The following is a 113436-nucleotide window of genomic DNA, read 5'->3' as shown; positions in this document are numbered from 1 at the left end:
CGCCTGCAGCAGCTTGCGGTAGAACGCAATGCCGGCCTGATTCGGCTGGCCATCGGCCGTCATCACGCGCGGCCATGCAATCGACAGACGGTAGGCATCGACCTTGAGCATGTCCAGCAGCGCCACATCCTCTTCCCAGCGGTGATAGTGGTCGCAGGCGACGGCACCCGTATCACCGGCCAGCACTTTGCCGGGCGTGGCGGAGAAAGTATCCCAGATCGACGGCAGGCGGCCATCTTCGTGGATGGCACCTTCGATCTGATAGGCTGCCGTAGCAGCACCCAGCAGGAAATTCTTCTGCCACAGCACCGAATCGGCGGGTGGCAACATACTCTGATCCAGCGCTACGGACACCACAGACACTCCCTATCAAATACCAAGAAAAGCTGATTGGAATCGTTTCCACATCAGGTAAGCGATAGTAATGCCTAAGAATTTCTTGTGTCAACGGAAATGTCGATTTTTTGCAATACAGATACGAAAACGGCATGACCACCACAGTGGACATGCCGTTTTGTCGCAGCCAGTGGCCCCCATCGGGCCGTTTTGCTGTCTTATTTCTTCTCGGTAGGCGCTGCGCCGGGCGTGAACGGGAAGGTACCGAACAGGTTCTTGCTCTGGCTCTGCATCTGCTCCTGCATCTGCACGAACAGGCTCTTGCTCTGGTCGATGTAGTTGTTCATCATGCCCTGCATCATCGGGCCCTGCACGTTCATGAACTGGGTCCACATTTCCGGGCTGAAGGCTTTGCCATCGAGGCCGCCCACGGTGCTGCCGGTGAACTTGCGCTGGATATCGGTGAACGCCTGTACGTTCTTTTCCAGATACGAACCCATCATGCCCTGCATGGCGTGGCCGTAGAAGCGGATGATCTGTGCCAGCACATCGGTCGAGAACATCGGCACGCCGCTGGCCTCTTCTTCCAGAATGATCTGCAGCAGGATGCTGCGGCTCAGGTCTTCGTTGGTCTTGGCATCAACAACGGTAAATTGTTCATTATCCAGCACCAGCTGTTTCACGTCCGTCAGCGTGATATAGGAACTGGTCTGCGTGTCATACAGACGGCGGTTCGGGTATTTTTTAATCAGACGGTCAGCATTTTTTTTCGTACTACTCATCACAAGTCCGTTTATTGCGCCGCAGCGCATACTCCATCAATTCGAAAAAAAAGCGAACGCTGGTCCGCTTTCCCAGTTACCTAGCTACCTATTATAGAGGGGAAAAAGCCTAAGTTGCACTAACCATCTTAACTATGGGTTTTATTGCAACGCAACGAAGTTGAGTTTCGTTCATACTTTCGCCCCTCCGGCCCGCCTTAATCTGCCTTGGCTTTGACGTAGCGCCCCGGTGCCGGCTCGATAGGCTGATAGCGCGTATTGCCCGCTTTCGCCTTGGGTTTGACGGCTTTGCCACCGTGACTGGCAAGGAATTCGGCCCACTGCGGCCACCAGCTACCCGGCACCTCGGTGGCGCCGGCCAGCCATTTTTCCGCATCCTGCCGCTTGCTGCCGCGTGGCAGGGCTGCATCATTGACCCAGTAGCTGCGCTTGTTCTTGGCGGCCGAATTGATCACACCCGCGATGTGGCCGGACGCGCCCAGCACAAAGCGGTTGGCCTTGGCCTTGCCCGGATTGAGGATATTGATGGACTCGAATGCCGACGTCCACGGCACGATGTGGTCTTCACGCGAACCGTAGATGAACACGGGCGCCTGGATCGCCGTCAGATCGACCACCTCGCCGGCCACCTTGAGCTTGCCCGTCTTCAGCTTGTTTTCCAGATAGGTGTTGCGCAGATACCAGCAGAACATCGGACCCGGCAGATTGGTGCTGTCCGAATTCCAGTACAGCAGATCGAACGGTGGCGGCTCGTTACCTTTGAGGTAGTTGGACTGCACATAGTTCCATACCAGATCGTTCGGACGCAGGCTGGAGAAAGTGCTGGCCAGATCGCGCCCCGGCATCAGGCCGCCATCGCGGAACTGCTGCTCGCGCAGCGCCACCTGGGTTTCGTCGACGAACACGCTGAGTACGCCCGTGTCAGCGAAATCGAGGAAAGTGGTCAGCAGAGTCAGACTGGAGGCCGGATGCTGATCGCGTGCGGCCAGCACGGCCAGCGCCGTCGAGACCAGCGTGCCGCCTACGCAGAAACCCAGCATATTCAGTTGCTGCTGGCCGCTGATTTCCTGCGTGACCTTGATAGCTTCGATCACGCCATCCTGCACGTAGTCATCCCACGTGGTGCCCGTCATGCTCTTGTCGGGATTGCGCCAAGAGATCAGGAACACGGTGTTGCCCTGCTCCACAGCATAGCGCACCAGCGAATTTTCCGGTTGCAGGTCAAGAATATAGAACTTGTTGATGCACGGCGGCACCATCAGCAACGGGCGCTGGTGCACGGTCGGCGTCAGCGGTGCGTACTGGATCAGCTGGAACAGTTCGTTCTCGAATACCACGGAACCCGGTGTGGTCGCCAGATTGCGCCCCACTTCGAAAGCACTCTCGTCGGACAGCGATATATGGCCTTTGTTCATGTCGGCCAGCATGTTCGCCAGCCCTTTGGTCAGGCTTTCACCCTTGGTCTCGATCAGCTTCTGCTGCGCTTCTGGATTGGTGGCGAGGAAGTTGGCAGGCGACATCGCGTCGATAATCTGCTGCACGGCGAAGCGAATCTTCTGCTTCTGCTGCGGCGTGGTTTCCACCGTGTCCACCATGGCATTCAGGAATTTGGCATTCAGCAGGTATGATGCCGCATTGAAGGTCGACATCGGATTGCCCTGCCATGCGGGCGAAGTAAAGCGACGGTCGGAGACGGCGGGCGCTTTACCGGCCATCACGTCCTGCCACAGCTGGCCGAAATCCTGCAGGTATTGATTTTTCAGCGCTTCCATGGCTTCCGGCTTTACCGAAGCGCCCACCTCCTGCATCATGGCGGCCAGTGGGTTGGCTTCCGTGCTAGGCGCCAGATTAAACCAGGATTGCCATTGTGCGGGGTCGCTCATCTGCGACATCCATGCGTTGGCAATAGCTTGCGGGTCGGGCAAATTCATGGTTGATTCCCTAAAAAATAGTTAAAAATCTTTACCTGGATTGCGTATGTTGATTGTTGCTGTAGCCTGGATTTACGTGGTTGGCCTGATGGCACTGACCGAACCCACCGTGGTTGCGGGAATTGTAACGTTTTTGTTCTATTGCGTGTTGCCACTGAGCACCCTGATCTACATTTCGGGCACAGGCAAGCGTAAAGCCCGCCGGCGGGCCGAGGAACAGGCCGCGCGCGAGGCGCGTGAAGCGCAACAGGCGCTGGCGGCTTCGGTGGAAACTGAGCAAGCCGCAGCGCAGGATGCTGCCCGAGACTAGGTCCGAGCAGCGGTTTTTCATTTGATCCAGATCAGCGAGCCTTGCCGGCCCGTGACGCCATCGCGCCGGTAGGAATAGAAGCGCGCACCATCGCTGGCAGTGCATTCGCTACCGCCATACACAGCCTGCACCCCGGCCGCACGCAAACGCAGGCGCGCCAGCGCGTAGATATCGGCCAGATATTTGTCGGCTTTGCCTGCCACGGGCTGGAAAGCGGCCAGCGTGGCCTCCACATCGCCGCCCGCATGGGCGGCATGGCGCTGGAAGATTTCGCGCACTTCGGCTCCCACTTCGAAACGGCTAGGACCGATGGCCGGTCCCATCCATGCTGTAATGCCTAAGGCGCCCTGATCGCGCATAGCCGCCACAGTCTGCTCCAGCACACCGTCGGCCAGCCCGCGCCAGCCCGCATGGGCTGCGCCCACCGTCTTGCCCAGCGCATCGCAGAACAGCACGGGCAGGCAATCAGCCGTCATGATCACGCAGACCTTGCCGCGCGTGGAGGAAATGCAGGCATCCGCCTGCGGCACCTGCCCTGCGGCCACGGTGGCGATATCGACCACCAGCGTGCCATGCACCTGTTCCAGCCAGACGGGCTCGGAAGGCAAGGCGGCGCCCAGCAGCGCACGGTTGCGCGCCACCTGAGCAGCGTCATCACCCACATGGGTGCCCAGATTCAGTCCGCCCTGCCCGCTACCATCATCGTACGGCGCAGCACTGACGCCCCCCAGACGGGTAGTGGACAGCACGCCGACGCGGTTAGGCAGACCTGGCCAGTCCGGCACCAGCCATTGCGGGCTGCCCGTCATCAGACTTGTTCCGGCTCGGCGATACCGGCCTTGGCGATCAGTTCGGCAAAGTCGTCCGCCAGCGGCACCAGCCATTCGCACTGTTCGCCCGTGGCCGGATGCACCAGACCCAGACGGCGCGCCTGCAGCGCCTGACGGGGGAACACGCTGGCCAGATGCTGCTTGCCGTACATCACATCGCCCACCAGCGAGAAGCCGATCGACATCATGTGCACGCGGATCTGGTGGGTACGGCCCGTTTCCAGACGGCACTGCACCAGACTGACGGGACGGCGATCCAGCTCGCCCGAAGCCAGCACCTGATAGTGGGTGATGGCGGGCTTGGCCGAGAAATTGGTGGAAATCGCCATCTTGATGCGGTCTTTCGGGTGACGTCCCATCGAAGCGTCGATGGTGCCGTTCAGACGCGGCGTGCCCCACACCAGCGCAAAGTATTCGCGCTTGACGGTACGGGCGGCCAACTGGCGCACCAGATCGGTCTGGGCTGGCAGGGTCTTGCCCACCACCATCAGGCCGGAAGTATCCTTGTCGAGCCGGTGTACGATGCCCGCACGCGGTACACCAACCAGTTGCGGGCAGTGGTGCAGCAGGCCGTTGAGCAGCGTACCGGACCAGTTGCCATTGCCTGGATGAACCACCAGACCCGCCGGTTTATTAATGACGATCAGGTGTTCATCTTCATAAACGATGTTCAGCGGAATCGGCTCCGGCTTAAAAGCCTCGTCTTCTGGCGCCGGTTGGGGCAGAATGACGATCTTCTCGTCGCCGTAGACGGTATCCTTGGTGCTCTTGGCCACTTTACCGTCGACCGTTACGAAGCCGTCGGTAATCCACATTTGCAGGCGGCCACGGGAGAATTGCGGCACCAGATGCGAAATGACCTTGTCCAGACGCTGACCACACACTTCCGAGGTGAGGTTCAGTTCGATGGGCGCCAGACCATCCTCGTCATCGCCGAATTCACTGTCGTGGTCGAGCAGCAGATCGGTGGCGGTTTCGGGCATGGCGGAAGATTCGGCCAAATTCGGCTTTGGAGTTAATATCACGGTAATCCTATCGGCTATAATTAGCCTCGTAAAACTTTGGTTAAACAGCTTCTTGCAAAACTTATGCAAAAAAAATTATCAGTAGTTGCAGCAACGTTTGTTCTGCTTAGTTTGTCCGGTTGCGGTCTGTTCTCGGAGAAGGCTGACGAGACGAAAGGTTGGAGCGCTACGAAATTATACTCGGAGGCGAACGAAGAGCTGGAAGGTCAGCACTACGAACGTGCAATTCAGTTGTATGAGAAGCTGGAATCGAGCTATCCGTTCGGCACTTACGCCCAGCAGGCGCAAATGCAGATCGCTTATGCCTATTACAAATCGCAGGATCAGGCCCAGGCACTGGCAGCGGTCGAGCGCTTCATCAAGCTGCACCCGAATCACGCCAATGTCGATTATATGTACTATCTGCGCGGCCTGATCAACTTTAACGACCAGATCGGCTTCCTTAACTTCATTTACGAGCAGGATGCCACCGAGCGCGACCCGAAAGCGACGCGCGAAGCATTTGCCGCATTCAAGCAACTGGTCGAGAAATTCCCGAACAGCAAGTATACGCCAGATGCGATCGACCGTATGCGTTATCTGGTCAATGCCATGGCATCGTACGAAGTGCACGTGGCGCGCTACTACTACCGTCGTGGCGCCTATCTGGCTGCGGCCAACCGCGCCATGGGCATCATGAACGATTACCGCGATTCGCCGGCCATCGAAGAAGCCCTGTTCATCATGATCCGCAGCTACGACAAGCTGGGCATGACGGAGTTGCGCGACGATACCACCCGCGTTTTCAAGCTGAACTACCCCACCAGCAAGTTCCTGGATGAGGGTAAAAAAGCTGAACGCAAGTGGTGGCACTTGTGGAACTAAGCTGCCAGCGCATAGGCTGAATGAGAAAACCGGGATCACCATCCCGGTTTTTTTATGCAGTTTCGGGCTGTAGTAAGCCCGTTTTACATCTGGTAGCGGACTTTACAAAGATTTACTCGGCCACTTTGCGGCGGAATATCCACGTTTTTTCCGTCGAATCCTTGGCGTCATAGGCATAGCCGTCGAGGTCGAATTTCTTCAGTTTCTGCGGATCGCGAATATTCTTGATGGCCGCGTAGCGCGCCATCAGACCACGGGCCCGCTTGGCGTAGAAGGAAATGATCTTGTATTTTCCGCCTTTCCAGTCTTCGAACTGGGGCGTAATCACCGGCAGGGCCAGTTTTTTCGGCCGTACCGATTTGAAGTATTCGGTGGAAGCCAGATTCACCAGCGTGGTGGCGCCCTGCTCGGCCGCCGTGCGGTTGATCGCGTCGGTGATGGTGTCGCCCCAGAAAGCGTACAGGTCCTTGCCGCGCGGGTTGCTCAGGCTGGTGCCCATTTCCAGCCGGTGGGCATGGATCAGGTCTAGCGGGCGCAGCAGGCCATACAGGCCGGACAGTATGCGCACATGGTTCTGGGTGTAGGCTAGCTGGGCCGGCTTCAGGCTGCGTGCGTCCAGTCCTGCGTACACGTCGCCATTGAAGGCCATCACTGCCTGACGGCCTTCGCTGGTATCGCGGCTCCAGCTAGCATAGCGCGCGACGTTCAGGGCAGACAGGTTGTCGGACAGTTCCATCAGTTCGCCCAACTCCTGCGGCGACAGTTCGCGCAGACGCTCGATTAACTGGGCAGAATGGTCGAGAAAATCAGGTTCGGTATGCAGTCTGGTGGTCGGAGGCGTCTCCAGATCGAGACTTTTGGCAGGCGAAAGCACTATCAGCATAAAATTTCACATCAACATAAATACAAAACAGCAACATGATACCCGTTCCACAGAAAGCCATCCCGCGCATTGTCATCGATACCAATGTCTGCCTCGACCTGTTCGTGTTCCGCGACCCGCGCTGGGGCGCACTAGTCGCGGCGCTGGAGAGCGGCGCGGTGGAAGCCGTGACCCGTTCCGACTGCCGCGACGAATACCATATCGTGCTGCGCTACCCTCATCTGCCGCTGGATGACAGCAACCGGCCGATAGCTGCGGCGCGCTTCGATCAGCTGATTAAAGTGGTGGCGCCGGAGACCTCGCCACTGCTCCTGCCCGTCTGCAAAGACCGCGCCGACCAGAAATTTCTGGAAATAGCCCGTGACGCTGGCGCCAGCGTTCTCATCACCAAGGACAAGGCCCTGCTCAAACTGGCTAAGCGCCTCAGTCGCGCCGGCATGTTCAAAGTCCTCGTGCCGGAGGCATGGACACTGGAAGCCTGCGAAGCGCTGAGCTAGAATCGACCACCATCCCGATCACTGTCCCGTCCTACCCATGAGCCATACTGCCGCCCCGACCACGCCCGTCCTGCAAAGCCGCCTGCCTGCCGTAGGCACCACCGTATTTACCCGCATGTCGGCACTGGCCGTGCAGGCCAATGCCGTCAATCTGGGACAGGGCTTTCCTGATTTTGCCTGCGAACGCAGCCTGATACAGGCCGTCAACGATGCGATGCAGGCGGATTTCAACCAGTATCCGATGATGAGCGGCGCCCCCGTGCTGCGGCAGGCCATCGTCGCCAAGGTCGCCAGCCTGTACGGCCATCAGTATGATGTAGAACGCGAGATCACCGTCACGGCCGGCGCCACGCAGGCGCTGACTACGGCCATCCTGTGCTGCGTCCATCCGGGCGACGAAGTGATCGTCATCGAACCGACTTACGACAGCTATGTGCCGGCGATTACCCTGTCCGGTGGCGTGCCGGTGCTGGTACAGATGGAAACGGGCGCGCAGGGCTACAGCGTACCGTGGACCAAAGTGGCCGCGGCCGTCACGCCCCGTACCCGCCTGATCATCATCAACACCCCGCACAACCCTACCGGCAGCGTACTGCGCGCCAGCGATCTGCAGGCGCTGGCCGAGATTGTGCGCGGCACCGACATCCTGCTGCTGTCGGACGAAGTATATGAACACATGGTGTACGACGGCGCCCGCCACGAATCGGTCTGCCGCTATCCGGAACTGGCCGCGCGCGCCTTCGTCGTTTCCAGCTTCGGCAAAACTTACCACGTCACCGGCTGGAAGGTCGGCTACGTGGCAGCACCGGCCAGCCTGATGGCCGAGTTCCGCAAGGTGCACCAGTACAACGTGTTCACCGTGAATACGCCCATGCAGCATGGTCTGGCCGCCTACATGGCAGATCCTTCACCATATCTGCAACTGCCCGCTTTCTACCAGCGCAAGCGCGATCTGTTCCGCGCTGGTCTGCACGGCTCGCGTTTCGAGTTGCTGCCAGCCGACGGAACCTACTTCCAGTGCGTGCGATACGATAAAATCTCCGGACAGACAGAAGCGGAGTTTGCCGAATGGCTGACCACGGAAATCAAAGTGGCGGCCATCCCGGTGTCGGCGTTTTACCAGCAGGGCAAGGAATCCGGCATCGTGCGCTTCTGTTTTGCCAAAAAAGATGAAACACTGACTCTCGCCTTAGAGCGATTGCAAAAAATATAAATCGGGGACATGGCATCATGAGCGAGACTACGGCGGCCGCCGCACCTTCGGTGCTGCGCCGGCTGAACCTATCCAACCAGCGGCTGGAGAAGCTGCTGCATAATCTGCGCAACGAACATCAGGCAGAAAGCGAAATCCGGGCGATTGCGCTGGAAGTCTTGCAGGCGGTGGAAATCCAGCCCGATGTCGCACTGGCCAGCATCCTGCTATGCCAGATCGCCGGCAGCTACGCCGTGCGCCACTGTATCGAAACAGCCATCGTTACCATCATCGCTGCGCGCGGCCTGCCGCTGGACGAAACCCATATCCAGACGCTGGCTGCCGCCGCGCTGACCATGAATGTGGGTATGCTGCGCCATAACGAGAGTTTCCAGCACAAGCACTCTGCCCTCAGTCACGAGGAAATGGCGGTGATCCGGCGCCATCCGGAAGAAAGCGTCAACCTGCTCAAGCATGTGGGCATCGAAGATGACGAATGGATCTCCTGCGTGTTGCTGCACCACGAAAACGATGACGGTAGCGGTTATCCAGCCGGCATTGCCAGTCCGGAAGTAACGCGCAACGCCAAGCTGCTCAGTCTGGCCGATCGTTACTGCGCGCAGGTTTCGGCCCGCAACTACCGCCGCTCCATCGCCCCCGATCAGGCACTGCGCAATCTACAGCAGGACCGGCAGGCACCGGTCGATCCCGAACTGCTGCAACTATTCCGGCTGGAACTGGGCGATTACCCGCCCGGCACGCTGGTGCGCCTGCAGAATGGCGAACTAGGGGTGGTCAGTGGACGGCATGATGCCAGCGGCGGCCAGCCTATCACCAGTCTGCGCAGCGCCGATGGAAGCGCCTTCGCCAGCCCGCAACTGCGCAGCAGCAGCCATCCGGACAGCAGCATCGTTGCCCCCCTAAGTGAAGATGAAGTGGCGCTGCGCTTCAGCATGAAACAGATCTGGGGCGAAGTGGCTGCCCTGTAACACCCGTCGCAGATCCGCGCCGCCGGCAGCACTACGGCCAGCCGGCCAGCGATCAGCGCGACAGTGCGTCGAGCTTGCGGTCGATAAAGGTCTGCAGTTCGGCCGACAGGCCGTTCGCTGCGCGGGCACGGCGGAAGGCTTCGCGCGCTTCGCCGGGATGATTATCGGCCTGCAGTGAAATACCTAGCCCCATCCACCAGACCCCATTCTGGGGCGTCAGCTGCAGGGCATTGCGATAGTGCTGGGCCGCTTCAGCATGGCGCTGCTCGCGCTGCAGCACGCCCGCGAGGAAGGCCTGATATTCGGGATTGCCGCCCGCGTAAGGCAGCGTGGTCATCAGGGTCTGCAGCGCCGGTCCGCCTTTTTCCAGTTGCAGACGGGCCAGTATCATCGCCAGTCCCGGCTGGCGCGGATCGATGCCCAGTGCCAGCCTTAGCTGGCGCACGGCGTCGTCGTTGCGCTTATTTTCCAACAGCAGGCTGATGTAGGTCTGACGGGCAGCTTCGTTGCGCGGATCGATTTCCAGCGCCCGTTCGAAATCGCCCAGCGCCGCATGCGTGCGGCCTTCCTGCAGCGCTACCAGCCCGCGCCGGTAAGTATTCTCGGCCATCAGCTTGGGGCTCAGATTATGGGTGATGGTACCTGCTTCGCCCATTTCCTCGTTGCTACGGCTGGCACTGGCTGCCCCCTTGCGGGTAGCGGCCACTTTGGCTGGCACGGCGCCCGCGCCACTGGCCGGGGCCGCAACGACCGGCATAGCAGCTGACGCCGCTTTGACAGGGACGCCGTGCGGAGCTTGTGCCGCCACCGCAGCGGTTGCCGCTGGCGCTGGCGCTGGCGCTGCCTTCAGTGTACCCGCTGGCGCCGGCGCGGCTGCTGTTGCTGGCGACGCGGCGGGAGCCTGTGCCGCCGGCGCCGTTGCTGGTGCAGAAGCTGATACTTGTGCCGTAGCCACCAGTGCAGCGGATTGCGCCGCAGCCGGCACAAGCGCAGCCGCAGCCATGGCGCTAGCGGCTGGGGTAGGCGCAGCACTGGCTTCCACCACCGCCGCAGCTACTGCACTGGCTACAGGCTGGCTAGGGGCGGCAACTGGCGCCACCGCAGGCTGAGGTGCTGCCGCCAGACCGACCGCATGGGCAAGCCGCTGGCCCTGCCAGTAGTGCCAGCCATACCAGCCGGCACCGCCCAGCGCCACCACCGCGAGTGCAATGGTAGCCAGCCGCAGCTTGCCACTGCGCTCCGACTGGATCTCGACCGCGTGCAACTGCTGCTGGCGCAAGCCGCCATCAGCGCTGCCACCGCGCGCATCGAGGTCCTGTAACATCTTGTTTATCAAACTCATTTCATCAACGCCCAAGTCAGTCCGCCCGTAGCCGCAGCTACTACCAGCCCGGCCAGCCACCATAACCAGCGTCTATCGCTGCTTACCGTATCGCTGGCCGCCAGTCCTACATGGCGTTTCGATACCTGCTGCTTACCTTCGCCGTAACATACCATCAAAGCCTTGTTGGCCATAATATTGATCAGCCGGGGTATCCCGCCGCTGGCCTTGAACAGACTGCTGATGGCACCTCGACTGAACAGCCGGCTTCCCGTGTAGCCTGCCACACGCAGACGATGGGCAAGATAGTACTCCATGTCGTCGCGCGTCAAAGGCCCGAGGTGATAGTGAAAAGTGATGCGCTGGGCCAGCTGGCGAATGGAATTTGCCTGCAGATGCTGGTTCAGTTCCGGCTGGCCGAACAGCACGATCTGTAGCAGCTTGCGCTTTTCCGTTTCCAGATTGGTCAGCAGGCGCAGCGCTTCCAGACTTTCCAGCGGTATGGCCTGCGCCTCATCGAGGCACAGCACCACCTGCTTGTCTTCGCGCGCCAGTTCCATCAGGCGCAGCGTCAGCGACTTGAGCAACTGGTGCTGGTCCACATCGCGCTGCAGCGGTAGCTCCAGCTCGTCGGCCAGTGCCAGCATCAGAGTGCGCGGTTCCAGATACGGATTCGGAATATACGCCGTCACAAAGCCGGCGCCCAGCGACGCCATGAACTTGCGGCACAGCAGAGTCTTACCGGTGCCCACTTCGCCAGTAATCTTGATGAAGCCCTCACCGCTGCGCGCCGCGACCAGCAAGGTATTCAGGGCCTGCTGGGAATGCGGACTGGTGAAAAAGAAACTGGTGTCTGGCGTAATGCCAAAAGGCATCTCGCTCAGACCGAAGTGCGCCTGATACATTTACTTGCGTCCCCCGTTGCGCGGCGCCAGCTGTTCGATACGGCGGCTGGCTTCGTCGAGTTCCTGCGCATAGCTGGCCGCACCGTCTACGATGGTAGGCTTGATCAGCACGACCAGTTCACGCTTCTGCATGGTGCGCTCGGTATTGCGGAACAAGCCGCCGACCACCGGCACATCGCCCAGACCGGGTGCCTGCGAGTTATCGGACACGGCGGCCTGACGCATCAGACCACCAATGGCGACAATACGGCCATCCTGACCACGCACCATGCTATCCATTTCCGAAGTGCTGGAAGCGGCCAGCGGCAGTTGCAGCGAGCCGGCAGCGCCCAGATTGACCACCTTGTTGATGGTGGAAACCTGGCTAACCGACGGGTGCACGTGCAGCATGATGTTGCCGTCTTCATCAATCTGCGGCGTCACATCCAGCACCACGCCGGAGAAGAAAGGTTGCAGCGTCACATTCGGGCTAGTGGTATTGCCGCTCACATTGGAATTGGTGGTGGTACTCACGCCCGTCACATAGAACTCGTCGGTACCGATTTTCAGCACGGCCTTCTGGTTGTTCATGGTCGCGATACGCGGGCTGGACAGCACATGTACCGAACCTTGCGACTCCAGGAAGGAAATCATGGCAGCGAAATTACTGGTCTGGAAAGCCATGCCGAACAGCGTACCGGCATTGTTAGCGGAATTCGCCAGCGTATAACCAGCACTGGCGCTGATACCAGCCGTACCACCACTGCTCATCACTGGCGGCTGGCCGCCAGCGGCAGGCAGTGGTGCCAGACTAGTGCCGGGCGCAATGACGCCGCCGGACACGCGGTTGCTGCCGCCACCGCCGAAGGAAGCAAAGCTGGCCCAGTTGACGCCGCTCTGGTAGCCGCTATTCAGCTGCACTTCCAGAATCTTGGCTTCCAGTATCACCTGCCGCTCTACTGCGAGACGGGTCGCTTTCAGATACTGCTCGACACCGCGCAACTGTTCCGGCATGGCACGTACCACCACCACGCCCGACTGCGGGCTGATCACCACGCTGCGGCCATCGCCCGTGCCTCCCACCAGAGCCACCAGTGCATCTTTCAGCTCGGTCCAGAAATCCGTGGCCGACGCAGTCTTCACATTGCTGGCATCTTCCATTGCGTACTGCTGGTTCTGTCCAGGCTGCTGGGGCTGATTACCCTGACTCCCGCCCAGACCGTTATTGCCGCTGCTGCCGCCCTGCCCCGACACCACACTGCCGACGGTATTGACCGAAGTGGAAGAAACCCGCACATTCGAAGTGCCCTTGCGGCTGGCGCTCAGATAGTTGACCTGGAAAATTCGCGTCTGCATGGTCAGCGGGCGGATGTAGATGCGCGTGCCTTCCACCTTGTAGTCATAGCCATACATTTCGCGCACGGCATCGAGCGCTTCGAACAGCGTAACATCCTTCAGGTTGGCGGAGATATTGCCCGTTACGTCAGGATGCACCAGCATGTTGTAGCGCGTGCCCGCCACGATGGAATTGAAAAACTGCTGTACCGGCACCTGATTGAACGAAACATTGAAGCGTTCTTCCATGACCGTACGGGCCTTCGGCAATTCTGCTGCCAGCGTGCTCGCTGCCGGCGGCAGCAGCGCCGCTTCGACCGCAGCTGGCGTCGCCGCCGGCGCACGGGCCGAAGTGGCCGCTGCCTTGAGCTGCTGATCGATGCTGTTGTAGGTGTCGCGTGGCGCTTGCGTCTGGCAGGCTGCCAGCATGGCCGACGCGCCCAGCACGCCTGCCCAGTAGATCATCTTTTGCATGTAACGCTCGTAGTTAGTCATCGTTTATTCCCGCTTGCATGCAGGCCACCCGGAGTCTGGGGAAACAGGATCAGGGTTTCCCGCAGTTTGCCACGTCGCAGCACTACTGAATTATCATTGATACGCTCCACGACCGCATCGGCAAATTTGCCGCCCTGCGTCACCGTCACGCCATCGATCACGGCCAGCCGCCGGTTGTTGGGCGCCGCACCGATCAGTATCGATTGCAGACGCGGCGCAGCTGGCACGCCCTCTCCTTCCACCGCACCTGCCGCCGCGGCGGCCGCCGTCAATCCGGCCGGAGCACGGGTGGGGTCCTGCAACTGCTGGGCACCTGCCAGCAACGGCAGGGCCAGCCCCATCACACCCAGCAGGCGCTTCATAGTGCTATCCATTTCGAATCCAGACTCAGGGTATATAGCGTCAGACTCAGCCGCGCTGCGCCGTCGCCGCTAGCATCCAGCGCGGCATTGCCCCAGAACAGCTGCTGCGGCATGGCTTCCAGTGCTTCCAGATACGTGATCATATCCAGATAGCTCCCCTGCAACACTACCTGAACCCCGTGGCGGTACAGCAGCGGCGCGGTCTTGCTTTGCGCCTCGCGCGCTTCACCGGCTTCCGGCGCGAGGAATTGTCCATCCGTCGTGCCTTGCGGCGCCAGCGTTTTGAGTGACAGCAGGCGCAGCTTGCCGTGACCGTTGACCATTTGTTGCAGCAGCGGTCCCATACGCTCGGGCGCAACCAGCCCCTTCTGTGCGGCGCGCAATTTCTCGCGCAAGGCCGTGCTATCCGCCTGTACACTGGCCAGCTGGCGGCGCAGTTCCTGATCCGGATCACGTTTGGCGGCGGCCGCCAGTTGCGCCAGTTCCGAATCGATGGCAGCCATCTGCTGGCGCTGTTGCTGGATGGTGTCGCGCAGGCTGGCATTCTGCCGGTACATAGGCGCCAGCTGCAGCTGATAGCCCAGATAACCCAGCACCAGTACGGCGCACAGCATGCCCAGCACGCGCTCGCGCAGCGTCAGCGCCATCAGCCACGCATCGAATTTCTTCCAGTACGCCATCATGGTTGCACCGCCTTGCCTGCCACGTCAGCGTCCGAGGACTGCAGACTGAATTCAACAAACCGGGGCGCCACACGGCTACTGGCCAAGGCCGAGGCCGAAGCCGCAGCGCTGGCCACGGGTTCATGCAGATCCAGCTGGGCAAATTTCTTGCCCCGTAAAACCGTTTCTGCCGATAGACCCGCTAGATACGGCGGCAGCAAGCCCGCTTTCAGCGCCCGCCCCTGCAAGCCTATGCTATCGCCATTCCCCTGTATCTGCACGCCAGTCAGCCACAGCCCATCGCTCGTGCGGCGCGCCAGCGCGCGAAAATACGGCGAGTAGCCATGCACACTGCTAGTCTGGCCCTGATCGAGTATGCCGGCAACTTTCTGCAGGTTAGTCAGTGTGCTGCTGCTCTGCTCCAGTTCGCGCTGCAGTGCTTCGCTCTTGCGCGGCGCCACGAAAGCGGCCGTCGCGGCCGTTCTGGCGGCTTCACGCGCATCCAGCTGCGCCTTGACCTGCTGCGCCAGTGCATTCGATTCCGACAGCTGGCTTTTAGCCTGCCCGATCAGCACAGCCAGTACCAGCAGCGTTGCCAGCACGACGCCCACCACAGCCGGCGTGGTGGCGTAATTCTTCTGCGGCTCGAAGGCGGGATTGTAGAGATTGATCTGCTGGCTCATGCTGCCACCTCCGCCATGCGCAGAGCGGCGCCGATGGCGCGCAGGTAGATACGCTGTTGGTCAGCCTGCTGCAGATCCGGCACATCGTCCAGTTCCAGCACGGTGGACAGATCCAGTTGTTCCACCGGCAGATAGAGATTGGCGGCCAGATAATTGCGCAGCTCGCCATTGCCCACTGCCGTCAGCACCAGCTTGGCGATGGTAACGAAGGAGAACTGGCGCTCGAAGTGGTCGAGCGAGCGCTGCAGTTCCAGCGTGATGCGGTCATGCAGATTCTGCAAGCGGTCCGCATCGCTATCAAGCAGCTGGTTGAGGTTGATATCCATGCGACGTGCCAGATACAGTTCACCGTTATAGCTCACCGTCAGCAGTCCGCCATCGGCATCGAAGGACAGCATGGCCACGCCGCGTCCTTCCGGCTCCAGCAGCGCGGAAATATTCCGTTGCGCCATTTCGTCGATATCGATGGCATCCAGCGCCACCTTGTTATCCCAGAAGATCTGCTGATGAGGCGCCAGTATGCTATTGCGCGCCACTACGGCAAACGCCTGGGCATTGAGCGCATTGCTGTTCTGCGGCGGTGGCAGCAACGCCATGTCCAGCGTGGCTTCTTCCAGCGGGAAGTCGATCATATCCTTGACGCGCCAGCCCAGCGCCGCCTTCATTTCCGCGGCGGGCACATTGGGCGCCTCCACCAGCAGCAACTGGTAGGCACCACTACCGAGCAGCGTGGTGCAATGGTAGTTGGCAGCATGCAGATCGCGCGCCACGCGGAACAGTATCGAGCCCGGATAGCCGCTAGGCGCCGTATAACTCTGCGCCAGTTGCACGCGCGGCTGACTACCGGTACGGCGCTCGATGGCGACCGCCTGCACGCCGTCCGCCGTCAGCACTAGGGCCATCCAGCCGCTCTTGTTACCTGCTTTTCCGAATAAACGCATCCGAAGTTCTCAAATGATTAGGTGCTGCTTTCAATAATCGCCACACATCCTTGATTATATTCAAGTTTCATGGCTCAGTTGCCGGATTTTTAAGGCTAGGTGCAAGTTTGATTACTTTCTGTCACCAAGCGGAACAAAATGAGGCTGATTCAATACACTTCCCGCAAGAAGATCACCGGACTGCGGTAAACACCGAACGTCACACGCCCTTGCGACGTCGGCAGCCATGTCGGCCCCGTTACCTTCACGTTAGCCCCGCTCTTCGCACTGCTGCTGCCTGCTTTCAGGCTGGTGCTGGCCAGACCGGCATTCATGGTCAGGCTGGCCGCGGCGCCGCTAGCTAGCGTGGGACAGGCCACCAGACAGCTGGAATACTGTAGCGCGCTGGCCAGCGTAATGCTGGTGTCGCTGTCGCTAGGGTTGGCGCGCCATGAATAGCTGGCCACGCCGCTACGGCTGGTAGCGCCGTAATACTGGGCAGACAATTGCAGCGGCAACGGCAGTTTGGACGAGCCATAGGCATTCGGCACCAGCAGGCGGCCCGCCACCACGGCCACCCCGCCCTCCTCGGCATCGGTACGCAGCGAAGTCACGCCATCGCTGCTGCTACCCGTTTCGGCGGCACGGAGATACACCATGGTAGGCGGCACCCAATTCTTCGCATACGGCGCAGTGGCGACAAACGGATTGGGTAATGTGTAGACGGGATTGCCGCTAGCACTGCCTTGTGCGAAGCTGGCGGCGGTCAGATTATTGACGGTCAGCGCAGCGCCGCTCGGCGAGGCAGGCGGATTGGCCGTGGTGGTACTCCCCGGCGCCGAGTAGGCCGATAATTGTACGGGTCGCGCCAGCGCGCCCCGATAATTCTTGGTGGTGTTGTTCTGCAAGTTCTGCGCTACCACCTGCACAGTAAAAGGCTGGCCCGAATACGCCATGCCATTCACCGTGGCGGGACAGCTCATGCCGTTCGGATCGCAGACCATGGGCGCGGTGACTACCGTCTTAAAATGATCTGGAACAAATCGTCCCACGTTGACAGCATCAGCCGGTATGATGCCCGTGCCCAGATAGCTCACATTTGTATCAGAACCCACGCTGAGCACGGGAGTCAGTTCCAGCACACCCACGTCGCCATACGAGAAAGCCGAACCGCTAGCCACCCCGCCGCTGAACGCACCGAAGCTGCCATTGAACACCAGCGGATCTTCCGGATTGGCACCGGCATCGACCATATCGCTCAGGCGCGCGCCCGTGCTGTCCGTTGCCGGCTTCGCCACCAGCGTCACCTGAATGGGAGTGGACTCCTTGCCGAAGTTAGGCGCCAGCCCGCCGCCATACAACAGTGCCTGCACACTCATGGAGAAGCTGGCCCCGGCCGCAATAAATTCAGGATCACTGACGGTAGCAGGATTCTGTGCCCTGTTACCAGCGGGCGGCACCAGCAGCAAACTCTCCGGCCGCTCCACAAAAGCACTGCTGGTTCCCAGCCGCGCCTGCGCATCACTGACGAAGAATTCGACACGCCCCACGTCGGCATACTGGAAGACATAGTAATCGGAGGAACTGGCCGTGCCGCCTTTGAAAACCACATCATTCAGGCTGGTCCAGTAAGACGAGCTCGCCCCCGGCAAAGCCCCCGAACGCGAGCACAGCGGCAGTGTCACTTTGCTGCCGCGATTCTTGGTGAAGCTGGCATGCACACCGGCATCCTGCACCGGATCATGGCAAGCCAGTGCATATTTCAGCTTGATGGTGCTATCGCTGCTGGCCACGGCGGTGGGCACATTCGACACCAGATAGGTCAGATACATGGGAATCTGGTCATTGGCCAGATTCTGCTGGGCATTGAAGTCGATCAGCTTGCAACTCTGGCCGGGATCGCCGAACGGCAAACCGTTGAGACAGACACTATCGGTAAAACCATAGGTCGGCGCGATGGCCACCGCCCCCACCGACGTACTGACGGTAGACGTATCATTGCCATCGTAATAGTCATACAGCGGCCCGCTGACGGTTGCGCTGTTCGTGATCAGACCCGATGCAGCGGCCGCCGCGGTCACGCGCAAGGTAATCGTCGGCAGCAGAGTCCCTGCCGGCACACTGGCTGAATACAAACAGGTGACGGTCTGACCGGAATTACTGCAGGACCAGCCCGTGCCGCTGGCACTGACAAAGATCAGCGATGCCGGCAAGACATCCACCACCTTGATAGGACCGCCTTCGGCCATCGGTCCGTTATTGACCACGTTGATCAGGTAATTGCTGGCCTGCGAAGGCTGCAGCGGTGTCTGCAGCGTCATCGTCACGCCATGATCGGTGGCAGGCACATTCGGTGCAGCAATCACTTCGGCATTCAGCAACACCAGATCCTGTCCGGCCTGATAATCGCTGCGCGCCGACGTCTGGCCCGCCTGTATCACCGGCGAGGCGACCGTGTAAGCATCGAAGTCTATGCCGTAGGAGGCATTATCGTTATTGATGTTGCTGGCAGAATTAAACTGGTTGCCGGACGGATTCATCGCATCAACAACTTCCACGCGGTTATAGCGCAGGATCTCGCCACCGCCGGACAGCGTGTTATCGCCCTCCCACGTAATGTGGCCGATACGCCCCGTCAGGCTGCCGATGGGCGAGGGTATCTTGAAGTTTGCCAGCGTCAGAATCTGGCTGGAGTACTGCATGGACTGGAAGCCTTCGTAAATATTCAGCACACGGAAGGTCTCGCTGGAATGCGAATACACCACCAGCAACTGAAAGCCGCCCAGCACAGTCTGATTATTGCAGTAAGGACTGCTGGAATTGATCCCCAGCCCGCCTACCGTGTAAGTGGCATTCCCCTTGGCCTTGACCTGAGTGGTCACATCGTAGCCGCCAGCAAAGAAATCCAGCCCCACGGCCTGCGAAGTAAAACTACGGTTAGGCAGTGCCGTCACATCCGTCCCATCGAAATTCACCGTATAGTCTGGCGACGAATTCGAGCCGGCCCAGTACAGCTGGGCATTGAGTATGGTGGCACCGGCCGGCACGCCGTTCAGCACCATATTCAAGGTGCCCGTATTGACGGCGCAGGGACCATTATTATTGTCCTTGGTACGCATGGATTTCTGCGTACCGGTAAAGCTTACATTACCGGCAAAACTCTTGAATAGCTTGATCGGGGTATCGGCCAGCGCACTGCCCGTCCACAGCAGACCGGCCAGCAGCAGCGTGCGGCGCAGCCAGTTGCCCAGCAGTCGAGGGAAGATAGCGTATCGGTCCATAGCCTAGAATTGCACGGTAACAGTACGGCGCACATAGTCGGAACTGGCCGTGAGACCGTTCGGACAGGCGCCGGATAGGGGGATATTACAGGCGGTCGCTGTCAGCGTCGTCACATTCAGGCTGCTGCCCATGCCGGGCGTGGCAGCCACGCTGCAGGTCAACGTCACCGTGAACACGGACAGAGTGCCCCCTGCCAGAACCGTCTGGCTGGCCGGGCAACTGCCATTCACCAGATTCTGGTACAAGCCATATTCCACCCCGGCCCGTGCCGCCTCATAGGCACGGGCACCCAGCAGATCCTGTGCCGTGCTGGTCTGCTGTCCCGTGCTCAGGGTGAGCACGGCCACGGCCAGCCCGGTCAGCACCACCACCAGAAACAGTGCCGTCACAATGGAAAAGCCGCGCTGGCGCAGCTGCCGGAAGGAAGCGATCATGGCGTATTATCCACGTGAACCTGACGCGACAGGCTGATCTGCTCGCCGTTCGGGCGGGCCAGCGTCAGCGACATGCCTACCAGCGCCGCATTGGTATTGGCCAGCACGGTGTAATCGAAAGCGCAGCCCGAGACTTTTTCCGCCAGCAGCGCCGGCGTGCCATACGGCGGTGCCCCCAGCCCGTTCGGGCCGAAGATCGAGGTACTGTAATTGCGCACCAGCGTACCGCCACCACCGGCCACGGGCGTGCAGACATAGGTTACCGTGCCCGTCACCACCTGAAAGCGGCTGGTCGGCGACGGCATGCTGGGCGAAGCCGTCGCAAATGGATTATTTGCCAGCGTGATGCGGGTACCGGACACGGCGGTGATGCGGGCAATATTGCCACTGGTATAGGCGTCGGCCGGTGCCGTGCCCACATTGAATACCACGATGTAATCATTCACCAGTATCTGCTGGCGTCCGGTCGGCGCAGCGCCGGCGATATCGAACGACTTGCTGGCGGTAGGACTGAAATCCAGTGGCAGCAGGCTGGCAGGAGGCGCGTCATTGATATCGACGTAGCGCCCGCCCGTTTTCACCAGCAGGAACTGCAGCATGCGCCGGTCCGGTGAAACGTACACGCTGTTCGGCAAAGCCAGACGCACTTCGCGCGACAGCCGGCGCAAAGCCAGATCAGCCACATCGGTCAGTTCGGCACGGGCCGCGGTATCGACATAATTCTGCACCGGCGTCTTGAGGAACATCGCCACCATACTGGCCAGTATGCCCGTGATCACCACCACGATGATGATCTCGATGAGCGTAAAACCGCGCTGCCGATTCATATCGACCTCGGCGCATAACGGGTACGGTAGCCATCAAGCACAATGGCTTCGCCGCTAGGGAAACTCACGCTGACGGTAATCCGCAGCACGTTCATATTGGCAGGCGTGGCGTCGGAACCCAGCTTGGCGCCGGCCGGCCCCAGTCCCGCATCAGGGTTAATGGTGACCGTGGCGGTATAGCCATTGGGGAAATTATTACCAGCAGCGTCGGTCGTATAAGTGGTCGGCGTACCGAATGCGCTGACGTAATCATTGACGTTGTCATACGGCCGTGTATTGCCGTCTTCCGGCCCTACCCCTTCGGGGATGGTGCAGTTGGCGGGACTCACTGTCGTTGGCAGCTCGGCTGCAGGGTCAGCCCCGTCGCAATAGCTGAAATGGGCCAGCCGGACTTCTTCCATCAGGCTTTCGGCAATGGCCAGTGCCTGCTTGCGCTGCATGGGATCGGCGCTATTGCGCGCGCTGTTGCCCAGCACCTGCAGGATGCCCAGCACGGCGATACTGACGATCACGATAAACATGATCAGCTCGACCAGACCGATGCCACGCTGGACTGTCAGTACGCGCTTAGTGGACATAACCCGTCTCCGCCGTTACGCTGATGGTACGGGTGCTGCCATCACCGCTCAAGCTCATGTTCAGTGTGGAAAACGTGGAATTCAGCGTGGGCGCGGTATCAGCCATCAGGAAAGGCCTGCCCGTTGCATCGAAATAAAAGCTGGTGCCACCACTCAGGGTCAGGCCGGACGGTACCCCTTCGCAGGCGCGGCTGCTGTTGGCGCAGAAGGCCACGGTAGCGGCCGAGCCGCTATTCTGGTTCCCGGGCGCCGTAACGTTCAACAAAAAGAACACATCGTAAGCGAGGATGATGCCGCTGCTATTGACCCGCACATACACGGGTCGCCCCTGAGCAATGGCAGTCTTCTGGGCGTAGCGCAGCAGCGTCTTCAGCTGGTCCGCGTAGGCCGCCGCATCGAAAGCCTTGCGCTCGAAAAAGCGTGGCGCTGCCACGCCGGCCATAATACCCAGCACCACGATCACCAGTACCAGTTCCACCAGCGTAAAGCCGGCAGCACGCCACCAGCGGTGACGCGGCTGCTTGACAGTATTCATGCCGCTAGGCGCAGGTTCGCTCGCTTACTGGCAGGTGGTGGCGGTGGCGGCGATAGTCACGGTGCCCGTCGCCGGCACATAGGTGACCGAGCAACCCGTGTGGGCAGCGTCCGGAATCAACACACCATCCGTGGCAAAACTACCCGCATAATCAGCGGTACCTACCGCAGCCGCCATCCCGGCAAAAGTCGGATAGCCGGTGGTGTTATCTACCACGACGCCGGTGAAACTACCTGCTGCGTCATAGGTAGAAGTTCCGGTCGAAGGCGAACCGGCTGCCAGCCAGCGGCCGTGGTACATATTCGAAGCACTGACGATGGCGGCACGGGCCCCCTGCATTTTAGCCAGACGCGCATCGGCGCCCAGACCGGCAAAGCGTGGCAATGCCGTGGCAGCCAGAATACCGAGGATGACGATCACCACGATCAGCTCGATCAGGGTGAAGCCGCTTTGCTGCGAAGCCAGACTATTATTGCGTGCTGCTTGAATTTGCATGTAAATCTCCAGACCTAACTATTAAAATCAACTTTAGCGACGCGTCGCAGCGGATAGTGGCGGCGTCCGGCAATCGTTTACTTCGGTGAGCTCCAGCTCCGTCAGCTGTACGGGCTTAGTCTCGGCATGGGCAATTTTCGAGGGCATGCCCAGCAATTCTACTCTGAAACATATATTCCTAGCAGCATTATTTAAACCAGTTTCTTGCTCACTCCGCACATAAACCAGCTGGTGCAGCATTGGATCGAAATACCAGCTGCCAGCTGCCAGCCCCGCAGCCTGTGCAGCGCTCAGCTCGCCAGCGTAGCCAGCGGGCGGGCGTTCCAGCCACTGCACGGGATTGGCCCCGGCCAGTCCCGCGATTTCCTGCTCGCGTCCGCGCGCCTGCAAGGTCGCCACCTGCCCTGCCAGCGCCGCCCGCAAATTGATCTGAAGTGCCTTGACGGCCACCTGTTCGCCGCGCTGCTGATAGAAACCCAGCTTATCGAGAAGCACGGCCAGCAGCAGCGCAAACACGCTCACCGCAATGGCAAACTCCAGCAGACTGTGGCCGTTTCTGCGCATCAGTGCGGCAACGCCACTTTGCCCAGATCCCAGATCGGCACAAAAATACCCAGCGCCAGCACCAGCACCAGCAGGCCGAGGAAGGTAATCAGTATCGGCTCGATCTGTGCCGCCAGCGTTTTCAGTTCGTAATCCACCTCGCGCTCGTACATCTGGGCAATCTCATCCATCAGTTCGTCGAGCGAGCCGGATTCTTCGCCCACCGCAATCATCTGGATCACCACCGGCGTGAACACGCGGCTGGCCATGGCCGTACGCAAGATGCTGTCGCCCCGTTCCACGCTATCGCGCATGCGCTCCACCCGCCGGCCCAGATAGGCGTTATCCACCGTCTGCGACACCACCGTCAGGGCCTGCACGATGGGCACGCCGCTGCGGCTGGACAGGGCGAAACTGCGGGCAAAGCGGGCCAGCGTGGCTTTCTGGATGATCTTGCCCGCAATGGGAAATCTCAGCTTGAGGCGATCCCAGCGGAACCGGCCCTCGCTAGTACTGATCCATGCGCGCAATCCCACGAAGGCCCCCGCCAGCAGCACGGCCAGCTGCATCCAGTACTCCACCATGAAGGCAGAACTGGCGATCAGCAGACGGGTCATGATGGGCAGCTCGGCATGGAAGCTCTCGAACACCTTGACGAACTGGGGGATCACGAAAATATTCACAATCACGATGGCAATCGTCATCGCCGCCATCACGAAGATGGGATAGCGCGTGGCACTTTTTACGCGGGCGCGCATTTCGCGCTCGAACTCCAGATGGTCGAACAGGCGCAGAAACACTTCTTCCAGCCGGCCCGTCATCTCGCCCACCCGCACCATGGACAGATAGAACTCGCTGAACACTTTGGGATGGCGCCGCATCGCCACCGACAGCTCGCGGCCGGCATCGAGCGATTCGCGCAAGTCCTTGATGATCGCGCCGAAACTGGGGTTGATAGCGGATTCCTGCAGGCCGGCCAGCCCGCGCATGATGGGCACACCGGATTTCAGCAGCGTGTAGATCTGGCGGCTGAACAGCTGCACATCCATGGCCGTCACCGGCCGGGCAAACAGCTTGCGCATGCCGCCATCGCCTTTAGGCGTGGCACCGCCACGCGTCAGGGTAATCTGCACGGGAGTCGCGCCGGCACTGGCCAGCTGGTTGGCCACGGCGCCGCTATCGGCCCCTTCCATCACGCCCTGCAACAGTTCACCACGCGCATTGCGCGCCTTGTAGGAGAAATACGGCACTTCAATCCTCGCTCTGGTTGCTGACGCGCATGGCTTCGGCCACCGTCGTCTTACCCTGTATCACCAGCGACACGGCATGGCGGCGCAGCGTTTCGCCGCCCATCTGGGCCGCTGCCTTGGTGAGGAAATACGCCGGATCGGGATTATTGGCCGCATCGGCCACCTCGCGCGTCATTTCCAGCAGTTCGTACACGCCGGTACGGCCGCGGTAGCCCATGCCATTGCAGTGGGAACAGCCTTTGCCATGGAAATAGCGCGCCATATCGACTTTATCGTTGAGCTCCATGCGCAGCCATTCGCGCTCGGGCGCCGTCAGTTCGTACGGCGTGGTGCAGCTTTCACAGATCACCCGCACCAGACGCTGGGCCAGCACGGCCTGCAGCGAACTGCCGACCATATAGCGCGGCACGCCCATATCCATCAGCCGCAACGGGGTGCTGGCCGCATCGTTGGTGTGCAGCGTAGACAGCACCAGGTGGCCCGTCATGGCGGCGCGCAGGCCGATCTGGGCGGTTTCCTGATCGCGCATCTCGCCCACCAGCACAATGTCGGGGTCCTGCCGCAGTGCCGAACGCAGCACGCGGGCAAAGCTCAGTTCGATCTTATCGTTGACCTGCACCTGATTAATCCCCGGCAGCCGGTATTCCACCGGGTCTTCTACCGTAATCAGCTTTTTCTCCACCGAATTCAGTTCGGACAACGCGCTATACAGGGTGGTGGTCTTACCGCTACCGGTAGGCCCGGTCACCAGCACCAGCCCGTTAGGACGCTGGACGATGGCGCGGAACTTCTCCACCATGGCGCGCGGCATACCGATGCTATCGAGCCGCAAGTTGGTATTGCCCTGACTGAGCAGACGCATCACCACCGATTCGCCATACTGGGTCGGCATGGTGGAAATACGCACGTCGATGCGCTGATTCTTTACCCGTACGGCAAAGCGGCCGTCCTGCGGCAGGCGCTTTTCCGAAATATCGAGGTCGGACATCAGCTTCAGACGCAGCGCCAGTGCCGGTGCAATACGGATATCGGCCTCGGTCTGCAGATGCAGCACGCCATCGATACGGAAGCGGATCTGCAAGCGCGCTTCCTGCGGTTCGATGTGAATATCGGAAGCCCGTACCTGTGCCGCATCATCAAACACCGACTGCAGCAGCTTGACGACGGGCGCCTCTTCCAGATTGGCATTGGCCGCCGCCAGCGCACCGAAGTCGATCGAAGCATCGCCCAGATCCTGCTCCAGCTCGCGCGCCAGATCGGAAATATCTTCCGTGCGGCGGTAGATGCGGTCGATCGCGGCCAGCACTTCCGTTTCGTTGACCACGGCCAGTTCCAGCGGCTGCTTGAGAATGCGGCTGATTTCGTCGTAGGCGAACAGGTCGGTGGGATCGGACATGCCCACCAGCAGCGAGCCGCGGCGGTCTTCCAGCACCAGCGTGCGGAAGCGCCGTGCCTGGGTTTCCGGCAGCAGACGCACCACTTCCGGATTGACGTTGAAGAATTTCAGGTTGAGGTAGGGAATGCTCAGCTGACGCGCCAGCGCACCGGCGATCTGCTCTTCGGTGACATAGCCATTCTCGATAAACACGCGGCCCAGCTTACGTCCGCTGCGCTGCTGTTCGGCCAGCGCCGCCGTCAGTTGTTCTTCCGTGAGCAGCTTCTGCTGCACCAGTATTTCACCCAGACGTACTTTCTCTGGTCTTGCCATGCCTGATCCTCACTCTCTGCACTACGCATCAACGTGCGGCAATTCTAAGGCAGAAATCACAGCTTGAGCGGCTTTCCATGCGTGACAGTCACAAGATATCGCATTCTTCGTACGAATGCGCTACAGTGACGGACGTTTTTACGCTCCTTACCCCATACGCCAGACCGCCACCCCATGACGCTCCCTGCTCTGCGTTTCCAGCAAGTCCAACTCCGCTATGGCGCAACGCCAGTGCTGGACAGCGTGGATCTGAGCGTGCAGGCGGGCGAATGTGTGGCGCTGGTGGGGCTCAACGGGGCCGGCAAAACCAGCCTGATCAAATGCCTGCTGGACTTCATCGTGGCCGATAGCGGCAGCATCGAGATTTTCGGCCAGCCACACCGCCAGCCCGCCAGCCGTGCGGCGCTGGGCTATCTACCGGAACAGTTCATTCCGCCCTACTACCTGACTGGCGCCGAGTTCATCCGCTACCTATTGCGCCTGCAGGGCGTGGAATACCAGCCTGATCGGGTGGCCGCCATGCTGGCCGCGCTGGATCTGGCGCCGGCCGCGCTGGCACAGACGGTGCGCCAGTATTCCAAAGGCATGACACAGAAGCTGGGGCTGGCCGCCTGCCTGCTGGCGCATAAACCGCTGTACGTGCTGGACGAACCGATGAGCGGGCTAGACCCGCGTGCCCACGCCCTGCTGCGCCAGCAACTGGCCGCCTTGCGCGCGCGCGGCAGCAGCGTGTTCTTGACCTCCCACAATCTGGCCGACGTGGAATTGCTGTGCGACCGGCTGGCCATCCTGCATGCGGGCCGCATCCGTTTTACCGGCAGCCCGGAAGAATGCCGCCAGCGCTATGGCACGGCGACCCTAGAGCAAGCCTTCCTTGCCTGTATAGAATAGCGGCCACCATGTACCTAGCCCACTTCGGCCTGCGCGAATCGCCTTTCGGCCTCACGCCCAATCCGGCCTTCTTCTACACCGGCAATACCCGTGGTGACATCCTGCAAGCCTTGCTGTATGCCGTCAGCCATGGCGAAGGCATCATCAAGGTCACGGGTGAAGTGGGCGCGGGCAAGACCATGCTGTGCCGCATGCTGGAACAGCAACTGCCGGCCAATGTCGATGTCATCTATCTGGTTAACCCGAATCTGGACGCGGAACAGGTGCAATATGCGATCGCCGCCGAACTGGGACTGGCTGGCCACGGCCTGCGCATCGATGAAATCCAGCGTGCCATGCAAGCCTATCTGATCGCCCGCCACAGCCGCGGGCGGCAGGTACTGCTGCTGGTCGAAGAAGCCCAGGCCATGCCGCTGGCCACGCTGGAAGCTATCCGCCTGCTGACCAATCTGGAGACGGCACAGCGCAAACTGCTGCAGATCGTGCTGTTCGGCCAGCCGGAACTGGACCAGCATCTGGCCCTGAACAGCATGCGTCAGTTGCGCGAACGCATCACCCACAGCTTTGAAGTGCCCGCCCTGCCAGCCGGACTGCTGGACGAATTCCTGCGCTGCCGGCTGCAGGCAGCTGGCCATGACGGCACGCCGCTGTTCGACGCCAAGGCTATCGCGCTGATCGGGCGCGCCTCGGAAGGCATCATCCGGCGCATCAATATACTGGCCGATAAGGCCCTGCTGGCGGCCTATGCGGACGATGCCGCCACGGTGCAGGCACGCCACGCCCGTCAGGCCATCGCCGAAGCGGGCTTCCGGCGCACACCACGCGCGCGCCCAAGATGGCAGGCTGTGGTCTGGGGCGGGGCCGGACTGCTGCTTATTTGGGCAATTTCAAGCGCTCTCCTTGCGGCAAGGGGCAATTTGTAAGATCATGCTGTCTATATTGCAAATATACAATATCGTGCACTCCGTCCGGGCCGGAAAGAAACAATGAAAAAACTCGCCACTCCCATCGTCCCACTGGTGTGCAGCGTGTTGCTAAGCGCCTGCGCAAGCCATACCTTGCCACCGTCGCCTACCCACATCGCTGAAGCGCCGCGTCCTGCCGGAGCGATACCCGAACCGGTGCAGCAGAGCGCAGCCCTGCCGGCGCCTACGGCTGGCGCCAAGGTCGAGACCTATAGCGTTACGGTGCACAAGGTGCCGGTGGAATCGCTGCTGTTCGCGCTGGCACGCGATGCCGGCCTGAATGTCGACATCCATCCGGGCATCGAAGGCGTGGTCACGCTGAATGCGCTGGACCAGACCCTGCCCCAGTTACTGAGCCGCATACAGCGTCAGGTCGACATGCGCTACGAAATCCATGGCGGCACCCTGAGCGTCATGCCGGACACGCCGGAATGGCGCAACTACAAGGTCGATTACGTCAACATCGCGCGCAGCACCAGCAGCAGCGTGAATATCGCGACGCAGATTTCCACCACCGGTGGCGGTGCCGGCGCTTCCAATCCCGTGGCGGCCACCACATCCGCCAGCAGTACTGCCAGCGGTAGCAGCAACACCACGCCCGTCAGCAACAATAACAATGGCGCCAACGGCAACGGCAGCAATAATTCGACCACGGTGGTCAACAACCGTTCCGATAATAATTTCTGGTACAGCCTGGAAAAGAATATCCGCGACATGCTGCGCAGCTCGAATCTGGCCGACAGCGCCAGTGACCCGCTGGCAGCGCTGAACCAGAACGGCGCTGCGGCCACGCCCGCCCAGCCCGGCGCTGCGCCGGCCGCCAGCGGCTTCGATGCTGCCGCTTTCGGCGCCAGCAAGGCCGGCAGCAAGAACACCACCTCGGTCATCGTCAATGCCGAAGGCGGCCTGATCGCCGTGCGCGCCACCGCACGCCAGCACGAGAAAATCCGTGAATTCCTCGACATCGTACTGGGTGCGGCCAAGCGTCAGGTGCTGATCGAAGCCACCATCATCGAAGTACGACTGGGCGACCAGTACCAGCAGGGGATCAACTGGTCCTCGCTGGCCAAGGGCGGGCTCAAACTGACGCAGGGTCAGGTCGGCAGCGCCTCGCTGCCTAGCAACATCAACCCCGGCACCAGCCCCGGCGTGTTTGTCCTCAACTACACCAACCCCACTAGCCGGCTGGGCAATATCGCCTCGACCATCCAGTTGCTGGAATCGTTCGGCAAGGTAAAAGTGCTGTCCAGCCCGAAAATCAGCGTACTGAATAACCAGACCGCGCTGCTGAAAGTGGTGGACAACAATGTGTTCTTCTCCATCAAGGTCACCCCGGCCGTGCTGGGCGTGAACGGCACGCCGACCTCGCCGGCCACCTACGAATCCAAGCTGGAAACCGTGCCGGTGGGCTTTGTCATGAGCGTTACGCCGCAAATTTCGGAAAGCGACGAAGTCACGCTCAATGTGCGCCCCACCATTACCCGCATCGTCGGCTATGTACAGGACCCCAATCCGGCACTGGGTACGGTGGTCAGCAAGGTGCCCGTGATCCAGGCGCGCGAACTGGAATCGCTGATGAAAGTATCGAGCGGTCAGATCGCCGTGATGGGCGGGCTGATGCAGGATTCCGTCGACAATGCCAAGGATGCCATCCCCGGTCTGGGCAGCGTGCCCGTACTGGGCAATCTGTTCTCTTACCGTAACGAGAACGCCAGCAAGACGGAACTGGTCATCTTCATGCGTCCCGTGGTGGTAAAAGATGCCAGCGTGAATGGCGACTACAAGGATTACCGCTACATGCTGCCCGGCAGTACGCCTGATAACGCCGCCTACGGCGAAACTGCAGCAGCTGCCAAGGGGAACTAGATTATGAGCCTACTGATGCAGGCGCTCAAGAAGGCCGAGCGCGCCCAGCAGAATGCCGGCAGCGAGGAACTGGACAAGCCCTCGCAAGCCTTCGATGAAATTCTGGCGCTGACACCGGAACCCGCCCTGCCGCCCGGTATGAGCGCGGCCAGCACGCGACAGGAACCCAGCCTGAGTCTGGAGCCTATGGCGGGCCTCAGTCTGGAGCCGATGACGCCGGCCGCCCTAGCCGCCGAAGCAGCGCCTGCCAGCAGTGCTACTGCCGGCGCCACGCCCGCTGCCAGCGATTCGGGCCTGAGCCTGTCGCTCGATCCAGCGCCGGCATCAGCCACGGTCAGCCCGGCGGACGCAGCCAGCCCTGCGGCTGCGCACAGTCCAACCGCCGCAACCAACCCTGCTGTGGCCTCGGCACCTGTGCCTGCCGCCATGCCCGCCGTTGAGCCCCCGGCTGCAACAGCCAGCGCACCCACCAGCCAGACAGCGGCCAGCGAGACGGCGCAGCGTACCCAGCCCCGCCCTGCCGCCGCGCCCCATGCTGGCGCTACGCACGCGGCCGCACAGCAAACCAGCGCTGCGCATGCCAGCGCGCCACAATCAGCGCCATCCCCTGCTGCGCCCCGTAGCGAAGCACCGGAAAGTGCACGGGCCAAAGCCCGCGCCCGTGCGGCCTCAGCCGCCAGCACAGAAAATGCGGGCATCGATCCGGAACGCCTGCGCCTGTTCGGTCTGATCGGCCTGCTGTTACTGGTGGTCGCCGGCTTCGGCTATTACTACTGGCAAGCCGTGATGGCGCCCGGTGCCGGCGCCCGTCTGCCGCCCGTGCCCATGCCGCCACCGGGTGCCACCGGCGCCACCCCCGCACAAGTCATCAGTGCGCCCCAGCGTGCTGCCGATGCGCCCGCGCCGACGGAAGACGCCGCCCTGCTGCCTGCTGCGCCAAGAAATGGGGCCCAGCGCGATGAACTGGAACGCCGTCTGACGCAGGCCGAACAGCAACTGGCTGCCACCCAGCAAGCCTTGCAGGCCCAGATGAGCGCGCCCCAACCGCAAAGCCTGCCGCCGCTGGCAGCACCAGAAAGCAGCGAGATCCGGGTTGCGCGCGGGGTCCGTGCGGAACCATTGGCGGCCCAGCTGGGGAGCGCCTATCAGGCGCTCAACACGGGCGAACTGGCCGGCGCACGCCAGCAGTACGAAGCCGTGCTGCAGCAGGATGCTAATAACCACGACGCCTTGCTGGCACTGGCCAGCATAGCCAGCCGCGAGCAGCAGCCGGCCAAAGCGGCCAGCTACTATCTGCGCTTGCTGGAACTCGATCCGCGTGATGGCGCGGCGATTGCCGGCATGGTGGGCCTGCGTCAGGGCGATCCGGCCCAGAACGAGGTGCGCCTGAAAGGCATACTGGCCAACAATCCCGATGCAGCGCCCGTGCATTTTGCACTGGGTAATCTGTATGCCCAGCAAGGTCGCTGGCAGGACGCCCAGCAAGCCTACTTCCAGGCCTATAGCGCCGCCCCGACCAATCCCGATTATGCCTACAATCTGGCGATCGGGCTGGATAGACTGAATCAGGGCAAGCTGGCACAGACTTACTACCAGCGCGCGCTGGCACTGGCGCAGGATACGGCAGCGGCGTTCGACCGTAACGCCCTGCGCAAGCGCCTGCAGGAACTGGGCGCCAGCGCCCGCTAGAACGAGTACCATGGCTGAACAGGCAAAACTTCCACTTGGCAAACTGCTGATCCAGAAAGGGGTCATCAGCGAAGATCAGTTGCGCATTGCGCTGATCGAACAGAAACGCAGCGGCGAACCGCTGGGCAAGCTGCTGATTACACTGGGCTTCGTGACCGAGGCCACGGTGCGCATGGCGCTGTCGGAGAATCTCAACCAGCAGAGCGCCGACCTGACCAGTCTGGTAGTCGATGCCATCGCCCTTAAACTCATTCCCAAGGAAGTGGCCAAGCGTTACCGCGTATTCCCCATCGTCTATGAGCGCGCGACCGACAATCTGATCCTGGCCATGTCCGACACCAGCAACATCGTCGCGCTGGACCAGATCAGCGCCATGCTGGTCAAAGGCATTACCATCAGTCCTGTGCTGGTCAACGAGTCCGACATCAATCGCGCCATTGATCAGTACTATGGCTTCGAGCTATCGATCGACGGCATCCTGCATGAAATCGAAACGGGCGAAGTCAATTACGCCAGTCTGGGCACCACTTCGGACGAATACAGCCAGCCCATGGTACGCCTGATCGACGCGATTCTGGCCGATGCGGTACAGAACGGCGCCTCCGACCTGCACTTCGAGCCCGAGCAGTCGTTCCTGCGCATCCGCTACCGGATCGACGGCATCCTGCGCCAGATCCGCAGCCTGCATAAATCCTACTGGCCGGCCATGGCGGTGCGCCTGAAGGTGATTTCGAATATGAACATCGCCGAGACGCGGGCGCCGCAGGATGGCCGCATCTCGATCAAATTCTCCGGTCGCCAGATCGACTTCCGTGCCTCGGCCCAGCCCACCACCCATGGCGAGAACTTCGTGCTGCGCGTGCTGGACCGGCAGAAAGGCATCGTGCCGCTCGATGGTCTGGGTCTGGGCGAAGCGGAACTCGATCTGCTCAAGCTGATGATCGCCCGTCCCGACGGCGTGATCCTCGTGACGGGGCCGACCGGCTCGGGCAAGACCACCACGCTGTACTCCATCCTCAACCACATCAATACGGAAAGCGTCAACATCATGACGCTGGAGGATCCGGTCGAGTATCCGATGAATATGATACGCCAGACTTCCGTCAACGAGTCGGCCAAGATGGGCTTTGCCGAAGGCATACGTTCGATGATGCGGCAGGACCCGGACATCATTCTGGTGGGTGAAATCCGCGACAAGGAAACCGCGGAAATGGCGTTTGCCGCCGCCATGACGGGCCATCAGGTGTATTCCACCCTGCACACCAATTCGGCCGTGGGCTCGATTTCGCGCCTGCTCGATATCGGCATCGTGCCCGACATCATGGCCGGCAATATCATCGGCATCGTCGCCCAGCGGCTGGTGCGCAAGTTGTGCACCGAGTGCCGTGCACCGCACGAAGCCGATGAAGTGGAACGCCGCCTGCTCGACCTGCCCGAAGGTGCCGGTCCCCAGACCCTGTACCACGCGGTGGGCTGCCCCCATTGCGCCCATCAGGGTTACAAGGGCCGGATCGCCATCATGGAGCTGCTGAAAATGACGCCGGCACTGGATGAACTGATCGCCCGCCGTGCTTCCACCCGCGAACTACGCAATGCCGCCAATGCGGCCGGCTACCACAGCCTGATCGACGACGGCCTGCGCCGCGTCCTCGATGGCATCACCACGCTGGAAGAAGTCGGCCGCGTGGTCGACCTGACCGAGCGCCTGAGCCGATGACCCAGTTCTACTACCGCGCCATGGATGCGTCCGGCCATATCCAGCCCGGCAATATGGACGCTGCCAACGAGCCTGATCTGGAACTGCGCCTGCACCGCATGGGGCTGGACCTGATCGACTGCCGCGCTTCGCGCACCAAGGTGGTGGCGCTGAAACGCCTGATCACCCGGCATGACCTGATCAACTTCTGCTTCCACATGGAGCAGTTGACGGGTGCCGGCGTGCCCATCCTCGAAGGGCTGAACGACCTGCGCGACAGCATAGACCATCCCCGTTTCCGCGAAATGATCACGGGCCTGATCGAGAATATCGAAGGGGGCCAGCAACTGTCGGCCGCGCTGGCGGCCTATCCGGAAGTGTTCGACCTGACCTTCACCAGCCTGATCACGGCGGGCGAACAGAGCGGCAAACTGGCGGAAGTGTTCAAAAACCTGTCGGAAAGCCTGAAATGGCAGGACGAACTGGCTTCGCAGACCAAGAAGATCGTGATGTATCCGGCCGCCGTCGGTACGTTCGTGGTGGGCGTGACCTTCTTCCTGATGATCTATCTGGTGCCCCAGCTGACCTCCTTCGTCAAGAACATGGGTAACACCCTGCCGCTGCACACCAAAGCGCTGATCTGGCTATCTAACCTGTTTATCAACTACTGGTATGTGCTGATCGGCCTGCCACTGGCAGCTTTCTTCGGTGGCCGCGCGTGGCTGGCCCATAGCGAAGCGGCGCGCTTCCGGGCCGACGGGCTCAAGCTGCGCATCTGGCTGATCGGCCCCGTACTGCATAAAATCATTCTGGCACGCTTCGCCACCTTCTTCGCCATGATGTATGCGTCCGGCATCACCATCCTCGAATGTATCCACCTGTCCGAAGGCATCGTCGGTAACCGTGTGATCGCGGCCGGCCTGCGCCGCGCCGCCCAGCTGATTTCCGAAGGCCACGGTATCACGGCGGCCTTCCAGCAGACCGGCATCTTCCCGCCGCTGGTGATCCGCATGCTGAAAGTGGGCGAAGCCACCGGCGCACTCGATGGCGCGCTGCGCAATGTCAGCTATTTCTATAACCGCGAGGTCAAGGAAATGATAGAAAAAGTACAGTCCATGATAGAACCGGCCATGACGGTGATACTGGGCGTACTGGTGGGCTGGATCATGCTGTCCGTGATGGGCCCGATTTACGACACGATCAGCAAGATCCGCACCTGAGGCTGACGTGCTATGAGCAAACATCTTTTCTACCTGAGCAGTGAGCAGCTGACCGCCTACCAGTGGCAGCATGGCCGCCTGAGCGGCGCCAGCGTGTTCGCCAACGATGGCGACGGCATTGCCCGCTTCATGGATTATCTGGACGCGGCCCCCGTCATGCCGGCGCTGCTGCTGGCCGATCTGGTGGAGGAAGACTTCCAGCGCATCAACGTACCCCATGTAGGGGGCATGGGCGGGCGCAAATTGCTGCAGCGCCGGCTGCTGCAGCAATACCGCGAAACCCCCTACCGCTACTTCGAAATTCAGGGCCGCATGGCCGACGGCCGCCGTGACGATATGGTGCTGCTGGCCGCACTGACCAACCCTGCCACCGTGCAGCCCTGGATAGACGCGCTCGACCAGTTGCAGATCCCGCTGGCCGGGCTATACTCGACCACCCTGCTGAGCTCGGCGCTGGTGCGCAAGCTAGGCCTGCGCGATGAACATCTGCTGTTGCTGACGCAGCAGTCGGGCGGCTGGCGCCAGAGCTATTTCCAGAACGGCCAGCTGAAATTTTCCCGCCTGACCGCCGCCATCAATCGCGATGGCCAGCCTATCAATCTGGGCGCAGAAACCGCCAAGACCCAGCAGTTCCTGACCAGCGTACGCCTGATGGGACGCGGCAATGTCCTGCACGCCGTAGTGGTGGCCCCCGTGGCCAGTACGCCAGTGCTGGAAAGCCAGTGCGAAGATGGCCCAGAAACCTCGTTCCGCTTCCTGTCGCTGCGCCATGTCGCCACCAAACTGGGCTTGCGCAGCGAGGAACTGCGCGTCAACGAGCTGGCTGCCCAGTTAGCCGACCCGATGTTGCTGGCCCTGCTGGCACGCCAGCATCAGGCGCCCCAGTATCCGCTCGGCAGCGCCCGACGCCACTACAAACTGTGGCGCATCCGTCGCGTACTGTACTGGGGCAGTGCCGTGCTGGGCACCACCAGTCTGCTGTGGATGGGGGCCAACCTGTGGCAGGCCCGCGAGGCGCAGCAGGATAGCGCCCATCTGATGGCGGAAGCGGCCAGTTACGACCAGCGCTACCGCAGCGTGATGGCGGCCATGCCGCCTAGCGTGACCAGCACCGCCAATATGCGTGCTGCCGTGAATGTGGAGCGCATGCTGGGCACGCAGGCTCCTACCCCGCTGGACATGGTCAGCATGGTCAGTGCGGCGCTCGATCAGGCGCCACAGATCCGTCTGCTGCAACTGGACTGGAAAGCCAATCCGGCCGACGGCCAGCCCGCTGCTGCCCCCGCTCAGGGCGAAGGCCGGCAAGCTGCGCCGATACCATCTACCCTGCTGGGCATCCCCACCAAGCCGGCCCAGAGCCTGCTGCTGGAAGCGGAAATACTCGGCGATCAGGACGACTATCGTGCCGCTGTCGATACCATGAACCGCTTTGCCCAGCATCTGGCCAGCAATCCGCGCCTGACGGTCGCCATCGACAAACCGCCGCTGGATACCCGCTCCTCCGTCAAACTGAGCGCCAAGGCAGGGCCGGTCAGCGAGGACGTGCATCCGCACTTCTCCCTTATACTGGTGTGGAAACCATGAGCAGCCTCGCCAACCAGAATGCCGGCGCCCGCAAGCCGGCCACCCGCACCCTGCCGCTGCCGTACTGGCTGGCCGAATTCGGCCGTATCCGTACGGCAGTGCTGACGGCGCTGGCCTGTCTGGTGCTGAGCCTGAGTGCTTTGCAGCTCAGCCACTGGCGCCTCAGCACAGCCGAAGACCGCCTGCAACTGGCCCAGCGCACACGCGACGCAGCCTACACGCGCTATGCCCACGTAGATAATGAAAAGCGCGACATCCGTAACTTCCAGCCACGCTATATCGAACTGCGCGCACGGGGGCTGATCGGTGCCGAGAAACGTATCGAGTGGGTTGACGCCATCCGTCAGGTACAGGAGCAGCGCCGGCTGCTGCCGCTCAGCTATGAAATCGAGCCGCAGCAGAGCGTGCAACTGGTGGCAGCACTCGATCTGGGCGACTACCAGTTGCAGGGCAGCCGCATGCACTTGCACATGGATCTGCTGCACGAAATGGACCTGTTTAACTTCCTCGCCGATCTGCACCAGCGCAGCTTCTTTGCCACCCAGGACTGCAATATCAAACGGCTGGGCCGGGCGGTCGGTGCGCAAGGCGGTCCCACGCTGGGCGCCGATTGCACCCTGAACTGGGTCACGCTGGGCATACCACCCAAGCCGGCGAGCGCTAGCGGCGCTGCCCTCGCCAGCGCCAACAAGGAGCGCCCATGAACCTGCCCAGCCTCGCTCCACGCGGTGCTGCCCGTGTGCAGCACGCCGCGCCGGCGCTATCTCCGGCCCTATTACCGGCGCTATTACCGGCCCAATTTCCGGCCCCTTTATCGGCTGCATTGGCCGTCCTAGCCGTCCTGTCCCTACTGGCAGGTTTGCTGACGCTGGCGCCAGCCGCACAGGCCCAGCCGCTGGGCCGCCTGTTTGCCACGCCAGCCGAGCGCGAAACCATGGAAGCCCAGCGCGGCGCCGCCACGGGCCCAACGGCCGTGGCGATGCCGGAAGCAGGCGTGCAGCCCGTGCCACCTGACCCCAACCAGCCTTTGGCCGGCACGGCCGGCACGCCAGCGGCAGCCGCGCCCAGCGCGCCTAACGCACTGGTCATGGGCGGTGTGCTGCGCAGCAGCTCCGGCCGCAGTACTGTATGGCTGAACAATGTCGCCCAGAACGATGGCCAGAACCGCTTCAGTAACCGCAGCAATGCTGCCGTCAGCATTACCCTGCCTTCGGGCCAGCGGCTGATACTCAAACCGGGCCAGCGCTATGATCTGGATGCGGCACGGGTGAAAGATGTCAATGAACCGTAACTACCTGCCCCGCCAGCATGGCTTCACGCTGGTGGAAATCGCCATCGTCCTGCTGATCGTCGGCCTGCTGATCGGCGGCATGATCGCGCCGCTGAGTTCCCAGCTCGAGCAGAAAAAAACCACCGATACGCGGCTGGCCATGGAAGAGGCGCGCGAAGCGCTGTTCGGCTTCGCCCTGCGCAACGGCTATCTGCCCTGTCCGGCCATTTCCGCCAGCAATGGACTGGAAGACCGCACCGGTAGTGCCTGCAACAAGCGCTACGGTCTGCTGCCATGGGCCACGCTGGGCGTGGGCCGGCTGGACGGCTGGAACCGCATCCTGGCCTACAGCGTCACGCCGGCCTTCAGCGACAGCGTGGTGCTGTTCACCCTGAAAACCCCGCGCGACATCAGCATCGCCACGCGTGATGACAGCGGCCGCCTGCAGCCGCTGACGGAAAGCCGCGACATTCCGGCCGTGCTGATCTCCTTCGGCAAAAACGGCTATGGCGCCTATAGCGACCAGAACACCCGTCTGGCCGATCTGGGCAGCGGCAATGAGGACGAAAAACTCAATCTGCAGAGTGGCACTGCGCTGATCAGCCGCGACCCTAGCGACGATCCCCGTGCCAGCGGCGGCACCTTCGACGACATAGTACTGTGGATCTCGCCCAACATCCTGTACAACCGTATGGTGGCGGCACAACGTCTGCCATGATGGCCAGCCTGACGATTGCCCGCTACACCGTACTGGAAGCCGTGCGTAGCCGCTGGCTATGGCTGTTGCTGGCGCTGACGCTGGGCGCCATCGGTCTAAGCAGCCTGCTGGATGCCATGGCACTGACAGAAAGCCGGCAACTCCAGATCACCGTGCTGGCCAGCCTGCTGCGTGTGGCCAGCGTATTTCTGCTGACTACCTTCGTGATCGGCAGCATGGCCCGCGAAACGGCCGACAAAGGCCAGCAACTGCTGCTGGCTCTGGCCTTCCCCCGCGCCACCTATCTGCTCGGCAAGTTGCTCGGCTACGGTCTGCTGGCCGTCCTGCCGGCACTGCTATTCGGTTCACTGGCTTGCTACTATGCGCCACCGCTGCAGGCCGCCATGTGGGCGCTAGCCCTGCTGTGCGAATGCTGGATCATGCTGGCCTTCGCCGTGCTGTGCATGGTCAGCCTGCAACAGATGCCGGCCGCGCTCGCTGCCTGCTGCGGTTTTTATCTACTGGCGCGCAGCATCGGTACGCTACAGCTGCTGGCGCGCGGCAGCCGGCCCGATGGCAGCCACGGCGACGCTGCCAGCAGGGTGTTCGACCTGCTGGCCACACTGCTGCCCCACTTCGACCGCCACAGCAGTAGCGACTGGCTGGTCTCCCAGCAGGCCGGCCTGTCCGACTTAGCCGGCCTGCTGACGCAGACGGCGCTGTTCCTGCTGCTGCTGGTGCTGGCCGCCCTGTACGATCTGTACCGCAAAGCCGTCTAGCTGGCGCCGCGCCCCTGCCATGCCCGCCACCGCTGCCACCACCCACCTGCCACACCACGTCGTGCCACGCTGGCTGCGCCTGGCCTTGCCGGCCGCGCTGGCACTGCACATGCTGTGGCAAACTCTGCAGCCCGCGCCGCAGGCCCGCGCCGCCGACCTGCCCGCCGTGCCCGCGCTGGCGCTGCTCCGGCTGGCCAGTCTGGGCGAGCCGCAGGCACTGGCCAAAGTCAGCATGCTGTATGTGCAGAGCCATGACGAACAGGCCGGCCTCAGTCTGGCTTTCCGCACACTCGACTACACCCGCCTGCGCGACTGGCTCGACAGTATTCTCGCGCTCGATCCCCAGGCCCAGTATCCGCTGCTGGCCGCCAGCGAAGTCTACGCCGCCGTCAGCGATCCGCAGCGGGCCCGCCTGATGCTCGATCTGGTCTACCGGCGCTATCGCGAAGATCCGGCACGGCGCTGGCCATGGCTGGCCCATGCAGCCCTCGTGGCGCGCCACCAGCTCAACGATATGGCGCTGGCGCGCCAGTATGCGCAAGCCTTGCGTACCCAGAGCGGTGCTAGCGCCCTGCCCCTATGGGCGCGCGAGCTGGAGATTTTCATCGCCGCCGACATGGGCGAAGCGGAGAGCGCCCGTACCCTGATCGGCGCCCTGCTGGCCAGCGGCCAGATCAGCGATCCGCACGAACTGGCTTTTCTGGCACACCGGCTGGAACAGCTGGCGCCGGCACAACAGTAGACACTAGCCCCTAGGCTTGCGGTAAGATAACGAGATCTAGCAGAAAGGAATCCCATGCGCACTTTTTCCCACCGTTCCCGCGGCTTTACGCTGGTCGAAATCGCCATTGTGCTGGTCATCATCGGCCTGTTGCTGGGCGGCGTGCTAAAAGGCCAGAGCCTGATCGATAGCGCGCGCGTCAAGAACATCGTCCAGCAGGCCAGCTCGCTGACCGCTGCCGTGAATGCCTATCAGGATAAATTCCATGCCCTGCCCGGTGACGATGTGCGCGGCACCACCCATGCACCGGGCGCCACCGGCAATGGCAATGGTGACGGCCAGATCGACGAATACCAGCTGGCGCCCCAGCATCTGGCCCTGTCCGGCTTCATTACGGGCTCGTTCAACGGCAGCACCGATTTCATGACCAGCGCACAGGGCGGCGCCGTCTACATCTACAACGATGTGGTGGCTGGCCGCGGCGGCAATGGCGTGCGGCTCGACAACCTGCCGGACAGCTTTGCCGAGCAGGTCGACAGCAAACTTGATGACGGCAAATACAACACCGGCTCGGTACGTGCCAGCGGCCCTTACACCAACAATGGCAGCGTGATCCAGCGTACCGCCGTGTTCTTCTAAGCCACCGCCCGCTTTCAAGCTCTGGCTACCGCGCTGGCCGCCACTCCCACGGCGGTGATGAGCAGCGAACCGGGCTAGCGCTGTTCCCGTAGCGCTAGCCACTGGCAAACACTGGCTGTACAACAAAATATCTTTCTGAAACGCACGAGCTCGGCTACTATCCAAGGGCATTACACTCAGATTGCCGTCCGGGGTCAGGCTTGCAAGAAACTCAATACCGTCGCTCACATACTCTGCGCAGCCAGCTACTCGTGCTGGTTCTGCTGTGCCTGCTTCCTGCCGTGCTGGCACTGGGGCTACTGGCCAGCCGCTACCAGCGCTACCAGCACAGCACCCTGACCGAACAGAGCCAGCTGAGCGCCCGCCTGCTGGAATACGCCATCGAAAGCGATGTGCAGCAGGCGCGCCAGTTGCTAAGCGCACTCAGCATCCACCCCGCCCTGCAACAGGATGATCTGGCGGCCATCAGTAGCCATGCCGCGCAGCTGCTGGGCACGGGCAGCACGATCAGCCAGTTACTGGTGCAGGACCGTTCGGGCCGGATCGTGCTCCAGCTGGGCATGCCGCTGCCCGCCAGCATCAGTCCGGAAGCCACGCTGCACCGGCTGGCGCCCCTGTTCGCCGGTGCCACCCAGCGGGTTTCGACCATCCACCTGCAGGGTAGCACGCTGCTGACGGTCGATCTGGCCGTGCCCGGCAGCGCGACACCACGCTATGTACTGAGCGCCATCTTCCAGCCAGACTGGCTAGGCAAACTGCTGCGCGCGCAGCAGCTGGCGCCGGAGCAGCATGTCAGTCTGTACGACGCCGACGGCAATCTGCTGGCTGCGGGCGGCACGGCACGCCTGATCTGGAACCAGTCCAGCGAGGCCAGCCTGCGCAGCCAGTTGCACGAGCGCCGCGACGGCGTGGCCAGCGCCACCACCAGCACCCACAGCAGCTATCTGGTAGCGATCAGCCACGCGCCGCACAGCCTGACCAGCGTGGCACTGGCCACGCCACAGCAGCTGCCCGCCAGCGGCTTGCTGGCAGATCTGGCCGCGCTGGGCACGGGTGCAGGCTTGATCCTGCTGGCAGTCAGCGGACTGGCATTGGGTTGGAGCAACCGGCTGGGCCGCAGCATGCAGACGCTGCGCGACGCCGCCCAGTCGCTAGCCGCGGGCCAGCCTTTCGGGCTGGGCGGCATGGGCTTCCGCGAGGCCGGCCAGATCGCTCAGGCCATTCAGGCGCTGCAGGGCAATCTGCGGCGCCATCAGGCGCGGCTGGAGTCGCAGGTGGCCGAACGGACCGCCCAGCTGGAAAAAAACCGTACCCAGCTCGAAACACTGTACGCTACGGCCCCCGTCGGTCTCAGCTACGTCGATGCGGAGCTGCGCTATGTGCGCCTGAACGAATTCCTTGCTGCGCTCAACCGCCAGCCCGTGGTGGCCCATCTGGGGCGCCATGTGGCCGACATGATTGCCGACCCCGATCTGCGGCGCGAAGTGCTGGCCGACTACCAGATCGTGCTGGAAAGCGGCCAGCCGCTGGTCAACCTGCCCCGCTCCGGGCACCCGGAAACGTCGCCGGACCAGTTGCGCCACTGGGTGATCAGCTACTACCCCCAGTTCGGCAGCGATGGCCGCATCGTCGGCATTACCGGCCTGATGCTGGATGTAACGGAACAGAAGCGCACCGAGGCGGAACTGCGCCAGTCACGCCAGCTGCTACGCTCGGTGGTAGACAATATGCCGGCCATGATCTTCCTCAAGCGCCTGCCCGATCTGCGCTATGCCATGTTCAACCGCTATGGCGCCCAGCTGTACGAACGCGCCGATGGCGACGAGCTGATCGGCCTGAGCGATGCCGACTTCGTCTCGCCGGCGGCGGCAGCCGAATTCGCCGCCACCGATCGCCAGCTGCTGGCCGCACCGGCCGACACGGTAGTGGAAATTGCCGAAGAACCGCTGCGCAACAGTGCCGGCCAGACCCGTTACCTGACCACCCGGAAAGTGGCGCTGCGCGACGAACGGGGCATCGCCACCCACGTACTGGGCATCTCGATCGATATCACCGAACGCAAGCAGGCGCGCGAAGCGCTCACGGCCAGCCTCAACCAGCTAGCCGAACGCGAGCAGTTCATCCGCACCGTCACCGATAACCTGCCCGGTATGGTGGCTTACTGGGATACGGGATTACGCTGCCGCTTTGCCAACCGCTATCTGCTGGACTGGCTGGGGCGCAGTTCCGCCGAAGTGCTGGGCCGCTCCATGACCGATCTGCTGGGCGCCAGCCACGTGGCACGGCACAGCCGCTATCTCGATGCCGCCATGGCCGGCACGGCGCAGAGCTTTGGCGGCATGGTGTCCGATGTACAGGGGCGCGACCAGCACATCTGGGTCAACTACTTCCCCGACCTGACCCCGACGGGACAGGTGCGCGGGCTGGTGGTGCTGGTATCCGATGTGACGGCACTGAAGGAATCCGAACTCGATCTGCAGCGGCTCAACGAAGAACTGATCACGGCACGTGACCGGGCCGAAGCGGCCAGCCATGCCAAGAGTGAATTCCTGGCCAATATGAGCCATGAAATCCGTACCCCGATGAATGCCATCATCGGTCTGGCGCGGCTGATGGAAGAAGCCCAGCTGGCGCAGCGCGAACGGGGCTATCTGGACAAGATCCAGCTGGCCACGCAGTCGCTGCTGGGGCTGGTCAACGATGTGCTGGACTTTTCCCGCGTGGAAGCGGGCCAGCTGACGCTGGAGCAGACTCCGTTCCGGCTCGAACATCTGCTGGCCAGTATCAGCGTGCTGGTCAGCGGCAGCGCCAGCGACAAAGGCATAGAACTGGTGTACGACATCGATCCGCAGCTGCCCCTGACATTGCTGGGCGACCCGATGCGGCTGCAGCAGATTCTGCTCAACCTGCTCAGCAATGCCATCAAATTCACCGAGCAGGGCGAAGTGGTGCTACAGATCCGCCAGAGCCTGCAGCAAGGTCAGCCGGACGCCCAGCTCTGGCTGGAATTCCGTGTACGCGATACCGGCATCGGCATCCCCACCACCCAGCAGGCGCATATATTCGATGCTTTCGTGCAGGCCGACAGCAGTACCAGCCGGCGCTTCGGCGGCACGGGGCTGGGACTGGCCATCTGCCGCCAACTGGCCGAGCTCATGGGCGGCAGCATCAGCCTGCACAGCGAGCCGGGCATCGGCTCCGAATTCCAGTTCCGCTGTCCGCTACAGGCACTGGAAGCGGCACCTGTGCCAGTCCCGGCCAGCCCGCCCTGGCGCGTGCTGCTGGTCGATCCCAACCCTACCGTGCGCGCCGTGCTGCAGCACTGCTGCCAGCAACTGGGCTGGCTAGCCGACAGTGTCGCCAATCTGGACGCTGCCGCGGCCCGCATTGATCAGGCGCCGGCGCCGGACGTCATGATTCTCGGCGCCGCCCTGCTGAGCGAACTGCATGCCTGCCCCAAGGCAGCCAGCCGGCGCTGGCCACCGCTGCTGCTGATGGCAGGCGAACAGCTGGCGGCACGTCAGACTGGCCAGCACCCGCGCCATCCGGTAGCCGGTCTGCTGGCCAAGCCCGCCACGCCGGCGCAGCTACGCGAACAGGTCGAACAGATACTGGCACCGTCCGCCGCCTCCGCCCCCGGGCTGGTGCTGGCGGCGCATGCACCATTACAGGGACGTTTGCTGGGCATGCGCATCCTGCTGGTGGAAGACAATGAAATCAACCAGGAAGTGGCGCTGTACATCCTGCAGCACGCCGGCGCGCAGGTCGACACGGTGGAAAATGGCCTGCTGGCACTGGAACTGCTGCGCACTACGCCCGAGCGCTTTGATCTGGTGCTGATGGATGTGCAGATGCCGGTGATGAACGGCTACGATGCCACCCGCGCCATCCGCGCACTGGGCGGTACGCTGGCCAGCCTGCCCATCGTCGCCATGACGGCCAATGTCATGGCAGAAGACCGCCGCCGTGCCAGCGATGCCGGCATGTCGGCCCATGTCGCCAAGCCCATCGATGTGGAACAGCTGATCGCTGTACTGCTACAGCTGGTGCCCACCCGTGATCACACGGCGACTGCCTCCGACCAGGCTACCAGTGCCGCTGAAGGCGCTGCACAGCCGCGCTGGCTGGCGGCTCTGCAGGAAGCGGGACTGGATAGCCATAGCGCATTGACACGGCTGGGTGGCGAGACACAGCTATTGTGGAACCTGCTGCAGCGTTTCAAGATCGAACATGCGGCCAGCGCCAGCCAGATGCAGCAACTGCTGGCACAGCAAAACGTCGAACCTGAGCTGCTGGCGCGCCAGTTGCACCGCCTGCGTGGCATCGCCGCCAATCTGGGCGGCGTGGAAATTGCCGCCTGCTGCGCCAGCGTGGAAGCCGTGCTGCATCAAGGGGGCGAGCTGCAAAGCGTGACCGTCCTGCTGGCGCAACTGGACACGGCGGTGCAGCGGCTGGTGCAGGCCATCCCTGATTTGTCCAGTACAGATATGGGGAAAACTGCAACCCACCCCTTGCCGGAAGGGCAGTCGCTACGGCAAACACTGGCGCAGCTGCAAACTTTACTTCAGAATAACAACATGAAAGCACTTGAAGTGCTGGCGCAGCTACCAGCTGCCGTGGTCGCGGCCGATCTGCCGGCCGGAATGGCGGAAGCCGCACAGCGCCTGGACTTCACCAGCGCCGCGCGCTTACTTGAAGAACACCTGCAGCGAAAGGGCAGTGCATGAGTTGGACCAATCTGGCCTGGAATGGACGGATACTGGTAGTCGATGACGCCATGGAAAATATCCAGATCCTGCATCATGCCCTGCGTGACGAACACGAGGTGCTGTTTGCACTGGACGGTGCGCGTGCGCTGGACATGGCCCAGAGCCAGCAGCCCGATCTGATACTGCTGGACGCCGTCATGCCCGGCATGGACGGTTATCAGGTCTGCGCCGCGTTGCGCGCCAACCCCGCCCTGCAGGATATCCCCGTCATTTTCGTCACCGCGCTGACCCAGCCAGAAGACGAAACCCGCGCACTGGAAGCCGGTGCGGTGGACTTCATCAGCAAACCGTTCAATGTGGCGGTGGTGCGGGCACGGGTACGCAGCCAGCTGACCATCAAGCGTCAGGCCGACGCCATGCGCGAACTGAGCCGCACCGACAGCCTGACCGGCGTGGCCAACCGGCGCAGCTTCAATCACACGCTGGAAGCGGAATGGCGCCGCTGCGCCCGTGCCGGCCTGCCCCTGTCGTTGATCATGATCGATATCGACCACTTCAAACTGTATAACGACCACTACGGCCATCAGGCCGGCGATGTCTGCCTGCAGCAAGTGGGCGCCGCCATGTCGGCCTGCGCGGCACGGCCGCAGGATATGCTGGCGCGCTATGGCGGCGAGGAGTTCGTGCTGCTGTTACCGCAGGAAGCGGCGGCCGGCGCTGCCGTGGTAGCCCAGCGCGTACTCGATACCATCCGCCAGCTGAGAATCCCCCACGCCGGTTCGCCTACTTCGCCCTATGTCACGGCCAGTCTGGGCGTACACACCATGCTGCCGCCGTTCGAGGCCAGCGACAGCCACGCCCTGATCCGGCAAGCCGACCAGCAGCTATACCGCGCCAAACAGATCGGCCGCGACCGCGTCTGCGTGGCCGCAGCGGGCTAGCCGCCCCACCCGTCCACGCCGGCCATCGGCGCTCCGCGCGCTAGATTCAGGCGTACTCGGCGAAAGCCGGCTGGGCCGCAAAGCGCTGCAGATGGTGGTCCACATCGCCCAGCGTCAGGTCGATCATGGTCAGGCGCTTGAACAGATGGGCGGCCGGCAATTCATCCGTCACGCCCATACCGCCATGCAACTGCACGGCTTGCTGTCCGACGAATTTGGCGGCCTGCCCGATGCGCACTTTGGCGGCCGACACGGCACGCCGGCGCTCGGCCACATCGGCGCCATCCTGCCGCGCGGCAGCCAGCATAGCCATCGAGCGGGCCTGTTCCAGATGGATGTACATATCGGCCATGCGGTGCTGCAGCGCCTGGAAGCTGCCGATGGCCGTGCCGAACTGCTTGCGGGTCTTCAGATAGTCAAGCGTAGCAGCGAACAGCGCATCCATACAACCGACGGCTTCCGCGCACAGCAGCGTCACGCCATAGTCGGCCGCCGCATCGAGCAGATCGGCGCCGGCGCTGCCCTGCGCTAGCATAGCCGTAGCGGGCAGGCGCACATCGCGCAGTTCCACCGTGGCCGCCCGCTGACCATCGATGGTGCGGTAGTCGCGCCGCTGCAGACCGGCCGCATCGGCCGGCACCACAAACAGGCTGAGCCCGTCCGGCGCGTCGGCAGCGCGGGCCGAAACGATCAGCGCACCGGCCTGGGCACCGTGAATCACCACGCTCTTGGCGCCGTTCAGACAATAGCCATCGCCCTCGCGTACGGCGCTGGTGCGGATATCGTAGAGATCGTGGCGGCTCTGCTGCTCGCCCAGCGCACAGGCCAGTTTCAGCGCGCCACTGGCTACCTGCTCCAGCAGCGCGGCCTGATTGCCGGCCCGTTTTAGAAATTCGGTACCCCACACCGTGGCAAAATACGGTTCCACCACCAGACCGCGTCCCAGCTCCTGCATCACCACCCACAGGTCAACGGCGCCGCCGTTAAAACCGCCCTGCGCTTCCGGCACAGGCAAAGCCGTCATACCCAGTTCCACCAGCGTCTGCCAGGCGCTGTCGCTAACGCCACTGGCACTGTGGATGATCTGGCGTCGCGCCTCGTGGCTGTAATCCTTGTCCACCCAGCGGCGCAGGGCATCGGCAAATTGTTGCTGTTCTTCGCGCAATTGAAAGTCCATGGCTGCCCCTTACAGTCCCAGTATCATCTGGGTGATGATGTTTTTCTGAATTTCGTTCGAACCGCCGTAAATCGAGGTCTTGCGGAAATTGAAGTAGTAACCCGCCAGTGGCGCGGCCCCGTCGTCGCCCGTCAGCGCATGCTCGACCTTGCCTTCGAGGTAGTCGGTATCGAACGGCAGTCCGTTCGGCCCCAGCGCTTCGAGCATCAGTTCGGTCAGCTGCTGCTGGATTTCGGAACCGCGGATCTTGAGCAGCGAAGCTTCCGGGCCGGGCCGGTGGTCGGCCTTGGTGATCACCCGCAGCACCGTAGTTTCCAGCGCCATCAGTTCGATTTCCAGACTGGCCACCTTGGCACCGAACACGGGGTCCTGCAGCAGCGGGCGGCCCCCCTTGCGCTGTTCGGTGGCGATCTTTTTCAGGAACAGCAGTTCGCGCTTGGAGCGCCCTACAGCGGCAATGCCGGTACGCTCATGCCCGAGCAGATATTTGGCGTAAGTCCAGCCCTTGTTTTCCTGCCCGATCAGATTCTCGACCGGCACTTTCACGTTATCGAAGAACACTTCGTTCACTTCATGTTCTTCATCGAGCATGATGATGGGACGCACCGTGATGCCGGGCGTCTTCATGTCGATGAGCAGGAAGGAAATGCCTTCCTGCTTGCGCACCGTGCCATCGGTGCGCACCAGACAGAAGATCATATCGGCATGCTGGCCCAGCGTGGTCCAGGTCTTCTGGCCATTGACGATGTAGTACTCGCCCACCCGCTCGGCGGTAGTTTTCAGCGAGGCCAGATCGGAACCGGAACCGGGCTCGGAATAGCCCTGACACCACCAGTCGTCGCAATTGAGAATGCGCGGCAGATAATAGGCTTTCTGCGCCGCGTTGCCGAAGGCCATGATAACCGGCGCCACCATGTTGATGCCGAAAGGCAGAATGGGTGGCGTGCCGGCACGGGCGCACTCTTCTTCCCAGATGTGGCGCTCGGTGGCGCTCCAGCCGGGGCCGCCGAATTCGACCGGCCAGGCCGGCGCCGCCCAGCCCTGTTTGGCGCAGATGCGGTGCCAGCGCACGTAGTCCTCGCGCTCGAGACGCCGGTGCATGCGCACTTTCTGCTGCAGATCGGTGGGAAGATTGGCTTCAAGGAAGGCGCGTACCGTGTCGCGGAAGGCCAGATCCGTCGCCGTGTAGTCGAGGTCCATGCTGTCTCCATTATTTTTTTGCCGCGCCAAAAAGCACGATCGTTCAGATTATTCTACCTGAAAATCTGTTGACGTCCGTGGCAATTTCGCTGCGCGGCGCATGGCCCCGCGAGCCAATGGCACTGGCCGCCTATTCGATCTGCAGCGCCAGATCACGCACGCCCGTGGCGCGATTGCCCGCATAATCACTCGCGCTGACGCGCAAAATGTACTGGCCGGGCGGGAGGCTGCCGATCTGCCACAGGCCGGGCGTGATCCGTCCCTGCGCCAGCGTATTGTGCAAAGTATACGAGAAACGCGTTTCTGCGGCGCCATGCACGGTAATGCCGCTGCTGGGCGCATAGGCATACTGCACAGCTTCACGGTTGCGCAGCAGACGGTCATAGGTCTGGGCTGCGGGCAACTCGGCCTGGCCGGCCAGCGGCTGGCCGTTGCCATCGAGCAGTTGATAAGCGAGCTGATACAGCCCCAGCCGCCGGCGTGCCTGATTGCCATCCATCTGGTCATAGGCATCGACGATGACCTGCACCCCGCCCAGACTGCGCGGCAGCAGCAGCCTGCCCTGCTGTTTGGTCGTCAGCGGCACACCCTGACTATCGGCCAGCACGATGCGCTGGATCTGCGGCGCGATGGTATCGCGCAGACCAGTAAACGGCAGCGTGAGCGGATTGACGGCCTCGCCGGCCGGACGGTAATCCAGATGCACGTGGGCCATACGGTTGACGCTACCCAGTGTATCGCCCACGGCGAAACGGGTGCCGCGCCGTACCCGTATGGCTACCGGCTTGCCCTGCTCGTCGCGCTGGAGCTGGAAGCGGCTATCGCGCACCTTGTCTTTGGCATCGCGCCCCACGCGCATGTGGATGTAATTGAACTCGCCCAGCGCCAGACCCTCCGACAGATCGCCGTAGGACCAGCTGGCCGCAGGGTTGCTCACTTTGGCCGCCACCACCGCCAGCACGGGCGTGCCGATGGCGGCCTGCACGTCGAGCCCGGAATGGAAGTGGTGCCGGCGTTCGCCTTTGAAACTGCCACGCACTTCGCCCATCAGCCCCACCACTTCATGCACCTGATCCTGCGGCGCCACGGGCCACAGCGTACGCGCGCCGGCAACCGGCAGCGCTACCGGCGCTTCGATACTGGCGGCTACGCTGTCGGCTGCTGCCACATGGTAGATACGGCGGGTGGCGCTATCGCTCACATACAGGCTGCCGTCGGCCGCCAGCGCCATGCCGCGCGGCACATGCAGGCGTACGCCGCCGTCTGCGCCATAGCCGGGCTGGGCCGGATGATCGGCGTCTTCCAGCGCCAGCACTTCGCCCTGCGGCGTGATCTGGGCGATGCGGCCATGGCTCTGGCTAGCCAGATACAGATAGCCGTCATGGCTGCGGGCCAGCGCCACGGGAGCGCGCAGCAGCGACACGCGGTCGTCTTCCGGCGCGGCAGCGATGGTACTGACCATGCCGTCCGTCCCCAGCCGGCGGATCGCATCATTGCCTGTATCGGCGATCAGCAGCGTGCCATCGGGCGCCACCAGCAGACCAGTGGGCAGGTCGAAACGGGCCGCGGCTGCGGCACCATCAACCATGCCGTTGCGTTTGCCGCCAGCCAGCGTGCTAACCATACCGTCCGGTGTGATCTTACGAATGCGGTCGTTATAGGTATCGCTCACGTACACCACGCCGGCGCGGTCTACCGCCACCCCGACAGGGCCATTGAAGCGCGCAGCGGCGCCCTGCCCGTCCTGATCGCCAGCCACGCCATCGCCCGCCAGTGTGCTGACGACGCCTAGCGGGCTGATCTTGCGGATCGCGTTATTGCCCGTATCGGCCACATACAGATTGCCGGCCACGTCGATGGCCAGCCCCGACGGCGTATGCAGTGCTGCTGCAGCACCCGTACCATCGCTAAAACCTTCCTTGCCACCGGCCAGCAGCGTCACGCTGCCATCACCGCCAATGCGCACCACGCGGTTTGCTTCGCCGCCTTCGGCCAGATACAGATTGCCTGCGTTATCACGCACCAGTCCGAACGGATCGTCCAGCGACTGGGCCGGAGTCAAGCCCGCATGCACGACAACACGGGCACGCCAGTGTGGTTCAGTAGCGCGGATTTTGCCACGCACAGCAACGCCGGCGCCGTCTGACGTGCTACCCGACCTCAGCCAGTACATGCCAGCCCCGCCTAGCACCAGCACGATTGCGGCTCCGGCGAGCCAGTTTGAACGTGAAATAGCCAACAGACACCGCCCGAAGCAAACTTTAAAGCAGCATTCTAGAGCATGCGCTGGTTCTCGATACAGTAGGGATAGAAGTCCACGGGTGGAAAAGACAAAAAAAAAGCCCGCTACGGGAGCGGGCTGAATCTATTTCCTTGGAGGAGAATAGAGGAGACAGGTGAATGATGCTCTACAGCAGAATATATTTCCAATTTTTATTCAGAATGCCTGAAATATATTTGGTGAATATCTGCTGATCTGCCGCGTAGTTGCGCGGCGTATTTCTTGGCATCAAGTTAAGTTTTTGCTTATTTGGTGCTGTCCGCTGCATACGGCAGCACGCGTGACGCCAAGCGGGTATCCGTCTTCAGCAGACTGACTTCGTCGGCCAGAATATGCAGCGCTTCGTTCAGCAGCACGTCTTTGGCAGCCTTGGCGGCTTTTTCCGCATCCAGTTCGGCCGTCAGCGAACGTTCGTCGCCTTGCAGACCATCGTCAGTACGCAGCGCACCTTTCACAGCCGCCACTTTCGGCGTGCCCGGTTTGCCGTTACCGGCCTTGGCGGCAGCCGCCTGCTTGGCCAGCTCCTTGGCGTCCGGAATCAGGATAGGATCATCGGCACCGGGCACAGGCGACAGCAGACGGGCTTCGCGCAGCTTGGCACGGGCATCCTGCGTCTCGCGCTCCTTGCGGCGCACGGTCTCGTTCAGCGAAATAAGATTGTCCTTGCGCTGCTTCTTGACCAGTGCAATATCTTCCGACAGATACTGAAAGTCCTTGTCCTTGGCGACGCGCGCTTCGTGCTTCTTGTCGAGCACGGGCAGCATTTCCTTCAGGTCGCCTACAGGAATGTAGACGGCCGGCTTGATGGCCACCCACGGCAGTGCATTGTCGTAGCTCGACTCACCAAAGGTATCGGAATCGCCCATGGTAGGCAATTTGATATCCGGCGTTACGCCGCGCAGCTGGGTAGTCCCGCCATTGATGCGGAAGAACTGCGCCACCGTCAGCTTCAGCTCGCCGTAGTGCACTTTATCATTGGGCGCAAAGCGGTCCAGCGGGAAGATGGTCTGCACCGTGCCTTTGCCGAAGCTAGGCTCGCCGATGATGATGCCGCGACCGTAATCCTGTATCGCTGCTGCGAAAATCTCCGAGGCCGACGCAGAACCACGGTTGATCAGCACACCCATCGGGCCATCCCATGCCATGCCGGCATTGGTATCGCTTTCGATTTCCACCTTGTTATCGGCACTACGCTGCTGCACCACCGGTCCCTTATCGATGAACAGGCCGGTCAGTTCAACCGCTTCGCTCAGCGAGCCGCCACCGTTGTTGCGCAGGTCGATCAGCACGTTGTCGACTTTTTCCTTTTTCAGTTCAACCAGCAGACGGGCGACGTCGCGCGTGGCGCTCTTGTAGTCAGGATCATTGCGGCGACGTGCTTCGAAGTCCAGATAGAAGGTGGGCAGCGAAATCACGCCCACGCGGCGCTTGACGCCACCATCTTTCACTTCATAGATGGATTTCTTGGCCGACTGTTCTTCCATGCTGATTTTCTTGCGCACCAGCGTCACCGTGGTGTGCTTGCCATCCACGCCCGCATCGGCGGGCAGAATGTCGAGCCGCACGGTAGAGTCTTTCGGCCCGCGGATCAGGGCTACCACATCGTCGATGCGCCAGCCCAGCACTTCCGTCATGGGGCTCTTGTCATCCTTGGCCACGCCGAAAATACGGTCGCCTACCTTGATCTTGCCGGACAGACCAGCGGGACTGCCGGGCACTACTTCGCGCACCACCGTGTACTCGTCACGGGTCTGCAGCACACAGCCTATGCCTTCCAGCGACAGCCGCATGGCAATATCGAAGTTTTCGGACGCGCGCGGGCCCAGATAGTTGGTGTGCGGCTCGATCGACATGGCGTAAGCATTCATGAAGATCTGGAACACGTCCTCATTGGTCAGCTTGCGCGAACGGCTGATATAGTTCTCGTAGCGCTTGTCCAGCGTTTCGCGGATGGCCTTGTCTTCCTTGCCGGCCAGCTTCAGGCGCAGCCAATCGTTCTTGACGCGCTTGCGCCACAGATCCTTGAGCTCGGCATCACTCTTGGTCCATTCGGCCTTTTCGCGGTCGTACTGATAGCTTTCGTCGTTGGAGAAGTCGAATTTTGTCTTCAGCAGTTCGCGCGCATAGCCGATGCGCTCGGCGAAACGCTGCTGGTAGAGGTTGTAGATGGCAAAGGGTACGCTCAGGTTCTCGCCCAGTATGGCGTCATCGAGGCGGGTGCGGACGATGGTGTACTGGTCGATATCGGCCTGAGTGAAGAACAGCTTTTCCGAATCGAGCGATTTGAAGTAACGGTCGAAGATCTTTTCCGACATGGCGTCGTCCAGCGGCATGGGCTTGTAGTGCAGCTTGCCCAGTACGCGCGAGGCCCATAGCGCTGCCTGAGTCTGGCCCGGCTGCGGTTTGATCACGGTATCGGCAGCGGCTTTCTCCGGCACGGCAGCACCTACTTGCACGGACAACGCCGCCAGCATGGCGACCAACAGCATTTGCTTCTTCATCGGCTTACTCCGGAACTAAATTTGCAATCTCATTAATCGGTTATGCACAGTGCTAATAACTGTCATCTCATTCTACAGGATAGGTGGCAGCTAGGCTGTGCTAGTTTGCAGTGTCTCCGCAGCAGCTTAAAGCTAGCTGAAAGGAAATACCGAACTGTCCTATAATCACTGTATGGGTGCATTATTGAAGCGTCGGCAAGCAACTGGCCTGATCGTCTGTCTGGCGATCGTGCTGCAATTGCTCGCGCCGGCATGGGCCAGCGCCGCGCTGAATACGGCTGCCACACCATGGGCAGCCGAAGTCTGCCGCAGCGGATCTACTCCTGCGCAGGCCCCTGCCGCCAGCCACAGCCTGAAGCATTGCCTGTTCTGTGCCAGCAGCAGCGACACCCCGGCTCCGCCTGCCAGTCCTCTGGCATTGCAAGCGTTTCCAGCTGCTGGCGCGTGCCAGCCCGTCCGGGCGACTTCCGCTGCGCCCGCCACGCTGCACTGGTATCCGGCCCAGCCGCGCGCCCCACCTGCCCTATCCTGAAATCCGTCCCACCGGAGGCTGCCCTGCGCAGCCGCACTCCTTACGTTTTACAGGATACTTATGCAACGCCGTACTCTTATCACTGCGCTGGCCATGGCCGGCGTAGCTTCCATGGCACTGCTGGCGACACCTGCGCCAGCGCTTGCCGCCGCGCCTAAACTGAACGGCATCGACCTCACCGGCAGCAGTCTGGGGCCGGACCTGCACCTGTCGTACACCAATGGTAAGCCGGCTTCCATCCGGGATTTTCACGGCAAACTGGTGCTGCTGTTCTTCGGCTTTACCCAGTGCCCCGACGTCTGCCCGACTGCGCTAGCGCGTGCCGTCGAGATCAAGCGTCTGCTGGGTGCCGATGGCCAGCGCCTACAGGTGCTGTTTGCCACCGTCGATCCGGAACGCGATACGGCGCCGCTACTGGATGCCTATATGCGCGCTTTCGATCCCGGCTTTATTGCCGTACGGGGTGACAAGGCCCAGACGGCACGCACGGCCGGCGACTTCAAGATCTATTACAGCAAAGTGCCCAGCGGCAGCTCCTACACCATGGACCACACGGCCATCACCTATGTATTCGATGACAAGGGCGCCATCCGTCTGGCCCTGCGTCACGAACAGACGGCCGAACAGTGCGCGGCCGACCTGCGCACGCTGCTGCAAACGCCACCTAAATCTACCAGCAATTTTCTGAAAGGACTGTTCCAATGAAACGTCTGCTTAATCTATTCCTGCTTGCCGCCCTGCCTGCCATGGCGCAGGTCACCGTCAGCGAAGCCTGGGTGCGCGGCACCGTCGCCCAGCAAAAGGCCACCGGCGCCTTCATGACGCTTAACGCGGCGCAGGATAGCCGTCTGGTGGCGGCCAGTTCACCCGTCGCCGGCATGGTCGAAGTGCATGAAATGAGTATGTCCAACGATGTGATGCGCATGCGCCAGCTGGACAGTCTGGCGCTGCCTGCCGGCAAGCCCGTCAAGCTGATGCCGGGCGGCTACCACCTGATGCTGATGCAATTGCAGCGTCCGCTGGCCGATGGCGACAAGGTGCCCCTCACGCTGGAAATCGAGGACGCCAAACACGTGCGCAGCAAGGTTACGGTGGAGGCTGTGGTACGTCCACTGGCGGGCGGCCACCAGCACTAATCTGCTGCACTGCGACTGTGCAACTGTACCACCGTGCGGCCTGCGTCCAGCAGGGCGCACGGTGGCGCACTGCCCTAGCGTATGCGTTCGGCATCGACGCTGCTGGCGCGCCGCACATAATCACGAATCAGCGGGCCATAGCGCGCCACCGTGGCCGGCGTCAGCGCGCCCAGTTCGGTACTCGTAATCAGCGCTGCCGCTTCCGGCGTCGACAGAATCGCATCGATGCGCTTGATGGTAGCCAGCCCCCAAGGGGTACGGGGACAGGCGAAGCCCGTCACGACGAAGTTCTCCGCTCCTCTCAAAGGCAACACTTTCAGTTTCGCCAGCGCGGGATCCTGCGTGATGGCATAGGCCAGCGTGACGTCGTATTCGATCAGATAATCGGCCCGCCCCAGCAGCACCATTTTCAGCGTGCCGGAGCCGTAGTTCGGCGTTGCCAGCTGTTCCACATTGAGCCGCGCACCCACCTGTTTCAGCACCTGATCGACCGCCGGCCCATAGGCACGGCGCTTGACGAGTACACCGCGCAGATCGGGGTTGCCCATCAGTTCAGCAGGATCGACCTGCCCCTGCTCGTTCAGGCGCACCTGCTCGAGCGCCTCGGGACGGATGATCAGTTGCGGTGGCGGCGAATAGAACACATCGCGGAAATACGCCACCTTCTCCCGCTCGGGCGTGCGCAGCGCCGCCGTGTCGCACATCGGTTCGCCCTGCGCCAGCATGTGCCAGATGCGGGTGGGATTGGCCCGCACAAACCGGTGCTGCGCCTGCGGCCAGTTAGCCACCACATACTCGGTTATCTTGTCAGCGATGCCGTCACCGGCCTTGCCTTCGACGGGCACATTCACCGGTGCAAAATAGGAACTCAGCCAGGTCACGGGCAGCTGTTCCGGCTGCTCGGCCAGCACTGGCGTGCACACTAGCCAGCCGGCTGCCAGCCATACACGCTTGGGAGGGAGTGACGGTATTTCCATGCAAGCAATGATAACGGATAAATGCTGATCATCTGCACAAAAAAGTGGCGATAGAGCTCACGAAATAAGCGGAAAAGCAACGCCCGGCAGCAGTCCGGCGTAATTCAGCAGCCACCACAGAGCTAATCCGAACGCGGCATACAGCAAGGCCGAGCCGGCAGCGAGCCGCAGGTCGGTCAGCGAAGGCAGACCGCCATAGGCACAGCAGGCCACCAGATAAGCCGCCAGTATCCAGCGACCATACTGCCCGGCAGCGTAGGCCGGGAATAGCCAGTGTTGCGCCATTAGCCAGCCTAGCGGAAACAGCGCCAGTGGCGCCAGTGCCACCCACGCCGCATTCCCCAGATGCAGATTGCGGAAACTGACCGAACCCAGTACCCAGTGCTGCCCCTGCCGGCGCGGCCACAGTGCCACCGCAACCGGGCGCGCATGCAATAACCAGCCCGCCAGCCAGTGGCAGGCTTCGTGCATCAGGGTGGCGGCAAAACTGAGCAGCGCCAGCAGATACATACTGTGGCGCAGCGCCCGCATCAGCACCAGCCAGCCTAGTACCAGCGCGGCAGAGGCGAGTAGCGCGGGCTCAGGCATCAGCCCAGTTCGGAATAGAAGCAGCGGCCGCAGGCCTGCCGGTAGCTTTCATTGCCGCCGATGCTGATCTGCTCGCCATCCTTGATACGCTTGCCCTGCTCGTCCACACGGATATTCATGGTGGCTTTCTTGCCGCAGGTGCAGATGTTCTTGAGTTCTTCGATATCGTCGGCCAGCGCCAGCAGATAGGCCGAACCGGGGAAAGGCTCGCCGCGGAAATCCGTGCGCAGTCCATAGGTAATCACGGGAACGCCCCGTACCTGGGCCAGCTGGTGCAACTGCTGCACCTGCGCCGTGGTCAGAAACTGGGCTTCGTCGATAAGCAGACAGGCAATCTTCTGTTCTATGCGCTCGAGGAAATTGGTCTCGGCGTCGAACACTTCCGTCTCGCGCTGGGGCCCCAGCCGCGACGTGACATAGCCCACACCATAACGGTTGTCGATCGCGGCCGTGAACAGGCGTACGCTCTGGCCCTGCTCTTCGTAATTGTGTGCCACCTGGAGCATGGCGGTGGATTTACCTGCGTTCATCGCAGAGTAGCGGAAATAGAGTTTTGCCACTGCAGCCTTCTGTTGTTCTGGTTAGTGCGCCTGGCTTATACGGGCGCTATCGGTCTGCTGCGATTATAAACTGCGCCCCGCCGTCAAGCGCAAATATAGGGGGACTTAGGGCGCTTATTCAGCCTACGCAGCAGGCTAGGCCAGTGTTAACATCTCGCCATCGGGAATTCCGCGTGGAATTTCCGTCTGATTGATGAAACTATTTTTACTGGACTCTTACTCTGGCTCTCACACCATGGAACTGTTAATTATTCTGATCGGCGTTCTGGCCATTGCAACGGTTTATTCGATCGGCGTGGCTGCGGCCAAGCCCGTGCAAGGCAGCGATTTCTACAAAGTCTCCAAAGATGGCCGCGTACTGGCGGCGGGCCGCCGCAAAATCCATGCGGTACGGCCCAAAGTCACGCCGCACGGCCTGCAGGTAAAGCTACGCAACGGCAAGCGCACGGGCGAATTCCTCGTCCATCATCTGGTGGCTGAAGCCCACCTGCCCAACCCGGCCGGCCACAGCCACGTACGCCACCGCGATGGCAATCCGCGCAACAACAAAGTGAGCAATCTGGTCTGGATCAAAGCGCCCGTCGCCGAAACCGTGCCGGAAGAGATCACTCGCCCGGATGATAGCGCCGCTCGAGATGCGCTTCGACGTCCTTTCGAGATATCCATATCTCTTTAAACTCGCCCCGTGCATACATGCCGGCCTGATCGTTGAAATGCGGTGAGGCCGGATTACCACTCTGGCCACCGGCCAGCACACTACGGGCACGGATCTGCGGCCCGAACTCCACCACCGCCACAAAGCTGTTGCCACGTTCGCCATAGATACGCCGCGTCTTGCTCTTGCTAGTCATGCCGTAGGCCGCCAGCGAACCCCAGTTTGCGGAAGCAAACGGCACGGGCAGGCTGGGCTGGTTGTCATCGAACTGCTGCACCAGATCGTCGGACAGGCGCTGGAAGCGGTTAATCTCGCCCCACGGCGTCTGCCACTGGCCGAAATCGGCACTCAGCTTGGCGCTGGCCTGCTCCAGCGCTGCCAGTCGCTGGACCGGCGTCAGCATCTGCTCGAAGTAGTCCAGCAGCGGCATTTCCAGCTTGCGTGCAGCGGCACTGTAACTGTTGCTCAGTTCCTGAGCCCAGAATATCGCTAGCGAAGTAGGCACGGAATCGAGCGCATAGCGCAGATTCCAGCCCCGCAGCGCAGCGATCTGGGGCGCCAGCGCAGCCTTCTGCGCGGCCTCCTCCGGCAGCGCATCGTAAGCGGCGAAGAGTTGCGGCAGCAGCGGCTCGAAAGCGGGCAACAGCGTGTCATAAGCCGCCGCAATCAGGCTATCGAGGGTGAAATCGCGCTGATCCTGCAGCACCCGCAGGGCATGGATACCGCGCGCATTCTCGCCCTGCAGCGACATATAGGCCGGATAATCGCTAGCCTTGGGGCTGGCCGCACCGGCCGCCGTGTAAGGCCAGTTATTGGTGTTCTGGATCCAGCCGGTGCGGGGATTGAACAGCTGGATAGTCTCGCTCACCTTGTGCAGGCCACGCCATTCGGTAGCGGGATTGCTGCCATCGACCGGATGCTTCCAGTCAAAGCGGGGATCGCGGCGGGGAATGAAATTGCCATGGAAGTAGGCGATATTCCCGTCCACATCGGCATACACGGTGTTGTTGGAGGAATTGCTGCGCAACTCCATGGCACGGTAGAACTCGCGGTAATTGCGCGCCTTGGTACGGATATACGACTGGGTCAGCGCCTGGCGTGGCTGATTCATCATGCGCACCGCCACCCATTTGCCATCCACCGCCCGCACAATGGGGCCGTGATGGCTGTAGTACACCCGCACCACCTTGCTGGCCATGCCTTGCGCGCTCTTGTACGGCAGGCGGATATCGACCGGCTTGAGGGCACGCCATTGCTGGCCGTAACGGTAATAGAACTTGCCGTTTCGCTCGCGCACAGTTTCCAGATATTCGTCGATGGCGTCGCCGCCGCCCGACGTATGCATCCAGCCCAGCCGGTCATTAAAACCCTGATACACAAAGAACTGGCCCCAGGTCACAGCGCCATAGGCATTCAGCCCTTGCTCGCTACTGACCTGTACTTCGGGACGGAAATAGAACGAAGTATGGGGATTAATCAGCAGCAGCGGATAGCCGTTGCGGGTGAGCCGGGGCGCAATGGCGAAGCCGTTGGAACCGCCCGGTTCGCGCTCTAGTGGCCGGTATAGCGCTGCCAGCGTGGCCTCTTTAGGCTGGGGCAGACGGGCCCCATCGCGGTACAGCGCTTCCAGCTGTTTGAGGTCGACAGTTTCGATATCGCCACCGATGCTGCCCTCGCTGAAACTGAGCGCCATCCACGGCTCGAAATGGGTAATCAGGGCGGGCTTGACTTCCGGATGGGTAGCCAGATAGTAGTTCAGGCCATCGGCAAACGCCACCATCAGCTGTTTCAGCCATGCGGGACTGCGGCGATACTCGGCTTTCAGCTGCTCGGGCGTGATAAACAGCTTCATCCGCAGATCGCGATACAGTTCGCCCTCGCCTTCCACTTCGGCCAGTCGCCCCATGGCATTAATGTAGTTGCGCTCGATGCGCTTGAAATCATCTTCCGCCTGCGCATACATCAGGCCGAACACGGCATCGGCGTCAGTCTTGCCGTACACGTGAGGAATCCCCCAGGTATCGCGCAAGATCGTCACGCGCTGCGCGGCCGCCGGTAGCGACTGCGGCGCTGCGGCCACAACGTTGGCGCATGCCGCAGCACACAGCAGGGAAACAAAGCTTGCAACGACGCGCATGCAGACTCCTGTATAAACTGTTTATGCCATTAGCCAAACGCTGGCGCCGACGCCAGCGCCCGCATTAACTCCCGCCCAGCAGCTCCGACAGGCGTTTCTGCAAACCCGTGATTTCCTCGCGCAAAGCGGCATTTTTCTCGCGCAGCACGGCATTCTCGGCCCGCAGTTCTTCCACTTCCGTGGCCGGCCGGCCATAGCCGCCCTCGCCGCCCGCACTGCCAGCTTCGCGGCCTTCTTTCGGCTCTTTAGGTGGCCGTGCGGCCGCGCGCAGTTCGCGCACTTCCTTGGCCGCCTTCTGCAATTCCTTCTTGCCGCCTGCCACGGCAGCCAGCTGCTCTGCTTCCGGCAACGAGGCAACAGTGGCCGCCGCATTGATCGAAATAGTGCCAGAGCGCACCGCTTCCACCAGTTCCGGCGTGGCCGTCTTCTGGATCTTTTCGATCTGGCCGATGGTGGCGCTACTCAGACGGGCGGCACGGGCGATATCTTCACGCGAAGTCAAGGGCATGGCCGGCACCCGTACCTTGGCCGCTTCGCCTTCCGGCGGGGCGATGGCGGCATCTTCAGCCGCTGCCTGCGCCACCAGCTCGGCGGCACGGGCCGCCGTGATCTCTTTCTTGCGCAGCGCCAGCACGCCGCGCTGGTAGTCGGAGATGCTGCGTCGCCCCAGATTGTTGTCGATCATCCACAGTTTGACATCGTCCAGATTACGGAAACTGGTGTTTTCCGTGACCTTGAACGGGATGCCGTGCTGCTGGCAGATCTGGTAACGGTTATGCCCGTCCACCAGCACGTCCTGCCACAGTAGCAGCGCATCGCGGCAGCCTTCCTGCAGGATGCTCTGCTCCAGCGCGGTATATTCGGCCTGCGTCAGCGGTTCGATATAGCTGCGCAGGGTTTCGTTAATCTTGATTTGCATGGTCTGACTCCTGACTTCCTGACTACGGCTGCCCATTCAGGGCCGCCCATCCGCACGCCGACACGCGCGCGGACCGACCCGCATGCTACACCATCGCCACGCTGCATGGGTTGCAATTGTAAAAACCTTGGCGCATCATGCTCGTTCCTCAATTAAGGTTCTACTATGGTTAATTACATCATTCACGTTTCGTATGCCCAGCCAGCCGCCGACACCATCGAGCGCCTGACCGACGAACTGCGCAAATATCAGGTGGGCAGCGGCATCAAGGCCGAAGACGGTCGCGGCTATGTACTGCCAGCGGGCAACTACGTCTACCACGGCAAAGAAGCCATCAATGAAGTGCGCGACGCCATCTTCCGTATCGCTGACGAAGTCCACAGCGGCGGCGTCAAGATTCTGGTTTCCGAAGTCGCCACGGCCTCGTGGACCGGTCTGGAAGAACTGCCGGTACTGCCGGAAGAAGCCAACCAGCAGCCTGCCTGATCTTTCACTGTCACTGAATCGACAGTCGGTGCCACCCGGGCGCAAGCTGCGCCGGTGGCACGCCGGATGGCTTTTACTTGCATGAGAGAAGCTGCCGCAATGAAACTTTTGTTTACAATTTCGCTGGTACTTGCAGGTAAAATAAGGCGCAAGGAGACTCTACTGCTCCGCCTTATCGAGACCGCAACATGCCCCGACTCCGCATATTGTCGCTGTTCTGCCTGACGCTAGGCCATGCCGTTTCCGCCTGCGCCGCGCCGCCAGCCAGCTCCCCTGCCCGCTACGCCCCGATCCCCGTCGATGCCATCTATGCGCCCGTTCAGCCCAACGGCACGGCCGATGATGCGCTGGCCAGCGGCAAAGTGGAACGCACCGTGTTTCCCATGGCTGCGCGTGCCAGCAAGCCGTGGCGTCTGGCCTTCCTGTTCCCCCATATAAAAGACCCTTACTGGGTGGCCTGCAGTTCCGCCCTGATCAGCGAAGCGCGCCGGCTGGGCGTGGCCATCGACATCCTGCCGGCCGCCGGTTACGACGATCTGGCCGGCCAGTTGCAACTGATGGACGAGGCGATCGCAGCGCGTTATGACGCCATCGTTATCTCGCCCATCGCCATGACGGCCAATAATGCCTCGATTGCCAAGGCGCGCGCGGCCGGCATTCCCGTGTTCGAACTGGCCAACGACAGCCGCAGCGATGACCTGACGATCAAGATCACCACCTCGCTACGGGAAATGGGCCGTCAGGCCACCCGCTGGGTGCTCGACGATGCGCGCAAACGGGGCCTGAAAACTGTCAATCTGGGGCTGCTGCCGGGGCCGCTGGGTGCAGGCTGGGTCAAAGGCGAGGTCGATGGCACCCGCTATGCCGCCCAAGTCGCCGATCTGGAAGTGAACATCATCGATATCCGCTACGGCGATAGCGACGCTGCCGAGCAGGCCGAACTGGCCAGCCAGATGCTGAACCGCTACGGCAGCAAGCTCGATTACATCATCGGCTGCACCGGCTGCGCCCCCGCTGCCATCGCGCCGCTCAAGGCGGCCGGTCTGGCCAGCCGCATCAAGCTGGTGGCCTACGACCTGACAGGGGAAATTGCCGAAGCCATCCGTGGTGGCGAGATTGCTGCCGCTGCCGACACGCGCGCCGTCAGCCAGGCCAGAGTGGCCATCAACGCTGCCGTCAATGTGCTGGAAAAACGTCAGCCGCGCCTGCCCCACACGCTGTTGATCCAGCTCGGCATAGTCGATCAGCAAAATTTCACCCGCTATCCATTTGATAGCTCGATTGCGCCGGACAATTACAAGTTACAGCTCAAATTCGAACCAAATAAAATTTAATTTAACAAAATTCGCAAATTTCCCACACTAAAAACATTTAAAGTGTTTTTTGTGTGGAATTCGAATATACTTTCTCCATGGAATTAAATATTCCCCTCATGAAGTTGAATGGAGCAAGTAACCGCCATGACGACGCAGCTTACCCGCTATACCTCCGCGCGCAACGCCGCCGCAACGCCGCCTGAACATGCCCTGTTTGATGCGCTGGCCGCCAGCCGTGCCGTGTTACGCCTGAATCCCGATGGGCAGATCGAACTGATCAATACCGTGGCGCTGGAAGTGTTCGGCATCCGCGAAGAGCAAGCCTTGCACCAGCATGTCAGTACGTTGTTCGATCCTATCCATCACGCCGCCTTGAGCGCCCCCGAAGTATGGCGCAAGCTGGCCGGCGGCGAACGCCACGAAGGCGAATTCCGTCATGCCCGCGCCGATGCGGAAGAACACTGGCTGAAAGCCCTGTTCCTGCCGCTCGGTGAGCTGGGCACGCTGGTAATCATGACCGACATTACCGAAAGCCGCCGCATCCAGCTCGACATGAGCGGCAAGATTGCCGCCATCGAAAGGGCACTGGCCGTGGTGGAATTCGATCTGACCGGCAAAGTCCTGCGCGCTAATGACAACTTCCTGCGTGTGATGGGCTACAGTGCGGCCGAAGTGGTTGGTCAGCACCACAGCCTGTTCTGCACGGCCACCGATGCGGGCAGCCGCAATTATCAGGAAATCTGGCGTCGTCTGATCTCCGGCGAAATCCACGCGGGCGAATACCGCCGCGTCGACAAACAGGGTAACGATGTGTGGATACAGGCCAGCTACAACCCCATCCTCGATGCGGTCGGTAATCCCGTCAAAATCGTCAAATATGCCACCGATATCAGCGCTGCCAAACGCCAGACTAACGAGGCAGCCGGCCAGCTGGCTGCCATCAACCGTTCGCAGGCGCAGATCGAGTTCGATCTGGCTGGAAACATTCTTAGCGCCAATGCCAACTTCCTGCGCTGTGTCGGCTATACGCTGGAACAGATCGTGGGGCGTCACCACAGCATGTTCTGCCCGCCGGAACTGGTACAGTCGGCCGAATACCGCCATTTCTGGGCCGATCTGGGCGAGGGCCAGTTCAAGAGCGCGCGCTTCCACCGTATCGGCAACCATGGCGCCACCATCTGGCTGCAAGCCAGCTACAACCCCATCCTCGATCTGAACGGCAAGCCCTACAAGGTGGTGAAGTTCGCCACCGACATTACCCAGCAGGTGGAGCGGGAGGAAACCGTCAGCGGCAAGGTGGAAGCCATCAGCAAGATCATGCATGCGCTGGCCGACGATATCGATCACATCGCCATGAGCGCCGAACAGTCAAGCGGCATCGCCCAGCATACCGAACAGCAGGCACGTGAGGGCCGCACCCTGCTGGAAAAATCGCTGGCTTCGATCCATGAAATCCAGAAATCCTCGCAGGAAGTTCATGACATGGTGGGCGCCATCAGCGATATCGCCAGCCAGACCAATCTGCTGGCGTTCAATGCGGCAGTCGAAGCGGCACGGGCGGGCGAACATGGCCTCGGGTTCTCCGTGGTAGCCGATGAAGTACGCAAGCTGGCCGAGAAGTCGGCCCAGGTGGCACACGGCATTTCACGCCTGATTGACCAGAACGTACTGCGCGTCAGCGAAGGCGGCCGCATCAGCGATCAGGTCAGCATGGCACTCGACCAGATATTGCAGTCGGTACGCAATACCAGCGCCTCGATCGGCCAGATCGACAAAGCCACGACCCATCAGGTCGATGCCGGCCGCCACGTACAGGCGCTGCTGACAGAATTGCTGGCCGCCGCCACCCATCAGGCCTGATATGTCCCAGCCGCCAGCCCCTGATACCGCTACCTATGCCCTGCTCCAGCTAGGCGGCTGGCAGCTAGGCGTGGCCGCCACACTGGTGCGTCAGGCGCGCGCCTACGTCGAGCCAGCAGCACTGGACACTGCCGCACCGCAACTGGCAGGACGGCTGGTGTCTGGCCCGCAGCAGCTGGCCGCGCTCGATCTGGCACACTGGCTGCCGCAGGCGCAGGCCGCCAGCGCTGCTCAGGGCGGCTACCACGTGGTGCTCGAACACGCCGGCATCCAGCTGGCCATGCGGGTCGATCAGCTGGGTGGCTTGCGCGAACTGCCGCTATCGATAGTAGCTGCTGCATCGCCGCACAGCGACATGCCGCTACTGCGCTGCATCACGCTGGACGATGACAGCACCCTGCATCTGCTGGACGGTGAAGAACTGGCGCGTCAGGCCGGCAGCGCCATTGCCGCCGCCAGCCTGCAGGCAGACAGCGCCGCACTGCAGGATGGCGAGGAACTACGCCAGCTACCGCCTATGGGCGTGTTCCAGCTCGATGGCCAGCGTTACGCCCTGCCTGCTGCCCTGATCCATGAAGTCATCAGCTGCCCGCCCATGACGACACCGTTCCTGTGGGGCGGTCCGTTGCGCGGGGTAACTGAATGGCGCGGCCAGCACGTCTATCTGCTGGCGCCGCAACAGCTGGGTTCCAGCCAGAGCACGGCTGCCATGCTGGCTGTGGTGGGCGACCAGCATGGCTATCTGGGCCTGCCGATCGATGCGGCGCTGACCTTGCGGCGCTTCCGCCTTGACCAGCTCAGCGGTGCCGACGATGGCCAGCTATATGCCGGTCTGATTGTCGACGATCAAGAGCGCCCTATCCGCCTGCTCGATAGTGCAGCCCTGCTGCGACTGATTCCCCATACGTCGCGCAGCACCCGCCAGCAGGAGGGCGATAGTGCACAGCAGCGTTCGCGCGAAGCCTATCTGGTCTGCCGCGCCGGCATCCGTCTGGCGATTCCCATCCGGCTGGTCGAACAGGTGTGCGTACTGCCAGCCGATTTTTCCTCCGCCGGCGCGACTGCCGATGGCAGCAGTGGTAGCATTACATGGCGTGACCAGACCCTGCCGCTACATCAGCTAGGCGCCGCGCCCACCCGCCTGCTGGTGATCTGCCACGGCGGCCGGATGCTGGGCCTGCTGGTTGATGCCGTGGAAACCCTGCTGCCTGCCCTGAGTGCCAGCCAGCCGCGCGCGATCTGTGTGGCGGGCCGGGCGTTCCGTGTGATCAGCACGCGCCACGCCAGCTACACGCTGTTCGAACCACAGCAACTGGACTACTTCAGCACCCATTAACTCACCGCGACACGACGCTTACATGTTTAAAAAGATCACCGTCAGTCAGGCCCAGGTTGGCATGTATGTGCATAAAGTCTGTGGCACCTGGCTGGATAACCCGTTCTGGACAGCCTCGTTTGCCCTGAAAACCCCCGGCGATCTGAAAAAACTGCAAAGCAGCACGGCACGCGAAGTCTACATCGACACTAGCCGGGGTATCGACGTGGTGCCGGACGACGCCGCTGCCAGCGTGCAGCAGGATGCCGGCAGCACGGCTGCCAGCGCTGCCAGTCCGCTCAATGTGCAGGGTACGCCGGCCGATTTCCGCTTCAAGGTGGAAGCACCTACCAGCACCAGCGATGAACTGAAGCGGGCCAAGCGCATCCTCAAGACATCCCGTCTGGCCGTCGATGAAATGTTCAACGACGCCCGCATGGGCAAGCTGATCGATACCGGTACGGCGGTCGCAGTCGCTGACGAAATCGCCGCGTCCGTGCTGCGCAATCCGGGTGCACTGATCAGTCTGGTCCGGCTGAAGAAAATCGACGATTACACCTATATGCATTCGGTGGCTGTGTGCGCCATGATGGTGGCACTGGGGCGTCAGATCAATCTGCCCGATCACGAAGTGCGCGACTGCGGACTGGCCGGCCTGCTGCACGATGTGGGCAAGATGGCGATCCCGATCGAGATTCTCAACAAGCCGGGGCGCCTGACGGAGAGCGAATACAGCACCATACAGGGCCACCCGCGCGCCGGTTTCGAACTGCTGGCCCAGACCGACAGCGTGCCCGCAGTGGCGCGTGATGTCTGCCTGCACCACCACGAGCGCATCGACGGCAAAGGCTATCCCGATGCGCTGCCGGGCGACCAGATCAGCCTGCAGGCACGCATGGGTGCCATCTGCGACGTGTACGATGCGATCACCTCCAACCGGCCCTACAAGCAGGGCTGGTCGCCCGTGACGTCGCTGGCACGCATGACGGAATGGAGCAAGGAAGGCCAGTTCGACACCCAGCTGTTTGCCGCCTTCGTGCGCTGCATCGGCATCTACCCGATCGGCACGCTGGTGCGGCTGAAAAGTGACCGGCTGGCGGTGGTGCTGGACAACCGCAAATCGCTACTGACCCCGATAGTACGGGTCATGTATTCGCTCAAGTCCATGGTTTACCTGCCGCCGGAAACGCTCGATCTGTCGCTGCCGGGCATACCGGAAGCGATCATATCGAGCGAGGAAGAAGCCACCTGGGGCATCGTCGACTGCGGCCGTTTCATGGCCGACTGAGCCCCCGCCGCGACAGGCGCTCAGGCCAGTTCTGGGTGGCGCTGCAAGTATTGCTGATGGATAGCATCCAGCCGCTTGAGTTCCGCAATCGGAATTTCGAACACTTCATGCACACGCAGCATCAGTTCCGCACTGACGCCCGTACGGCCGTGGCGTATCTTGCTCAGACTGGACGGCGCCAGTTGCAGCGCGCGGCTCAGTTCCGCATCGTTCTTGAGTTGCTGACGCAACAGCACATGGTCTAGCAGGGTGTGAGGTCGGGCATCAGCGGCCAGACCAAGGTAGCGTTGGGCGTTCATACGGGGCTCCCGATATCGGCAAGTTCATGCGCCTGATAGGCGTGCTGGATGGCCAGCAAGGCATCCACGTCGGCCAGCAGCGCGGCTACGCAGAGCGGGTCAAACTGGCTGCCGGAACCATCGCGCATGTACTCGATGGCACGCTGCAGATCCCAGCCCGCTTTGTATGGGCGGGTGGAGGTCAGCGCATCGAACACATCGGCCACGGCAACGATGCGGCCATACAGGGGGATGGCATCGCCCGCCAGACCGCGCGGGTAACCGCTGCCGTCGTAGCGCTCGTGATGGCTGAGGGCAATGATGGCGCCTACCTGTAGCAGCGGCGATTCGCTGCCCGCCAGAATGCTGGCACCGATTTCTGTGTGGCGCCGCATCACTTCGATTTCATCTTCCGTCAGCGGCCCCGGTTTGAGCAGGATGGCATCAGGTATCCCTACCTTGCCGATATCGTGCATGGGCGCGGCATCGCGGATCAGATCGCAGCGGGCTTCGTTCAGCCCCAGATTTTCTGCCGTCAGACGGGCATAGGCCGCCATGCGCAGCAGGTGGCCGCCCGTCTCCGGATCGCGGTATTCGGCCGCGCGTGACAGCCGGCAGATCGCTTCGTGCTCGCGCGCCACCACATCAGCCGTGGCTTTGCGTACGGCATGGGTCAGCCAGTCGGCCCGTTCAGCCAGTTGCAACTGGGCGCGCCGCAAGGCCAGCAGATTACCCACGCGGGCATTCAGTTCGGCGTGGTTGACGGGTTTGGTGAGGAAATCATTGGCGCTCAGGCGCAGCGCTTCGTGGCGCACCGCAATCTCGGTATCGGCCGTCACCATCACGACCGGCACTTCCTGCTTGCCGGGCAGCGCGCGGAAGCGGCGCAAAAATTCTAGGCCATCCAGTTCCGGCATCATGTAATCGACCAGCACCAGATCAGGCGTGTGCTGCTCGCACCATGCCAGCGCTGCCACCGGATCGGCCATGGGCCGGGCCACCACCGTGTCCAGCATGCTCAGCATGTGACAGAACAGTTCCAGATTGAGCTTGTTGTCGTCGACGATCAATACATTCATGGCACATCCCCTGAGCTGGCGAACACTGCAAATAAACCGATAAAATCAATTATACCGATTTTCACACAAAAGTGTGTTTTATTGCTAGAATTGGTTTAAATCTGCTGTATGGGGAATGTTGCAAATGAAAAACACGAGTCGGGCCAGTGCGGTGTGCACCACACAGCGCGCGGCCAGCATATTGGGCATTTCGGTTTCCTCCGTCCAGCGGTTAGTGGAGGCTGGTGCCATCAGCGCATGGAAAACCCGTGGCGGACACCGCCGGCTGCCGCTGGCGGAAGTGCTGGCTTACAAAGCCCAGCCGGGCAACCAGTTGCTGGAACCCGCAGATCCCGAGCATTTGCGCATTCTGATGATAGAGGGCGAGGCCGAGCGGCGCGAGCAGTTCCAGCGTCGCTATAGCCACTGGCATCTGCCGGCCACGCTGGAGTTTTCCAGCAATATCTATCTGGCCATGCTGGAACTGGCACGACGCCAGCCCGATATTTTGCTCGTCGATCTGGAAAACAACCGCATCAATGGCAGCGCCCTGCTGAATACTCTCGTGGGCGATCCCAAACTGTGGACCATGCACATCGTGCTGCTGTCGGAGCAGGATGCGGCCACGCTGGCCGCGCGCGGCGTATTACCGAAAGGCACGGTATTTTTCGGCCGCACGGTGCGTGCCGACGAATTGCGCGACTATCTGCAGGCGCGCTGCGCGCTACAACTACGGCATGCGGCAACAGCCATCTCCACTACCGAACCTGCCGCTGGCGACACTGAACTGAACATCGAAGTACAGGCCTGAAATGCAACACGGGCATGCCTGAGCATGCCCGTGTTGCACGGCAGTGCATGCTGGTCGTAGGGTTTATTCGCGTTCCAGCGGGCAGGTATTAAAGCCCAGTATGGTGTACAGCGGGCAGTATCCGATGGCGCCAGTCAGCAGCGGCACCACCCCGATATAACCCCACGCACCGACATTGCCGCTCGCTGCCAGACCGATCAGCGCCAACCCAGCCACCACGCGCGCCGCGCGATCCAGCGAACCTTCATTCTTCTTCATTTTCTAGCTCCTGTAGTGATTTACTGCCTACGCCGCGTAGGCCTTGGTACAACGCCCGATGACAACGATCAGGTTGATGTCGGGCTACATCAGCCTGTACTTCTCCCTTGCATGAAACAAGCCTACTGTTGCTTGTCTTGGACACAATTAAATACTTTCTACATCATACCGCGCTAGCCCTGCCCAGATGGTTCCGCTCAGCGTATATTCTTGCCTGAGCAAACAGAACAGGGTTAGGAGTAGTTTGAGCATGGAAAGCATCACCGTGGTGTATCTGCAAGGTGAAAACCGACGTTCATGTCCTGAACAAGGCGTCCTGATGAAGGACTACACCTGCAGCGATGACGCTTTAAACGCTCCCGTACCGGAAGGCTATGCACTGGCCTTTTTTCAGGACGGGAAAGACCGCTTCCTGTTCAGCCGTCCGCTCGGATGGAAAAAAATCACCCGGGGCGATACTTCCGAACCGCAAGCCCTCCCCCACGACCACTGATCTGTTCCAGATCAAGCAGTAAATTCTTCGTAGGCTTTCAGCGCATGGGTGGCGTACATCATCGATGGGCCACCGCCCATGTACACGGCCGTTGCCAGCACCTCTTCCAGTTCGGCGCGGGTGGTACCCAGCTTGACCAGCGCCTGCACATGAAAGCCGATGCAGTCATCGCAACGGCAGGCGATCGCAATCCCCAGCGCAACCAGTTCGCGGGTCTTCTTGTCCAGCGCACCTTCCTTGGTACCGGCCGCCGCCAGCTGGCTGAAGGCCGTCATCAGATCAGGCTGGGACTGGCGCAGGTCGCGCATTTTGCCCGATACTTGTTTGGTCAGTTCTTTATATTCCGGCATGCCACTCATATATCCTCCGATTCAATTTACTAGAAGATATTATATCGCAGAATATATTGATGTGCGCAAGTGCCCGCTTTTTTCTACTACCTGCCGGTCTTAGTCCGTCCGCGCCAGCGAACGCTTCAATTCCGTCATTTGCTGCGCCAGTGCGATCAGGTCGGCACTGCTTTGGGCGGCCTGCTCGAACATCTGCCCTTCCTCTTCCTCGACGTGATGGTCGACCTGCTCGGACAGCACCTTGATACGCGCATCGTAGAGTTCATCGTCGGGGTCCAGCGCTTCGATCTGCTCAATCAGGTCCTTGGCAGCGGCATGCTCCACCAGTGCCTCATCCATCAGATCATCATCATCGATGGCTTCGCGTATGGCCGGATAGAAGATTTCTTCTTCTAGCCGGGTATGCACGCGCAGCGCCGCGCAGATGCGCTCAGCCAGCCTCTTCTTGCTGACTTTGGAACGGTCACTGAGTGCTTCGAAATCGGCAAACAGTTGCTTGACCTGCGCGTGATCCGCCTTGAGTAAGGCCAGCGCATTCTGAGTTGAGTGTTGCATATCGCCTCCCTGAACAATGTGTAGGAGGGCCGATCTTAGTAGCGCTCGCCGGCGCACACTGTGAGCGCACCCACACAGCGGGCCAAGGAAATTTGATCAGGAACAGATCCGCCGGACTGGACCGCTGACCAAGCTGACCACGGCGCCAGTGGGCACGTCTATAATGCGGCTACCGTATAACTTGAGTAACACCCATGCAAACCTTCCCTCTGGCCGGCTGGATCCGCGTTCTGCTGGCCCTCGCAGCAATCAGCACCCTTATCGTCAAAAAAGTCTGGGATTTCTCCAGCCCGATGGACGCGGCTGCAGGTGTGCTACTCGCGCTGATTTATGCACTACCCGCATGGCAGGGTGAAGTGCGAGGCTACTCGTGGGGCACAAGGCTCCTCATCGGCAGTACATTTATCTGGATCGGCAGTCTGGTGTTTATGCTGTTGCACTAAACGGCGCGTGCTATCGGCCTGCTAGGCTGTCCCGCGCTGCATGGCAGCGCGCAACTGCAACAAGCCCGACAGCGCCGGTACAGCCAGCCCCACATCGCCCGCTCTGACCACTGCTGACTCATCGGGATTGAGGCGTATCAGGGGAACACCGAGCTGCTCGCCAAAACGCCGCACCGTCGGGATGGCCGTACCGGCACCGATTTCCAGCACCACCGTGCGACTGGCGCGGGCCAGCCAGCGATCCAGCCTTTGCAGCTGCCGTTCGACCGCATCGCCATCCCAGCCCCCATCGCTGAACATCAGAATATTCGGCCGGGCTAGCCCCTGACAGGCAGGACAACGAGGCAGCGCCGACAGCAGCAGACAGCTGTCACTATCTACCTGCGGATCGATACTTTGCGCCGGCCATGGCGCATGGCCGCAGCCATCCAGACATTGCAAGGTATGGATGCTGCCATGACATTCGGCCACCTGCACCGCGCTAAAGCCGGCCTTCTGGAAGTGGCCATCCACATTGCTGGTAAAGACAAAGCCGCCATGCGGCATGCTGCCAGCCATGTCGCGCAGGATAGCGAAGCCCGCATGAGGGGCTGTACGGCGGTATAGCTGTAGCCGGTGGCCATAAAAGCCCCACGCCAGTTCGGGCCGCTCGCGAAAAGCGCGCGGGCTGGCGATCTCATAGAAATTCAGCCCATACCGCCCCAGTGCCGGATAGGCGCGCCAGAACCCCTGCTCGCCACGGAAGTCCGGCATACCGGAGTCGATAGACATACCCGCACCGGCGGTGATCAGTAGGCTATCAGCCTGCATCAGCAACGCTGCGGCCTTATCGTAGTCGGCGCGCTGCGGCGCTGCGATCTGATTCATCTGGTCCGGTATCCTGTAGAGACAGTTGTCGCTATGGCAGTTATCCAAGCTTCATGGCATAATGCCGGGCTATGTTGCTCCGATGGTGAAATTGGTAGACACTGCAGACTTAAAATCTGCCGCCGCGAGGCGTGCCGGTTCGATTCCGGCTCGGAGCACCACCTTAAGAATATCAGAATGCATCAAATCGTCTCACATACTCTCAAAACCCGCATGCTATCTAGGCAGAGCGGGTTTTTTGTTATGTTGGCGCATCTCAATTTATCTCATCCCATCTCAAGAGTCTGACGGTATCGGTGACGGTATCGCCAATTCGCTCGAACTAGATACCGTCATTTCGACAGATTTCTAGAACTACATCGGACTACATTCCAGTCATTTCGACTGGCGTGGAGAAATGCTCCGTTGGCGAAAGCAAAAGAGGATGGGATTTATGGCTTTAACTGATACCTTCGTTCGTCAAGTCAAACACAATTGCGACACGGCCAGTAATAAACACGCTGATGGTCAAGGCATGTATTTACTTGTAAGTGCTGCTGGGAAGTATTGGCGGTTTGATTATCGATTTAATGGGAAGCGTAAGACCGCCGCACTCGGGAAATATCCAGAGGTCAGTCTTGCGAAAGCTCGGCAGCGTCGTCTGGAAATGCGTGAACTGCTCGCGGAGGGCATTGATCCATCCGCCGACAAGCGCGAGAAGATGCGAGATAGCAAAGAGAAAGAACGTCAGACGTTTAATGCTATTGCCCGTGAATGGCTTGAAAAAACCAAGGCGCAGAGAGCAGAAACGACCCAAATCAAGGTAAATGATTGGCTGACCCGCAATCTGTTCCCTTACATTGGCGCAATGCCTATTTCACAAATCAAGCCACGGGATGTGCTTCTAGCACTGGAGCGCATGGAAGCTCGCGGCGCGATTGAGTCTGCGCACAGGGTAAAACAACTCTGCGGGCAAGTGTTTCGCTATGCCGTAGCTGTTGGCCTCGCAGAACGCGACGTAACTGCTGACCTCAGGGGCGCCCTAGCTGCGATCCCCCGCAGCCATTATGCCGCCATCACCGAACCAATTGAGGTCGCCAAACTCTTGCGTGCTATCCACGGTTACATGGGACATCCATACGCCACCGCCGCGTTGAAACTGTCGCCGCTATTCTTCGTTCGGCCGGGTGAGCTGCGCAGCGCGGAGTGGCAAGAGTTCGACCTTGCAGCAGGCGAATGGCGCATCCCCGGTTCCAAAATGAAGATGAAGAACGACCACGTCGTGCCGCTGGCAACCCAAGCGATCGCAATCTTGAAGAGCCTCCACGCCATGACCGGCCACGGCAAGTACGTATTCCCCAGCATTCGCACCGAGGACCGCTACATGAGTGAAAACACGGTCAACGCCTGCTTGCGTAGCATGGGTTTCGGGAAAGAAGTCATGACCGCGCACGGATTCCGCGCGATGGCCCGCACCATCCTTGATGAAGTGCTAGAGGAACGAGTGGACCTTATCGAACACCAGCTCGCGCATGCGGTCAAAGACGCCAATGGCCGCGCCTACAACCGCACCGCTCACCTCCCGGCGCGCCGCACCATGATGCAAAGATGGGCTGACTATCTGGACTCGCTGCGCCTTGGGAATAGTTGAGACGACAAAAAGACCGAAAGAATTTTATGACCTATATGAAAAAAGTAGGACGCACTGCGCATGAGTTTCTGCGCGATCAAGCGAAAAAAATTGCAGACAGCTACCGTCCGGTATTTGAATGCACTGAGGAGTCATACTGTCCGAATCCGGATGACAACCCTGAAGATCAAATATTCATTAGTCACCGCCATGCTTTGGGTTGTCTACTTGGTGAATTGGAAGCCTTTGCACAGCATGGCGAGTTCACCCTTCGGATTGACATGAAAAAGTTTGATATGCGGGAAAAAGCGAGGATGCTAAACGCCAACGGGTGGCGGCGCGTCGATATGAACCGTTCCGGGATTTTGAGAGGCGCCGTGGTGTGAGTCATACCGGGATGGCTTGACTCGAAAGTTGACGATAGTAGTTCATTTCGGCTTCAGCCGGTGGAATATGGCCGATGGGCTCCAGCAGCCGGTGATGGTTAAACCAGCAGACCCACTCCAGTGTGGCCAATTCGACGGTTTCACGGGTCTTCCAAGGAGCACGGCGATGAATCAGCTCGGCCTTGTACAAGCCATTGATGGTCTCGGCCAGGGCATTATCGTAGCTGTCACCTTTGCTGCCCACCGACGGCTCGATGCCGGCTTCGGCCAGGCGCTCACTGTATTTGATCGATACGTATTGCGAGCCTCTGTCGTTATGGTGAATCAGGGTTTCGTCGCGTTCTGGCTGGCGTGCGTACAGGGCTTGTTCCAAGGCGTCCAGCACGAAATCGGTACGCATCGAGCTGCTCACGCGCCAGCCGACGATGCGCCGTGCAAAGACGTCGATCACGAAGGCTACGTACACGAAGTCCTGCCAGGTCGAGACATACGTGAAGTCACTGACCCAAAGCTGGTTTGGACGGTCGGCGCGGAACTGACGATTCACCCGATCCAATGGACATGGCGCAGCGGTATCACCAATCGTGGTGCGCACAACCTTACCTCGGATGACGCCGCGCAAGCCCTCACGGCGCATCAGGCGCTCAACTGTGCAGCGAGCGACTTCGATTTGCTCCCGCCGCAGCTGGCGCCAAACCTTTTCAGCGCCATAGACTTGGAAATTGGCTTGCCACACGCGATGAATGTGAGTCCTCAACGTGTCGTCACGCTTGGCGCGTGCGCAGCGCAATTCAGGATTGCGGCGCTGTGCAGCATGGCGCCAGTAGTTCGATGGAGCGACCTGCAGCACTCTGCAAATCGGCTCGGCTCCGTATGCAGCGCGATGCTGTTCGATGAAAGCCATCAGGACTTGAAGCGGCGGTCGAGCTCCGCCTGGGCGAAAAAAGCGCTCGCAAGACGCAGAATCTCGTTGGCCTTGCGAAGCTCTTTAACTTCGCGTTCCAGTGCCCTCATGCGCTCTTGTTCTGCTGTGGTGGCTCCTTCGCGCTGGCCAGTATCGCGCTCGTGCTGGCGCACCCAGCGCCGCAGGGTCTCCGCGGTACAACCAATCTTGGCCGCCACCGACTCAATGGCCGCCCACTGCGACTCATGCTGCGAAGCCGATTCCTCGACCATGCGCACGGCGCGCTCCATCACTTCTGGGGAAAATTTGGGGGATTTACGTTTCATAGCTCCATTCTCTCAAATGTTGGAGCCTCCCAGATTTCCGGAACGGTTCAGAGAGTGGGCTGAAGTGAGTAACTGAAGTAGGATAAAGATTACCAACACATATCAAAGTGTCAGAGTAACTATATTCGCACAATTGGAGGTATCTTTGTGTCCGTTGAATTTACCTAGTGCGTTTTACAATTTCCACCGCAATCGGCAGAATAATGTATCAGAATATTGCTGGTCTCTTAGCCTTGGTATATGTGGGCACATATTGGCCCGTCTGCACAGAAAACGCTCCCGAATTTTTCCGAATTAAAAAATTAAACGCAGATCAGCCATTGACTGTTTCAGTTGCCTTAGCTCGACCAGGAATGAACTTGCGACAAAGCCGTTCAAGATTTGCCACTGGGAATTCTTCTTATTCACTGTATAGCGGAACACCATACTGGGCGAGTTAATTTCATCTTGGACACCCTTAGGCATGCTGCTTAATATTTCATCAAAGTCAAAAGGAAAGTCGCAGTTATATTCAGGCTCAGGGTAAAGTAAACGATACTCTATCAATAGTTCGCGTATACTATGACTAAAATCTTTTACAACTTTTGACGAGTTCCGTTTTAAAATTTCTGCCTTCAGAAATAATTCTGTCCCATGGGCAGCCAAAAACAGTGCAACACTAGCATCAGGCCATGAGCTGTCAGCATTTTTCTGTACTGCGGAAGTTTGAAGTACGGCAGCATCGACATATGCCTCGGCCATATTAAAAAATTGTTCGGCTTGTGATAGGCTCCGAATTTCATTGTCCGTGATCATCTTGTTCGTCATTTGCGCTCCAGATTACATTGACAAGGCGAAGCATTTTCTTAGAGTTAGGCTGCTTCTCAGCAAATTATTTTGGATCAGTGGAGCAACGATGTGATTAAGGCGTAATTCTGGCTCCACCTAGGTGCACCCCTGTCTGATTATCTCACTTGAAGTTACGTTGCAGAATCGTGATTATTCAAGTTGAGCCAATCCCAATATATCGATCCTTATTTTGATAAAAATATTGTTATCGATATATAGCAGGCGTATAGAAAACCTAAATCTTAATATGCAGAAGCAGCGGCCCACATACGCGCTCGGCATCAGTGCTCAATTCACGAAATGCCGAGGCTGGGTGTTGATCATTACGGCATTCGTGCACTTAGCTAGATAGGGTAGGTATAAAAATATACTTCAATCATTGTGGCGATTACCTCGCAATACTCGCTGCATCTATTCCCCATTCCCAAAAACCCTCCAGCAATTAATTCTTGAGAAAGAATCCTCTAAAATATAATCAACCGATCCTTAGGCGAATGGAAGTGCCAAGAATACCAAGCCCAACTAACAGCATGATGTAGTTCTCTGGCTCGGGGATCGGTGACGTCGGGTCAGATGCAAGTGTCCATGTCGATGCGGTGTAATTGGGGAATACAGACATATCTATGGGTGGGAATCCGATTGCTCCTGTATATCCGTACCCCTCTCTAGGAAAAAATACCGATCCAGCAATGCTATTAAAGATTCCACCGTTGTACCCACCAACGCCTGGGCTATAGACTAATACCACACACTCTCTTACCCAATAAATACAACCGTTAATGTTGTGATTTGCAAAGTAGTTGGCACCTAGAGTCTCAAAAATTAATTTTGCAGCATCGTTTGCCTCATTAATATCATTGAACATCACATTATGATTGTTTGCTGCCATCACTTCTTTAGATATATCTGAAAAACTTACGTTATATGCAACTCCATTTAATGTCAAGTCTGAGATTTTCGATAAATATCCATTGCTGCCATAGTGCAACTCCGTGGAGGCGCTTGCTGCTGAAATCGTAAGCAGACTAACTAGACTTGCGGCAAGGATTGAAGCAATTTTCATGATCTACCTTTTAAAGTGATTACAATTTTCAATATTTATATGGCCAAACAATTTGGCGCGAAATTCCTAATGAATCAACGAATGATTTCGCGTAGCAGTTTTTTCAACTGCACGCTTACATGTATCCAGTGATTGAATTATAAAGCATATTAATGCATACTTGGCAACAATTATGCAAATAGACAAATTCTGCTCTCTACTCAGCCTAGGTTTAGTTAAATCATAAATTCTAAGTGTTTAAAAACGACCGTTTTCTAACACCATGGCTCATGCCTGTTTTTGGCTGTTGATAAAATAGCACTTAAACATATCAACATGTTAATTTATATTTATACCGTTTTCCAACCCTATATGGGCGCGGTATGGCGATCTTTGGATATGGGCGTGTATCAACGGTAGAGCAGACCGCAGAGAATCAGCGGCATGAAATCGAACAGGCTGGTTACAAGATCGAATACTGGTATGCCGATACTGTAAGCTGCAAGGCGCACGCCGCACAGCGCAAACACTTCGGAATTTTGCTGGGCAAGCTGCGTGCGAAGGATACGTTGGTGGTATCGAGACTAGATCGCCTATGCTATGGCGCGATGCGCCCGACGTATTGGCAACCATTAAAACCCTTGGCGCTCTTCGGGTCGAAGTGGTGGTGCTTCAACTCGACAAGCTGGATCTGACTTCGCCAGCAGGTAAGCTGATGCTTGCCATGCTGGCTGCCGTAGCATAGATGGAGCGTGACCTGATTGTGGAACGCACGCAGGCTGGCCTGGCAAGGGCGAAGGCTGAAGGCAAGACGCTCGGTAGGGCGGCTAAAACAACGTCTGAGCAGCGCAAGGCGATGCTTGCAACCTACCAGCGCAAGGAGAGCGTAAGCGCGCTGGCGAGGCTGTACGGGGTTTCTAGGGCTACAGTCTTGTCTATGGTGCAATATAATTGACTATGCCCACGCCGAAATGTTGCGTACTTCCAGCAATTTGACGACATGGTATTACGCAAAATCCTGCGGGAAGTGCGCAACAGGGAGCATTGTGTGCAACATTTACGCGGTGGGTGTTTCAAGCTGCGAGATCGCATGGGAGGGCTTCTAGGTGTCGAAGTGCCCGAACGTCAACTTGGGCTTAACGCAAGTGTTATCGGTGTATTTAGCAAAGAGGGGAGCGCGAATTACCGGCATTTTCTACGTCAGAGTTATTGCCGCGCATTAGGGGAGGAACACCGACATTGCGCGACTGGTTTTGCTGAAGAAATATCTAATCCAGTTGCACTTATTAACGGCACTTTTGCCATTGCGCTATGGTTTGCCGCGTAAGTTTGTTAGTGCGTCAGCCTGTGTCACGGAACTTGGCTTTGCATGTGAACGAGCAAGCCTAAAAAGGGCACTGAACCGCTAGCGTTCCATATCGTTCGCAAAATCCTGGGTAAAAATCAACAGCGGACTTTACTCGTGATTATTCGAGAGTATTTGACTCACTTCCGCTGCTATAATAAAAATAGAAAATATTGCAATATTTGTTGCACCAGATCCACATTTTCCGCTTGCCACCACTGGACGGGCAAGCATGATTTTCATCAAGTCCTAATAATCAATAAAAAGGGAAATCTCGTCGTGAAAAGTATATCTTCTATCTTTGCCGCTCTCACATTGAGTTTCGCATCGTCGGCGATGGCTCAAAATATTGTGCAAAACCCAGGGTTTGAGGAGGGATATACCGGATGGAATGTTAGTGGCTTTAGCATCGGGGATATAGGGGCAGGTTATGCGCACTCCGGTACTTGGCTCGCTTTAACTGGCTGTATTACAAAGTACTGCGTCTATGCTCCAGCTACTGGGGCGTATATTGCACAAACCTTAAACACCACTGCCGGAACGTCCTACAGCCTTAGTTTCTTGGTATCCGAAAATGGCGGCCCAACCAGTGAGATGTCAATCTACTGGAATGGTGCGCTAGTGGCAGATGTCATAAACCCAGCTAATAATACATGGCCAGGCCATTGGGTTCAGTTCAACTATACTAATTTGGTGGCGACAAGTAAGTCAACCGTACTTGAAATCCATGGTCGGCAAGACCCCTCACTAATCTTATTTGATGACATCTCCGTCACGGCTGCGGTGCCAGAACCAAGTAGCTACGCCATGTTGATGGCTGGCTTGGGTGCACTCTCCCTCATAGCAAAACGCCGCCGCAGTTTAGTTTGCAATGAAATACTGGTGAGTGCCTATTGAACTCTCGGCTATCAGAGGAAACCAGACAATGGAACGATGCTAAGAGCACGAACAAGCGCGCTTTATCAAATGGAAGCATACGCCAGCCGTGTGCGCTATCGCGCCAGTCTTGGCCTACCTGTTCCACCGCCCGAACGGCGGCAAACGTGATGCCATCACTGGCGGGCAAATGCGCACTGGAAGGCGTCTGGTACCGCAGCCCCGCCCCCCCCCCCGGGGGGGGCAAGGTCGGGGTGGCGGTCTATAGCCTTAATTCGGTCAATTCCTCAAAAATTTTCGCCATAGGAAAAGTAAAAATTTTTCGGCGACAACCATGATCGAATTGATTCTGGCGATTGACTATATGGTTTTCAACAACCGAACCATATCAGTGCTAGTCATCCTCGACATCCTTACCGTTTTCAACGCATCCATGTTCACCATGCTCGCCGTCAAGCTCGCCAGTATCTACCGACAAGGCCGACGAATCGAAATCGCAATTGCTAAGGCAAAGGCATCCTTTAGTGAATAGAGTGGGTAATTGATTGAGTAGTAGCACCATCGCCAGCATCTTGGTCTTTATATCGCTGCCGAAATTTCAATATCCGTTTTGCCCCAGCATTTTTAACTCTGGGTCTTTGGCCAATGCCCAGCCCATAATTTTATTGCCACGTTCGCCGATTTGATCCGGTGTTCCCGCAGTCAGAATCTGGACTGCGTCATCGAAGGCACCCATTTGCCGCCGCAATTCAGCACACTCAACAATACCACTGTCGGCTTGGCAGTGCAGTTCGACCATGCGCTGCATGTTCTCCTTCACTTTAGCATCAAGAGCCAGTGGCGGTAACGGGGCACGCTCGCCATTGGCGTATATGCGGCCTCGGTCATTAGCAAGCCACCATATTCGGCGGCGTATGTATAGTTCACGCGCGTTGTCCGAGTGGTGAAGCGAATTTAACGCCCCGCACAGATCATGATATCCAAGGGTCTTATCATATTCGGCAGCACGCCAATCCGCTGGGGCCGCGTCCCAGTCACGTTGGGTGTGAAGGTTGCCGTGCTCATCGCCGGACTATTGAATTATCTTTTGCATCAACCAGCCCATTGGCTCCTGCTGTAACGGCCTCTTCGGCAAGACGCCAGTTGGTTGAAGGTCTTCTTCCCAGTGCACAGCCGGACAGCAGGGGCAGCGGATTAAAGGTGAGCGGGACGGTAGACGAGAAAAGGTCGCATCACCGTCCGACCAGAACGTTACGCCGTATGTATTCATCGAGCGAAGGCGCTTGCGCAGAACAAGGCCCTGGCATGCAGGGCACTGGTAGACGGCAGGGTTCGCGTAGCTAGTCATACTTAAAAATAGTAGTCTCAACTACGAATTTATTGCGCTTTTTTTCATTTTCGCTTTTTTCAATAATGCGTAGATTATTTTCGACATGTAAACCACAGACAATTGGGCTTCTCAGTGGTATTACGTGATCAACGTTTCGCTGAATTCCATCTTGTAGGGTTAGCCGTCGAGCCTCTTGATAGATTGCATTCATAGCGTCAAAATCTGCCCAACTAGGTGTGGCCCGTGATTCAGCATAGCGCCTTGTGATATTCCACTGTTTCTTCTTTGCCGGCTCACGCAAGCGCTGTTCGCGGGCCTTTTCTTTCCAATAATTCAGCCAATATTCCTTGTCCTCTTCAATGTACCTCTTGTGCCTTGCAATTTCGCTTTCACGTGTTTGCGGGTTTGCCCAACGAATCTTGTCATATTGACGACTATCCCGAAACTCTTTCATACACACTCTGCAGTAAACCTGCACCCCATCACAGCGATTCTTATGGCGCGCGAAGGCGAGCAAGGGTTTCTCGATATTGCAGTGTTTGCAGACTTTTGAATTCGATACTTTACTTTTGTTAAGGGGCGGACAGTTTGGGTTTGGCGTGGGAGCTTGGTCGCAATTCTGCTTCTTCCGCCTGAGCTGCGGATTCTTAATATAACGTGCCCTGTCACGGGCACGAATTTTTTCTGGATTGATCAATCGTTCTAGCCTCTTGGCTTCGCGATGACGTTCAGGATCCTTCCAATACCGATCAACGGCCTGCGCCCTGAGTTGCTCTCCTTTTTCTGCATATCGCCGCGCGTCATTTTCGCGACCACATTCAATGCATACCCCATTGTGCGTGTGGCGTTGTGCGACATGGCCGCGTGCGCATGGCCGTGATGTGAAGTACAGTTTTAAGCCGACACGTCTTGCCTCTTTTTGCGATATTGGTAGGTAATTTACATTCGTCATAGCAACTTCCTCCGTTATACGGTTCATGTGTGGTGGCGGCAAGCAATAGTGAGCGCTGTTGCCGCCGCGAGGCAAGAGTTCGGGCGACGCGGCAGGGCGCGACTTTGGCGGTCGGCCCTTGTCTACTTTGCGGCCAGCTTTGATGCTAAGGACTCCTTAGTGTGGGGTCAACGAAATACTCAGGTTATCTTAGCCTTTAAGGGCTATGAATGTCGGTCTTCTCCAATAGATTAAAAGAAGCGCGCACCCGCGCTGGGTTATCACAGGAACGGCTCGGCGTGTTGGCAGGCATCGATGAAATGTCATCGAGCGCACGGATGAACCAATACGAGAAAGCGAGGCACGAACCGGATTTCACCATGGTCGAGCGAATAGCCAAGGCACTGAACGTACCTGAGTCCTACTTCTATGCAGCCGAAGACGAAGCAGCATGGCTGCTGGCAACCTTTCATCGCCTACCGCGCAGCGAACGCGACAGAGTGATGCAATTTGCTCGCGAAGTAGCCGGTGAATCGGATGTGGTTCCATGGCCTTCCATTGCCATGCTACACTTTAGCCAATGCGATGGGTTTGGACAGATTTAGACACGCAGCGATTTGACGGTATTTTTGACGGTATGCAGACAGCCAGCCTGACATAAAAGCAGGATTTTATGCGGCATACAAGGCACTATTCGATTCCGGCTCGGGAGCACCATTCCCCTTTCTTTCCTCCGCATTCCCCTGCTACTTCCTGATTGCATCGCCAGCAAGGTGGCACTGTGCTCGCGTCAGCCAGTCCGCAAACCGCCACCGACATACAGCCCGTCGATCACCTCCAGCATCGCCGCTGGCACACGGGCACGCAGTTCGGCCAAGTAGTCCGCCGGTATGCCCCACAACATTTCCGCCACGGGACCGGCGATGGCGCACTGGGTATCCGAGTCGCCACCCAGCGCCACCACCTTGCGCATGCAGTCCTCAAATGAAGTCGACAGCAAGGCGCAGGTAAGCGCCTCCGGCACCGAAGGCAGCGCCAGTTCGGAATGGCGGCACTCACGCTGCACCTGTTCGTATGGCCGCGACAAATCGTAACCGTAACACTGTTCCAGCGCATCGCGTATCTGCGCCGGACTAGCCTGCTGGCGTGCCAGCCAGATAGCGTGAGCAGTCGCCAGCGCCGCGTTCAGGCCTATCGGATCGTCATGAGTGACCACTGTGACCTGCGTTGCCAACTGCAGCACCTGCTCCAGCGTCGTGCCCAGCATGGCAGCGGGCGACACCCGCATCGCACCACCATTGCCTGCGCTGCCGTACGGTTCGTCATCGGGATTGTTCAGCCAGACCCAGAAAATCGCCCCGTAGCCACCACGCTGCGGCTTGTAGCGCTGCGCCCACGCCCGCATGGCGCTGGCCGGATCCGTGTCGTGCAGCAATGCATCTGCCACCGCTGCCGTCATAATGCTGTCGTCCGTATAACCGCAGGCAGGCGAGAATAGCTCGAACTGCTCGTGCTTGATGCGGTTGAATTCCCACGGCGAACCGATCAGATCTCCCAGCAATGCTCCGTACATAGGCGTCCTTGTAGTCCAGTTGGTAAATTCAGGCCTCGGGCGGACCCACTCGATGTTTGTGCACGGCCACAGTCTGCGCGCGATAAATGCCGCTGTGGCCAGAACACAGATAGGCCATCACACAGGCCAGCGCTGCAAACGGGCCGATCTGCGGGCCAAACAGTTCGATCGCCATGATGGTGGAGGCTAGCGGCGTATTCGCGGCACCGGCAAACACGGCGACAAAGCCCAGCGCGGCCAGCATGCCAAACGGCAGATGTAGCAGCGGCGCCAGTGCATTGCCCAGCGTGGCGCCGATAAAGAACAGCGGCGTCACTTCGCCGCCCTTGTAACCGCTGCCCAGCGAGACGACGGTGAACACCAGTTTGCCCAAGCTATCCCACCACGGCAGTGGATGCTGGAACGCTTCCAGCATCACGGGGATACCCAGCCCGATATAACGCTGTCCCAGCGCGGCGACGGCCAGCGCCAGCACGATGCCGCCCACCGCCGCACGCAGCGGCGCATATGGCAGCCAGCGCTTGAGCAGTGCCGTCAGCGCATGGGTGCTACTGGCAAACAGCAGCGCAACGAGGCCAAAGACCAGGCCCGCCACCAGCACGGCCAGCAGACTCCACATACTGATCGGGGCAAGCGCGCCAGCGGCATAATGGCTGTGCTGTATGCCCCACGCCATGCCAACCTGATCGGCCAGTATGGCCGCCAGCATACAGGGCAAGATGGCGTCGTAGCGCAGCCGCCCGATGGCCAGCACTTCCAGCGCAAAAATGGCACCGGCCAGCGGCGTGCCGAACACGGAAGCGAAGCCGGCGGCGATGCCGGCCATCAGCACGATGCGGCGCTCTTCATGGCGCAGACGGAACAGATGGGTCAGCTGATCGGCCAGCGAACCACCCATCTGCACGGCCGTGCCTTCGCGTCCCACCGAAGCGCCGAACAGATGGGAGATCACGGTGGCTACAAGCACCAGCGGCGCCATGCGCAGCGGCACCACCTTGCGCGGATCATGGATTTCATCGATCAGCAGATTATTACCCGCCTCGACCTGCTTGCCCACTTTCAGATATGCCCAGCTGACTAGCGCGCCGGCCACGGGCAGCAGCCAGATCAGCCATGGATAGCTTACATGGGTGGCGGTGGCATGCTCCAGCGCCCACAGGAACAGCGCCGAAGCACTGCCGCTGGCCAGCGCAACCAGCGCAGCAATAGCCGTCCATTTCGCCAGATAAGGCAGCAGGTGCAGTGCGGTGAGTGGGGGGCGGGAGGTCATGGATTTTGCATACTAGCAAAATCCTATCGACAGGACAATTAAACCACGGAATGGCGTGGACTTCAGGCTAGCCGTGTCAGCGGATCGGCCAGAATATTATCCACCTGCCGGCGCGCTTCATCACAGGCAGCACGGATGGCATCGGCCTGATAGGCGCGGACAAATTGCAGGGTTAACCCTTCGAACACTTCCAGCCCATCCGCTTCCATCCGCGCCAGATCGCAGCTTGCCGTCCACTGGCCGTCCGTGGTGGGCAAGGCCGTCGGCAGTATGATCCAGCCCCGATAGAGTATTTTGTTCATGTCGCGCTCCATGCCAGTCGGTTCCAGCCTAGCATGGAGCGGCGGCGCGGCGCGCACGACTGCTGCGCGCTGCCGCGTGCTGCTTAGTCTTCGCTATCGAACTTGCCGACGCGGCCGATAGGCTGCTCCATATTGGCGAGGAACCACGTCAGCGACGTCAGTACGGCGACGTGGCGTTTGAGTTCCAGCGTATTCACCTTGTCCAGCGTATCGGCGGCCGTGTGGTGGTAGTTGAAGTAGAACGAAGAATCCACCAGCGGTTCGAATACGGGCACACCGGCCCGTTCGAGCGGGCCGGTATCGGCCGCACCGGCGATGTCGCGTCGTTCGAACACGCCAGCGCCGATAGGGTTGAGGGCATCGCGCAACGGCGCAAAGTACTTCACCATCGGCGCCGTAACGCTACCGATCAGACCAAACGGACGGCCACCACCGCTATCCGATTCGATGGCGGCAAAGTGTTTGTCCAGCAGATGCTTGTTGGCCTCGAAGTAGGCCTTGCCACCACGGGTGCCGTTTTCTTCGTTGGCCCAGGCGATGACACGGATGGTGCGGCGCGGATGCAGATCCAGCTTGCGCAGCGTTTCGATCACGCCCATGGCACCGGCCACGCCAGTACCATCATCGTGCGCACCCGTACCCAGATCCCACGAATCGAGGTGACCGGAAACGATCACCACTTCATCGGCCTTGTCGCTGCCGGGCCAGTCGGCGATCACATTGAAGCTATCCACGTCCGGCAGGGTCTGCGGCGTCAGCGTCAGGTGCATTTTCACGGGACCGCGCTTGAGCAGACGATCCAGCAGCAACACATCTTCGGTGGTAATGGCGGCGGCGGGAATGCGCTTGCCGTCGACCAGACCGGTGGCACCCGTATGGGGAATCCGGTAGGTGGCGCCACCCACCGAGCGCACCAGCGCTGCCGCCGCCCCCAGCTCGGCCGCCATTTTCGGGCCGGCGTATCGGAAGCCTGCGCCGGGGCCATAAGCGGCACCGGCATGGCCACGGTCAGCCAGTTCCTGATCGAACGGCACATCCATCAGCACGATCGCACCTTTGACCTGCGCAGCCTTGGCCTTCAGTTCTTCGAAGCTGCGCACCACCAGTACCGGCGCCGTCAGGCCCTGTGCCGGCGTAGCACCGGAACCACCCAGTGCCGTCAGCACGATCTTCTGGGTGATACCGGCCGGACGGCCAGCATAGTCCACCAGTTCCGCCGTCTCGGCGCCACGCACCCAGTGCGGCACTTTCACCGGCTGCAGCGTGACTTTGGCACCCAGCTTGCGCATCGCCTCGGCCACCTGCTCCACTGCCGCGGCATAGCCGGCCGAACCGGACAGGCGCGGGCCGACCAGATCGGTCAGATCGGCCAGCCGGTCGTAGGCCCAGTCGCTCTCCATCGCGGTGGCGCGGATGCGGCTCAGAGTGGCCGCATCGTTCGGGGTGGCAGCGCTCGTAGCAGCAGTAGCAACGCCAGCGACGAACAGGCAGCTGGCAATGGCGGTCAAGGCAAACTTGGTAGCTTTCATGGTTTTCCGGATAGAGGCGAGAGAGGGTGTGATTAGCCGCGCAGTCGAGGCTTAGACGAAAAATGATCTAAACGATAACCGATCATGAGGTTCTTGTCATTAATGTTGATTTGTTATCGCTACTGCTCTACCATGATTCTTCAACCTGTTGAAGAAAACGCCCATGCTCAAAGGTACACAGTGCACGCTACGTCACCTGCTCACGGCCGATCTGAACACCTTTATCGCGCTGGTGAACGACCTGCCCTCGCGCGGCGACTATTTTTCCACCCACTTCAAATCGCCCGAAACACTGCGTAAAGAGTTCGCTCAAACCAGCTTCGTCACCGAGGAGAGTGAACTGTTCGTGATCGAAGACCAGCACCACCACATCATCGGCGTGATTACCCACTTCAAAAGCCGCACGCCAGTCACCCGCGAAATCGGCTACCGTCTATTCGATAGCGCGCTGGCGGGACGGGGCTATGCCAGCGAGGCCTGCCGCCTGCTGGTGGATCACCTGTTCAAAACCCAGACCTACCACCGGCTGGAGTTGCAGATCGCGCCAGAGAACCTGGCCTCGGTGCGGGTGGCGCAGAAGTGCGGCTTCTCGGCCGAAGGCATCCTGCGCGAGAGCTTCTTCATCAACGGCCATTACCAGAGCGTGCAGGTATTCAGCCTGCTGCGGCCAGAATGGCAGGCAGCAAGGCGTTAATTGTTACAAGCTATTACCGCCCGGCCCAGATTGTAAGCAGGTGTATAAGACATGGCAGTCTGCCACCCATGCGCTATAGTGACATCACTGGCTCAGTGATCTTCCCGATCCGGCCTACGCAAGGGGAATACCATGTTGAACAAGAAATCGATGATTCTGGCTATAGTCACCGCAGCGGCGGTATCGTCCTCGGCCTACGCCGGCGAACGCGAGTTCAACACGCTGGCCGGTGCCGTGGTCGGCGCCGCCATCGGCAACAGTAACGGCGGGCGCGATGGCGCTATCGTGGGTGGTCTGATCGGCGCTGCCGTGGGTAACAGCATCCGCAGCGATGACCGCTACTCTGACCGTTACTATGACCGTGGCCCCCGTGGCCGCTATGTGGAAACCCGCGTCTACAGCCAGCCCGCCCCCGTGTACTACGAACCGGCTCCGGTCTACTACGCGCCAGCTCCGCGCGTGGTGTATGTAGAACCGGCCCGTCCTTACTATCGCGAAGTGCGCGAGTACCGCGAATATCGTGAAGAACGGCGCGAACGTCACCACCATCATCACGACCATGATCGCTGGTAAGCACTAGCCCACACACACATCAACCCCGTGCCTTGCGCGGGGTTTTTTTATCCCCCCCGCTAGGCAGACATCACAGAGTTCGCTACGGGGGAAAGCATGACGATCATAACGCTGGAACTGGGCCACTACCGGCTGCAGGAACAGATCGGCAGTTCCGCTTACGGTGTAATCTGGCGCGCCAGCGGGCCAGCCAACACACGCGATGTGGCGCTGAAATTCATCAACCACGCCCGCATGGAGCAGGCCGGACCCGCACTGCGCGAGCGCTGGATTACCAGTGCCCAGAACGAGATCGGTTTTTTGCAGGCGCTGGAACCATGGGACGAGCGCCATATCGTGCGCCTGCTCGACAGCGGCTGGCATCAGGGCCTGCCGGTACTGGCGCTGGAACTGCTGGCCACCGATCTGGGGCGCCATATGCAGCAGCTACGCAGCCGGCAGGAAGCCCTGCCCCTACCGCGCCTGCTGGGCTGGATCAGCCAGATCAATCAGGCGCTGGCCAAGGTGCACCAGTACGGCTGGCGCTATCTCGACCTGAAACCGGCCAATGTGCTGCTGGACTGGGGACTGCAGAACGTCAAACTGGCTGATTTCGGCACCAACCGCCACGGTCTGCATAGCCAGTTGCACTCGTACGCAGGCACCGCCAACTGGCAGGCGCCGGAGCAGTTCTTCCCGCTGCAGCAAGGCAGTTACCAGAGTTCGGCCAGTAGCGACTACTTCTCGCTCGGTGCCATGTTCTACTTCCTCGTGACCGGTGGACGGGCGCTGCAATTCTGTAGCGATTGCGGCAACGCCTACCGCATGCACCACACCGCCGGTGCCGGGCTATTGCTACAGGCCAGTGGCGGCAGTCTACCCGCAACTCTGCTGGAGGACGAAGCGGCGCGCTTTGCTGCCTCACTGCCGCCAGCATCGCGCGATAGTGCGCTGCTGCTGTTGCGCAGCCTGCTGCAGGCCGATCCGGCGCAGCGGCCGCGCCATGCCATCCAGATCAGCCGCATGCTGCAGGCCATACAGGGCATGCCGCCGGAACGCCACTACCTCGATGTGACCGATCCCGTGCGCGGCATGCGCCGCCCTACCGCCGCCAATGGCTGGCAGACCATGCGGAGTGCCTGACCATGTCGCCGCTTTCCCGCCTCGTACCGCCCATCCTGCTGCGCATGCCAACGCGCCCGATCGCACGCCCGGTGCCACGCCCGGCGCCACGTCGAAGACCGCCGCAAACCAGCCGTCCCCGCTGGCCCACCGTAGATGGGCGTAGCGCACTGGCCATCTGCGCGGCGCTGCTGCTCCCAGCCGCCCTGCTGGCACTACACTGGCTGGCGCTCACGCGCGCCCCCGCAGCATGGCAGCCAGCGGCGATTACCCTCCGTCTCGCGGCGGGCGAGAGCATCGATCTGGGTGGGCAAGAACTGGCTGCCACCCACGCAGACCGGCGTCACCTGCGTGTGCGGCGCGATGCACAGCGTGGCTGGATGGTGCAGAACCTCAGTAGCAGCCACGCCCTGCTGCTACAGACAGGCGCGCTGGAACAGCCTAGCGGTGCGCTTGAACTGCAGGCCGGACAGCGTGTGCAGATCGGCACACAGGTGCTAAAGATAGAAGCCAGCAGCCGCCAGCAGCTAGCCTTTAGCGCCGCTGGTCATCAGTGGCGCTACGATGGCGCGCTGCTGTACCGCGATGGCCAGCGGCAGGCGGCCTGTCCCCAGACCAGCTGGCCGGCCCGTCTGGCAGCTGGCTGGAATAGCAGCATGCCCCACTGGCTAACTGTAGGGCGCCCCCTCACACTGGGCGGCAACCTGTATTGCGACAACCGGCTAGGTCTGGAACTGGGTAGTGCCGGCGCCGCGCGGATCACGGCGCAACAGGGACACTTCATACTGCACACATCTCGCCCTGACGCCGCCAGCCTCCCTGTGCTACTACTGCCAGAGCAGCTGGCCGGAGCGCCACAGGATCTGCGCCGTCAGGAGTTGCTTCTGTCCGACGGCATGGTCATGATCGTCGGCCACACCCGCTTGGGCGTCACAACGAAGGGGGATAGCCTGACTCTGCGTCCCAGCCAGCATGTACGCCTGTTCGCCACGCCCGAACTTCCGCTTCCACCCGCACTGCACTGGGAATGGCGCCAGCGCCAGCCGGGGCTGGAATCTGCGCCCGCCGCCGTGCGTACGCTGGCAATGTCACTGGCGACCTGTGCGGCAATTTTGCTGGGCCGGTATTTACTGACCATGCTGCGCCTGCAGAGCAGCGCCCTGCCCGCACTAATGGAAAACGCCGCCGCCCTGCTGCTACTGGCCTGCGCCGCCACCGCCCTGTATCTGCAGCGCAGCCTGCAAGCTGTTCCCGCTATGATCTCGCTATTGCTGGCTGGTTGCGCCCTGCTACTCTGGCTGGCACATCCGGCACGACGGAATCTACTCGGCATCTGCGCCGCCAGCCTGCTGGCACTGGGCCTGCTGTCGCAGCTCGAACTGGGGCTGGGCGCCAGCGATACGGCATGGCTGCGCTATTACCAGAAAAGCTGCGCCCTGCTAGCGCTGGGCATGAGCGCCGCCGCAGTATGCCTGCAATGGCTACAGACCCGTCAGCACCGCGGCCGCCATCTGGCGCAAACCAGTATCGAATGGCTGCTCGCTGGCTATGCTGCCTTCGCGCTGGCCGGCCTGCTGTTGCAGGTAGTGCTAGGTGACGAAACCGGCGTGTTCGACCTGCAGCCGGTGGAACTGGCCAAGCTGGCGCTTGCCGCCCTCAGTGCCCACTGTCTGGCGCTACGCTTCAACTGGCATAGCCAGACCGGCAACACCACCAGCCTGGCCGAACGCAGCGCCCGCTGGCTGCACCTGATTGCTCCCGCCCTGCTATTCCTGATGCTGCTGGCGCTGGCGCTGGTGCAGGTCGACGATTTTTCGCCCCTGATCCTGCTACTGGTCTGGACTAGCGCCATCGCGCTAGCCTACGCCGTCGCCGCACAGCAGCGGGCTTTGCTCGCCACAATACTGGCACTGGGCCTGCTCACCGCCGCCGCCATCGCCGCACTGCGCCTGCTGGGCAGCGACGAAGTGATACGCTGGGGCTTTTATGCCGACCGCTTCCTCGTCTGGCTGCAGCCGGCACTGCACCCGCATACAGGCCAGCAGTTGCTGGCAGGTGCACAAGCAATTGCAGCGGGTGGCTGGTGGGGTAGCGACGGCCTTCTGGGTCTGCGTACACTGGGGCAGCCGGCGGGCGAGGTGCTCAGCGTTCCGGCCATACAGGACGATTTTGCTGCATCTTTCTTCCTTAACCGCCACGGCCTGCTGGCCGGACTAATGCTGTGGTGCCTGCAGGCCGGCTTCCTGCATGCGCTGCTGTGCGCCGCGTGGCACAACTACCGGCAGGCCGTGGCAGCGCGCCACTTCCGTCAGGCCTGGCTGGGGCGCTTCCGCTACTTAATGCTGACAGGTGCCGCCGCGCTGGTGTTCGGCCACTTCCTGCTTTCGTGGGGTACCAATCTGGCGATCTTCCCCATCATGGGCCAGCCCATGAGCTTCCTCTCCGCAGGCGGCAGCCATCTGCTGTTTTTCCTCTGCCCCCTGCTAGCGTTTAGTGCCTTCAATGCGCCATCCATGCAAGGAGAATGAATCATGCCAGTCTATGTACAACACGAGATTTTGCGCCGCATCCCCGACGTATTCAACGCCGAAGCCTTATGGCAGGCGCCCGGTCTGGCGCTGTTTTCGCGCCGGCCACTGCTGCGCGATCTGCTCGAACGCAGCCCGCGCGAGCACCGCGGTCGCGCCGCCACGCGCTGCTTCAGCCATATCACGCTGGCGCTACCGCAGGAAGAAGTCGATGATGACTACCACCTGAGTCGCGGCGCACGGGCGCGCGATCTGGCCCAGTCCCTCACCAGTCTGCACCAGAAAGACTTTGCCGATCTGCTGGGTGGCGAACAGGTGCGCTACGACGTGGTCGGCACCGATACGCTGGGCGCAGGCGAAGTTGAGGTGCGTTTCGGCCATGCCGTGTATCTGCCGGCGCCAGATGAAAAAGTGCTGTACAACGTCAGTCTGTCGCGCGATAGCGCCGTGTGGCATCCCGTCTGCCCTATCTATCCGGCCCAGCGGCTGGTGCTGATCGGCGCGGCCGGCAGCGATGCCAGCCACGCCAGCGCGCACTGGCCATTTGGCCCCGATGCCAGCCTGCTGATCCTGAACGATGGCGCCGATGCCCCACCGGTCGTGCAGATGCGTCCCAAGGAAGGCTATCAGTGCAGCTACGATGCGCGCAGCGGCTACTACACCATCCGTACCCTGCCGGAGCAGACTGGCAACACCCGCCTGCTGGTCAAAATAGCCCGCCGTGCCGGCGTGCCTGCGCCCGGGCGCTCCATTGCAGCCGCTCCCGCGACAGCAACCGCGACTGTCGCCACACCAGCACCTGCAGCTAAGCCCGCCAGCCGCCCTGCCGTCTGGCAGGAACGGCAGTCCGGTCAGCGCGCCATCGCCGCGCCTGACGGCGCCGCCAGTGTGCGCAACGACTCGGACTGCTGCGTCCGCAGTCATTCCGCAAGCGCCGAAGCCACTGCCATCCCCGTGCGGCGCCAGCAGCCTCCAGCGCCCATCGAAAACGATGCCACCTACGCTCCCAGCAGCACGCAGCGTATCAGTCTCGTCGCACTGGCCCTGCCGCGCCTGAGCCGCTACCGCGATACAGGAACACAGGCACTGGCACTGCCGTTCAACCGTCAGATGGCACTTTCGGCCGGCGCCGAAGCGGTCATCAGCTTTATCGTCAACAGCAACGACGAACTGTATGTGGCCAGTACCGAAGGTCGCCAGCGTATCAGCGCGCCTGCCAGCTTCAATCCCGTCGATGGCAGCACCATTGCCCTACTGCCCGCAGCGCCGGCCATGGCAGAGCGCTATTGCGCCCTGCTAGGGCTGGCCCGCCCGCTGGGCACAGCCGCACCAGTCGGCGCCCGCCTGCACTTTGGCCGCCATTCACCTGCGCTGGCAGGGCTGCGCATACTGGGCGAAGCACGCTTTCTGCAACGCGCCAGCGGTGCCGCCGCGGGCGTCGAACGTATCGGTCTGTCGCGCGAAGCCTTCAGTTTCGAAGCCAGCGCACGCGGCTTCCTGATTGCACGGCTCAGTGCCAGTCAGGCGCTCTACCATCTCGACGAGACCCTGACTTTCGTGGCCAGCATCGAACACGCCACCAGCGATGCGCCGTATCTGCTACCACGCGGTCACCATCTGGTAGCAGGCCCCTATGTGCTGCGCTTCGATGCCTGAAACGGGAGCTGCCATGCACCACGCCGTGCTCCCCGTTGCCGTGTATGCCGCCGCCCTGCTACTCACGCTGGTGCTGGCGGCGTACTGCACGCCACGCAACTGGTGGCGCCAGTTAAATCTGCGCGCCATTGCGATCACGCTGGGTGGCACACTGCTGTTCGGCCAGTTGCTGTGGCACTGGCTACCAGCGGCAGCTGGCCGGGCCGCGACACCGGAGCACTTCTCGCCGGTGCGCTTCGCACCTGCGCAAGCCAGCGCAACGCAGACTGGTGGCGCACCGCCAGCCTCCGGCCGGTCCGACTGCTGCGCCGCGCTGACCAGCGCGCAGGCCTACACCGTGCATCGTTCGATCAACTTGCGCCGCGCCGCCAGCATCCGCGCCGAGCGCATGCGCACCATCCCCGCCGGCACACTCGTCACGCCTACCGGTACTCGCCATGGCGACTGGTGGCAGATCACCGCCTGCAGCGCCGGCCGCTGCGATACGGGCTGGGTCAGCAGCCTGTGGCTGCGCCGCAGCGAAGAACATCAGGGACACGCACCATGAACGGAAACCCGACGGCTGTTTCCTCCGCCAATTCCACCGCGCCGGCACGGATTTCGGCTAAGCTGTGGCCTTTCCCACTGCGCCGCGCCACTCCACCTATGAACAGCCTGAGCGAGCAACTGGATTTCGGCGCCAGCCTGATGGTGGCCGCCCGCTGCGAAGCCAGCATCAGCAAGCTGCAGGTGCCGGAAAATCAGGACAATCTGCTGCTGATCGATGCCCACGGACAGGCCGTCTACATGCATCGGCAACAGCCGTGCCGCCGGCACATCCGCGGCTGGCCGCAAGGTCATGTGCGGCTGGCGGTACTCGATGGCATGGGCGGCCATGGCCACGGCCGCGAGGCCGCAGAAGCCGTGACGCAGGCGCTGCTGCAGGTGCCGGCCTTCGATACGCTCGCCCAAATGGGCCAGCAACTGGACACCGTGCACCACCAGCTACAGCAGCAGTTCCGTCAGCAGCACGATAGCGACAGCTTCCGCCGCCCCGGCACGACGCTAACGCTGCTGGAAATCCCCGCGCAGGGCGACCCCATGCTGTACCACGTGGGCGATTCGCGCCTGTACGAGATCAGCGCCGAAGCTGCCCGCCCGCTGACCGTAGACCATGTGCCCGCCACCGCCTATGCCATGCACGGGCTGCTGGATGAACAGCAATGGTGGCAGCAAGTGCATGGCGAACATCGCCCCCAGATCGCGCAGGCCTACATCCTCGGCAATGCCTTCAGCAACCCGCAAGTGCTGGACGATCGCCTGCATGCGCTAGATCAGGCCAGCCTGCCCGGCTTTCTGCAGCACCTGCCGGACCGGCGCGCCGTGCGCTTGCGTAGCGACGCGCTCTACCTGCTGGCCACCGACGGCTTCTGGTCCTGTGCCCGGCCCGATCTGTGGGTGGCGCGCTGGCCGCAACTGCTGGCGGCAGCGCAGCCAGCCCGGCCGCTGGCAGCCGCACTCGACGCGCTCTACCACGACTACGCCCACAACCCGCCACCCGCGCTACACATCGATAATCTGAGCGCTATCCTGCTGCGTTCGACGCGTCACCATGACCATCCCGCCGACAGCAACGTTGATGAAACAGCACTACCGCAAGCAGCAAATCCCCACGATTAATGCAGGCGTGGCAAAAGCGCCATGGCGCCGGCTAAAAATCAGCACCAGCATGTGCGCGCGGATTGCCAAAATGGCCTAAAAGCGCCTACACTGAGGGGTATCCCAGTGCCGGTTCATCATGAAAAAATGCAGTAATGCCCAGCATCCGCATTGCACCTACTGGGTCATGCCTGGAGCGCAGACTTGCGAGGGTGGCCACACCCAGCCTGCACCATCCAGTTTTGACCTGCTCAGTGCCATGCGCTCGGCTCGTGCCACCTCCGCCGGCACGGCGCTTGATGCTGCGCCGGCACAATTCCCCGCTCCCCAGTATGCCCGTCCCGTCCAGCGCGCCCAGTCGGCGCGCCCGCAATTGCACATCAGCGGTTTCGATCCCCGTGCAGCCGGTGGCCGGCAAGCGCTGAAGATGAGTTTGCGCGGCATGCCGGAAGGCTGCGCGCCCGAGCTGATTTTGCAACTGCAATCCGATCTGATCCCGCACGGCGCTACCCAGCAATCGTTCGTGCGTGCCAGCGGTGGCGAATGGCGTCCCGTATTTGCCGAGTTTTCCTCGCGTGGCAAGGAGCACGGCCAGTACCAGATCAGCATAGAGCTGATCAGCCGCCATGCCGGACTGGCCACGCGCAAATGGGTCTGCACTTTCGTGATTCTCGTGCCGCGCCCCGACGCCACCCTGACTGAAATCCACCGCATCTTCCTCAGCACGCACAAGAATGTGCGCGTGATGGCGGACGATGCGGCCATTGCCCGCGTCAGCGCGCCGGATGGCCATAGCGTCGATATCGACGTCACAGCGCGCAATGCCGGTATCGCCCAGCTCGATCTAGGCGCCAGCAGCGGCAAGGTCGATCTGAGTTTCCCCACCATCGCGTGGGATGAAGACCTGATTGAAATCGACATGCCGCAAGGCGCGGCCATGCATCCTCACCCTAGCCGTGCGGCCAGTCTGGTGAATGCTGCGCCGGAAGCAGGCACCCAGCGTCAGGTGCGCCTGTTCGCACTGGAAGAATGTGTGCTGGGCCGTTTCGAGCTGGTCGATCCGGAAGCTAACCTGCTGCTGACCCACTACACGCCCGACGGGCAGGACACCAATGGCCTGACGCGCCGCCTGTCTGGCCGCCATGCCGTTATCCGCCGCGCCGGTAGCGGTTTTGAAATCGAGGATGTGTCGCGCTATGGCGTGCTGCTGGATGGCGTCTGGCCCGGCAAGCACAAACCCGTCACGCTGCGGCTCGGCATGCGCATCGAACTGACGGCCAGCATCAAAGGCATCGTGGTGCTGACGGTATCGGCCATCATGCCGCATGGCGTGATCCTGCACCGGCTAGACCATGGCGCCAGCGCCGAATGCTATTACCTCTTGATGCCGGAATGCCATCCCGGCTATCCGCTCAAAGCCTATCCGGCCACCCCGCAGGCCGCCGCCCTGCCCGTGCTGCTGCACCGTGATGGCGGCTTCTGGCATCTGGATCAGGTCACCGGCAAGGAAACCGCCTTAGCCCCCACCACACCGCTGGATAAACTGAGCCGCATTGCACGCCCCAGCCGCTTCGCCAGCGATCCGTATCCGGAACACTGGATCATCCGCACCCACGCCACCGATCTCTACGAAACGGTGGCAGCAGGCGCCATGTCCACGGCCTGAAACTGCACTAGCACTTAGCGTGGCAAACGCGCCGGTAGCGGGATGAATTCCGTTTCACCGGGCACGGCATCGAAACGCTGCGCTTCCCAGTCGGCGCTGGCCTGCACAATGCGCTCCTTGCGCGACGAAACAAAATTCCACGACATATAGCGATGCCCATCGAGCGGCTCGCCACCGATTACCACCAGGCGCGCCGCGCTGTGCGCGCTGACCTGCGGCACCGTGGCCGTATCCAGCAGCGCCATGGCATGCAGCGCCAGCGCCTCGCCATCCACCGCCAGTTCGCCGCTGATGGGATAGATGGCCGCTTCCGGTGGCAGCTGCTCCAGCGCTAGCACGGCGCCCGCCTGCAGCATCACATCCAGATACAGCGTGCGGCTATAGGTCTGCACGGGCGACGTCAGGCCGAAGGCGGACCCCACCAGCACCCGCACACAGATGCCGGCAGCATCGTATTCCGGTATGGCCTCGGCTGGCGTGTGGCAGAAACCCGGTTCGGTCTCTTCGTACGCCAAGGGCAGCGCGGCCCATAGCTGCAGGCCGTGGGTGCGGTGTGGCACGCCCACCAGATCAGCAGGCGTACGTTCGGAGTGGACAATGCCACGTCCGGCCGTCATCCAGTTGATGGCACCCGGTTCGATACGCTGTACGCTGCCGACGCTGTCGCGGTGATCCATCGCACCTTCGAACAGATAGGTCACCGTAGCCAGCCCGATGTGCGGGTGTGGCCGCACATCATGGTTGGCATGGGCGGGCACGTCGACCGGCCCGAAATGATCGAAGAAGATGAACGGCCCGACCGCCTGTTTGACCGCCGCAGGCAGATAGCGGCGCACCATGAAGCCGCCGCCCAGATCCTTCTCGTGACCTTTGATGAGGGTAGTAACGCTCATGCGCTTAGCCCAGCACCGTACTGATTTCCGTCGTGACGGAAGCCATCAGCTTATGGATAGGGCATTTCTGCGCAGCCGCCAGCAGTTCGGCGCGCTGGGCATCCGTCAGGTCGCCGCTCAGATGCAGGGTAACCGCCAGACGGTACACGCCCTGCCGCTCCTCGCTGGCATCGCGCTCGATACTGACTTCGACGTTTTCTAAGGGGATGTTCTTGCGCTTGGCATACCACACCACGGTCAGCGCCTTGCAGGAGCTCAGTGCCGCATCATACAGATCGTGCGGCGAAGGGCCGGCATCGCTACCGCCTTCTGCGACCGAACCGTCGGTGGAAAAAATGTGATCGCGCACATGAACAATGTGGCGCATAGGCAGCGACTGGTCGCGCAATACCCGGATAGTCATACGGCGGTCCTTTAAAGGGGAAACAAAGAACCGCTAATTTACACCGATTTTAAAACTCCCGTGCGCGCCCGCAGAATGGAGCGCGCACAGGGGGATTAAACCACCTTCTTGACGAATTCCGTCTTCAGACCCATCTGGCCGAAACCGTCGATTTTGCAGTCGATATCGTGGTCGCTATCGACCAGACGAATGTTCTTGACCTTGGTGCCCACTTTCACGGTGCCGCCACCGCCTTTGAGTTTCAGATCCTTGATCACGGTCACGGTGTCACCATCCTGCAGGATGTTACCAACCGCGTCACGATACACACGGGCGGTTTCTTCCGAGGCTTCGGTGGCAGTAGCGCTCCATTCGTGGGCGCATTCCGGGCATACCAGCATGGCGCCATCTTCGTAAGTGTATTCGGATTGGCATTTAGGGCATGGTGGCAGTGCGCTCATGGTAGTAGTCCAGTAGTAAAAGAGAAAGGCCGACAGTATACACCCCGCCGCCCGCTAGACCAATTTCCTCGCCACCCTGAAACCGACGATATCGTTTGCCAGTACGGCAGAAAAACCATTCCGCACAGCCGAACGCAGATAGCGCGGGTTGTATAGCCACGAGCCGCCGCGCAGCACGCGGCGCGCTTTGTCACCGTCCTGCTCCCACGCGCTACCATCGGTGGGTGCGCCTTCATAATTTTCGTGCACCACGTCCTGCGTCCATTCCCACACATTGCCGTGCATGTCGAACAGCCCCCAGGGATTCGGCTGGAAGCTGCCAAATTTATTGGTCCCCTGCAGGAAGGCGCCACGCGGTCCGTTGTTATAGGTGTAGTTGCCATCGTAGTTGGCCTGCTCGGTGCTGATGGTGTCGCCCATCGAAAAGGCCGTGCGGGTGCCGGCGCGGCAGGCATATTCCCATTCGGCCTCGCTGGGTAGGCGGTAAGTCTGGCCGGTCTGTTCGGATAGCCAGGTCACGTATTTCTGTGCATCGACCCAGCTTACGCCGACCACGGGATGCTCGTCGTTCTGGGCAAAACCGGGCGCGCGCCAGTCCGTATCGGACAGCGACTCCCAGCCGGTAGCGCGCACGAACTGACGCCACTGCCCCACGGTCACGGGGAAGCGTCCCAACGCAAACGAATACTCGATGCCGACCCAGTGCTGCGGCAGCTCGCGGTCCAGCCATGCTTTCTGGGCACCGGATTTGATGGCGGCCGCGCGCTCCACTTCGTTAGAGCCCATCTGGAAGCGCCCAGTCGGGATCAGCACCAGATCCGGCCCGACACCCGTACCATCAAGGAAGCGATCGCGCAGCACCCCGCTGGCATCGGCCACGGGGCTGCCGGCGGTGGGCCGCAAGGCTGCCAGTTCAGCGGCGTGGCGCTCGGCCTGCTGCTTGCGGTGGCGTTCCTGCTCGGCGCGATAGGCTGCTTCCGCCTTCAACTGGGCAGCCTTGCGCTGCTGTTCGGCGCGTTCCTCGCGCGCTTTCTGCGCATCGGCTTCACGCCGTGCCAGCAATTGTTCGCGCAAAGCCTGCTTGCGTGCCTGCGCCGCTGCTTCCGCTTCGGCGCGCTGGCGCGCTTCGATCAGCTTGCGCTGCTGTTCTAGCCGGGCTTTCTCGGCGGCGGCTGCGCGTGCTTCCGCTTCGCGCTTCTGCGCCAGTTCGGCCGCCTGTGCGCGGCGCTGCTCGGCGTCGGCGCGCTGCTGTTCCAGCTTGGCGGCCTGCGCTGCCTGCGCTGCGGCCAGCTCGGCCTGACGCTGCTGCTCGCGCTGCGCGGCCGCAAGTGCCTGCGCCGCCAGTTCTGCTTCACTGGGGCCAGCGGCAGCACGCAGGGCCTGCAACAGTTCGGCCACGGAAGCGGGCCGCTGTTCGGCCAGATAGGCAAAGCCCTGCTGCAGCACCTGCCACTGGGCCGGCTTCAGCGCCTGCGGTGGCGACGGATGAAAATCCGCCATGCGCATGGCTTCGAACGGCAGACGGCCTTCCAGCAACTGGTAGATCATCACCGCCACAGCATACACGTCTAGCGTGCGTGCAGGCTGGCGCTGATGGGTGCCTGCTTCGGGCGCGCGGTAGCCGGCCGTGCCGGCGTTCGGCGTCTGCAAGCCGAGGCTGCTGCCCGCGTTGCGGACGCGCGAGGCGATACCGAAGTCCAGCAGTTTGATATCGCCATGGCTGGTCAGGTACACATTGCCCGGCTTGATATCGCGGTGCACCAGCTTGTGCTTATCCCACGCATAATCGAGTGCATCGGCCAGCGGTTGCAGCAACCGGTAGATGGCTTCCGGCGCCAGCTTGCCCTGGGCTGCCAGATAGGCATCCAGATCTTCCCCTTCCAGATACTCCATGATGATGAAATAGCTGGAAGTGGCGGGATCCTGCGCCCATTCGTACACCCGCACGATATTCTCGTGCGCGAGGCGGCGCGCCTGCGTGGCTTCTTCGATGAGCAGCTTGGCATGGGTGGCGCTCTGGGTCAGTTGCGGCGGCAGAATCTTCAGCGCCACCATCTCGCTATGCCCCAGTTCGGCGTGGGTCGCCAGATCCGTCGCCTGCCACACTTGCCCCATGCCGCCCATGGCAATCAAGCGTTCCAGCCGGTAGCGGCGGTTCTGCGGGCCAATTTCCTGCCCGGTCATAAAACCCAGCTCCGTACCCTGCCGGACCGGTAGCGGCTGCGCAGCCGCTGGCCCACCGGGCGGCGCATATTCTGCGTCCAGTATGGCGTTCTTGCGACGGTCGAACTCCTGCAGGCTCAGTAAGCCGTCGTCATGTAAAGCCCGCAGTTCGCGGATCCGGTCTCTTGCTGTCTGCATCATGATTCGAAATTACTGCCTCTTATTCAGCCGCCAAGCTTGCTGGTTTCCTGCAAAGCCACGCCACAGGTAGCGCAAAATCTATCGTCCGCATGAGCGGCGCGCAGCGCGTGGCCGTTGCTGCAGCGCGCCGGCGCGACGGTTTCAGGCACGCTGGCGGCCGGCTGCGCTGCCCCCACCACCTGTGCGTGCGCATGGATCTGCGCTGCATTCATGCCAGACTGTATCTGCAAGCCCAGCACCTGCGCCAGCGCCGGCACATTGGCAGGCGATGCCGTGGCCAGCTTGGCCGTGTCGCTGATACGGTTCATGGTTTCCATGCGCGCCAGTTCGTGGCTCTGTTGTGCCAGCAGTACTTCGTAGTCGCCCTTCCAGCGCGCATAGCGTGCTTCGCGCTCCTGATCGAGCTTACGTAACTCCTGCTGCCATTGCAGTTCCTGCTCACGCTGACGCAGCTGCTGGCGTTGTTCTTCGACGGCCAGCTGATCGAGCATGGCCTGCTTGGCGCTGGCCTGCTGCTGACGCGTATGCAGCTGATCCGCCTCCAGCGTGCGCAGCAGCTTTTCGTGCTGGGCCTGCGCCTCGGCCGCCACACCCTCGCGCTGCATCTGCTCGAGACGCTGACGTACCTGCGCCACTTCCACCGCATTTGCCGCGTCCTTGACGGCATCGGCCCGCAGCAGGTCGCGCTGACGCGCCAGCGCCTGCTGGTCTTCCCACTCCTGCACGCGCTCCGCTTCGCGCCGCCGCGCCAGACTGGCCAGGGTCAGGCTTTGCAGTTGCTGCTGATGGGCTTCCGCTTCGATCGCCAGTTCGCGCTGCTTCTCCGCTTTTTCCTGCTCGCGCAATGCCAGCAATTCCTGGCGGCGGTGAGCCTCATCCTCGATGCGCAAAGCGTTTTCGATCTGGTTTTCGATCGCCTGCTGACGCAACTGGTGCGACAGCCGCTGCTGCGCCAGCTGCCGCTGTTCGGCCGCCGTCTGCTGCAGCACTTCCAGTTCCGTCTGCATGCGGATACGTGCTAGCTGACGCACATGCTCCCAGTCTGCCGCCTCGCCATCGCGTCGTGCCTTGTTCTTCGCCAGTTCATGTTCCAGATCGGCCAGCACCGTACCCGCGCCTTTATCCAGCGCCACCTTGCGCGTCTTGGCGTCCATGATGCGGCTGTACAGATCCACCTCGCGCGCACGCAGCGCCTGTAGCCGTTCCGATTCCTTCAGCGTCAGTTCCGCCTTATCGATACTGGCATCCTGCTTGAGTTCCGCACGGCGCAGATCGGCATGCAGCTTGCGCTCCTCGCGCGCGATGGCGGCCCACTCTTCCGCATCGTATAGCTGATCCAGCTGGCGCGTATGTGCAAGCTGATTCTGCCGCTCATCGGCTACCAGCCACAGGCTGCCGACCCGTTCGCGGTTGTGATCATATTTGTCATGGCGTAGCGCCACCGTCTCGACCCGCTCCACCGCCAGCCCGTAGCTGGCCAGCCGCAGTTTCAGGCCGGACTTCAGACGCTCATCCAGCTGCTGGCGCAATTCAGTGTTATCGGCCATATCGCGTATCGAACGGCTGGCGACGAATTCACTGGCCAGCTGGCGTACCGAAGGCTCCAGCAGCTCCTGCAGGTGGCGCGTCGTCACGGTGCCGGGCACCGTCATGAAGTGGCGCGCAAACGCTGGCACCTGTTCGATCAGCAGATTGACGGTAAAGCTGGCGGCCAGCTTCAGTTGTTCCGCCGTGCGCAGCTGCTCGAACTCGAAGCTAACCGGCAAGGCTACGCTGCGGGTAATCAGGATTTCTGCGTGCTGGTTGCGCAGCAGATGATTGAGACGGGTAAAGAATCCCTCGATTTCGTACTCGCCCTGCGGCACCTCCGTCGCCTTGTCGGCTTGCAGAATATAGGCACGCGCCATGGCCGGCACGCGCAGCGTCTTGGTGAACAGGCCGGACAGGCTGCTGACGCCGAAATACACCGCCAGTTCGTCCTCCGCCGGTATCCAGCGGTTATCGCGCAGCACCGGCGCATTGCGCGGCGCGCCCAGCGTCAGCCCGCAGTGCTGGCAGTAGCCCGACGGGTCGTCGTTCTTCTGCTCGCAGCGCGGGCACTTGACGCCACCAAAACCAAACTTGCGGAACATGTCAGACTCCCTCAACCATTCATTCTGCGGATTACTCTGCCATCAGCCGATTCTAGCAGGGCAGCTCCATTCCTGCGCGCGTTAGCGCACCATTTAAATCATGCCGATCCGGCCTATGCAGGCCAGACTGGCGCCACGCTGGCGCAACTGCGCCTGATAGCCGGCCGGCAGCGTGCCAGCCCAGTCAGCCGGCAGCAGGATACGGTCGCCGGCGCCGGCTTGCCGGAATATCAATGCCAGTTTGGCCGCCTGTCCGTCCACTGATTCCACCAGCCCTGCATGCCACGCACTCGACTGGCCGCTGGCGATCAGCCGGCCACGGGGCAGAAATTCGCGCCCGCGCGCCATGCGGTCGGCCATCACCAGAGCCAGTTCATACGAGGCACCCTGAAACTCTGGCTGGCCGAAACGCACCAGCGTACGCCAGCGTCCCAGCCCATGGCCGTCGAAATGGCGTGCCGCTGCCAGCGCCTGGCGCAGCGCCTGCTGTCGGGATGGTTCCAGTTGCGGTGCGCTGATGCTGTCCTCCTCGCTGGCCGCTCCATCCACCGTATCGAGCGGATACACGCTGACCTCTACCCATGCGAGACTATCGTGCAAGCCGCCGCAATATAGGGGGAACCAGCTGCGCACGGACGCCACACAGTCCGCCTGATCGGCATGACCGTGCAGCGCACCGAGATGGCTGATGGCAATGCAGCGGCCATCAGCATGCGGCAGCGGTGCAACGAGCGGCTCGGCATGTACCAGCAAGCTGTCTTCTGCCTGCAATACCAGCGACGCCAGTGCTGCCGACACCGCGCCAGATAGTGCACCTCCCTGCCGCAAACGCCCCAGATGCCAGGCGTCGGAGCTCCCCAGCGCCAGCACATAGGGGACGGCGGGCCGGTAGACGCCACGTACCATGCGGTCAGCCAGCACAGCTGCCAGTTCCCAGTCGCGCTCCTGCGCTGTCGGGGCCACATCCATGCTGAGCACAACCTGATCGCGTGTATCCAGCACCGCTTCCGTCAGGCGTGCCATGCGCACCACCTGCTGCATGCGCTGTGCCAGTGCCGGTGCGGCCGCCACAGTGCATTTGACATCGGCCCGATTGGCACGCGGACGCCGGCTGGCGGTAATCGTCAGCAGACGCCCGTCGGCCAGCACGCTACGGCAGCACGCCGTATCCGGCACTGTGTCAAGCGGACGGTTCATGCGGCCTCCTCCAGCGAGGGATAGGGCTGGCGCCGGCCAGCCAGCCCGGTTTCCAGATTGGCGCAGATGCGCTCGGTCTGGTCGAGCAAGGCCAGCCATTCGCTACTGCGCGCCAGCTGCATACGCGCCAGTACCGTCCATGCTTCATCCAGCGCCTGCACCGCCAGCGCGGTATGGCCGCTGCGTCGCTGCTGCTGGACGGTAGGGAGCGCCTGATCCGGTGCTGCCCAGCCTAGTGCCGGCATGCTGCCCACATTCAGCGCGGCCATGCCCAGCCGCAGCAGCACGGCCTGATGCTGCTGGAAGGTGCTGACACCGGCAGGCAGCTCCAGCAGGCGCAAAGCACTGGTCAGCGCCGGCAGTTCGAGGAACAGGCGGCGCAAGCCAGCCGCATCGTCCTGCGCGCTGTAGTGCTGCATGCAGGCGGCGGGCGGCTCTGCCGGGGTGGCGACCATCGGAGCGCCGGTTTCCCTGGCGCCGGCCGCCGGAGCGCCGGCCGCCGGAGCGCCGGCCGCCGGGTCGCCGGCCGCCACATCTATCGCGCGGCTGCGCAAGATGGCGGCATAGTCGACCTGCGGGGCCAGATCGACGGGCACACAATCGTCCACTGTCAGGCCGAAACGGGTATATACCAGCTGGTTCAGGCCAGCGCGGAAGGCATGCCATTCTTCTACCGTGGTACAGGGCGGCAACTCCAGCGTCCCCATTGCCAGCGCATGCTGCAGCGCACTTTGTAGCGCCAGCTGCAATTGCGCACAGCTCAATGCTGCCGTTACCTCGCTGTGCAGGAACAGATCGAAACGCTGCTGCGACACACGCGGATTGGCGGCATCGACCAGCACGCGCAGCCGCAGCCCCCATTCCGGCGCGGCGGCAAACGGCCGCAGATCCAGCGAATACGGCCCCGCATGGAAGCACCACGCGCGCTCGTCCTGCGCCAGTACCACTTTGCCTGCGCCCAGCCGACGGGTCTGGCCATCGGCACCGCACAGCACCAGCATGCAGCCGGCGGGCGCCAGCGTACCTGCCGCGCAGGGCACGGCGATCAGACTGTCGCCTAGACCTGCGACGTCGGTGCCGCCAGCTTTGCGGCGCGAGAACAGGCCCATGAATGTCATCCTGCCGGCGCCACCACGAAGCTGGCACCATGCTGCTGGAAGTGCCGCGCCGGTGGGCTGGCAAACGGCCATGCGCCTTCGCATTCGCCGTCGCTATCCAGCACACCCTGCAGCACCAGTTTGCCGGCACCATCGAGCACCTGCAGACGCCAGCACTGCTGCACGGCCACGGCGGCAAACGGCGCATCGGCCAGTAAGGCGAGGATCACGCGCCAGCCAGACTCGGCTGGTACGAAATCCAGCGTCCAGTAACCATCTTCCGTGCGCAGGCTCGCCAGTTCGGTGGCAGTTGCGGCAGCGCGCAACATGCCCGTGCTACCGTTCCAGCCCGTAGCAGCAGAAGCTGGCGCCGCGCTACGGCGCTGCTGCCCCAGCAGGCGGAAGCGACGCAGGGTCAGCGGCGACGCCTGCAAGGCGCTACGCTCGGCCGGCGTCAGCGGGCGGCTACCATCGAGCGCTTTGAGCAGCGTCTCGTCGGCCAGCAGCAGACGGTCGTCCGGGGTAGCCCGCTTGAGCAGCAATTGCTCTTGCAATCTGGCTTCCAGCTCGGTGATTATCGGTTTCACTACTTTCTCCTTCATGCTGCCACCCCGGTGCGGACAGCATACAGCTTATCGATGGCCAGATTGCGCCGCTTGCGCAGGGTGGGCATGGAAATACCATCCAGTGCCGCCAGTTGCATCAGCGTGGGCAGTTCGCCCGTGGCCGGATCGAGCCAGACATCGGGATAACTAGCATCGTTCGGGCCCAGCAGCTTGTGGTACACGGCCAGCCGGATCGGCAAGCTTTCCTCAGCCAGTATTTCCAGCAGACGGCTGCCGCCATGCTGCGCCAGTCGCGCCAGTTGCAGATAGCCGGGGGGCAGAGAAACACCGACGGAACGCTGCTGTTCTAGCACGCGGGTGGCGTCGTCCGGCGCTGCCAGCCGTGCGGCCATGTCTGCCAGCGCATCGTCCTCGTCAGCCGCTGCCGCTGTATCAGCGCCATCCAGCGCATCGCTACCTTGGTCTGCATCGTCTGCATCGGCAGCCGGCGCCAGTAGCTGATCTGGCCCGCTACTGTGGCCATCCAGCTCGTACTGCTCCGATTCGTGTACTACGCGCCAGTAGTCTTCCAGCCAGTTGCCGGCCTCGCCCGCATCGGCACGAAACGCCTCGGCGCTGTCCAGATTGGCCGAAAGCTGCTCGTACTCGCCGATTTCAGCCAGCATGGCGGCGATGCCCGCCGGATTATTCTTCAGACTGGCGAAGCGCTTGGAGCGCGTATGCAGGGGGCCGGCCGCGCCGCCAAACTGCTCCAGCGTAGCGCTCCATGCAATCACCCACTCTGCCTTGCAGCCGGCAATCGACTTCATCTGCCGCACTTCGATGGGAATGCCGTGCAGCGCTCGTCCCAGTATCGCGCCCACCTGTGCCGTATGCGCCTGCCAGTCGGCAAACAGGGCGGCAATTTCACGGTAGGCTGTATCCAGCATCCGGTAAGTGTAGATACGGTTGGGCGAACAGTTGCGACCAGTCGCCACCGTATAGGCATCAGCATCGATACGGTCACGCAGACCGGCATATAGGTCATTGATCTTCTTGCGCAACATGCCTTCGCAGGCGGGATCTCGCCAGAATGCGCCGCTGCGCGCCAGCTCCGTCTCCAGCGTGGCAAGGAAGGCCTGCCAGAACGCTGGCTGCGCCGGTAGTTCGTACAGCAGACTCAGGGCCAGCTCGCCCACGCTATCGCCATAGCTATTGCCTTCCGCCGTGGCTCGTGCCGTATGGCGGCAGGCGTGCAGCAGCGCGCCCGTCTCGTCGACGTAACGATCGAGCAGAGCGGGATCCTCCAGCTCGTGCGGTGCCAGCTGGCGCAACACCTGCACACTGGCTTGCCCCAGCAATTTCCGCACTTGTTCCCAGCCCGGCTCCTGATACCGCGTTCCTGGCAGACGCATACTTTTCGCTTGTGTAATTGATCAAAGTCCGCCACAGGGCGAACGCCTCAAGATCATCCCACAGTCGGCAAGCTTTCAATTGCCCGGTCACAGGGCTAATTCCGCTTCTGTTCATCTTTCCGGCTAGCTTGCGCTAGCAGCGTTTCCAGGATCGACGCCAGCACCGGCGCCGCATGTTCGCCCCCCGTGGCATCGGAATGACTGACAAATATCGCCACTGCCAGCGGGTGCGTCTGGCCCGGCAAGCTGCCCGCTGCCAGCCATCCCGTGAACCAGACGGTGGCGCTATCGGGCCCGCTGGGAGCAGTGCCGGTCTTGCCGAACAGCCCGGGCCGTAGCCCGGCCAGCGCCGGCAGGCGGAAAGCGCCAGCCCCTGTGCCCGTATCGACCACTCCCTTCATACCGGCCCGTATCCGATCCAGACGGATGCCCAGTGGTGCCTGCACAGGTGCAGTGCTGCGGCGTTGGTCCAGCGCCAGCAGCAGCCGTGGCGTGACCACACTGCCCTGCGCTATTGCGGCCGAGGCCAGCGCCATCTGCAGCGGCGTCACCTGCATGCGCAAGCCTATGCTCATCTGGCGCAATTCATGACGCGTATGGATAGGATCGATGTGGGCGGCGCTGGCCTGCAGCGCGTCCCAGTGGCGCCAGTCGTAATCGGCCGGCAGCAGGCCGCCATCCAGCCGCTGGGACTGCTCGAAGCCTAGCCGGTGTGCCGCCGCAACGATGGGACGCACACTGTCGAGCGCATCGGCATCCAGCGCCTGCAGATCGGGAGCGCCGCCTTCGGCCCGGCCGAACAGCGAACGATCGCTCAGTTCGCCCGTCCATGCAAACCATGTGTTGACGCTATAGGTCAGTGCCTGCGCCAGCCCTAACTTGCCATCCTGCGCGCGCCGCTCCAGACTCTGTTCGCGGTAGTTGGTGACGTGCGCCAGCCGCGGCGTGACAGGGTAGCTGGCCGCATCTGTCTGGAAGGCATAGCCACGCTGACGTGCCAACTGGTTCAGCGCAGGCAGCGGCAGGCCGGACAGCATGGCATCGAGCTGGCCATCCTTGCGTGCCGCCATCTCCAGCCCCAGCGCTGTGACCACCTTGAAGGTAGAGCCAGGGCTACGGTGGGCACCGCCATCATGCTGCCATGGGGGCAGGCGCAAGGGACTGCGGGCGGGGCTGGTGCGGTCGAAATCGCGCACTTCTGCCCAGTTAGCGGCATTCACTTCGCCGCTACCGGCACCTGCGGCGGCGAGGATGTCGCCGTTTTCAGCATCCAGTATTACCAGTCCGGCCTGACGTCCTTGCGGCACTGCGCGCGTGGCGTGGCACTGGTCCTGTTGCCAGCGCCCGCGCCGCAAGCCGACACAGTCGAGCACTTGCTGGCTTAATGCCTGCAAGGGCAGATCCAGCGTCAGGCTGGCCTGCTGCGGCGTTTGCGGCAGGCGGGCCAGCATACCGGCCACACTGCTGCCATGCTCGCGCGCCAGTCCCAGCAAGGGCGCCAAGCCCGCCTGCGCAGCTGCCTCGGTGGTAGCGCCGTCGCGCCACAGCGGTGTGCCATGCCGGTCGCTCAACTGCAAACCGGCCAGCGTTCCACCCACTGCTACGGCGCTTGCAGCTGCGGCCGTCGCGCGGATCGGCCCAGCTAGCGCTGCTGCTGGCTGGCGCCCTGCCGCCAGCGGCAAGGCGTACCAGTGCAACTGTCCATGCTCCACCCGGAGGTGACGGTACTTACGCTCCTCCACAGGCTGGAAAGGCAGTGCCGCAACTTCCAGCCTTACTGTGCGCGCACCCGGTAGAAGGCTGAGCACCAGTTGCTGCACATCGCTACTGCTGCGGCAAGCGCGCCCCGTGCAGGCGGGCGAACGTTCGATCGTCGCCCCTTCCACCCGCTGCACCTGCCCGATCAGCATCAGCCGTCGCTGTTCGCCCCCCTGCGCAGGCGACGGCAATACCAGTTGCAGACTGGCGCGATAGCCCCCCTCGGACTGAGGTTGCTGAGGTTGCTGAGGTTGCTGAGGTTGCTGTCCTTGGCCCTGCTGCGGCACCTGCCCCTGCGAACTGGCCGGCCAGGCTGCCAGGCGGTTCCAGCCCTGCCAGCCCTGAGGCAGGTCGGCGAACAGACGCGACGCCGCCAGCGGCATCTGCTGCGTACTAGGCAGTGGCACCGCAACTGCATCGTCTTTGCGCGGCAGGATAGTGCTGGCTTGCCATGGCCCGTCAGCACCCTGCGCGGACTCGGTCCACGGCGAGCGCCATGCCAGCAGCCAGCGTTCGCTGTTGAATAGGTCAATCTGCTGCCTGACATAGGCGCCATCGGCCTGATAGTACAGCCGCTTGAGCAGCTTGCGGGTGACGGCTTCCTGTGCAGGGGCAGCGACGCCGCCTGCCGATGCGCGTGCTGCCAGTTGCCACGACTGCAGACCGGCCACGCGCTGATCAGGTGCTAGCGCTTGCCACTGCAGCAGATCGGGCGGCGCCAGTTCAATGGCGCCCTGACCGTTCAGGCGCACCAGTCCATGCGCCTGCAAGTCGGCAAACAGGCTCGCGTCCTCCAGTGCAGGGGGTGGTGCGGCTGGCACCTGATATACACCGGCAGGCAAGCGGCTTGCTACCGGCTGGCCGCGGGCAGGAAATGCCTGCACCAGTGCTAGCGCTGGCCGCGCCGCGCCGTTCTGCTGCGGCGCGCTGACAGTGCGGTAGAGTTGCAACGACAATTCTCCCGCTTGTGGGCAAGTCACATTGCTACGTCGTTCAATATGCAGCGCAGCCCCCTCGCCCCACATCAGCCAGCCCTGCTGGCGCAAATTCACGCGGGCTTTGCTACCCTGCTCGATCTGGCCCAGGCTGGCATCACCGAGCCAGCGCACATCCGCCCGCTCGCCCTGCCAGCTAAGTTGCAGCGGTTCGCTAGCAGGATCCCGGAAGTCCACACTCGCCTTGCCGCTGATCTGGACCTGCGGCATGCCAGCGGCGTCACCCTGAGCCGACACCAGTAGCACGTTACGCAATGCCAGCGGCAGTGCTGCCGTCTCATTCTGACGCACCAGTTGCTGCACATCCTCAAACCGGTAGCCTATGCGCAGAGGCAGCAGGCGCGCATCGTCGGGGCCTCGCAACTGGGAGCACAGATCGATATTTACGGGCGGTGCCGCCTGCATGCCACTCAATATCAGCAGCGCAGCCTCCGGATGCAGACTGATGGCCATACCGGCACGTTCGGCAACCTCGAAGCGCACGCCGGACAGGACGGGCTGGAATTGCTCCAGCGCCTGCCGGCTACGACTAGCCTGTGGTGCCGCGGCACTGGCCTGTACCAAGTAGCGCGCGTGGCCGGCGATCAGCCCACCGCCTGCCAGCAATAGACAGGCTAGTGCTATCCCATGCCAAGGCCAAGGCCAAGTCCATTGCCACTGCCGGCGCATTTGATCTGGCGCCGATTTCTGTGATCGGTGCCGCCCCCACGCACCGACCCGAACAGCCCGACCAGCGCGCAGATTGGCCGCACGGCGGCGCGCACGCAGCGCAGTCCGCAATGCTTGCAAAAGGGGGGCAATCAAACGTGGCATGGCGTCCTCGCAGGGCTAGTCGGCTAACCACACCACCTAGCGGAGGGCCGCAGAAAACCATGCGCCCCCCATCCCTCCCCGACCAGACGACGCTTGCCAGCACGCTTTATCGCGTCTATCTGCATTTCGCGCTACGCCAGTGGCGCTTCGTCGCAATCCGCTGGAGCGCACGGGCCGGCAGTTTTAAAGTACACACATCGAACACCACTACACACCAACGAAAGGAAGCAAAATGAACATCCTGCGCAACTTCGAAGCCGTCTTTATCGTCGCTCTGGGTCTGGCTAGCGCCGCAAGCTACAGCCTCGACAGCAAGGTAGAAACCAGCCCTGCCATGGCAGCCGCCGGCAATATGCAAGTGGTTGTCGTCCACGCAAAGCGCCTGAGCCCTGAGCAGAAGCAGGCCAGCACCCAGCCTGCCGCGCTGGCCGCCCGCAGCACCCCTGTGAGCAAGATTTGAACGCCGTTGCCGCCACGCCTGCCGCCACTCCCCCTCTGCTGCAGGCGTGACTTTCTAGCCCGCTCCGTGCGCTAGGCCACATTACTCTGCATCAATTCTGCATCACTTGTAAGCTTTTGCATCAAGCCGCGCCAACACCGTCTGCGCGCGCTATATTGACTCCATGCATAGCACTTCATTGGAGACCCATCATGCAAATGCGCCTCAGCCACCTGTGCAGCGCCACCCTGCTGGCCCTGAGTACCCTAGCTTTCACACCCGCCCATGCCCAGACCGAACTGAGCATCGTGGTCAGCAATGCTCCGCCGCCACTACGCTATGAAAGCCTGCCACCTCCCCGTCATGGTCACGTGTGGGCGCCCGGTTACTGGCGCTGGGACGGCCACCGCTATATCTGGCGTGCCGGCCACTGGGAAGTGCTGCGCCGCGGCTACCAGTACCAGACTCCCGTCTGGCAGGAATATCGCGGCGGCTGGCGCTTCGCACCGGGTGGCTGGGTCAGCGTGCCGCGCGCACCGGCAAGCCAGCACTGGGATCGCGACGACAGACGCGAATACCATCACGGGCAAGAACGCGGGCAAGGACGCGGACATGGGCGGGGCGACCGCGATCATGACGGCGTGCCCAATCGCTACGACCGTGACAGGGATGGCGACGGCGTGCCGAACCGGTATGATCACCGTCCTGACAACCCACGACGCGATTAAAACCGGATGAGTGATACGCCCGACCAGCAACCACTACAGCGACTACAGCAGCTACAGCAACTCGCCTTTAAGACGGAACGGGCAGCGGCCGCGCGGCTGTCGGCCCGTCAGCAACTGACACCGGAACAGGCACTGCTGCAAGTACTGACGCTGGCCGCCGGACAGGCCGGACTGGAACACCTGCTGGCGCAACGTCAGGCGCAACAGCAGCATGCAGCACTACGCCAGCAGGCGCGCAGCGCCGCCATGGCTGCCCGCCTCACGCAACGCCAGCCGGCAGCCCGGCAGACTGTTCCGGCTGAGTCAATTGAGGCGATGGGCCTCGCGGCAACGGCATGGTCCACTCAACCAGCCGCCCGACAGGCCAGCAAAGACCTCCCGTGGCAAGGCTGGTTTGACGGTTCCGCCGTGCCCAATCCGGGCCGGATCGGTATCGGCGCGCTGCTGCGCGGACCGCAAGGTCAGACCATCACCATCAGTCAGGCGGCCGGCTATGGCAACAGTAGCGAAGCAGAATATCTGGCGCTAACGGCACTACTGCAAGCCGCCGTGCAGGCCGGCGTGACGCAACTCGCCATTCGGGGCGATAGTCAGGTGGTGGTGAATGATGTGAATCTGTCGGCGCAGGCTGTTGCGGCCGGACAGGGTGCGGCAGTGCTGGCGCAGCACCGGCAGCAGGTGTGCGCACTGATGGCGCAAGTGGGAGAGGTCGAACTGCGCTGGCTGCCGCGGCATCGCAATGCCGCAGCGGACCAGCTGGCCCAGCAGGCGCTGGAAATCAGGCCGCCAGCGCCGTAGTTTCCAGCAGGCCCATATCGGCGCTGGTCATCATTTTGTCGATGTCGACCAGTATCAGCATGCGCTCATCGAGCGTGCCGAGGCCGATGATGTGGTCGGTATTCATGTTGACGCCGATGTCCGGTGCCGGTTTGATCTGCTCCGGCAGCAGCGTGGTCACGTCGGACACACGATCGACCACCATCCCCACCACGCGGTGGCCGATATTCAGGATGATCACCACGGTGAACTGGTCATAGGTCGGCGTACCCAGATTGAGCTTGATACGCATATCGACGATAGGCACGATGAGGCCACGCAGATTGACCACGCCTTTGACAAACTCGGGGGCATTGGCGATGCGGGTGGGCGCTTCGTAGCTGCGGATCTCGCTCACCTTCTGGATATCGATGCCATATTCTTCCTGCCCCAGCGTGAAAGCCAGATATTCGGCGGCGGGGGTGGCGGCGTGCAGTTCAGTGACGTTGGACATTTGCTTTACCTCAGGAAAGAATTGACTGTGCGTAATATTACCGCAAGCCAATAAATAAAGCAGCAAATATATGCCGGACGGCAACAAAAACCGCGATTTGACGACTTATTAACGCAAATCCGTCAGATTCACAGTGGTTTGGCAGGCAGTTTCACCGGCGCGCCATGACCTTCCGCAGGTAACACACGGGTCAGGGGCAGAGACTGGGGGCGTAGCGGTGCCGGACGCACCGCCGCAGGCACGGCATCGCTCTCGGCCGCAGCGCGCACCGGCGCCGCCGGCATGGCACTGGGCACCGGCGCTGCGTTACGGTTCACTGCACGCCCCTCTTCCGGCCGCGGCATATAGCGTGGTGCCAGTGTCGGCGTATCATCGAGCGCCCATGCCATGGACGTGCCCAGGGTGTACAGCACCGCAGCCAGCGTTACATTGATGTGCATAGGATTCGCCAATAATTGTCAGTTATGAAAGCATTTTGCACAATCGTCTGCCACTTTGCAAGTGAGATGTAACATTCTTGCAAAAAACGGGTCTGCACAAGCTGGGCGCCACCCTGTATGATCGCCAACATCTGACCGCCCCGCAACCGGAGACCCATGAATAGTTTGCTCAATAGCTGGCATCCGCGACTGGTGCAACTGGCGAACGCTGCAGCCGCTGCTAGTGGTGGAGACGGCGCCCACGACAGCAATCATCTACACCGTGTCTGGCGCAACGCCTGCCAGCTGCTGGACGACTACCCCGCAGCGGATGCGCTGGTCGTGATGGCGGCCTGCTATCTGCACGATCTGGTCAACCTGCCCAAGAACCATCCCGAACGCCATCTCGCCTCGCGCCAAGCGGCCCTGCTGGCCTGCCGCCAGTTGGCGGCGCTGGACTTCCCGTCCGAGCGGCTGACCGCCGTGGCACATGCCATCGAAAGCCACAGCTATTCGGCCGCGATCCCGGCCGAAACCATCGAAGCCAAGATCGTGCAGGACGCCGACCGCCTCGATGCGCTCGGTGCCGTGGGGCTGGCACGGCTATTCTATACGGCCGGCCGCATGGGCACCGGTCTGGCCCATGCCGACGACCCGATGGCGCTGCAGCGCGAGCTCGATGAAAAAGCCTATGCCATCGACCACATCGACACCAAGCTGGTGACCATACCGGGCAAGATGCAGACCCCGGCAGGACGCC

At 61.3% G+C, this 113436-nt stretch carries 109 protein-coding genes, 1 tRNA gene, 1 pseudogene and 1 other annotated feature (2 of these 112 running past the window's edge); of the genes and pseudogenes, 53 read left to right on the top strand and 58 right to left on the bottom strand.

What is annotated here, in order from left to right:
• The 3 genes from ABNT42_RS13475 to phaC all read right to left on the bottom strand — a co-directional run.
• Positions 1-330, bottom strand: the 5' portion of a protein-coding gene (locus ABNT42_RS13475; RefSeq protein WP_348697726.1) for a GH1 family beta-glucosidase. The gene continues 1011 nt to the left of window position 1, outside the view; only the first 330 of its 1341 coding nucleotides appear in the window; it begins with the start codon at positions 328-330; its stop codon lies off the left edge, out of view.
• Positions 331-554: 224 nt separating this feature from the next.
• On the bottom strand, positions 555-1118 hold the full coding sequence (gene phaR / locus ABNT42_RS13470; RefSeq protein WP_348697724.1) for a polyhydroxyalkanoate synthesis repressor PhaR: 564 nt from the start codon (positions 1116-1118) through the stop codon (positions 555-557).
• 197 nt (positions 1119-1315) lie between these two features.
• The gene (gene phaC, locus ABNT42_RS13465; RefSeq protein ID WP_348697721.1) at positions 1316-3049 is read right to left on the bottom strand and encodes a class I poly(R)-hydroxyalkanoic acid synthase; all 1734 of its coding nucleotides are present in this window, start codon (positions 3047-3049) and stop codon (positions 1316-1318) included.
• Between the two features lie 46 nt (positions 3050-3095).
• Here phaC and ABNT42_RS13460 point away from each other — a divergent pair, with 46 nt between their 5' ends.
• A complete protein-coding gene (locus ABNT42_RS13460) occupies positions 3096-3359 on the top strand; it encodes a hypothetical protein (RefSeq protein ID WP_348697719.1) in 264 nt (87 codons plus the stop codon).
• 17 nt (positions 3360-3376) lie between these two features.
• Here ABNT42_RS13460 and pgeF read toward each other — a convergent pair whose 3' ends face one another.
• Together pgeF and ABNT42_RS13450 are read right to left on the bottom strand one after the other, a co-directional pair.
• Positions 3377-4168, bottom strand: coding sequence for a peptidoglycan editing factor PgeF (gene pgeF / locus ABNT42_RS13455; RefSeq protein WP_348697717.1), 792 nt, complete (start codon positions 4166-4168; stop codon positions 3377-3379).
• The gene (locus tag ABNT42_RS13450; protein WP_348698110.1) at positions 4168-5172 is read right to left on the bottom strand and encodes an RluA family pseudouridine synthase; all 1005 of its coding nucleotides are present in this window, start codon (positions 5170-5172) and stop codon (positions 4168-4170) included. Before ABNT42_RS13450 ends, pgeF begins: the two co-directional genes overlap by 1 nt.
• Positions 5173-5277: 105 nt before the next feature.
• On the opposite strand from ABNT42_RS13450, the gene ABNT42_RS13445 reads away from it, so the two are divergent.
• Positions 5278-6078 carry an outer membrane protein assembly factor BamD gene (locus ABNT42_RS13445; RefSeq protein ID WP_348697715.1) on the top strand — a complete coding sequence of 267 codons (801 nt, stop codon included), beginning with the start codon at positions 5278-5280 and terminating at the stop codon, positions 6076-6078.
• A 112-nt stretch (positions 6079-6190) separates the two neighbouring features.
• On the opposite strand, the gene yaaA is transcribed toward ABNT42_RS13445, so the two are convergent.
• A complete protein-coding gene (gene yaaA / locus ABNT42_RS13440; protein WP_348697714.1) occupies positions 6191-6961 on the bottom strand; it encodes a peroxide stress protein YaaA in 771 nt (256 codons plus the stop codon).
• A gap of 35 nt (positions 6962-6996) precedes the next feature.
• Here yaaA and ABNT42_RS13435 point away from each other — a divergent pair, with 35 nt between their 5' ends.
• Genes ABNT42_RS13435 through ABNT42_RS13425 form a run of 3 tightly spaced genes read left to right on the top strand, consistent with a single transcriptional unit; the run spans position 6997 to position 9639 of the window.
• The gene (locus ABNT42_RS13435; RefSeq protein ID WP_348697712.1) at positions 6997-7458 is read left to right on the top strand and encodes a putative toxin-antitoxin system toxin component, PIN family; all 462 of its coding nucleotides are present in this window, start codon (positions 6997-6999) and stop codon (positions 7456-7458) included.
• Between the two features lie 37 nt (positions 7459-7495).
• Positions 7496-8671, top strand: a complete 1176-nt coding sequence (locus ABNT42_RS13430) for a pyridoxal phosphate-dependent aminotransferase (RefSeq protein ID WP_348697710.1) — start codon at positions 7496-7498, stop codon at positions 8669-8671.
• Positions 8672-8688: 17 nt separating this feature from the next.
• Positions 8689-9639, top strand: a complete 951-nt coding sequence (locus ABNT42_RS13425; RefSeq protein WP_348697708.1) for an HD domain-containing phosphohydrolase — start codon at positions 8689-8691, stop codon at positions 9637-9639.
• 52 nt (positions 9640-9691) lie between these two features.
• On the opposite strand, the gene ABNT42_RS13420 is transcribed toward ABNT42_RS13425, so the two are convergent.
• The 16 genes from ABNT42_RS13420 to ABNT42_RS13345 all read right to left on the bottom strand — a co-directional run bounded on the left by ABNT42_RS13420 (position 9692) and on the right by ABNT42_RS13345 (position 25953).
• Positions 9692-10981, bottom strand: coding sequence for a tetratricopeptide repeat protein (locus ABNT42_RS13420; protein ID WP_348697707.1), 1290 nt, complete (start codon positions 10979-10981; stop codon positions 9692-9694).
• Positions 10978-11865: an AAA family ATPase gene (locus tag ABNT42_RS13415; RefSeq protein WP_348697705.1), complete on the bottom strand. Its 888-nt coding sequence runs from the start codon at positions 11863-11865 to the stop codon at positions 10978-10980. Before ABNT42_RS13415 ends, ABNT42_RS13420 begins: the two co-directional genes overlap by 4 nt.
• Complete coding sequence (gene mshL / locus ABNT42_RS13410) at positions 11866-13653, bottom strand: pilus (MSHA type) biogenesis protein MshL (RefSeq protein ID WP_348697703.1); 1788 nt, start codon at positions 13651-13653, stop codon at positions 11866-11868.
• A 17-nt stretch (positions 13654-13670) separates the two neighbouring features.
• Positions 13671-14048 (bottom strand): MSHA biogenesis protein MshK, encoded by a 378-nt coding sequence (locus tag ABNT42_RS13405; RefSeq protein ID WP_348697700.1) that lies wholly within the window; start codon positions 14046-14048, stop codon positions 13671-13673.
• Positions 14033-14719 carry a type II secretion system protein GspM gene (gspM, locus tag ABNT42_RS13400; RefSeq protein WP_348697699.1) on the bottom strand — a complete coding sequence of 229 codons (687 nt, stop codon included), beginning with the start codon at positions 14717-14719 and terminating at the stop codon, positions 14033-14035. Before gspM ends, ABNT42_RS13405 begins: the two co-directional genes overlap by 16 nt.
• A complete protein-coding gene (locus ABNT42_RS13395) occupies positions 14716-15381 on the bottom strand; it encodes a PilN domain-containing protein (protein ID WP_348697697.1) in 666 nt (221 codons plus the stop codon). Before ABNT42_RS13395 ends, gspM begins: the two co-directional genes overlap by 4 nt.
• The gene (locus tag ABNT42_RS13390) at positions 15378-16322 is read right to left on the bottom strand and encodes an agglutinin biogenesis protein MshI (RefSeq protein WP_348697695.1); all 945 of its coding nucleotides are present in this window, start codon (positions 16320-16322) and stop codon (positions 15378-15380) included. The genes ABNT42_RS13395 and ABNT42_RS13390 overlap by 4 nt, the downstream gene beginning before the upstream one ends.
• 149 nt (positions 16323-16471) lie before the next feature.
• Positions 16472-19582 (bottom strand): DUF6701 domain-containing protein, encoded by a 3111-nt coding sequence (locus tag ABNT42_RS13385; protein WP_348697693.1) that lies wholly within the window; start codon positions 19580-19582, stop codon positions 16472-16474.
• A gap of 3 nt (positions 19583-19585) precedes the next feature.
• The gene (locus ABNT42_RS13380) at positions 19586-20017 is read right to left on the bottom strand and encodes an agglutinin biogenesis protein MshP (protein WP_348697691.1); all 432 of its coding nucleotides are present in this window, start codon (positions 20015-20017) and stop codon (positions 19586-19588) included.
• Positions 20014-20844 carry a prepilin-type N-terminal cleavage/methylation domain-containing protein gene (locus ABNT42_RS13375; RefSeq protein ID WP_348697689.1) on the bottom strand — a complete coding sequence of 277 codons (831 nt, stop codon included), beginning with the start codon at positions 20842-20844 and terminating at the stop codon, positions 20014-20016. The genes ABNT42_RS13380 and ABNT42_RS13375 overlap by 4 nt, the downstream gene beginning before the upstream one ends.
• Positions 20841-21422: a hypothetical protein gene (locus tag ABNT42_RS13370; protein WP_348697687.1), complete on the bottom strand. Its 582-nt coding sequence runs from the start codon at positions 21420-21422 to the stop codon at positions 20841-20843. Before ABNT42_RS13370 ends, ABNT42_RS13375 begins: the two co-directional genes overlap by 4 nt.
• A complete protein-coding gene (locus tag ABNT42_RS13365; protein WP_348697686.1) occupies positions 21412-21957 on the bottom strand; it encodes a GspH/FimT family pseudopilin in 546 nt (181 codons plus the stop codon). Before ABNT42_RS13365 ends, ABNT42_RS13370 begins: the two co-directional genes overlap by 11 nt.
• 24 nt (positions 21958-21981) lie before the next feature.
• Complete coding sequence (locus tag ABNT42_RS13360; protein ID WP_348697685.1) at positions 21982-22452, bottom strand: type II secretion system protein; 471 nt, start codon at positions 22450-22452, stop codon at positions 21982-21984.
• Positions 22453-22485: 33 nt separating this feature from the next.
• On the bottom strand, positions 22486-23016 hold the full coding sequence (locus ABNT42_RS13355) for a type II secretion system protein (RefSeq protein WP_348697683.1): 531 nt from the start codon (positions 23014-23016) through the stop codon (positions 22486-22488).
• Positions 23016-24245, bottom strand: a complete 1230-nt coding sequence (locus tag ABNT42_RS13350) for a type II secretion system F family protein (protein ID WP_348697681.1) — start codon at positions 24243-24245, stop codon at positions 23016-23018. Before ABNT42_RS13350 ends, ABNT42_RS13355 begins: the two co-directional genes overlap by 1 nt.
• Position 24246: 1 nt before the next feature.
• Positions 24247-25953 carry a GspE/PulE family protein gene (locus ABNT42_RS13345; protein ID WP_348697680.1) on the bottom strand — a complete coding sequence of 569 codons (1707 nt, stop codon included), beginning with the start codon at positions 25951-25953 and terminating at the stop codon, positions 24247-24249.
• A gap of 174 nt (positions 25954-26127) precedes the next feature.
• Here ABNT42_RS13345 and ABNT42_RS13340 point away from each other — a divergent pair, with 174 nt between their 5' ends.
• The 15 genes from ABNT42_RS13340 to ABNT42_RS13270 all read left to right on the top strand — a co-directional run bounded on the left by ABNT42_RS13340 (position 26128) and on the right by ABNT42_RS13270 (position 45620).
• Positions 26128-26844 carry an ATP-binding cassette domain-containing protein gene (locus ABNT42_RS13340; protein ID WP_348697678.1) on the top strand — a complete coding sequence of 239 codons (717 nt, stop codon included), beginning with the start codon at positions 26128-26130 and terminating at the stop codon, positions 26842-26844.
• A gap of 8 nt (positions 26845-26852) precedes the next feature.
• Positions 26853-27767, top strand: coding sequence for an AAA family ATPase (locus ABNT42_RS13335; RefSeq protein WP_348697677.1), 915 nt, complete (start codon positions 26853-26855; stop codon positions 27765-27767).
• 63 nt (positions 27768-27830) lie between these two features.
• The gene (mshL, locus tag ABNT42_RS13330; protein ID WP_348697676.1) at positions 27831-29675 is read left to right on the top strand and encodes a pilus (MSHA type) biogenesis protein MshL; all 1845 of its coding nucleotides are present in this window, start codon (positions 27831-27833) and stop codon (positions 29673-29675) included.
• Between the two features lie 3 nt (positions 29676-29678).
• Entirely contained in the window at positions 29679-31364 is a 1686-nt protein-coding gene (locus ABNT42_RS13325; protein ID WP_348697674.1) for a tetratricopeptide repeat protein, read from the top strand.
• Positions 31365-31374: 10 nt separating this feature from the next.
• Positions 31375-33081: an ATPase, T2SS/T4P/T4SS family gene (locus ABNT42_RS13320; RefSeq protein ID WP_348697672.1), complete on the top strand. Its 1707-nt coding sequence runs from the start codon at positions 31375-31377 to the stop codon at positions 33079-33081.
• A complete protein-coding gene (locus ABNT42_RS13315; protein ID WP_348697670.1) occupies positions 33078-34280 on the top strand; it encodes a type II secretion system F family protein in 1203 nt (400 codons plus the stop codon). The genes ABNT42_RS13320 and ABNT42_RS13315 overlap by 4 nt, the downstream gene beginning before the upstream one ends.
• A 12-nt stretch (positions 34281-34292) precedes the next feature.
• Positions 34293-35864 carry a hypothetical protein gene (locus ABNT42_RS13310; protein WP_348697668.1) on the top strand — a complete coding sequence of 524 codons (1572 nt, stop codon included), beginning with the start codon at positions 34293-34295 and terminating at the stop codon, positions 35862-35864.
• Positions 35861-36568, top strand: coding sequence for a hypothetical protein (locus tag ABNT42_RS13305; RefSeq protein WP_348697667.1), 708 nt, complete (start codon positions 35861-35863; stop codon positions 36566-36568). The genes ABNT42_RS13310 and ABNT42_RS13305 overlap by 4 nt, the downstream gene beginning before the upstream one ends.
• Complete coding sequence (locus ABNT42_RS13300; protein ID WP_348697665.1) at positions 36565-37155, top strand: hypothetical protein; 591 nt, start codon at positions 36565-36567, stop codon at positions 37153-37155. Before ABNT42_RS13305 ends, ABNT42_RS13300 begins: the two co-directional genes overlap by 4 nt.
• Positions 37145-37852, top strand: a complete 708-nt coding sequence (locus ABNT42_RS13295) for a prepilin-type N-terminal cleavage/methylation domain-containing protein (protein ID WP_348697663.1) — start codon at positions 37145-37147, stop codon at positions 37850-37852. The genes ABNT42_RS13300 and ABNT42_RS13295 overlap by 11 nt, the downstream gene beginning before the upstream one ends.
• Positions 37795-38610, top strand: a complete 816-nt coding sequence (locus tag ABNT42_RS13290; protein ID WP_348697661.1) for an ABC transporter permease — start codon at positions 37795-37797, stop codon at positions 38608-38610. The genes ABNT42_RS13295 and ABNT42_RS13290 overlap by 58 nt, the downstream gene beginning before the upstream one ends.
• 19 nt (positions 38611-38629) lie before the next feature.
• Positions 38630-39352, top strand: a complete 723-nt coding sequence (locus ABNT42_RS13285; protein ID WP_348697659.1) for a hypothetical protein — start codon at positions 38630-38632, stop codon at positions 39350-39352.
• 54 nt (positions 39353-39406) lie between these two features.
• Positions 39407-39970 carry a prepilin-type N-terminal cleavage/methylation domain-containing protein gene (locus ABNT42_RS13280; RefSeq protein WP_348697658.1) on the top strand — a complete coding sequence of 188 codons (564 nt, stop codon included), beginning with the start codon at positions 39407-39409 and terminating at the stop codon, positions 39968-39970.
• 200 nt (positions 39971-40170) lie between these two features.
• Positions 40171-44697 carry a PAS domain-containing protein gene (locus ABNT42_RS13275; RefSeq protein WP_348697656.1) on the top strand — a complete coding sequence of 1509 codons (4527 nt, stop codon included), beginning with the start codon at positions 40171-40173 and terminating at the stop codon, positions 44695-44697.
• The gene (locus ABNT42_RS13270) at positions 44694-45620 is read left to right on the top strand and encodes a diguanylate cyclase (RefSeq protein WP_348697653.1); all 927 of its coding nucleotides are present in this window, start codon (positions 44694-44696) and stop codon (positions 45618-45620) included. The genes ABNT42_RS13275 and ABNT42_RS13270 overlap by 4 nt, the downstream gene beginning before the upstream one ends.
• A gap of 46 nt (positions 45621-45666) precedes the next feature.
• Here the strand turns inward: ABNT42_RS13270 and ABNT42_RS13265 are convergent, their stop codons facing one another.
• The 4 genes from ABNT42_RS13265 to ABNT42_RS13250 all read right to left on the bottom strand — a co-directional run bounded on the left by ABNT42_RS13265 (position 45667) and on the right by ABNT42_RS13250 (position 52779).
• The gene (locus ABNT42_RS13265) at positions 45667-46797 is read right to left on the bottom strand and encodes an acyl-CoA dehydrogenase (RefSeq protein ID WP_348697652.1); all 1131 of its coding nucleotides are present in this window, start codon (positions 46795-46797) and stop codon (positions 45667-45669) included.
• 9 nt (positions 46798-46806) lie between these two features.
• Complete coding sequence (locus ABNT42_RS13260) at positions 46807-47997, bottom strand: acyl-CoA dehydrogenase family protein (protein ID WP_348697651.1); 1191 nt, start codon at positions 47995-47997, stop codon at positions 46807-46809.
• Positions 47998-48127: 130 nt separating this feature from the next.
• On the bottom strand, positions 48128-50170 hold the full coding sequence (locus ABNT42_RS13255; RefSeq protein WP_348697649.1) for a gluconolaconase: 2043 nt from the start codon (positions 50168-50170) through the stop codon (positions 48128-48130).
• Positions 50171-50523: 353 nt separating this feature from the next.
• Entirely contained in the window at positions 50524-52779 is a 2256-nt protein-coding gene (locus ABNT42_RS13250) for a carboxy terminal-processing peptidase (RefSeq protein ID WP_348697647.1), read from the bottom strand.
• Positions 52780-52963: 184 nt separating this feature from the next.
• Between ABNT42_RS13250 and ABNT42_RS13245 the strand changes: the two genes are divergently transcribed.
• The 3 genes from ABNT42_RS13245 to ABNT42_RS13235 are packed head-to-tail and all read left to right on the top strand — an operon-like array spanning position 52964 to position 54447.
• Positions 52964-53311 carry a DUF2946 domain-containing protein gene (locus tag ABNT42_RS13245; RefSeq protein ID WP_348697645.1) on the top strand — a complete coding sequence of 116 codons (348 nt, stop codon included), beginning with the start codon at positions 52964-52966 and terminating at the stop codon, positions 53309-53311.
• Positions 53312-53371: 60 nt separating this feature from the next.
• Entirely contained in the window at positions 53372-54016 is a 645-nt protein-coding gene (locus ABNT42_RS13240) for an SCO family protein (protein WP_348697643.1), read from the top strand.
• Entirely contained in the window at positions 54013-54447 is a 435-nt protein-coding gene (locus ABNT42_RS13235) for a copper chaperone PCu(A)C (RefSeq protein ID WP_348697642.1), read from the top strand. Before ABNT42_RS13240 ends, ABNT42_RS13235 begins: the two co-directional genes overlap by 4 nt.
• Before the next feature lie 74 nt (positions 54448-54521).
• Here ABNT42_RS13235 and ABNT42_RS13230 read toward each other — a convergent pair whose 3' ends face one another.
• The 3 genes from ABNT42_RS13230 to ABNT42_RS13220 are packed head-to-tail and all read right to left on the bottom strand — an operon-like array spanning position 54522 to position 56572.
• Entirely contained in the window at positions 54522-55424 is a 903-nt protein-coding gene (locus tag ABNT42_RS13230; protein ID WP_348697641.1) for a TIGR02285 family protein, read from the bottom strand.
• A 57-nt stretch (positions 55425-55481) separates the two neighbouring features.
• The gene (locus ABNT42_RS13225) at positions 55482-56012 is read right to left on the bottom strand and encodes a hypothetical protein (RefSeq protein ID WP_348697639.1); all 531 of its coding nucleotides are present in this window, start codon (positions 56010-56012) and stop codon (positions 55482-55484) included.
• On the bottom strand, positions 56012-56572 hold the full coding sequence (locus ABNT42_RS13220) for a thymidine kinase (protein ID WP_348697637.1): 561 nt from the start codon (positions 56570-56572) through the stop codon (positions 56012-56014). Before ABNT42_RS13220 ends, ABNT42_RS13225 begins: the two co-directional genes overlap by 1 nt.
• Before the next feature lie 235 nt (positions 56573-56807).
• Between ABNT42_RS13220 and ABNT42_RS13215 the strand changes: the two genes are divergently transcribed.
• Entirely contained in the window at positions 56808-57248 is a 441-nt protein-coding gene (locus ABNT42_RS13215) for an HNH endonuclease (RefSeq protein ID WP_348697636.1), read from the top strand.
• On the opposite strand, the gene ABNT42_RS13210 is transcribed toward ABNT42_RS13215, so the two are convergent.
• Both ABNT42_RS13210 and ABNT42_RS13205 read right to left on the bottom strand, forming a co-directional pair.
• A complete protein-coding gene (locus ABNT42_RS13210; protein WP_348697634.1) occupies positions 57178-59364 on the bottom strand; it encodes a penicillin acylase family protein in 2187 nt (728 codons plus the stop codon). The genes ABNT42_RS13215 and ABNT42_RS13210 overlap by 71 nt on opposite strands.
• Before the next feature lie 64 nt (positions 59365-59428).
• Positions 59429-60283: a hypothetical protein gene (locus ABNT42_RS13205; protein WP_348697633.1), complete on the bottom strand. Its 855-nt coding sequence runs from the start codon at positions 60281-60283 to the stop codon at positions 59429-59431.
• A 165-nt stretch (positions 60284-60448) separates the two neighbouring features.
• Here ABNT42_RS13205 and ABNT42_RS13200 point away from each other — a divergent pair, with 165 nt between their 5' ends.
• The 5 genes from ABNT42_RS13200 (at position 60449) to ABNT42_RS13180 (ending at position 66548) form a co-directional block, all read left to right on the top strand.
• A complete protein-coding gene (locus ABNT42_RS13200; protein ID WP_348697631.1) occupies positions 60449-60769 on the top strand; it encodes a hypothetical protein in 321 nt (106 codons plus the stop codon).
• A 188-nt stretch (positions 60770-60957) separates the two neighbouring features.
• Entirely contained in the window at positions 60958-62103 is a 1146-nt protein-coding gene (torT, locus tag ABNT42_RS13195) for a TMAO reductase system periplasmic protein TorT (RefSeq protein ID WP_348697629.1), read from the top strand.
• 108 nt (positions 62104-62211) lie between these two features.
• Complete coding sequence (locus tag ABNT42_RS13190) at positions 62212-63945, top strand: PAS domain-containing methyl-accepting chemotaxis protein (RefSeq protein ID WP_348697627.1); 1734 nt, start codon at positions 62212-62214, stop codon at positions 63943-63945.
• A gap of 1 nt (position 63946) precedes the next feature.
• Positions 63947-65281, top strand: coding sequence for a chemotaxis protein CheW (locus ABNT42_RS13185; protein WP_348697625.1), 1335 nt, complete (start codon positions 63947-63949; stop codon positions 65279-65281).
• A 22-nt stretch (positions 65282-65303) separates the two neighbouring features.
• Positions 65304-66548 (top strand): HD-GYP domain-containing protein, encoded by a 1245-nt coding sequence (locus ABNT42_RS13180; protein ID WP_348697623.1) that lies wholly within the window; start codon positions 65304-65306, stop codon positions 66546-66548.
• Positions 66549-66568: 20 nt separating this feature from the next.
• Here the strand turns inward: ABNT42_RS13180 and ABNT42_RS13175 are convergent, their stop codons facing one another.
• A complete protein-coding gene (locus tag ABNT42_RS13175; RefSeq protein WP_348697621.1) occupies positions 66569-66847 on the bottom strand; it encodes a helix-turn-helix domain-containing protein in 279 nt (92 codons plus the stop codon).
• Positions 66844-67905, bottom strand: a complete 1062-nt coding sequence (locus tag ABNT42_RS13170; RefSeq protein ID WP_348697619.1) for an HD domain-containing phosphohydrolase — start codon at positions 67903-67905, stop codon at positions 66844-66846. Before ABNT42_RS13170 ends, ABNT42_RS13175 begins: the two co-directional genes overlap by 4 nt.
• A 124-nt stretch (positions 67906-68029) precedes the next feature.
• On the opposite strand from ABNT42_RS13170, the gene ABNT42_RS13165 reads away from it, so the two are divergent.
• The gene (locus tag ABNT42_RS13165; protein ID WP_348697617.1) at positions 68030-68695 is read left to right on the top strand and encodes a helix-turn-helix domain-containing protein; all 666 of its coding nucleotides are present in this window, start codon (positions 68030-68032) and stop codon (positions 68693-68695) included.
• A 63-nt stretch (positions 68696-68758) separates the two neighbouring features.
• Here the strand turns inward: ABNT42_RS13165 and ABNT42_RS13160 are convergent, their stop codons facing one another.
• Positions 68759-68953 carry a DUF2892 domain-containing protein gene (locus tag ABNT42_RS13160; protein ID WP_348697616.1) on the bottom strand — a complete coding sequence of 65 codons (195 nt, stop codon included), beginning with the start codon at positions 68951-68953 and terminating at the stop codon, positions 68759-68761.
• A gap of 250 nt (positions 68954-69203) precedes the next feature.
• On the opposite strand from ABNT42_RS13160, the gene ABNT42_RS13155 reads away from it, so the two are divergent.
• A complete protein-coding gene (locus ABNT42_RS13155; RefSeq protein WP_348697614.1) occupies positions 69204-69446 on the top strand; it encodes a hypothetical protein in 243 nt (80 codons plus the stop codon).
• A gap of 11 nt (positions 69447-69457) precedes the next feature.
• Here ABNT42_RS13155 and ABNT42_RS13150 read toward each other — a convergent pair whose 3' ends face one another.
• Both ABNT42_RS13150 and ABNT42_RS13145 read right to left on the bottom strand, forming a co-directional pair.
• The gene (locus ABNT42_RS13150; RefSeq protein ID WP_348697612.1) at positions 69458-69805 is read right to left on the bottom strand and encodes a carboxymuconolactone decarboxylase family protein; all 348 of its coding nucleotides are present in this window, start codon (positions 69803-69805) and stop codon (positions 69458-69460) included.
• Between the two features lie 90 nt (positions 69806-69895).
• Positions 69896-70351, bottom strand: coding sequence for a hemerythrin domain-containing protein (locus ABNT42_RS13145; RefSeq protein ID WP_348697611.1), 456 nt, complete (start codon positions 70349-70351; stop codon positions 69896-69898).
• A 194-nt stretch (positions 70352-70545) separates the two neighbouring features.
• Here ABNT42_RS13145 and ABNT42_RS13140 point away from each other — a divergent pair, with 194 nt between their 5' ends.
• Positions 70546-70794 (top strand): hypothetical protein, encoded by a 249-nt coding sequence (locus ABNT42_RS13140; protein WP_348697609.1) that lies wholly within the window; start codon positions 70546-70548, stop codon positions 70792-70794.
• 21 nt (positions 70795-70815) lie between these two features.
• On the opposite strand, the gene ABNT42_RS13135 is transcribed toward ABNT42_RS13140, so the two are convergent.
• Entirely contained in the window at positions 70816-71661 is an 846-nt protein-coding gene (locus ABNT42_RS13135) for a Sir2 family NAD-dependent protein deacetylase (RefSeq protein WP_348697607.1), read from the bottom strand.
• 76 nt (positions 71662-71737) lie between these two features.
• On the opposite strand from ABNT42_RS13135, the gene ABNT42_RS13130 reads away from it, so the two are divergent.
• The 3 genes from ABNT42_RS13130 (at position 71738) to ABNT42_RS13120 (ending at position 73656) form a co-directional block, all read left to right on the top strand.
• Positions 71738-71822 (top strand) — tRNA-Leu (locus ABNT42_RS13130).
• A 272-nt stretch (positions 71823-72094) separates the two neighbouring features.
• On the top strand, positions 72095-73291 hold the full coding sequence (locus ABNT42_RS13125; RefSeq protein WP_348697605.1) for an integrase arm-type DNA-binding domain-containing protein: 1197 nt from the start codon (positions 72095-72097) through the stop codon (positions 73289-73291).
• Positions 73292-73317: 26 nt separating this feature from the next.
• A complete protein-coding gene (locus ABNT42_RS13120; RefSeq protein WP_348697604.1) occupies positions 73318-73656 on the top strand; it encodes a hypothetical protein in 339 nt (112 codons plus the stop codon).
• 1 nt (position 73657) lies between these two features.
• On the opposite strand, the gene ABNT42_RS13115 is transcribed toward ABNT42_RS13120, so the two are convergent.
• From ABNT42_RS13115 to ABNT42_RS13105, 3 genes are all read right to left on the bottom strand, one after another.
• Positions 73658-74886 (bottom strand): IS3 family transposase gene (locus ABNT42_RS13115; protein ID WP_348697602.1). Its coding sequence is split into 2 segments (ribosomal slippage): positions 73658-74595 and positions 74595-74886, totalling 1230 coding nucleotides; the frame shifts between segments, so codons are not numbered across the junction.
• Positions 74489-74605, bottom strand: a sequence feature (AL1L pseudoknot). It overlaps the preceding gene by 117 nt.
• A gap of 294 nt (positions 74887-75180) precedes the next feature.
• On the bottom strand, positions 75181-75693 hold the full coding sequence (locus tag ABNT42_RS13110; protein WP_348697601.1) for a hypothetical protein: 513 nt from the start codon (positions 75691-75693) through the stop codon (positions 75181-75183).
• Positions 75694-76189: 496 nt separating this feature from the next.
• Positions 76190-76777: a PEP-CTERM sorting domain-containing protein gene (locus ABNT42_RS13105; protein ID WP_348697599.1), complete on the bottom strand. Its 588-nt coding sequence runs from the start codon at positions 76775-76777 to the stop codon at positions 76190-76192.
• A 362-nt stretch (positions 76778-77139) separates the two neighbouring features.
• Between ABNT42_RS13105 and ABNT42_RS13100 the strand changes: the two are divergent.
• From ABNT42_RS13100 to ABNT42_RS13080, 5 genes and pseudogenes are all read left to right on the top strand, one after another.
• Positions 77140-77292, top strand: a pseudogene (locus ABNT42_RS13100) (recombinase family protein); the annotation flags it as partial.
• Between the two features lie 59 nt (positions 77293-77351).
• Positions 77352-77501, top strand: a complete 150-nt coding sequence (locus tag ABNT42_RS13095) for a recombinase family protein (RefSeq protein WP_348697597.1) — start codon at positions 77352-77354, stop codon at positions 77499-77501.
• Between the two features lie 255 nt (positions 77502-77756).
• Complete coding sequence (locus tag ABNT42_RS13090) at positions 77757-78083, top strand: hypothetical protein (RefSeq protein WP_348697596.1); 327 nt, start codon at positions 77757-77759, stop codon at positions 78081-78083.
• A 153-nt stretch (positions 78084-78236) separates the two neighbouring features.
• A complete protein-coding gene (locus ABNT42_RS13085; protein WP_348697594.1) occupies positions 78237-78998 on the top strand; it encodes a PEP-CTERM sorting domain-containing protein in 762 nt (253 codons plus the stop codon).
• 313 nt (positions 78999-79311) lie between these two features.
• Complete coding sequence (locus tag ABNT42_RS13080; RefSeq protein ID WP_348697591.1) at positions 79312-79509, top strand: hypothetical protein; 198 nt, start codon at positions 79312-79314, stop codon at positions 79507-79509.
• Between the two features lie 66 nt (positions 79510-79575).
• Here ABNT42_RS13080 and ABNT42_RS13075 read toward each other — a convergent pair whose 3' ends face one another.
• Entirely contained in the window at positions 79576-79785 is a 210-nt protein-coding gene (locus ABNT42_RS13075; RefSeq protein WP_348697590.1) for a hypothetical protein, read from the bottom strand.
• A 532-nt stretch (positions 79786-80317) separates the two neighbouring features.
• Positions 80318-81259: a hypothetical protein gene (locus ABNT42_RS13070; RefSeq protein WP_348697588.1), complete on the bottom strand. Its 942-nt coding sequence runs from the start codon at positions 81257-81259 to the stop codon at positions 80318-80320.
• Positions 81260-81468: 209 nt separating this feature from the next.
• Between ABNT42_RS13070 and ABNT42_RS13065 the strand changes: the two genes are divergently transcribed.
• Entirely contained in the window at positions 81469-81843 is a 375-nt protein-coding gene (locus ABNT42_RS13065) for a helix-turn-helix transcriptional regulator (RefSeq protein WP_348697587.1), read from the top strand.
• Positions 81844-82028: 185 nt separating this feature from the next.
• Here ABNT42_RS13065 and ABNT42_RS13060 read toward each other — a convergent pair whose 3' ends face one another.
• The 4 genes from ABNT42_RS13060 to ABNT42_RS13045 all read right to left on the bottom strand — a co-directional run bounded on the left by ABNT42_RS13060 (position 82029) and on the right by ABNT42_RS13045 (position 85912).
• Positions 82029-82811, bottom strand: coding sequence for an ADP-ribosylglycohydrolase family protein (locus tag ABNT42_RS13060; RefSeq protein WP_348697585.1), 783 nt, complete (start codon positions 82809-82811; stop codon positions 82029-82031).
• A 28-nt stretch (positions 82812-82839) separates the two neighbouring features.
• Positions 82840-84081, bottom strand: a complete 1242-nt coding sequence (locus tag ABNT42_RS13055) for a voltage-gated chloride channel family protein (RefSeq protein ID WP_348697583.1) — start codon at positions 84079-84081, stop codon at positions 82840-82842.
• Positions 84082-84143: 62 nt separating this feature from the next.
• Entirely contained in the window at positions 84144-84383 is a 240-nt protein-coding gene (locus ABNT42_RS13050) for a hypothetical protein (RefSeq protein ID WP_348697582.1), read from the bottom strand.
• An 83-nt stretch (positions 84384-84466) separates the two neighbouring features.
• Positions 84467-85912 (bottom strand): M20/M25/M40 family metallo-hydrolase, encoded by a 1446-nt coding sequence (locus ABNT42_RS13045; RefSeq protein ID WP_348697581.1) that lies wholly within the window; start codon positions 85910-85912, stop codon positions 84467-84469.
• Positions 85913-86075: 163 nt separating this feature from the next.
• On the opposite strand from ABNT42_RS13045, the gene ABNT42_RS13040 reads away from it, so the two are divergent.
• From ABNT42_RS13040 to ABNT42_RS13005, 8 genes are all read left to right on the top strand, one after another.
• Complete coding sequence (locus tag ABNT42_RS13040; RefSeq protein ID WP_348697580.1) at positions 86076-86606, top strand: GNAT family protein; 531 nt, start codon at positions 86076-86078, stop codon at positions 86604-86606.
• 132 nt (positions 86607-86738) lie between these two features.
• Positions 86739-87179 (top strand): glycine zipper domain-containing protein, encoded by a 441-nt coding sequence (locus ABNT42_RS13035; RefSeq protein WP_348697579.1) that lies wholly within the window; start codon positions 86739-86741, stop codon positions 87177-87179.
• 96 nt (positions 87180-87275) lie between these two features.
• Complete coding sequence (locus ABNT42_RS13030) at positions 87276-88301, top strand: protein kinase (protein WP_348697578.1); 1026 nt, start codon at positions 87276-87278, stop codon at positions 88299-88301.
• Between the two features lie 2 nt (positions 88302-88303).
• Positions 88304-90808, top strand: coding sequence for an FtsW/RodA/SpoVE family cell cycle protein (locus ABNT42_RS13025; RefSeq protein ID WP_348697577.1), 2505 nt, complete (start codon positions 88304-88306; stop codon positions 90806-90808).
• A gap of 3 nt (positions 90809-90811) precedes the next feature.
• Entirely contained in the window at positions 90812-92464 is a 1653-nt protein-coding gene (locus tag ABNT42_RS13020) for a hypothetical protein (protein ID WP_348697575.1), read from the top strand.
• A gap of 13 nt (positions 92465-92477) precedes the next feature.
• The gene (locus ABNT42_RS13015; protein WP_348697573.1) at positions 92478-93011 is read left to right on the top strand and encodes an SH3 domain-containing protein; all 534 of its coding nucleotides are present in this window, start codon (positions 92478-92480) and stop codon (positions 93009-93011) included.
• On the top strand, positions 93008-94123 hold the full coding sequence (locus ABNT42_RS13010) for a protein phosphatase 2C domain-containing protein (RefSeq protein ID WP_348697571.1): 1116 nt from the start codon (positions 93008-93010) through the stop codon (positions 94121-94123). Before ABNT42_RS13015 ends, ABNT42_RS13010 begins: the two co-directional genes overlap by 4 nt.
• A 118-nt stretch (positions 94124-94241) precedes the next feature.
• Positions 94242-95768: an FHA domain-containing protein gene (locus ABNT42_RS13005; protein WP_348697569.1), complete on the top strand. Its 1527-nt coding sequence runs from the start codon at positions 94242-94244 to the stop codon at positions 95766-95768.
• 14 nt (positions 95769-95782) lie between these two features.
• Here the strand turns inward: ABNT42_RS13005 and ABNT42_RS13000 are convergent, their stop codons facing one another.
• The 10 genes from ABNT42_RS13000 to ABNT42_RS12955 form a co-directional block, all read right to left on the bottom strand.
• A complete protein-coding gene (locus ABNT42_RS13000) occupies positions 95783-96661 on the bottom strand; it encodes a pirin family protein (RefSeq protein WP_348697567.1) in 879 nt (292 codons plus the stop codon).
• Positions 96662-96665: 4 nt separating this feature from the next.
• Positions 96666-97064 (bottom strand): OsmC family protein, encoded by a 399-nt coding sequence (locus tag ABNT42_RS12995; protein ID WP_348697565.1) that lies wholly within the window; start codon positions 97062-97064, stop codon positions 96666-96668.
• A 95-nt stretch (positions 97065-97159) separates the two neighbouring features.
• Positions 97160-97504, bottom strand: coding sequence for a zinc ribbon domain-containing protein YjdM (locus ABNT42_RS12990; RefSeq protein ID WP_348697563.1), 345 nt, complete (start codon positions 97502-97504; stop codon positions 97160-97162).
• 54 nt (positions 97505-97558) lie between these two features.
• The gene (locus tag ABNT42_RS12985) at positions 97559-99868 is read right to left on the bottom strand and encodes an SUMF1/EgtB/PvdO family nonheme iron enzyme (RefSeq protein ID WP_348697561.1); all 2310 of its coding nucleotides are present in this window, start codon (positions 99866-99868) and stop codon (positions 97559-97561) included.
• 23 nt (positions 99869-99891) lie between these two features.
• A complete protein-coding gene (locus ABNT42_RS12980) occupies positions 99892-102000 on the bottom strand; it encodes a hypothetical protein (protein ID WP_348697559.1) in 2109 nt (702 codons plus the stop codon).
• Between the two features lie 93 nt (positions 102001-102093).
• Entirely contained in the window at positions 102094-103197 is a 1104-nt protein-coding gene (locus ABNT42_RS12975; RefSeq protein ID WP_348697557.1) for a hypothetical protein, read from the bottom strand.
• A complete protein-coding gene (locus tag ABNT42_RS12970; RefSeq protein WP_348697556.1) occupies positions 103194-104306 on the bottom strand; it encodes a hypothetical protein in 1113 nt (370 codons plus the stop codon). The genes ABNT42_RS12975 and ABNT42_RS12970 overlap by 4 nt, the downstream gene beginning before the upstream one ends.
• Positions 104307-104311: 5 nt before the next feature.
• A complete protein-coding gene (locus ABNT42_RS12965; protein ID WP_348697554.1) occupies positions 104312-104881 on the bottom strand; it encodes a hypothetical protein in 570 nt (189 codons plus the stop codon).
• An 11-nt stretch (positions 104882-104892) separates the two neighbouring features.
• A complete protein-coding gene (locus ABNT42_RS12960) occupies positions 104893-106254 on the bottom strand; it encodes a hypothetical protein (protein ID WP_348697552.1) in 1362 nt (453 codons plus the stop codon).
• A 95-nt stretch (positions 106255-106349) separates the two neighbouring features.
• The gene (locus ABNT42_RS12955) at positions 106350-109613 is read right to left on the bottom strand and encodes a penicillin-binding transpeptidase domain-containing protein (RefSeq protein WP_348697550.1); all 3264 of its coding nucleotides are present in this window, start codon (positions 109611-109613) and stop codon (positions 106350-106352) included.
• A 439-nt stretch (positions 109614-110052) separates the two neighbouring features.
• On the opposite strand from ABNT42_RS12955, the gene ABNT42_RS12950 reads away from it, so the two are divergent.
• From ABNT42_RS12950 to ABNT42_RS12940, 3 genes are all read left to right on the top strand, one after another.
• Entirely contained in the window at positions 110053-110280 is a 228-nt protein-coding gene (locus ABNT42_RS12950; protein WP_348697548.1) for a hypothetical protein, read from the top strand.
• Positions 110281-110471: 191 nt separating this feature from the next.
• A complete protein-coding gene (locus ABNT42_RS12945) occupies positions 110472-110987 on the top strand; it encodes a YXWGXW repeat-containing protein (protein WP_348697547.1) in 516 nt (171 codons plus the stop codon).
• A 6-nt stretch (positions 110988-110993) separates the two neighbouring features.
• On the top strand, positions 110994-111785 hold the full coding sequence (locus ABNT42_RS12940) for a reverse transcriptase-like protein (RefSeq protein ID WP_348697544.1): 792 nt from the start codon (positions 110994-110996) through the stop codon (positions 111783-111785).
• Here the strand turns inward: ABNT42_RS12940 and ABNT42_RS12935 are convergent.
• Positions 111766-112257, bottom strand: a complete 492-nt coding sequence (locus ABNT42_RS12935; RefSeq protein ID WP_348697542.1) for a chemotaxis protein CheW — start codon at positions 112255-112257, stop codon at positions 111766-111768. The two genes, ABNT42_RS12940 and ABNT42_RS12935, sit on opposite strands and share 20 nt — an antisense overlap.
• A 128-nt stretch (positions 112258-112385) precedes the next feature.
• The gene (locus ABNT42_RS12930) at positions 112386-112697 is read right to left on the bottom strand and encodes a hypothetical protein (protein ID WP_348697540.1); all 312 of its coding nucleotides are present in this window, start codon (positions 112695-112697) and stop codon (positions 112386-112388) included.
• A gap of 156 nt (positions 112698-112853) precedes the next feature.
• Between ABNT42_RS12930 and ABNT42_RS12925 the strand changes: the two genes are divergently transcribed.
• Positions 112854-113436, top strand: the 5' portion of a protein-coding gene (locus ABNT42_RS12925; protein ID WP_348697538.1) for an HD domain-containing protein. The gene runs 86 nt beyond the window's last position; 583 of the gene's 669 nt are visible here — the first part of the coding sequence; its start codon is at positions 112854-112856; its stop codon lies off the right edge, out of view.

It is taken from the genome of Duganella fentianensis (assembly GCF_964031615.1).
Lineage (GTDB): Bacteria > Pseudomonadota > Gammaproteobacteria > Burkholderiales > Burkholderiaceae_D > Rugamonas > Rugamonas fentianensis_A.
The sequence above is the reverse complement of the archived record's forward strand: the minus strand, read 5'-3'. Positions and strand labels throughout refer to the sequence as shown.

Coding starts and splice junctions, on each gene's coding strand:
- phaR (WP_348697724.1), bottom strand. CDS start 1,118: ATGAGTAGTACGAAAAAAAATGCTGACCGTCTGATTAAAAAATACCCG.
- phaC (WP_348697721.1), bottom strand. CDS start 3,049: ATGAATTTGCCCGACCCGCAAGCTATTGCCAACGCATGGATGTCGCAG.
- ABNT42_RS13460 (WP_348697719.1), top strand. CDS start 3,096: ATGTTGATTGTTGCTGTAGCCTGGATTTACGTGGTTGGCCTGATGGCA.
- pgeF (WP_348697717.1), bottom strand. CDS start 4,168: ATGACGGGCAGCCCGCAATGGCTGGTGCCGGACTGGCCAGGTCTGCCT.
- ABNT42_RS13450 (WP_348698110.1), bottom strand. CDS start 5,172: ATGCCCGAAACCGCCACCGATCTGCTGCTCGACCACGACAGTGAATTC.
- ABNT42_RS13445 (WP_348697715.1), top strand. CDS start 5,278: ATGCAAAAAAAATTATCAGTAGTTGCAGCAACGTTTGTTCTGCTTAGT.
- yaaA (WP_348697714.1), bottom strand. CDS start 6,961: ATGCTGATAGTGCTTTCGCCTGCCAAAAGTCTCGATCTGGAGACGCCT.
- ABNT42_RS13435 (WP_348697712.1), top strand. CDS start 6,997: ATGATACCCGTTCCACAGAAAGCCATCCCGCGCATTGTCATCGATACC.
- ABNT42_RS13430 (WP_348697710.1), top strand. CDS start 7,496: ATGAGCCATACTGCCGCCCCGACCACGCCCGTCCTGCAAAGCCGCCTG.
- ABNT42_RS13425 (WP_348697708.1), top strand. CDS start 8,689: ATGAGCGAGACTACGGCGGCCGCCGCACCTTCGGTGCTGCGCCGGCTG.
- ABNT42_RS13420 (WP_348697707.1), bottom strand. CDS start 10,981: ATGAGTTTGATAAACAAGATGTTACAGGACCTCGATGCGCGCGGTGGC.
- ABNT42_RS13415 (WP_348697705.1), bottom strand. CDS start 11,865: ATGTATCAGGCGCACTTCGGTCTGAGCGAGATGCCTTTTGGCATTACG.
- mshL (WP_348697703.1), bottom strand. CDS start 13,653: ATGCAAAAGATGATCTACTGGGCAGGCGTGCTGGGCGCGTCGGCCATG.
- ABNT42_RS13405 (WP_348697700.1), bottom strand. CDS start 14,048: ATGGATAGCACTATGAAGCGCCTGCTGGGTGTGATGGGGCTGGCCCTG.
- gspM (WP_348697699.1), bottom strand. CDS start 14,719: ATGATGGCGTACTGGAAGAAATTCGATGCGTGGCTGATGGCGCTGACG.
- ABNT42_RS13395 (WP_348697697.1), bottom strand. CDS start 15,381: ATGAGCCAGCAGATCAATCTCTACAATCCCGCCTTCGAGCCGCAGAAG.
- ABNT42_RS13390 (WP_348697695.1), bottom strand. CDS start 16,322: ATGCGTTTATTCGGAAAAGCAGGTAACAAGAGCGGCTGGATGGCCCTA.
- ABNT42_RS13385 (WP_348697693.1), bottom strand. CDS start 19,582: ATGGACCGATACGCTATCTTCCCTCGACTGCTGGGCAACTGGCTGCGC.
- ABNT42_RS13380 (WP_348697691.1), bottom strand. CDS start 20,017: ATGATCGCTTCCTTCCGGCAGCTGCGCCAGCGCGGCTTTTCCATTGTG.
- ABNT42_RS13375 (WP_348697689.1), bottom strand. CDS start 20,844: ATGAATCGGCAGCGCGGTTTTACGCTCATCGAGATCATCATCGTGGTG.
- ABNT42_RS13370 (WP_348697687.1), bottom strand. CDS start 21,422: ATGTCCACTAAGCGCGTACTGACAGTCCAGCGTGGCATCGGTCTGGTC.
- ABNT42_RS13365 (WP_348697686.1), bottom strand. CDS start 21,957: ATGAATACTGTCAAGCAGCCGCGTCACCGCTGGTGGCGTGCTGCCGGC.
- ABNT42_RS13360 (WP_348697685.1), bottom strand. CDS start 22,452: ATGCAAATTCAAGCAGCACGCAATAATAGTCTGGCTTCGCAGCAAAGC.
- ABNT42_RS13355 (WP_348697683.1), bottom strand. CDS start 23,016: ATGCGCAGAAACGGCCACAGTCTGCTGGAGTTTGCCATTGCGGTGAGC.
- ABNT42_RS13345 (WP_348697680.1), bottom strand. CDS start 25,953: ATGGCAAGACCAGAGAAAGTACGTCTGGGTGAAATACTGGTGCAGCAG.
- ABNT42_RS13340 (WP_348697678.1), top strand. CDS start 26,128: ATGACGCTCCCTGCTCTGCGTTTCCAGCAAGTCCAACTCCGCTATGGC.
- ABNT42_RS13335 (WP_348697677.1), top strand. CDS start 26,853: ATGTACCTAGCCCACTTCGGCCTGCGCGAATCGCCTTTCGGCCTCACG.
- mshL (WP_348697676.1), top strand. CDS start 27,831: ATGAAAAAACTCGCCACTCCCATCGTCCCACTGGTGTGCAGCGTGTTG.
- ABNT42_RS13325 (WP_348697674.1), top strand. CDS start 29,679: ATGAGCCTACTGATGCAGGCGCTCAAGAAGGCCGAGCGCGCCCAGCAG.
- ABNT42_RS13320 (WP_348697672.1), top strand. CDS start 31,375: ATGGCTGAACAGGCAAAACTTCCACTTGGCAAACTGCTGATCCAGAAA.
- ABNT42_RS13315 (WP_348697670.1), top strand. CDS start 33,078: ATGACCCAGTTCTACTACCGCGCCATGGATGCGTCCGGCCATATCCAG.
- ABNT42_RS13310 (WP_348697668.1), top strand. CDS start 34,293: ATGAGCAAACATCTTTTCTACCTGAGCAGTGAGCAGCTGACCGCCTAC.
- ABNT42_RS13305 (WP_348697667.1), top strand. CDS start 35,861: ATGAGCAGCCTCGCCAACCAGAATGCCGGCGCCCGCAAGCCGGCCACC.
- ABNT42_RS13300 (WP_348697665.1), top strand. CDS start 36,565: ATGAACCTGCCCAGCCTCGCTCCACGCGGTGCTGCCCGTGTGCAGCAC.
- ABNT42_RS13295 (WP_348697663.1), top strand. CDS start 37,145: ATGAACCGTAACTACCTGCCCCGCCAGCATGGCTTCACGCTGGTGGAA.
- ABNT42_RS13285 (WP_348697659.1), top strand. CDS start 38,630: ATGCCCGCCACCGCTGCCACCACCCACCTGCCACACCACGTCGTGCCA.
- ABNT42_RS13280 (WP_348697658.1), top strand. CDS start 39,407: ATGCGCACTTTTTCCCACCGTTCCCGCGGCTTTACGCTGGTCGAAATC.
- ABNT42_RS13270 (WP_348697653.1), top strand. CDS start 44,694: ATGAGTTGGACCAATCTGGCCTGGAATGGACGGATACTGGTAGTCGAT.
- ABNT42_RS13265 (WP_348697652.1), bottom strand. CDS start 46,797: ATGGACTTTCAATTGCGCGAAGAACAGCAACAATTTGCCGATGCCCTG.
- ABNT42_RS13260 (WP_348697651.1), bottom strand. CDS start 47,997: ATGGACCTCGACTACACGGCGACGGATCTGGCCTTCCGCGACACGGTA.
- ABNT42_RS13255 (WP_348697649.1), bottom strand. CDS start 50,170: ATGTACTGGCTGAGGTCGGGTAGCACGTCAGACGGCGCCGGCGTTGCT.
- ABNT42_RS13250 (WP_348697647.1), bottom strand. CDS start 52,779: ATGAAGAAGCAAATGCTGTTGGTCGCCATGCTGGCGGCGTTGTCCGTG.
- ABNT42_RS13240 (WP_348697643.1), top strand. CDS start 53,372: ATGCAACGCCGTACTCTTATCACTGCGCTGGCCATGGCCGGCGTAGCT.
- ABNT42_RS13235 (WP_348697642.1), top strand. CDS start 54,013: ATGAAACGTCTGCTTAATCTATTCCTGCTTGCCGCCCTGCCTGCCATG.
- ABNT42_RS13230 (WP_348697641.1), bottom strand. CDS start 55,424: ATGGAAATACCGTCACTCCCTCCCAAGCGTGTATGGCTGGCAGCCGGC.
- ABNT42_RS13225 (WP_348697639.1), bottom strand. CDS start 56,012: ATGCCTGAGCCCGCGCTACTCGCCTCTGCCGCGCTGGTACTAGGCTGG.
- ABNT42_RS13215 (WP_348697636.1), top strand. CDS start 56,808: ATGGAACTGTTAATTATTCTGATCGGCGTTCTGGCCATTGCAACGGTT.
- ABNT42_RS13210 (WP_348697634.1), bottom strand. CDS start 59,364: ATGCGCGTCGTTGCAAGCTTTGTTTCCCTGCTGTGTGCTGCGGCATGC.
- ABNT42_RS13205 (WP_348697633.1), bottom strand. CDS start 60,283: ATGCAAATCAAGATTAACGAAACCCTGCGCAGCTATATCGAACCGCTG.
- ABNT42_RS13200 (WP_348697631.1), top strand. CDS start 60,449: ATGGTTAATTACATCATTCACGTTTCGTATGCCCAGCCAGCCGCCGAC.
- torT (WP_348697629.1), top strand. CDS start 60,958: ATGCCCCGACTCCGCATATTGTCGCTGTTCTGCCTGACGCTAGGCCAT.
- ABNT42_RS13190 (WP_348697627.1), top strand. CDS start 62,212: ATGGAGCAAGTAACCGCCATGACGACGCAGCTTACCCGCTATACCTCC.
- ABNT42_RS13185 (WP_348697625.1), top strand. CDS start 63,947: ATGTCCCAGCCGCCAGCCCCTGATACCGCTACCTATGCCCTGCTCCAG.
- ABNT42_RS13180 (WP_348697623.1), top strand. CDS start 65,304: ATGTTTAAAAAGATCACCGTCAGTCAGGCCCAGGTTGGCATGTATGTG.
- ABNT42_RS13175 (WP_348697621.1), bottom strand. CDS start 66,847: ATGAACGCCCAACGCTACCTTGGTCTGGCCGCTGATGCCCGACCTCAC.
- ABNT42_RS13170 (WP_348697619.1), bottom strand. CDS start 67,905: ATGAATGTATTGATCGTCGACGACAACAAGCTCAATCTGGAACTGTTC.
- ABNT42_RS13165 (WP_348697617.1), top strand. CDS start 68,030: ATGAAAAACACGAGTCGGGCCAGTGCGGTGTGCACCACACAGCGCGCG.
- ABNT42_RS13160 (WP_348697616.1), bottom strand. CDS start 68,953: ATGAAGAAGAATGAAGGTTCGCTGGATCGCGCGGCGCGCGTGGTGGCT.
- ABNT42_RS13155 (WP_348697614.1), top strand. CDS start 69,204: ATGGAAAGCATCACCGTGGTGTATCTGCAAGGTGAAAACCGACGTTCA.
- ABNT42_RS13150 (WP_348697612.1), bottom strand. CDS start 69,805: ATGAGTGGCATGCCGGAATATAAAGAACTGACCAAACAAGTATCGGGC.
- ABNT42_RS13145 (WP_348697611.1), bottom strand. CDS start 70,351: ATGCAACACTCAACTCAGAATGCGCTGGCCTTACTCAAGGCGGATCAC.
- ABNT42_RS13140 (WP_348697609.1), top strand. CDS start 70,546: ATGCAAACCTTCCCTCTGGCCGGCTGGATCCGCGTTCTGCTGGCCCTC.
- ABNT42_RS13135 (WP_348697607.1), bottom strand. CDS start 71,661: ATGAATCAGATCGCAGCGCCGCAGCGCGCCGACTACGATAAGGCCGCA.
- ABNT42_RS13125 (WP_348697605.1), top strand. CDS start 72,095: ATGGCTTTAACTGATACCTTCGTTCGTCAAGTCAAACACAATTGCGAC.
- ABNT42_RS13120 (WP_348697604.1), top strand. CDS start 73,318: ATGACCTATATGAAAAAAGTAGGACGCACTGCGCATGAGTTTCTGCGC.
- ABNT42_RS13110 (WP_348697601.1), bottom strand. CDS start 75,693: ATGACGAACAAGATGATCACGGACAATGAAATTCGGAGCCTATCACAA.
- ABNT42_RS13105 (WP_348697599.1), bottom strand. CDS start 76,777: ATGAAAATTGCTTCAATCCTTGCCGCAAGTCTAGTTAGTCTGCTTACG.
- ABNT42_RS13095 (WP_348697597.1), top strand. CDS start 77,352: ATGCTATGGCGCGATGCGCCCGACGTATTGGCAACCATTAAAACCCTT.
- ABNT42_RS13090 (WP_348697596.1), top strand. CDS start 77,757: ATGGTATTACGCAAAATCCTGCGGGAAGTGCGCAACAGGGAGCATTGT.
- ABNT42_RS13080 (WP_348697591.1), top strand. CDS start 79,312: ATGATCGAATTGATTCTGGCGATTGACTATATGGTTTTCAACAACCGA.
- ABNT42_RS13075 (WP_348697590.1), bottom strand. CDS start 79,785: ATGCAGCGCATGGTCGAACTGCACTGCCAAGCCGACAGTGGTATTGTT.
- ABNT42_RS13070 (WP_348697588.1), bottom strand. CDS start 81,259: ATGACGAATGTAAATTACCTACCAATATCGCAAAAAGAGGCAAGACGT.
- ABNT42_RS13065 (WP_348697587.1), top strand. CDS start 81,469: ATGTCGGTCTTCTCCAATAGATTAAAAGAAGCGCGCACCCGCGCTGGG.
- ABNT42_RS13060 (WP_348697585.1), bottom strand. CDS start 82,811: ATGTACGGAGCATTGCTGGGAGATCTGATCGGTTCGCCGTGGGAATTC.
- ABNT42_RS13055 (WP_348697583.1), bottom strand. CDS start 84,081: ATGACCTCCCGCCCCCCACTCACCGCACTGCACCTGCTGCCTTATCTG.
- ABNT42_RS13050 (WP_348697582.1), bottom strand. CDS start 84,383: ATGAACAAAATACTCTATCGGGGCTGGATCATACTGCCGACGGCCTTG.
- ABNT42_RS13045 (WP_348697581.1), bottom strand. CDS start 85,912: ATGAAAGCTACCAAGTTTGCCTTGACCGCCATTGCCAGCTGCCTGTTC.
- ABNT42_RS13040 (WP_348697580.1), top strand. CDS start 86,076: ATGCTCAAAGGTACACAGTGCACGCTACGTCACCTGCTCACGGCCGAT.
- ABNT42_RS13035 (WP_348697579.1), top strand. CDS start 86,739: ATGTTGAACAAGAAATCGATGATTCTGGCTATAGTCACCGCAGCGGCG.
- ABNT42_RS13030 (WP_348697578.1), top strand. CDS start 87,276: ATGACGATCATAACGCTGGAACTGGGCCACTACCGGCTGCAGGAACAG.
- ABNT42_RS13025 (WP_348697577.1), top strand. CDS start 88,304: ATGTCGCCGCTTTCCCGCCTCGTACCGCCCATCCTGCTGCGCATGCCA.
- ABNT42_RS13020 (WP_348697575.1), top strand. CDS start 90,812: ATGCCAGTCTATGTACAACACGAGATTTTGCGCCGCATCCCCGACGTA.
- ABNT42_RS13015 (WP_348697573.1), top strand. CDS start 92,478: ATGCACCACGCCGTGCTCCCCGTTGCCGTGTATGCCGCCGCCCTGCTA.
- ABNT42_RS13010 (WP_348697571.1), top strand. CDS start 93,008: ATGAACGGAAACCCGACGGCTGTTTCCTCCGCCAATTCCACCGCGCCG.
- ABNT42_RS13005 (WP_348697569.1), top strand. CDS start 94,242: ATGAAAAAATGCAGTAATGCCCAGCATCCGCATTGCACCTACTGGGTC.
- ABNT42_RS13000 (WP_348697567.1), bottom strand. CDS start 96,661: ATGAGCGTTACTACCCTCATCAAAGGTCACGAGAAGGATCTGGGCGGC.
- ABNT42_RS12995 (WP_348697565.1), bottom strand. CDS start 97,064: ATGACTATCCGGGTATTGCGCGACCAGTCGCTGCCTATGCGCCACATT.
- ABNT42_RS12990 (WP_348697563.1), bottom strand. CDS start 97,504: ATGAGCGCACTGCCACCATGCCCTAAATGCCAATCCGAATACACTTAC.
- ABNT42_RS12985 (WP_348697561.1), bottom strand. CDS start 99,868: ATGATGCAGACAGCAAGAGACCGGATCCGCGAACTGCGGGCTTTACAT.
- ABNT42_RS12980 (WP_348697559.1), bottom strand. CDS start 102,000: ATGTTCCGCAAGTTTGGTTTTGGTGGCGTCAAGTGCCCGCGCTGCGAG.
- ABNT42_RS12975 (WP_348697557.1), bottom strand. CDS start 103,197: ATGAACCGTCCGCTTGACACAGTGCCGGATACGGCGTGCTGCCGTAGC.
- ABNT42_RS12970 (WP_348697556.1), bottom strand. CDS start 104,306: ATGGGCCTGTTCTCGCGCCGCAAAGCTGGCGGCACCGACGTCGCAGGT.
- ABNT42_RS12960 (WP_348697552.1), bottom strand. CDS start 106,254: ATGCGTCTGCCAGGAACGCGGTATCAGGAGCCGGGCTGGGAACAAGTG.
- ABNT42_RS12950 (WP_348697548.1), top strand. CDS start 110,053: ATGAACATCCTGCGCAACTTCGAAGCCGTCTTTATCGTCGCTCTGGGT.
- ABNT42_RS12945 (WP_348697547.1), top strand. CDS start 110,472: ATGCAAATGCGCCTCAGCCACCTGTGCAGCGCCACCCTGCTGGCCCTG.
- ABNT42_RS12940 (WP_348697544.1), top strand. CDS start 110,994: ATGAGTGATACGCCCGACCAGCAACCACTACAGCGACTACAGCAGCTA.
- ABNT42_RS12935 (WP_348697542.1), bottom strand. CDS start 112,257: ATGTCCAACGTCACTGAACTGCACGCCGCCACCCCCGCCGCCGAATAT.
- ABNT42_RS12930 (WP_348697540.1), bottom strand. CDS start 112,697: ATGCACATCAATGTAACGCTGGCTGCGGTGCTGTACACCCTGGGCACG.